Raw genomic sequence first — 114,879 nt, 5'->3', positions numbered from 1 at the left:
CCGTCGATGTCGGGCAGGTCCAGGTCGAGCAGGATCGCCGACGGCAGGTAGTCGCGCGCCAGCGACAGCGCCGAGTCGCCGCGATGAGTGACGATGCCCTTGAAGTTCTTCTCGCGCGCGAATTCGAGCACCACCTTGGCAAAGCGCTCGTCGTCCTCCACGATCAGCACCGACGGGTCGCCCGGGGCGATCAGGCCGCGGTCGTCGAGCATGGCCGCGTATTCCACCAGCGCGGCGGTGCCGGCCGGGGTTTCGACCGTCACCACTTCGGTGACCTCGGCCGGCTCCACCAGCTGGGGCGTGCCGGCGTTCTGCTGGGGCGGGGCCAGGCGGGCCGGCTGCGGCTGGCGCGCCAGCTCGTAGTTGACGAAGCCGGCGCGGTTGTACGGCAGGTACAGCGTGAAGGTCGAGCCGACGTTGACCATCGACTCGACGCGGATCTCGCCGCCCAACAGGCGCGCCAGTTCGCGCGAGATCGACAGGCCCAGGCCCGTGCCGCCGTACTTGCGGGCGGTGGAGCCGTCGGCCTGCTGGAATGCCTCGAAGATCAGCTGCAGCTTGTCGGACGGGATGCCCACGCCGGTGTCGCGCACCGAGAACGCCACCACGGCGTCGGCCAGCGGCAGGTTGGGGTGGTCCGGGCTCCAGCCGGTATCGACCATGCTGATGGTGAGCGCGACGTGGCCGTGGCTGGTGAACTTGAAGGCGTTCGACAGCAGGTTCTTGAGCACCTGCTGCAAGCGCGTGGTGTCGGTCATCAGCGCGGTCGGCAGGTTCTCGCCCAGGTCCACGGTAAAGCCGAGGTGCTTGGCCTCGGCCATGTGGCGGAAGGTGCGGTCCACGTAGTTGCGCAGGTTGTTGAAGCGGTACTCCGACACGTCCAGCGTGACGGTGCCCGACTCGATCTTGGACAGGTCGAGAATGTCGTTGATCAGCGTGAGCAGGTCGGAACCCGAGCCGTGGATGGTCTTGGCGAACTCCACCTGCTTGGGCGACAGGTTGCCCTCGGGGTTGTCCGACAGCTGCTGCGCCAGGATCAGCAGCGAGTTGAGCGGCGTGCGCAGCTCGTGCGACATGTTAGCCAGGAACTCGGACTTGTACTTGGAGGACAGCGCCAGCTGGGTCGCCTTTTCTTCCAGCGCCAGCTTGGCCTGTTCGACCTCGCGGTTCTTGCGCTCCACCTCGATGTTCTGCTCCGAGAGCAGGCGCGCTTTCTCCGCCAGCTCCTGGTTGGTCTGCTGCAGTTCCTGCGCCAGCGACTGCGACTGGGTCAGCAGCGACTCGGTACGGCTGTTCGCCTCGATGGTGTTGAGCACCACGCCGATCGATTCCATCAGCTGGTCGAGGAAGGACAGGTGGGTGTCGGTGAAGCGGTCGAGCGAGGCGATCTCGATCACCGCTTTCACCTGCTGTTCGAACAGGATCGGCAGCACCACGATGTTGGTCGGCGGCGCCGCGCCCAGTCCCGACGAGACCACGATGTAATCGCGCGGCACGTCGGTGAGCCAGATGCGGGTCTTCTCCAGCGCGCACTGGCCGACCAGGCCTTCGCCCGGCAGGAACGAGGTGGGCAGCTTGCGGCTGGAACGGTAACCGTAGCTGGCGATCATGCGCAGGCGGGCGTCGGTCTCCTGCGAGTCCATCATGTAGAACACGCCGTGGTGCGCCGAGACCAGCGGGGCCAGCTCGGACAGGATCAGCTTGGTCACGGCCTGCAGGTCGCGCTGGCCCTGCAGGAGGCGGGTGAAGCGCGCCAGGTTGGTCTTGAGCCAGTCCTGCTGCGCGTTCTTCTGCGTGGTCTCCTTCAGGTTGCGGATCATCTCGTTGATGTTGTCCTTGAGGTAGGACACCTCGCCGCGCGCTTCCACCTGAATGCTGCGCGACAGGTCGCCGCGCGTCACCGCGGTTGCCACCTCGCCGATCGCGCGCATCTGGTTGGTCAGGTTTGCCGCCAGTTGGTTCACGTTCTCGGTCAGGTCCTTCCAGGTACCGGCCACGCCGGACACGTTTGCCTGGCCGCCGAGCTTACCTTCCGTACCCACCTCGCGCGCCACGCGCGTCACCTCGGACGCGAACGAGGACAGCTGGTCCACCATCACGTTGATGGTGTCCTTCAGCTCCAGGATCTCGCCCTTCACGTCCACGGTGATCTTCTTGGACAGGTCGCCGCGCGCCACCGCCGTGGTCACCGCCGCGATGTTACGCACCTGGCCGGTGAGGTTGGACGCCATGAAGTTCACGTTGTCGGTCAGGTCCTTCCAGGTACCGCCCACGCCCGGCACATAGGCCTGGCCGCCGAGCTTACCTTCCGTACCCACTTCGCGCGCCACGCGCGTCACCTCGGATGCGAACGAGGACAGCTGGTCCACCATCACGTTGATGGTGTTCTTCAGTTCGAGAATTTCGCCCTTCACGTCCACCGTGATCTTCTTGGACAGGTCGCCGTTTGCCACCGCGGTGGTCACGTCCGCGATGTTACGCACCTGCGCCGTGAGGTTACCCGCCATCGAGTTCACGCCGTCGGTCAGGTCCTTCCAGGTGCCCGCGACGCCCGGCACGTTTGCCTGGCCGCCCAGCTTGCCTTCCGTACCCACCTCGCGCGCCACGCGGGTCACCTCGGACGCGAAGGAGTTCAGCTGGTCCACCATCACGTTGATGGTGTTCTTCAGTTCAAGAATCTCGCCCTTCACGTCCACCGTGATCTTCTTGGACAGGTCGCCGTTCGCCACCGCGGTGGTCACGTCCGCGATGTTACGCACCTGGCCGGTCAGGTTACCCGCCATCGAGTTCACCGAGTCGGTCAGGTCCTTCCAGGTGCCGGCCACGCCCTTCACCTGCGCCTGGCCACCGAGCTTGCCTTCGGTACCCACCTCGCGCGCCACGCGGGTCACCTCGGACGCGAAGGACGAGAGCTGGTCCACCATCACGTTGATGGTGTTTTTCAGCTCGAGGATCTCGCCCTTCACGTCCACGGTGATCTTCTTGGACAGGTCGCCGTTCGCCACCGCGGTCGTCACCGCCGCGATGTTACGCACCTGGCCGGTGAGGTTCGCCGCCATGAAGTTCACGTTATCGGTCAGGTCCTTCCAGGTGCCGGACACGCCCGGCACATAGGCCTGGCCGCCCAGCTTGCCCTCGGTACCCACCTCGCGCGCCACGCGCGTCACCTCGGACGCGAACGAACGCAGCTGGTCCACCATCACGTTGATGGTGTCCTTCAGCTGCAGGATTTCGCCGCGCACGTCCACCGTGATCTTCTTGGACAGGTCGCCGTTCGCCACCGCGGTGGTCACTTCCGCGATGTTACGCACCTGGCTGGTCAGGTTGCCCGCCATCGAGTTCACCGAGTCGGTCAGGTCCTTCCAGGTGCCGGCCACGCCTTTCACCTGGGCCTGGCCACCGAGCTTGCCTTCGGTGCCGACCTCGCGCGCCACGCGCGTCACCTCGGACGAGAACGAGGCCAGCTGCTCCACCATGGTGTTCGCGGTCATCGCCGCGCGCAGGTACTGGCCCTTGAGCGGGTGGCCGTCCACTTCCAGCGCCATGGTCTGCGACAGGTCGCCCTTGGCAACCGCGCCGATCACGCGCGCCATTTCGGTGGTCGGGCGCACCAGGTCGTCGATCAGGGTGTTGACCGAGCTGATGATGGTGGCCCAGCCGCCCGTCACCTCCGGCACCGTGGCGCGCTGGGTCAGGCGGCCCTCGCGGCCCACCACGCGCGACACGTCCTTGACCGAGTTGACGATCTTTTCCTTGGTCTCGATGATGTCGTTCAGCGTGTCGGCAATCTTGCCGGCCATGCCGGTGTAGTCGGACGGCATGCGCGCGGTGAAATCGCCTTTTTTCAGTGCCATCAGCGTCTGCAGCAGGAGCCTTAAATCAAGCTCTTCGGCCATTTCGGTCATGTTGTTCATCGATATCTATCCTCGGAGTGTAGACGGCGCTGTTGTTCGCAGGGGAGGGGCCTGGTAATGAAAACTGTTAACTGCGGGAGTGTCACAAGATACTCTCGTGCCCGGCAGAGTCAAGTAACGGAACGACTTGTTGCAGAATGGTTGTCGAAATTGCAATTTAGCAACTGTGATCCGGGCGAGCGTAGCTGAAATCAGTATGTGACGGCGCACGATTGCCGGGGCTGCCAGTAGCCGTTGCTCTCATGCAACGCCCGCCGCGCCCCGGATGGTTGTAAAATTGTATAAAAATAGTAATTTCTGATGCGCACTGATTACAACTCATCTAGGATGGTGTTGTTGTATTGACAGCATCCATCCTCACTATGGTCGCAACGACACAACTGGTCGAGCTGCTGGAAAGCGCGGATCCGGCGCAATGGAGCCGGAACCTGGTTGCACTCGCGCGCAGCGCCGGCTTTGACAGGGTGCTGTACGGGATGGTGCCATCGCGCCACGCCAAGCTGGAGAGCGCCTTCCTGATGAGTAACTACGCGCCGGCCTGGCGCGAACGTTACGACGCCAACCGGCTGGCCTACGTCGATCCGACGGTGACCCATTGCGCGCAGAGCAGCCTGCCGATCGTATGGAAGCCGGAAACCTTCAGTGCGCCCGCGCAGCGCGCCCTGTACGAGGAAGCGTGCAGCTTCGGGATCCGGCTCGGGGTGACCCTGCCGATCCATGGTCCGGGGGGAGAATTCGGGGTGATCAGCTTTGCCTCGGATGCGCCGGCCGATGCCGGTTCCGTACGCGACATCGAGCGGGCGATGCCGGCGTTGTCGCTGATCCGCGACTATGCGTTCCAGTCTTCGCTGCGCTTGTCGGCGCAGGCGGCGGGCCACGAGCCGCCGCCGCGGCTCACCAAGCGCGAGCTGGAAGTGCTCAAGTGGGTGATGGCGGGAAAATCATCGTGGGAAATTTCCCGCATCACCAATTGTTCCGAGGCGACTGTCAACTTTCACATGGCCAACGTGCGCCAGAAGTTCAACGTCAACACCCGCCAGCAGGCGGTCGTCAAAGCGATCGCCATGGGGCTGGTCAACCCTGAAGATCTCCGTCGCTGAGCTTGCCGTTGACGTAGAGCTTGAGCAGGATCGCCACCGGGGCCGGAATCGACAACCCGGTCTCGAAGCGGCTGCCGCTCGACTGCGTCACGCCGAAACGGCCCCAGAATTTCTCCTGGCTTTCGCGCTTGCTGATCCGCAATTGGCGCAGGTCGGTCAGCGGAAGCGGGCGTACCGGCTCGACCGCCGAACCCAGGTTGATGCCTGCAGTGTGTTCGTCCATCCTTGCCTCGTATCCAAAATCGTTCGCCATTGCATCACCTCTTTTTGAAATTTGCAATGAGCGAGTATTTCAGAGCGGCCCGCCCCTAGCCACCTAGCAAGCTTGCTAGTACTCATCTCTCCCGATTTGCATGATCCTTGGTATGCACCTTGCATAGTTCAAATGTCATTTAAACAACCAAAAGGGGAATGTCATGGCACTGCAAATCAAGATCGCGGCACGGCGGGATTTCAAATCGAAGGACCTGTGGGAAATGCACGCGCTGCGGGCGAAGGTGTTCAAGGGACGGCTGGGCTGGGAAGTGCCCGTGCTGTCCGGGATGGAGATCGATGGCTACGACGCGCTCGAGCCGATGTACATGATGATGCGCGAGGCCGGCGGGGCCCTGCGCGGCTGCTGGCGCCTGCTGCCGACCGAGGGGCCGTACATGCTCAAGGACTCGTTCGCCCAGCTGCTGCACGGGCAGCCGGCGCCGAGCGACCCGCTGGTCTGGGAGCTGTCGCGCTTTGCGATCGAGACCGAGGGCTGCGGGCCGTTCGGGTTTTCGCAGGTGACGATGGAGTCGATCGCAGCGATCATCCGCTATGGCCAGGAGGCCGGGTTGACGCGCTACGTCACCGTCACCACCACCGCGATCGAGCGCATGCTGCGGCGCGCCGGGGTGGTCACGCAGCGGCTGGGCGATCCGGTGCGCATCGGGATCGAGACCGCGGTCGCGCTGTACGTCGAGATCGAGCCGACCTGCGCGGTGCTGTTCGATACCCGCATCGCATCCTGACGCGGCGCTCGCCGGCGGCGCCTGGCGTGCCGCCGCGTCCGGCATTGCGCTTATACTGGGGTCTTTGCCGACCCCAAGCCGGAGCGCGACGCCAATGCCTTCGATCACCCGCAGCCTGCAGCCTGCTCCGGCCAATCCCGCTTCGCGCCTGCGCTTGTGGGCCGGCGGGGTGGCGCTGTCGCTGCTGGTCGGGGGGCTGCTGTACCTGCTGACCGCGCGCGAGCTGGAGCAGGACGCGCAAAGCCGTTTCGAGGTCGCCGCGCACGACGCCCAGCAGCGCCTGGCCAGCGCGGTCCAGTCCTACACCGGTGTGGTGCGCGGGCTGGCCGCGCTGTTCGAGGCCGGCGACGAGGTCACCCGCGTCGAATTCAGGCGCTACGTCGCTTCGCTCGACCTGGCGCACAGCCTGCCGGCGCTGGAGGCGGTGTCGTGGGCGCCGTGGGTGCAGGACGCGCGGCGCGATGCCTTCGTCGCCTCGGTGCGGGCCGACCGCAGCATCGACCCGCGCGGCTACCCCGACTTCGACATCAAGCCGCCGGGGCGCCGCCCGGGCTACGCCGTGATCACCTACATGGAGCCGCTGGAGCCGTACCGCGACAAGTTTGGCAACGACATCGCCGCCAACCCGGCCGTGGTGCGCGCGCTGGAGGAGTCGCGCGATGGCGGCGGGATCAGCGCGACCAGCCAGCCGCTGCAGGTGTCCCGGCCCACCCCGCACATTGCGCTGGGCATGCGCATGCCGGTGTATGCCGGGGGCGAGGTGCCGCCGACCGTACAAGCGCGGCGCGCGCGCTACATGGGCTCGGCCGGCGTCAGCTTTTCGGTGCCGGCGCTGGTCGAGCGCGCGCTGGAAGGCTACGGACCGCAGGTGCTGGCGCTGGCGCTGTACTCCGCCGGCCCGGGCAAGCCGGCCGGGCCGCTTGCGGTCGCGCGCGGCGACCGGCTGCTGTACCGCTCGCCCGCCGGGCCAGCCGGCGAGCGCTTCGAGACGGTGCTGCCGGTCGATTACAACGGCATCCTGTGGAAGGCCAGCTTCTCGGCGCTCAAGAAGGACATGTACGCCGGCTTCGACCGGCGCCTGCCGTGGCTGGCGCTGGCCGCCGGCTTCGTCGCCACGCTGCTGGTGTACGGCCTGTTCGTCAAGCTTTACTGGACCGGGCGCGGCGCGCTGGCCCAGCGCGCCCTGCTCGACACGGTGCTGGACAATCTCGACGCCTACGTGTACATGAAGGACCGCGAGCGCCGCTACCGGTACGTGAACGCCAAGGCTGCCGCCGCATTCGGCCGCAACGCCGAGCAGGTGCCCGGGATGCTCGACCGCGAGCTGATGCCGGCCGGGCAGGCCGACCGTCTGTGGGCGCGCGACGAAGCCGTGTTTGCGCTCCGGCGGCGCGTGGCCGAACAGATCGAATTCGTCCACCACGACGGCAGCGTGCACCAGCTGTGGAGCGTGCGCGTGCCGGTGGTGGCCGATGGCCAGGTGGCCGCGGTGCTGGGGGTGGCGACCGATGTCACCGAGCTGCACCAGCTCAAGGCCCAGGCCGACGCAGCCAACCGCGCAAAGAGCGAGTTCCTGTCCAACATGAGCCACGAGATCCGCACGCCGATGAACAGCATCATCGGCATGACCCACCTGGCGCGCCAGGCGGCACAGGAGCCCCGGCTGCGCGATTACCTCGACAAGATCCGCCACTCGGGGCAGCACCTGCTGGGCATCATCAACCACCTGCTCGACTTTTCCAAGATCGAGGCCGGCAAGCTCGAGCTGGAAGAGCTCGACGTGTCGCTCGACCAGCTGATGCGCAACGTCGGCGACCAGCTCGAGGAGGCGGCCGCCGCCAAAGGGCTGCAGCTGCGCTTTGACGTGGCCCCGGATCTGCAGCGGACGCTGCGCGGCGATCCGCTGCGGCTGGAACAGGTGCTGCTCAACTTCACCGGCAACGCGATCAAGTTCTCCGAGGGCGGCGTCGTCGGCGTAAGCGCCCGCAGCCTGGCGCGAGAGGACGGGCACACGCTGGTGTGCTTCGAGGTGCGGGACCAGGGCATCGGCATCGACCCGGCCGAACTGGATAAATTGTTTACCCCGTTCCACCAGGCAGACACCTCGACCACGCGCCGCCACGGCGGCACCGGGCTGGGGCTGGTCATCAGCAAGCAGCTGGCCGAGCTGATGGGCGGCAGCGTGGGCGTGGACAGCGTGCCGGGGCAGGGCAGCACGTTCTGGTTCACCGCCAGGCTGGCCGATGCCGGCGAGGCCGCAGCGGGACCGGCGCAGGACAGCGAACGCGTGCCAACGTCAATCGCCGGCGCGCGCATCCTGCTGGTCGAGGATAACGTGTTCAGCCAGCAGGTCGGGCGCGAACTGCTCGAGCTGGCGGGCGCCCGGGTGACGGTCGCCGCCAACGGCAGCGAGGCGCTGGACATGCTCGCCTGCGCGCCTTTCGATTGCGTGCTGATGGACCTGCAGATGCCGGTGATGGACGGGATCGAGGCGACGCGCCGGATCCGCGCCGATGCCGCGTTGCGCGACACGGTGGTCATCGCCATGACCGCGAACGCCAGCGTCGAGGACCGCGCCCGTTGCCTGGCGGCTGGAATGAACGATTTCGTCACCAAGCCGGTAGCGCCCGAACAACTGGCCGAAACGGTGGCCCGTTCGCTGGCGCGGCGCGGGCAGGCAGCGCCCGCGCGGGCCGCGTCCCCGGCCCGCGAAAAGCCCACGGCCAGCGCGGGCCTGCTCGACACTACCTCGCTTGCCGCCGCGCTGGGCGGCGACCGCGACAAGATGCGCAAGTTTGCGTTCCTGTTCCTCGACAGCGCGCGCGAGGGGCTGGCCGAGATCGACGTGGCGCTGGCCAGCGGCGACCTTGAGCGTGCCGCCGCCGCCGCGCACCGGATCAAGTCCTCGGCGCGCACCGTGGGCGCCAACAGTTTTGGGCTGGTGTGCGCTGACCTGGAAACGCAGCGCGAGCGCGGCGCGCTGGCGCAGGCGCGCGCGCTGGCCGCCCGGTTGCGCGGATTGCACGCCCGGCTCGAGCGCCAGATCGGCGCCGAACTGGGAGCGCGCGCCACCGACACGCGCTGAGGAGGCTGGCATCGACCGGGCCACTGGCCCCGCGGCGATATTGACGGGATTATACGGCCGGGCCTGAACCCTACCATAGCGGCCGCGAAGATAGTATCCTGTGCGACCAGGCTGCCCAACCATATACGAATGTCCCAACCGCTCACTCCCGGCTTGCTGATTTTGCACGGCAACCAGATGGAACTGCTGCGCGAAGCCGTGTTCGACTGGCTGCGCAACCACCCGCTCGGCCCGCTCGAGCAGGAGACCATCCTGGTGCAGTCCAACGGCGTGGCCGAGTGGCTGAAGATCGCGCTGGCCGAGGAGCTGGGCGTGTACGCGGCCACCCAGGTGGCGCTGCCCGCGCGCTTCCTGTGGCAGGCCTACCGCGGCCTGCTCGGGCGCGAACGCGTGCCGTCGATCTCCCCGTTCGACAAGGGGCCGCTCACCTGGCGCCTGATGCGGCTGTTGCCGGCGCTGCTGGCCGACCCTGTGTTCGAGCCGCTGAAGCACTTCCTCGGCGACGGCGACCCCGAGCGGCGCCTGCAGCTGGCCGAGCGGCTGGCCGACCTGTTCGACCAGTACCAGGTGTACCGCGCCGATTGGCTGGCCGACTGGGAGTTGGGGCGCGACCAGTTACGCCGTCCGGGAGGCGAGCCGATGCCGCTGCCGCCGGACCAGCGCTGGCAGGCGCAGCTCTGGCGCGCCGTGCACGCGAGCCTGGACGCGGCGCTGCGCGACACCGGCCGCGCCACCATCCACGAGCGCTTTGTCGCGGCCAGCAGCGCCGGACTCGCGCCGGCCGGCCACCTGCCGCGGCGCGTGGTGCTGTTCGGGATGTCGGCCCTGCCGTACCAGACCTTGCAGGCGATCGCCGCGCTGTCGCGCTACACCCAGGTGCTGCTGGCCGTGCCCAATCCCTGCCAGTTCTACTGGGGCGACATCATCGAAGGCCGCGAGCTGCTCAAGGCCGCGCACCGGCGCCAGCGCGCGCGCGACGGCATCGACCTGGCCAGCGTGCCGCTCGAGGAACTGCATGCCCACAGCCACCCGCTGCTGGCCAGCTGGGGCAGGCAGGGCCGCGACTTCGTGCGCATGCTCGACGAGTTCGACGGGCAGGAGCGCGAGCGTTTCGGCAACCTGCGCGTGGACCTGTTTTCGGAGGGCGAGCGCGGCACGCTGCTGTCGCAGGTACAGGCCGCGGTGCGCGACCTGCTGCCGCTGCCGGAGCACCCGCACGTGCCGCCTGATCCGGCCGACCGCTCGATCGAATTCCACATCGCGCACAGCGTGCAGCGCGAGGTCGAGGTGCTGCACGACCAGCTGCTGTCGCTGTTCGCGCAGGAGCCCACGCTGCGCCCGCGCGACGTGGTGGTGATGGTGCCGGACATCGACACCTTCAGCGCTGCGATCCACGCCGTGTTCGACCAGCACAAGCGCAGCGATCCGCGCTACATCCCGTTCGAGATCGGCGACGTCAAGGACCGCAGCGTCAACCCGCTGCTGGTGGCGCTGGAATGGCTGCTGCGCCTGCCGCAGCAGCGCTGCCGCCAGAGCGAGGTGCGCGACCTGCTCGACGTGCCCTCGCTGGCCGCCCGGTTCGGCCTTGATGAAGACGACCTGCCCACGTTGGCGCGCTGGATCGAGGGCGCGGGCGTGCGCTGGGGGCTCGATGGCGCGCACCGCGCCGGACTGGGCCTGGGCGCGGCGGGCGAGCAGAACGCGTGGATGTTCGGCGTGCGCCGCATGCTGCTCGGTTACGCCAGCGGGGCGGGGGCCAGCTTCCACGACATCGAACCGTACCCGGAAGTGGGCGGCCTCGATGCCGAACTGGCCGGCTCGCTCGCGCAGCTCATCGAGTCGCTGCTGGCATGGCGCGACACGCTGGCGCGGCCGCACCGCCCGGCCGAATGGGGCATGCGCGCGCGCGCGCTGCTCGCCGCGTTCTTCAAGGCCCACGACGAGGCCGACCGCCTGATGCTGCTCGACCTGGACAAGGCGCTCCAGTGCTGGCTCGAATTGTGCGACAACGCCGGCTTCGACGAAGCGGTGCCGCTGGCGGTGCTGCGCGAGGCCTGGCTCGGCCAGATCGACGAACCGACGCTCAACCACCAGTTCGTGTCCGGCGGCGTCACCTTCTGCACCCTGATGCCGATGCGCGCGGTGCCGTTCCGGGTGGTGTGCCTGCTTGGCATGAACGACGGCGACTTCCCGCGCCGCGCGCAGCAGGCCGACTTCGACCTGCTGGCCGTGCCCGGCACGGGCCGCCCGGGCGACCGCTCGCGCCGCGACGACGACCGCTACCTGATGCTCGAAGCGCTGCTCGCCGCGCGCGACAAGCTGTACGTGAGCTGGGTCGGCCGCAACGTGCGCGACAACACCGAGCAGCCGGCATCCGTGCTTGTGTCGCAGCTGCGAGACTACCTTGCCGCCGGCTGGGACCTCGACATCGCCAGCTTGAGCACCGTGCACGCGCTGCAGCCGTTCAGCCGTGTGTACTTCGAGCGCGGCGGCCTGCCCACGTATGCAGGCGAATGGCGCGCCGCCCACGCCGCACAGGAGAACGGTGCCGACGACGCGATCCCGCCGTACGAGCTGGAGCCGGACTACAGTCTCAAGCTGGGCGAACTTGCCCAGTTCGTGCGCCAGCCGGCCCGCTACTTCTTCCGCCGCCGGCTCGGCGTGTCGTTCGCGGCCGAGGACGTGGTCGGCGAGGATGAAGAACCATTCGCACTGGATGCGCTGCAGCGTTACACGCTCGAGGACCGGCTGCTCGACGACGCCGGCCACCCCGAGCCGGAGGACGACGTGCGCGCCACGCTGGTGCTGCGCGCGGACAGCCTGGCGCGCCAGGGCCTGCTGCCGATCGGCCTGGTCGGGCGCCAGTGGCAGGCCGAACTGGTCGAGGCGCTGGTCCCGGTGCGCACCGCCTGGCTCGCCCTGGTGGCGCGCTATCCCGAAGCGGCGCCCAAGCGCGCTGTCAGCCTGGCGCTGGATGGTGTGCGGCTGGACGACTGGATCGACCGCCTGCGCTCTGGCGCGGCCGGCGACACCGCATGGCTGATGCAGATCTCGTCGAAGGTGCTCACCAAGGACGGTGCGCCGCGCGGCGACAAGCTGGTCGGCTGCTGGCTGCGCCAGCTCGCGGCCAGCGCGGTGGGCCAGCCGGTCACCGGCTACCTGGTGGCGCGCGATGCGCTCGTGACCATGCGTCCGCTCGCCCGCGAAGCCGGGCAGGCCGGCCTGGCCGCGCTGATGGCCCTGTGGCGCCGCAACCTGGACGCGCCGCTCGCGGTGGCGTGCAAGGCGGCGCTGGCGCAACTGCTCGGCGGCGATGCGCGTGCGGCGTACGAAGGCGGCTTCGAACGCCAGGGCGAGGTCGAGCAGGACCAGTGCCTGGCACGCCTGTGGCCGGACTTCGCATCGCTCACCGCCAAAGGCGAATGGGACGCTCTTGTCGAGCAGCTGTACGGGCCGCTGGTGCAATGGCTCAAGGAAGACATCACCATCACGACGCATGACGGAGGCGCGCAATGAGCGAGCTGCTGGACCCGCTGCGTTTCCCGCTGCACGGCTCGCGCCTGATCGAGGCGAGCGCCGGCACCGGCAAGACCTGGACCATCGCCGCGCTATACCTGCGCCTCGTGCTCGGCCACGGCGGCGCAGACGGCTTCCCGCGCCCGCTGCTGCCAGCCGAAATCCTGGTGATGACCTTCACCCGGGCGGCCACGCGCGAGCTGTCCAACCGCATTCGCCAGCGCCTGGTGGACGCGGCCGCGTATTTCCGCGGCGAGGGCGAGGCGAACGATGGCTACCTGCGTGCGCTGGCGGAGGCTTACCCCACGCAGGCCGAGCGCAACGTGGCCGCGCACCGGCTGGTGCTGGCCGCCGAAACGATGGACGAGGCGGCCGTCTTCACCATCGACGCCTGGTGCCAGCGCATGCTGCGCGAGCACGCTTTCGACAGCGGCAGCCTGTTCGACGAAGAGCTGGTGAGCGACGAGCGCGCGCTGTTCGAGGACGCGGCCCACGACTACTGGCGCCAGCACGTGTACCCGCTGGACAGCCGCGCGCTGGCCGCGGTGCTCGAGTGCTGGGGTGACGTGCAGGTGCTCAAGCAGTCCGTGCGCGAGCTGGTGCCGCGCTACGAGGCGATGGGAGCGCAGGCCGGCGAACCCTTGCCGGTGCTGGTGCCGCGCCTGCAGCGCGAGCAGCAGGCGGAGCTGGCGCGCCTGAAAGAAGGCTGGGCCGGCCGTGCCGCCGAGATGGAGCAGTGGATCGCCTCGCTGCGCGCGGCGAACCCGAAGTGCTTCAACGGTAACAAGATGCGGGCCGATTCGCTTGCCAAGTGGTTCGAGGCCTTGCGCGTGTGGGCGAGTGACCCGGTGGCGGTCAAGCCCGACCTGAACGACACCGCGTGGTCCCGGCTCACGCCGGACGGCATCCACGACGCCTTCGCCAAGGACTACCGCACCGACATCCCGGAGTGCTTCGAACGCATGCCGGAACTGCGCGGCGCGCTGCAGGCGATCACGCCGCTGTCGCACGCGCTGCTGCGCCACGCGGCCCAGCACATCGCGCGCCGCATGGCCGAGCTCAAAGAGCGCAATCGCCAGTTCGGCTTTGCCGACATGCTGCACCGCCTGCGCGACGCGCTCGAAGGCCCGAATGGCCAGGCACTGCGCCGCCGGATCGTGGCCCAGTTCCCGGTCGCACTGGTGGACGAATTCCAGGACACCTCGCCCGACCAGTACCGCATCTTCAACCTGCTGTACCGGGTCGGGGACAACGACCCGTCGCTGGGCCTGTTCCTGATCGGTGACCCGAAGCAATCGATCTACGGCTTTCGCGGCGCCGACATCCACAGCTACCTGGCCGCGCGCCGCGCCACTGCGGGCCGCCACTACAAGCTCGGCACCAACTTCCGCTCGACCGAAGGCATCGTCGAGGCGGTCAACCAGCTGTTCCTGCACGCCGAAAACGGCTACGCCGCCGGCGCCTTCCGCTTCAAAAAGGAACACGAAAACCCGCTGCCGTTCGATAAGGTGGACGCCAACGGCCGCAAGGAACGGCTGGTGGGCGTCGATGGGCCTTACCAGGCGCTGGCCGTGGCCTGCTGCGAGCAGGAAGACCTGAAAGCCGACGACTACCGCGAGTTCTTCGCCCACCACTGCGCCGAGCACATTGTGCAGCTGCTGAACGACCCGCAGGTTGGCTTCCTGCGCGAGGACGGCGTATTCGTGCGCCTGAAACCGGCCGACGTCGCCGTGCTGGTGCGCGACCGCAACGAAGCCAACGCGATCCGCCGCGCGCTCCAGCAGCGCATGGTGGCCAGCGTCTATTTGTCGGACAAGGACTCGGTGGTCGAAAGCGAGGAAGCGGCGGACGTGCTGCGCTGGCTGCGCGCCGCGGCCAACCCGCTGGACGGCGCGCTGGCCCGCGCGGCGTTCGCAACCGCGACGGCGCGCCTGCCGCTGGCGGAACTCGCGCGGCTGGCCGCGGACGAAGTGGCCTGGGAAGAGCGCGTCGAGCAGCTCAAGGCCCTGCACGTGGCCTGGCAGCGCCAGGGCGTGCTGGCCATGCTGCGCCGCTTCATCCACGAGCTGGAGCTGCCGGCGCGCCTGCTGGCCGAGCCGGGCGGCGAGCGCCGCCTGACCAACCTGCTGCACCTGGCCGAACTGCTGCAGGAAGCAAGCCGCGAACTGGATGGCGAGCAGGCGCTCGTGCGCTGGTTCGCCGAGCAGGTGGAAGGCGCAGGCGAGGGTGGCGACGAGCGCGTGCTGCGGCTGGAAAGCGACGCCGAGCTGGTCAAGGTCGTCACCGTGCACAAGTCCAAGGGCCTGGAATACCCGCTGGTGTACCTGCCGTTTGCCGTCACCGCGCGCAAGGTGGAGGGCAGCCGCCGCAGCTTCGTCGAGTTCGTGCACGAAGACGGCACGCGCAAGATCGACCTGGCGCTGGCCGAGGAGGCGGTGCTGGCGGCCGACCGCGCGCGCCTGGAGGAAGACCTGCGCCTGCTGTACGTGGCGCTCACCCGCGCCAGCCATTTCCTGTGGCTGGGCGTGGCCGCGCTGGCCAGCCGCAAGAAGGGCCAGAACCGGCTGCACGAATCCGCGCTGGGCTACCTGCTCACCGGCGGCGACCCGATCGCACCGGGCGACTTGCGCGCACGCTTCGAACACCTGCGCGCGGGCCTGTCCTCGATCGAACTGCACACGCTGGAAGCGGCGCAGGGCTGCACCGTGCTGAACCGGGTGGAAGAAAAACCGGAGCTGATCGACGCCCCCGTGTACCGCGCCCGCTTCGAGCGCGACTGGACGGTCGGTTCGTTCACCTCACTGGCGCGCCAGGCCAGCGCCGCGCCCACCCGTGCACAGGACGAGACCCTGCTCGAGGAACCGGCCGGCGAAGTGCCGGCGCCGCAGGCGATCGAAGACGTGCCGTGGCACCGCTTCCCGCGCGGTTCGGTTCCGGGCAACTTCCTGCACGAGCAGCTGGAGTGGATGGCCCAGGAGGGCTTCGGCTGCATCCACGACCCGCATTTCGACGCCAGGCTGGGGCAGCGCTGCGAGCGTGCCGGCTGGGCCAACCGCAAGGACGACGCCATCGCCTGGCTGCGCGAAGTGGCCGGCACCGTGCTGCCGCCCCTGGGCGCCCCGCTTGCCGCGATTGATACCCTGATGCCCGAAATGGAGTTCTGGTTCCCGAGTGACCGGCTGGCGGTGGACCAGCTGGACCGCCTGTGCCGCGAGCGCCTTTTGGCCGGCATCGACCGGCCGCGCCTGCCGGAGCGCGAACTGCACGGCATGCTCAGGGGCTTTGCCGACCTGGTGTTCGAACACCAGGGCCGCTACTGGGTGCTCGACTACAAATCCAACGCGCTCGGTCCGGGCGACGCGGCGTACACGCGGCGCGCGATGATGGGGGCAATGGCCGACCACCGCTACGACATCCAGGGCGCGATCTACATGCTGGCCCTGCACCGGCTGCTCCGGGCCCGGCTTGGCGCGGCCTACGAGCCGGCGCACCAGCTCGGCGGCGCCGTGTTCCTGTTCCTGCGCGGGATCGCCAACCCGTCCACGCGCGGCTGCTGCCTGCTGGAGCCGGATCTCGAACTCCTAAATGGCATCGACCGACTGCTTGGCAAGGAGGCCGCATGACGAGCGCCGACAAGCTCTGGCTCGAAACCACGCGGCTTTCCGAGGCCGGCGAGCTGCGCCGCCTGTCCGGCGCCTTTGCCCGCTTCATCGCCTCGCTTGGCGAGGCCTCGCCCGCGGTGTTGCTGGCCGCGCTGGTGCTGTCCGAGATGGAAGGACAGGGCCACAGCTGCCTGCCGCTGGCGGACCTGGCGGCCGGGCCGGGCGAGCTGCTCGGCTGGCCCGACGGCCAATGGCAGGCGCTGGCACAGGCTGCCGGACCGCTGCCGAAGAACCCGAGGGCATGGCACGCCGAGCTGGCTGCGTGTGAACTGGTCGGCCAGGCGGGCCAGTTCGATTACGGCCAGCCGCTGGTGCTCGACGGCGAACGCCTGTACCTGCGCCGCTACTGGAAAGACGAGATGGTGGTGGCCAAGGCGATCCGCGCGCGTGCGCTCGCAACGCGCCCGGTCGACGAGGATCAGGTGCGGCACTGGCTCGACGTGCTGTTCTCGTCGCGCTCGGACGAAAAACCGGACTGGCAGAAGCTGGCCTGCGCGATCGCCCTGCGCGGTTCGGTGGCCGTGATCACTGGCGGTCCGGGCACCGGCAAGACGTACACCGTGGCGCGCCTGCTGGCCCTGCTGCTGGCAATGGCGGGCGAGGACGCCGGCAGCCGCCGCATTGCGCTGGCCGCGCCGACCGGCAAGGCGGCGGCGCGCCTGAAACAATCAATCGACAAGGCGCTGGGCGACCTGGCCGCGCGCGTCGAGGGCGAGCTGCCGCTGCGCGAGCTGGCCGAACGCATGGGGGCAGCGCGCACGCTTCACAGCCTGCTCGGCGCGCGTCCCGATAGCCGCGCCTTTGCCCACCATGCCGGCAACCCCCTGGACGTGGACGTGCTGATCGTGGACGAGGCGTCCATGGTCCACCTCGAGATGATGGCCGCGCTGCTCGACGCGCTGCCCGCGGGCGCGACCCTGATCCTGTTGGGCGACAAGGACCAGCTGGCGTCGGTGGAGGCGGGCGCGGTGCTGGGCGACCTGTGCCACAACGCGCAGGCGGGCAACTACACGCGCGCGACGCAGGCCTACGTGGAAGCGGCCAGCGGCGAGGCGATTCCCGCGCAATACACGGGCGAGGGCGCCCCGCTCGCGCAGCAGACCGTGATGCTGCGCCACAGCCGCCGCTTCGGCGGGCCGATCGGCCAGCTGGCACTGGCGGTGAACGCGGGCGACACCGGGCGCGCCGAGGCCGTGCTGCGCGCCGGGCCCGGCCCGGTGCGCTGGATCGAGAACGCCCAGCCGCAGCAGGCGGTGGCGCTGGCCGTTGGCGGCTACCGGGGCTACCTGGAGCTGCTGGCCAAGGGGCCGGATGGCGAGCACCAAGCCTGGGTGCGCAAGGTGCTGCAGGCCTTCGAGGCATTTCGCATCCTGTGTGCGGTGCGCGAAGGGGAGTGGGGCGTGGCGGGCCTGAATGCGGCCATCGAGGAGCGGCTGGAGGCGGCCGGGCTGGTGCGTCGCGGCGGCGAGTGGTATGCCGGCCGGCCGGTCATGGTCACCCGCAACGACTACGGCACGCGCGTCTTCAACGGCGACATCGGCATCACGCTCGCGGACCCGGAGCGTGCGGGCTCGATGCGCGTGTACTTCCTGGAGGGCGACGAGGTGCGCAGCGTGCTTGCGACCCGGCTGCGCGACGTGGAGACGGCGTATGCGATGACGGTGCACAAATCGCAGGGCTCGGAGTTCCGGCACACGGTGCTGGTGCTGCCGCAGGACCGCGGCGGCATCGTCGCGCGCGAGCTGGTGTACACCGGGATCACGCGGGCGAGCAGCGAGTTCACCCTGATCACGCCGGCAGGGGCGGGGCTGGCGCAGGCGATTGCGCGGCGTACGCACCGGGCCAGCGGGCTGCGCGAGCTGCTGGGTTCTTAAGAAGACCAAGAAACGTAAGCGCCGTCGTTCCCGCGCAGGCGGGAATGATGCCACCGGCATCATTCCCCCCATAGACCGCGTGCTGGGAGCTTCAGCATGGGTTCCCGCCTGCGCGGGAACGACGTGTTAGAGCCAGCAATCAAAAAAGGCCAGCGGGTGCTGGCCTTTCTCATGCGCGGCAACGCCGATCAGCGATGACGGCGGCGCGCCTTCACATGCTTGACGCGGCGCGTACCGCCGGCGCTGGCCTTTGCACGCGGCGCGTTCGCGGCAAACGCGGTCGAGCTGTTGTCGCCCAATACGTAGCGGCGGATGTTGAGCGCATCGAGCACGCGCACCGACGAGGCGCCCGCGTTCAGCAGCACCATGGTCGCGTTCTTGCCGGCGGCCTTGACCTTCATGATCAGGCAGCGGCCCGCTTCCTGCGTGTAGCCGGTCTTGGACAGCCCGATGTCCCAGCCCTTGGCGCCCACCAGGCGGTTGGTGTTGTGGTACTCCACCTCACGGCCCTTGATGTTGATGATGTCCTTGGGATCGGTGGTGATGCGCGTGATCTCCGGGTAGCGCGAGGCGGCGTGCGCCATCTTCACCAGGTCTTCCGCGGTCGAGCGGTTGGCCGGGTTCAGGCCGGTCGGCTCCTCGATCGCGGTCTGGGTCATGCCCAGCGCGGCGATCTTGCGCTTGACCGCAGCCTTGAATGCCGCCGGGCCGCCCGGATAGGTGCGGGCCAGCGAGGCGGCGGCGCGGTTATCGGACGACATCAGCGCCAGCTGCAGCACGTCGCGGCGCGGAATGGTCGCGCCCACCGGCACGCGCGAGGTGCTGTGCTTGATCACGTCCACGTCCGATTGCTCAATCTCGATCGGCTCGTCCATGTCCTGCTTGGCGTCAAGCACGACCATCGCGGTCATCAGCTTGGTCAGGGAAGCGATCGGCATCAGGCGGTCTGCATTCTTTTCGAGCAGGACCTTGCCGGTATCGTCTTCCACCACAAGCACCGATTGCGATCCGAACGGCACCGCCACGGCGGCGGCAGCCGAGAACGACATCAGTACTGCGGCGAACAGTTTTTTCATCATAGTCGGGTAAAAGGGGGTGACGGATAAAACTGCCATAGTCGGCAGTGAAATACATCTGTCTGTTGAGAAACTACTTTAAGTTGGAAGATAGCACCAAGCATGCGCTATGTCTATGGCGCACGGGAAAAAAGCAAGCTCTTCGCTAAAAAATGTAACAAAAAAAGGCCCCGCATGCTGGCGGGGCCTGGTTTTTGCCGGTCGGACCGGCAGTTTGCTTATTTCGACTGGTAGATTTTGTCGAATTCGCCGCCGTCGTCGAAGTGTACCTTCTGGGCCTTTTGCCAGCCGCCGAACACGTCCTGCACGGTGAACAGGGTGATCGGCTTGTAGTTGCCAGCAAATTTCTTCATCACGGCTTCGTTACGCACGCGCAGGAAGTGCTGGGCGCCGATGGTCTGGCCGGTTTCCGAATACAGGAAGTTCAGGTAGTCGGTCGCTTCCTTGCGGATGCCCTTGCGGTCCACGACCTTGTCCACCACGGCCACTGGCGACTCGGCCAACACCGACACGGTCGGGTACACGACCTCGAAGTTGTCGCCGAATTCCTTGCGCACCAGGTTGACCTCGTTCTCGAAGGTCACCAGCGCGTCGCCGATCTGGCGCTGGGTGAAGGTGGTGGTGGCGGCGCGGCCGCCGGCGTCCAGGATCGGCACGTTCTTGAAGATGCGCTTGACCAGGTCACGCGCCTGCGCCTCGTTGCCGCCTTTCTTCAGGACCGAGCCCCAGGCCGCAAGGTAGGTGTAGCGGCCGTTGCCGGCGGTCTTCGGGTTCGGGATCACGACCTGTACGCCCGGCTTGGCCAGGTCGGCCCAGTCATGGATGCCCTTCGGATTGCCCTTGCGCACCAGGAACACCATGGTCGAGTAGTAGGGCGCCGCGTCGTTCGGGAACTTCTTGGCCCAGTCCTTGGCCACCAGGCCCTTCTCGGCCAGGAAGTCGATGTCGTTGGCCTGGTTCATCGTCACGACCGAGGCCTCCAGGCCGTCTGCCACCGCGCGCGCCTGCTTGCTCGATGCCGCGTGCGACTGCTTGATGGTGACGTTTTCGCCGGTCTTTTTCTTGTATTCGGCAACGAAAGCCGGGTTGATGTCCTTGTACAGTTCACGCGCCACGTCGTACGAGACATTCAGCAATTCGACGTCTTTTGCGTTGGCCGACACGGGCAGCGCTGCGGCCAGTGCCAGGCCAAGGAGCACGCGGCGCAGGGAGGAGAGGGGAGTGGTCGTCATATTGTTCTCGCTATCAAAACTGTGGAAACAATTCATGTTCCGAAAAATCCGGTCCGAACGGAACGACAGTTTTGTCATATGCTTAGAAGGTGGGCCGATATGCATGCGCTCACAGCAGCCATTCGCACTACAGTGTATAGTTCGCGCAATCGGTTACGCCGAAAGTCCATGGTTTTGTTTTTTCTTGCTGGAAGAGATGGGTATCGAAATTCGACAAGCATTGTTAAGTGACGCACCAGCCGCCTGCGCGCTGCTGCGCCGCTCGATCGCCGAAGGTTGCGCGCCGGACCACCTGGGCCAATCCGATATCCTCGACAACTGGCTCGGCAATAAAACGCCGCAAACCGTTGCCACTTGGTTTTCCACCCCCAGCAACCACGCAGTCGTGGCCGAGCGCGACGGCCAGCTGCTGGGCCTGGGCCTGTTGACCCAGGCCGGCAAGGTCGCCCTGTGCTATGTGCTGCCCGACACGCTGCGCGCCGGCGTCGGCCGCGCGCTGCTGGGCGCGCTGGAGCAGCAGGCGCGCTGCTGGAACATCAGCAAGCTGCACCTGCACAGCCCGGCCTCGTCCAGCGCCTTCTTCGAGCGCCACGGCTACGCCAACGCCGGCAAGGAAAAGGCCTGCTTCGGCCTGGAGTGCGACCTGATGTGGAAGAGCCTGAAGACCGATGGCGCCTGTGACCCCGCCGCCCGCAAGCGTTTTTGCAACTGCAGCGGCGAATAACACGCCGATATCCCGCCATTCCCTTTTTTCCGCTGAGCCATTGCGTTATAGTACGAACCTCGCAATGTTGAGTACGCCATGGCTTCACGCAGAGAATTCCTCCAGCACGGCATCAGCCTGACCGCGCTCGGTGCCCTGTCCGTCCCTCTGATCGGTTGCGCCAACGCCAGCGCAGCCCATAAGGCATCGCCCAAGGTCGTTGCCCGCGCCCAGCCGCAGCCGCTAGAGCCGGCCGGCACCACCAGCATGGCGCCCCCGCCCGACCTGTTCGACGCCCAGCTATTGGACCTGGACTTCTGGGTCAAGCCGCGCACGCTGACGGTGGTCCGCCCGCAGAGTGGCGAAAAGGCGCGTGTGCTGTACTGGAAGGACGGCGACATCATCGACTCGGCCTACCAGGAACTGTGCCACCTGCTGCGCGACGTGAACGGCAAGGCCACCATCCCGATCGACCCCAAGCTGCTTGAAACGCTGTGGGGCACGCAAGCCTTCATCGCCCGCTACGGCATGGAGCAGCCGCTCGAGATCCTGTCCGGCTACCGCACCCCGGCCTCCAACAAGCGCCTGATCGAATCGGGCGTGCCGGCCGCGCGCCAGTCGCTGCACATGTCGGGCAAGGCGGCGGACATCCGCATCGCCAGCCTGAACGAGGAAGTGCTGGGCGGGCTGGTCAGGAGCTTTCGCAAGGGCGGGGTCGGGTTTTACTACCGCTCCGGTCCCAAGGGCGGCTGGATCCACACCGATACGGGCCTGAACCGCACCTGGCAGGGCTGAACGCGCCCAAAACTTGGGCGATAATTCGTTGTCACATGCTTGGTCCGGCCTTGCGCCGGCCGGCCGTTTTCGCAAAGGAGACAGTGATGGCAACGATGAATGCACCCACCATCGACCGGCGGCAGATGCCCGAACGGCGCGTGTCGCTGCGCGAGGGGCGGGGCTCGGTGATGTCCGCGCTCGACTATATTGCAATGGCCCTCTTGATCATTGGCGGGCTGAACTGGGGCATGATCGGGATATCCGGCATCGACGTGGTCGCCAGCGTGTTTGGCGCCGACAGCGCCGGCAGCCGGCTGGTGTACACGCTGGTGGGCCTGGCGGCCCTGTATTCGATCTATCTGGCCGCCAAGATGGCCACGACCAGGCGCTTGTAGGGGCGCCGCTTGCGCATCGGCCTGATTTCCGACACCCACGGCCTGCTGCGGCCGGAAGCGCTCGGCTTTCTGGCCGGGGCCGACCACATCATCCACGGCGGGGACATCGGCGCTCCGGATATCCTGGCCCAGCTGGCGGCCATCGCGCCCCTGACGACGGTGCGCGGCAGCAACGACACGGCCCCGTGGGCGCGCGCGCTGCCCGCGACCGCGCTGGTGCGCTTCGAGGACGTGGCCGTGTACGTGATCCACGACCTGAAGGAGCTGGCGATCGATCCGGTGGCCGAAGGCGTGCGGGTAGTGGTGGCGGGGCACTCGCACAAACCGGCGCAGGCCGAGCGCGACGGCGTGCTGTACGTAAATCCCGGCAGCGCCGGGCGGCGGCGCTTCAGCCTGCCGATCGCGCTGGGCGAGTTGATCGTTGACGGTGCAAGCGTCAGCGCCCGGATCTGGACACTGTAGGGTGGGCAGGTCTTCCTGCCCACGCGTTCAACCAGAACGAGCGTCGTGGCGGAGCGTGCCCTGACCTGCCCGCGCTTTCAACCGAGCGGGCGGCAAATCCGCCCACCCACGGATCACTCGTAAGAATAGGGTGGCAACGGCACCCGGTCCTGCTCCTCCTTGGCCAGTTCGTCCAGGTCCACGTGCTTGTCCCACAGCAGGTACCACCCGTGCTGCTGGTCCTTCTCGACCGCCGGATGCTGGTGGACATAGCCGCCAAGGAATTGTTCGAACTCCGACACGTAGCCGCCGTGCCGCCGCTGGTAAGGCTGTTGCGCTTTCATGACGATCTCCCTCCCTGAGTGCTATGACCAGCCGGCAAGCGCCAAGTTCGGGCGGACGGCGAAGGATGGCCGGGCGCCGCGAAATGCCGTACGATACGCGGCTTCAAGATTTCCCAGCCGCACCGCCATGACTGCACCGATCGACAAGCCGCGCTTTCGCCCCGTTCCGTGGACGCCCCTCGAGACGCCGCAGGACGTCGAGCTGTGGATCGAGGAGCACAACATGGCCATGCAGGAGCTGATCAGCCCCAAGGAGACCGGCTACGGCGTGCGCTTCACGCTCGCGCCCGGCGGCGAGGTCGTCATGCAGACGGGCGCCGACGCCGTGATCCTGGACGTGGAGCCGGACGCGGAATGGATTGCGCCCCTGATCATCGCCGCCACCGCGGCCGAGGCGCCGAAGGGCCGGATCTGGGTGCTGCCCAGCGACAAGCTGGTCCAGCTCATCATGGGCCTGTCGAGCCTGGTCGAGAGCACGACCCTCGTCAGCGGGCACAAGTTCGGCACGCGCACCCGCAACGTCTTGTATTGACGGAACTTTTGCTTCGCACGGGAAGCGGTTTTCGGTTATAAAAGCGTACTCAAGCTTTTTCCGGAGAAACTTGGTGACCGTGATGCGCAAGGATTCCCTGAACACCCTCCGCCGCCATGCCCTCAAGGCTGGCGCCCTGCTGCTGGCCGCCGGGCTGGCCCTGCCGGCCAGTGCCGCCGACCTGCTCGATACCGTCAAGGCACGCGGCAGCTTGCGCATCGCGCTGGAAGGCACCTACCCGCCGTTCAACTTCAAGGACCAGAAGACTGGCCAGCTGAGCGGCTACGATGTCGAGGTGGCCCGTGTGCTGGCCGCAAAGATGGGGCTCAAGCCGGAGTTCATCAGTACCGAGTGGTCCGCGATCCTGGCGGGCCTGTCCACCGGCAAGTACGACGTGATCATCAGCCAGGTGGGCATCACGCCCAAGCGCGAGGAAACCTTCGACTTCTCCGAGCCGTACACCTACTCCAGTCCGCAGCTGGTCCAGCGCAGCAATGACCGCGTCAACTACGCCAGCCTGGCGGAGCTGAAAGGCAAAAAGGTCGGCGTGGGGCAGGGCACCGTGTTCGAGCAGCAGATCAAGACCGTCCCGGGCGTGGAGGTCAAGAGCTACCCGGCCACCCCCGAGACCCTGCAGGACCTGGCCTTCGGCCGCATCGACGCCGCCCTGAACGACAGCCTGATGGTGCCCTTCCTGCTGAAAAACTCGCGCCTGCCGATCCGCGCCGGCACCCGCGTGGGCGTGGTGTCGAAGATGGGCATCCCGTTCCAGAAGGGGAACCCCAAGTTCAAGGCAGCCCTCAACAAGGCCATCGCCGAGGCCACCGCCGACGGCAGCTTGAAGCAGATTTCGATGAAGTGGTTCGGTACCGATGCCAGCCGCCCGGTGCAGTAAGGCGGGCGGATGAATCTGTTCGAGCTGCTGCGCGAAGCCGCGCCGGTGATGCTGACCGGCGCCGGCTACACCCTGCTGTTTGCCGTGGCCGCCATGCTGGGCGGCCTGGTGCTCGGCTTTCCCACCGCGGTGATGCGGATCGCCCCGTGGGCGCCGCTGCGCTGGCCGGCGTCGCTCTACGTGAGCGCCATGCGCGGCACACCGCTGCTGGTGCAGCTGTTCGTCATTTACTATGGCTTGCCCAGCGTGGGCATCGAATTCACCCCGGTCACCGCCGGCATCCTGGCGCTGTCGCTCAATGCCGGCGCCTACCTGTCCGAAAGCCTGCGCGGCGCCATCCGCAGCATCGGCGTCGGCCAGTGGCGCGCCAGCTACAGCTTGGGCCTGACCTACGGCCAGGCGCTGCGCTACGTGGTGCTGCCGCAGGCGCTGCGCGTGGCGGTGCCGTCGATGAGCAACACCCTCATCAGCCTGATCAAGGATACCTCGCTGGTGTCTGTCATCACCATGACCGAGCTGATGCTGGCGACCAAGGAAGTGATCGCCACCACCTTCCAGCCGCTGCCGCTGTACATTGCGGCTGCTTGCATCTACTGGGTACTGAGCCTGGTGTTCGAGCAGGTGCAGCGCTACGCCGAACAAAGGCTGAACCGGGCCCATCAGCAACACTAGGTTGGGCGCGTTAACCCCAAAACGTCGTCCCGGCGAAGGCCGGGACCCATAGGCCGCGTGAACTTCCGCTCAGCATGGGTTCCGGCCTGCGCCGGAACGACGGCTAAAGATCCTTACATGTTGGGGTAGTTCGGCCCGCCGCCGCCTTCCGGCGTGACCCACACGATGTTCTGCGTCGGGTCCTTGATGTCGCAGGTCTTGCAGTGCACGCAGTTCTGCGCATTGATCTGCAGGCGGCCCTTGCCTTCGTCCGTCTTGACGAACTCGTACACGCCGGCCGGGCAGTAGCGCTGCTCCGGTCCTGCGAAGCGGGCCAGGTTGACTTCCACCGGGACGTCCTTGTTCTTGAGCGTCAGGTGCACCGGCTGGTCTTCGGCATGGTTGGTGTTCGAGATGAACACCGACGACAGGCGGTCGAAGGTCAGCTTGCCGTCCGGCTTGGGATACACGATCGGCTTGAACTCGGAAGCGGGCTTGAGGCACTCGTGGTCGGCGTGCTGGTGGTGCAGCGTCCACGGCGCCTTGCCACGGAAGACGATCTGGTCGATGCCGGTCATGATCGAGCCGACCACCAGGCCCTTGGCCATCCACGGCTTGAAGTTGCGTGCCACGTGCAGCTCTTCGTGCAGCCACGACTGCTCGAACGCGGCCGGGTAGCTCGCCAGCTCGTCGTGCTGGCGGTTTTCGCCCAGCGCTGCAAACGCCGAGTCTGCCGCCAGCATGCCGCTCTTGATCGCCGCATGGCTGCCCTTGATGCGCGAGGTGTTCAGGAAGCCGGCGTCGCAACCGATCAGCGCGCCGCCCGGGAACACCAGCTTGGGCAGCGATTGCAGGCCGCCCGCGGTGATCGCGCGCGCGCCGTAGGAAATGCGCTTGCCGCCTTCGAAGAAGGTGCGGATCGCCGGGTGCGTCTTGTAGCGCTGGAATTCCTCGTACGGCGACAGGTAGGGGTTCTGGTAGGCCAGGCCCACCACGAAGCCGACCGCGACCTGGTTGTTCTCGAGGTGGTACAGGAACGAGCCGCCGTAGGTGTCGTTCTCCAGCGGCCAGCCGGCCGTGTGGATCACCAGGCCCGGCTTGTGCTTGGCCGGGTCGATCTCCCACAGCTCCTTGATGCCGATGCCGTAGGTCTGCGGGTCCTTGCCCTTGTTCAGGTCAAACTTGGTCATCAGCTGCTTGCCCAGGTGCCCGCGCGCGCCTTCGGCGAACAGCGTGTACTTGGCGTGCAACTCCATGCCGAGCTGGAACGCGTCGGTCGGCTCGCCTTCGCGGTTCACGCCCATGTTGCCGGTAGCAACGCCCTTGACCGAGCCGTCATCGTTGTACAGCACTTCGGCCGCCGGGAAACCCGGGAAGATCTCGACGCCCAGCGCTTCGGCTTGCTGGCCCAGCCAGCGCACCACGTTGGCCAGCGAGACGATGTAGTTGCCGTGGTTCTCGAAGCACTTCGGCACGGCAAAGCCCGGCGTCTGGTAGGCCTTGGATTCGGTCAGGAACAGCACGCGGTCTTCGGTGACCGGGGTGTTCAGCGGAGCGCCCAGCTCCTGCCAGTTCGGGATCAGCTCGGTGATCGCACGCGGGTCCATGACGGCGCCCGACAGGATGTGGGCGCCGACTTCGCTGCCTTTTTCCAGCACGCAGACGGATACTTCCTGTCCCTTTTCTTGCGCCAGTTGTTTCAGGCGGATGGCGGCGGACAGGCCGGCAGGACCGCCGCCGACGATCACCACGTCATACTCCATGGCTTCGCGCGGTCCGAATTGTTCAACGAGGGTGGTGGTCTCGGTCATCTTCTTGTAGAGTTAAAAAATTTAAGCACGAGTGTGCGTCTTTTTAGTGGGGATTGCAACTTTGACCGTTATTTTACGGGGATAATCAGAGCTTGGACTCTAATTCTGGCAATTTGTGTAATGATGATGGCTTCCCAACCGAACATCCTTAAGCAGCAACAGGAGCCACCACGTGGGCATTGAAGTAAATTTTGAAGGCAAGATCGCGCTGGTTACCGGCGCCTCCAGCGCATTGGGCGCACGCTTTGCCAAGGCGCTCGCGGGCGCGGGCGCGCAGGTCGTGCTGGCCTCGCCGCACACCGAACGCCTCAAGGAACTGCGGGCCGAGATCGAGGCCGATGGCGGCGCGGCGCACGTCGTGGCGCTCGACGTCACCGATCTTGCCAGCATCAAGGCTGCGGTCGCGCATGCCGAAACCGAGGCCGGTCCGCTCGATATCCTGATCAACAACTCGGGCGTTTCCACCACCCAGCGGCTGATCGATGTGTCGGAGGAAGATTTCGGCTACATCATGGACACCAACCTGCGCGGCGCCTTCTTCGTGGCGCAGCAGGTGGCCAAGCGCATGATCCTGCGGGCCAAGGCCGACACCCGCAAGCAGCACCGCATCGTCAACATTGCCTCGGTCGCGGGCCTGCGGGTGCTGCCCCAGATCGGCGTGTATTGCATGAGCAAGGCCGGCGTGGTGCAGATGACCAAGGCCATGGCAGTGGAGTGGGGCAAGTATGGCATCAACGTCAACGCCATCTGCCCGGGCTTTATTTCCACCGAGCTGAACGAAGAATACTTTGGCACCGACAACGGCAAGAAGCTGCTCGACATGCTGCCGAGGAAGCGTCCGGGCAAGCCGGAAGACCTCGACGGGCTGCTGCTCTTGCTGGCGGCCGAAGAAACCCATTTCATCAACGGAGCGATCATCACCGCGGACGACGGCATGACGGCGCAATAGGAAGCAAAGAAACAGAAAGCATGAGCAACAAGAAGCAGGTACACGTCATGCGGATGCCCATCCGCTGGGGCGACATGGATGCAATGGGGCACGTGAACAACACGGTGTATTTCCGCTATATCGAATCGGCCCGCATCGCGTGGCTGGAAGAGGCGGGCGGCACGCCGGACCCGGGCAGCGTGACCGAGGGACCGGTGATCGTGAGCGCGCAATGCTCATTCATCAAGCAGCTGAAGTATCCGGGTGAAATCGAGGTGACGACCTATGTCGGCCCGCCGGGGCGTTCCAGCTTCGACGTCACGCACGAGATCCGCCTGGTGGGGCCGGATGGCAAGGCCGGCGACCTGTACGCGCAAGGCGGCGCCAAGGTGGTGTGGGTGAACTTTGCTGCCGAAAAGTCCGTGCCGGTGCCGGACGCGGTGCGCGCCATGCTCCCTGCCGCCTGATTGCTCCGCCGCAGTAAGCCTGGCGCTTATCCTGCATATTAGCGGGAGACATGCCCGACGCGGTAGACCGCCGCGCCTTTCGCCAGTTCCAGCGGCAGTTCCTCCCAAAGCCGGAACCGTACCAGTGTCCAGGTGGTCGGTTCGTACCCGGCGACGGCCGCGAGTGCCTTGGCCTCGCTGACGCAGGATTGGGCGAGCGCCGTTTCCGCGGCACGCAGCTGCTCCAGCCCCGTGTGCGGGGCAATGGCAAGCCGCTCGCTCGTGGCAAAGCGCGCACGCTCGATGCCGGGTGCAAGTTCCGCATGCCATACCGACCAGGTAGCGACGGAAGGCCACCCAAACGACTGGGTGAGGGCAACGAAGCCGGGGCCGGACAGGAAGTCGTTCATGCCAGCCGGCCCGTCCCACAGATAAAACGGGGCGTAGCGATTGTCGCTGGCGCCGCGCTCGCCCTTGCGCGCGCTCAGGTAGGCCTTGAACACCAGGCCGGGGAAGCCGTCCGTCATGCTTCCTTTTTCCGCGATGCGGCGATCGATGACCGACATGTCATAGTCTGCCGGCAGGACAAAGCTGTACTGCATTGAGATCATTGCGACTCCATCATGGCTGGGTAAGTTGGTTTGCTGCCAAGCCGTTGCCGAAAGACCAGTCCTCGGCAGCCGTCGTGTTGATGACCACCATCACGTCTTCAGGCCGGATGCCGGGCGCGGCCGCGAGCAATTCGCACAGGCGGCGGTACAGGGCCTGCTTGGCTGTGGCTGGCCGCGGTTTGCCGGCGGTGATGCAGATGAGGACGAAGCCGTCGGAACGGGGACCGCACAGGTAGTGGCGGTCGAAGATGAGTTCGTTCGGCGCGCATTGCTCGATGACCTGGAAGCGATCCGTCGGCGGCGTGTCGAAGGCCTCAACCATGGCGCGGTGCACGTTGCGCGAAAGCTGGTCCAGGTAGTCGTCGGACTTGCCGCGCAGGAGGGAAATGCGAACGTAGGGCATGGCGCGCTCCCTCAGGCCGGTTTGCCGGCGCAGGCCTTGTGCAGCAGCTGGACGGCGCTGGCGGCCGTTGGCCATCCCGCATAGAAGGCGAGGTGCGTGATCGCCTCCGCCAGCTCGTCGCGCGTCACGCCGTTCTCGAGCGCGCGCTCCAGGTGGAAGGGCAACTGTTCGAGCCGGTAAAGCGCGACCAGGGCGGCCACGGTTACCAGGCTGCGGTCGCGCTTGGACAGGCCGTCGCGCTCCCAGATATCGCCGAACAGCACGTCGTTGGTGACTTGCGCCAGCTTGGGCGCGAGCGTGGCCATCGCCTGCTGCACTTGTTCTGTGTTTGTACTCATCATGCCTCCTGCGCTAGTGATTGACGGGGCAATGGTATTACTCGAAAATAATCCTGAAAATCGGATAATTTCGAATCGACCATCCCGAATAACCGGACGATCAGATGAGGCGAGTGAACTTCGACCTGGACGCCATGCGCACCTTTTGCCTTGGCATGGAGCTGGGCAGCTTTGCCAAGGCGGCGGACCGGCTGGGCCGTTCGACCTCGGCGGTCAGTGCGCAGCTCAAGAAGCTGGAGGAACAGGCCGGCACGCCGCTCGCGCGCAAGGCCGGGCGCCGCCTGGTGCTGACCGACGCCGGCGAACTGCTCTTGAGTTACGCGCGGCGCTTGCTGGAGTTGAACGACGAAGCATGGATGGCGCTGGGCAGTGCCGACCTGGCCGGCGCCGTCAGGCTGGGTTTGCAGGAGGATTTCGGCGAGCACATGCTGTCCGAGATGCTGGGGCGCTTCGCCCGCACGCACCCGTCGGTGCGCATCGAGGCGCGGGTGGGCCGCAACGCCGACCTGATCGCGCGTATCGAAAAAGGGGAACTGGACCTTGCCCTTGCGTGGAATGCGGGTGACACGACCGCGCACATGCAGGAGGTTGGCTCCTACGCACTGCAGTGGATCGGGCCGTCCGATGCCTCATTGCTGCGCTGGCAGCCTGGTCGCGAACCGCTGCCGCTGGTTGCCGTCGATGGCCAATGCGTGCTGCGCAAGCTGGCCACCGAAGCGCTGGACCGGGCCGGCATTGCATGGCGGCTGGCGTTCACCAGTCCAAGCCTGGGCGGCGTCTGGGCCGCGGTTGCTGCGGGACTAGGTGTCACTGTCAGGACCGGCTTTGGGCTGGCGCCGGGCTTGCGCATTCAGGCGGGCGCCAATGCCGGGTTGCCGGCGCTGGGCACCATTGGGCTGGCGCTGCACCGCTCGGCGGCGGAACTGGGCACGCCAGCACAACGGCTCGAAGCGATCATCCTCGACAGCATCCGCGACGCGCAGGCGCGCATGCGTTGACAGGGTTCAGCGCGTCACGCCGACCAGCTTGTGCACGAGTTCGGATGATGTGGACGCGGCAAACTTGCGCATCAGCTTGGCGCGATGCATTTCCACCGTGCGCGGCGACAGGTCGGTCTCGCGCGCGATCACCTTGCTGGTCTTGCCTTCCACCAGCAGGGCCGCGATCTCGCGCTCGCGCGGGGTCAGCTCCGCCGTCACCGGGCGCTTTTCGCTCACGTCCTCGAAGGTCCACACGCCCGCGCCCAGCGGCTCGCTCGGGTTGAGCGCGCGGCCGGTGACATGGCACCAGAACAGCTCGCCATTGCCACGCCGCATGATGCGTTCGTCCGAGTAGCGGCCACGCGCGTTCATGATCGGGATGATGCGGTCGCCCGTGCGCAGGAACTCGTCCATGGTGGGGTAGAGCACGGCGAAGGACTGGCCGTCCAGCTGGCCCTTGTCGTAGCCGAACATGGCGGCCAGCGCGTGGTTGCACGACTGGATCACACGGTTCACCGAGATGCACATGCCCACTGGGGCGTGCTGGAAAATCAGCTCGTAATCAATGGCGTATGATGCGTTCATCTGATGCAAATCGTGTCGTCTCCGAATGCCGTGTTGCCGGTATTTCTACGGTATTGTGCTTTGCACGGGCGTATTTTATGCTGAGATTCTACTCTGCAGTTACAAAGAGCGTTCTGCTTAACTATTAAAGGGACGGGTATGAATAAAGTTTATCCTGATGCGGCATCGGCGCTGGCCGGTATCGTCAAAGATGGCCAGACCATCGCCGTGGGCGGCTTCGGCCTGTGCGGCATTCCGGAGGCGCTGATCCTTGCGCTGCGCGACTCGGGCGTCAAGGACCTGACCGCCATCTCCAACAATGCCGGCGTCGATGGCTTTGGCCTGGGCATGCTGCTCGAAACGCGTCAGATCAAGAAGATGATTTCGTCCTATGTTGGCGAGAACAAGGAGTTCGCACGCCAGTTCCTGGCCGGCGAACTGGAGCTGGAATTCACGCCGCAGGGCACGCTGGCGGAAAAGCTGCGCGCCGGCGGCGCCGGCATTCCGGCCTTCTTCACCAAGACCGGTTACGGCACCATTGTCGCTGAAGGCAAGGAAGTGCGCGAGTTCGATGGCCAGATGTACGTGATGGAACACTCGCTGGTGCCGGATGTCTCGCTGGTCAAGGCCTACATGGCCGACAAGGCGGGCAACCTGGTGTTCCGCAAGACCGCGCGCAACTTCAATCCGAACGTCGCCACCGCAGGCAAGGTCTGCATCGTGGAAGTCGAAAAGCTGGTCGAGGTCGGCGAGATCGACCCGGACCAGGTGCACACCCCGAGCATCTTCGTGCACCGCATCGTTCACAACCCGAACCCGGAAAAGCGCATCGAACAGCGCACCGTGCGTTCCAACTAAGATCAGCTTTCGGAGACAAACATGGCATGGACTCGTGATCAAATGGCCGCGCGCGCGGCCCAGGAACTGCAAGACGGTTTCTACGTCAACCTCGGCATCGGCCTGCCGACCCTGGTGGCCAACTACGTCCCCAGCGGCATCGAAGTGTTCCTGCAGTCCGAAAACGGCCTGCTCGGCATTGGCCCGTTCCCGACCGAGGCCGAAATCGACGCCGACCTCATCAACGCCGGCAAGCAGACCGTGACGGCGCTGCCTGGCGCGGCCTACTTCAGCTCGGCCGATTCGTTCGGCATGATCCGCGGCGGCAAGATCAACCTGGCCATCCTCGGCGCCATGCAGGTGTCCGAGCGCGGCGACCTGGCCAACTGGATGATTCCGGGCAAGATGGTCAAGGGCATGGGCGGCGCGATGGACCTGGTGGCCGGCGTCAAGCGCGTAGTCGTGGTGATGGAGCATGTCGCCACCGCCAAGGACGGCTCGACCTCGCACAAGATCCTGGAGAAGTGCGACCTGCCGCTGACCGGCGTGGGCGTGGTGGACCGCATCATCACCGACCTGTGCGTGATGGACGTGACCGCCCACGGCCTGAAAGTGGTCGAGCTGGCGCCGGGCGTGAGCAAGGAAGAGATTGCGGAAAAGACCGGCTGCGAGCTGCACTTCGCTGTCTGACCGGCAGCAGCCGGCATCAAAGAGCCGCACCGGGCTACTCGCCGGTGCGGTTTTTTTTGGCGCGGTACGCGTTAAGTTTGGACGTCGTTCCCGCGGAGGCGGGAACCCATGCTGAGTGTGCATCCGTGCGGCTTTTGCATGGGCAGCGTGAGGCCGATGTTCAGCATGGGTCCCCGCCTCCGCGGGGACGACGTGCTTACGTCCACACTTAACACCGACAGAGCTTTTTTTGCTTCAGAGTTTCATTTCCAGGCTCAGGCCAGCGCGCATCACGCCGGGCTGGAAACTGGTCTGGCGCGATAAACCCTCCGTATCCAGATAGCGGCGGTCCGACGTGTTGTCCACACGTAGCAAGTTCGCCAGCGACAGGCGCAACTGGTAGCGTGCGTCGAGCTTCCACAACAAATAGGCGTCGAGGTCGCGGCGCGCTTGCTGGCGCTGGCTTTGTGCTTCCGAAATCCGGACCCAGCCATTCTTTTGGTAAGCCAGGCTTGAACCAAAGCTCAGGCCGCCTTTTCGATAATCGAAGCCGACCGTTGCCGACAACGGCGTTTGCGCGTCGAGCCGGTTGTTGGGGCCGGGCACGGCGGCCACGCGCGACCAGTTGCGGCTGGCGCTGGCGCGCACGTCCAGGCCATTGAGCCCGGGATTGAGCAGCCTGAGCGGCAGCTTCAGCTCGGTCTCGAGCGAGCGCACCTGTGCGGTGCCGTCGTTCACGGGCTGGTAGACCCAGCGGCCCGAAGCGTCCAGGTCCAGCCGCGTGCGGATGTAGTCGGTAATGGCGCGCCGCGACGCGTTGACCGAGAACAGCGCGCCCGGCGCCCAGAAGTGTTCATAGCCCAGGTCGATGCCGGTGGCCAGCTCCGGCCGCAAGTTGGGGTTGCCGCCGGAATCGGGGCTGAACCGGGTATTGGTGGCGGACTCGAAGCGCCGCGCCGTCAGCTCGTTGGTGGTGGGGGCCTTGTAGGTGCGGGTCAGGGCCAGCCGCAGCTGGCGGCCGCTCGCACCCGGGAACTTGTACAGCGTCTGCGCGACGGGGCTGAGCACGTGGTTGCGCGATGTCGTTGCGACCAGTCCCGTGCCTTCGCTGTCCGTCTGCACGCCCTCCCAGCGCGTGCCCAGGTACACCGACCACTGCTTCGTCACATTCCATTCGTCCTGCACGAAGCCGGCGAGCCGGCTGATACGCGGCTGGAAATATTCGACGAAGTGGACCACCGGGGCGTCCGCCAGCTGCTCGCGGCGGTCGCGCGTTTCATCGCTCTTTTGCACGCTGGCGTCCATGCCGGTGGCCAGCGCGTGCCCGTCAAACAGCGAACGGGTGAACTTGCCGCGCAAGGAATAGCGGCTGGTGCGGTTGATCGTGTTCCAGTCGCGATCCAGGCGCAGGGCCCGGCCTTCGGTGTAGCGCAGGGTATCGGAGTCGTTGTCGTTCCGGCCGCGCTCGACGGAGAGCGCCAGGTCGAGCTTGCCGCCCGCGCGCTTGGCGATCCAGTTGATTTCGCCGCGTAGCATGCGCTGGCTGCCCGGGGTGTGGTCGTTTCCTTCCATCCATTCGGGCGCAGGGAAGCTGCCGACCAGGTTCCGGGTCTGCCAGCTGCTGTTCCAGCGGGAACGGAAGGTTTGGCCGCCGGCCTGCAGGTTCAGTTCGTCGCCGCTGTCGAACTTCCATGACAGGCGCGGGAACAGCGCCAGGCCACGGCTGGAGCCGGTGCCACGAAAGCGCGATTCGCGCAGTTGGCGCACCTCGCCGGAGGGCAGGGTAAATTCGTCCGCGCTGGTGCTGTCGATCAGGTTGCGGTTGGCGAACAGCGAGCCGTTGAGGAACCAGGACGCGTTCCCGCGCTTTTCCGCCCAGGTGCCTCCCACCGTTTCGAACTTGCTCTGTGGCGAATTCATGATGCCGATGCGCAGGTCGCGCTGCGGCTTGGATACCATCTTGCGCAGCACGATGTTGATCGTCCCGGCGATCGCCTGCATCGAAAATTCGGCGGTGGCCGCGCGCATGATCTCGATGCGCTCGATCTGGTCGGGATCCAGGTTATCCAGCGAAAAGCCCGGAGGCGGGCGGTCGCCGTTCACGAGGATTTGCGTATAGCCCGCGCCCAGCCCGCGCATGCGAATCACGTTGCCCGTCACGGTCACGCCCGGGGCGCGCTTGAGGACCTCATAGACATTGCTGTCGCCGTACTTCGTCAGCTCCTCGTGGTTCAGCACCGTTTTGCTCGCGGTGTCGTCGCGGCGCGGATCGTAATTGCTTGCCGAGCCTTTCACCTCGACGCTTTGAATCGGCTTTTCCTTGGCCTTTTCCTTGTCGTCTTTTTGCTCGCTGCTGAGCGCCGTGGCCGGCGTCGTCGTTTGCGCCATCAAGGCGTGGGGAACGAGAACAGATGCGGCGAATGCCAAATGGGTAGGTTTGAAAAACATCGGGGCAGGATCTGTTGGTCAGCCGGCAAGCTTAACCGACTGTTGACGAGCAAACAACCAAAACTGCGGCTCCCGTAGCGGCGGAAACCGCACCACATGTTCAGCTGTGCGACCACACGTACTGCACCTGCGTCCAGCGCTCGACCGGTGTTCCGTCCACGGTGGCTGGCTTGAACTGGCATTTGAGGATCCCGTCGCGCGCCGCTTCGTCCATGGCCGGGTAGCCGCTCGATTTCAAAATCTTCGCTTGCCTGGCCTTGCCGTCGGCGCCGACCAGAAAGTCGATGGTGACGGTGCCGTCGTGGCCGGCGCGAAAGTCCTCGTCGGGCCAGTCCGGCTTGGCGCAGGACTGGAACAGGACGACTGCTTTCGTTGCGCCATCGTCGGGAGCGGTGCGCGGGGTTTGTGCGCATGCGCCGAGGATTGCGGTTGCCAGCGCGGTGGCGACAATCCGGAGCTTGCGGTAGGGCGAAAGGCTGCTGCCTGTCATGGTGTCTCCTTGTTTGGTCGAGGGAGGCGGAGCCGGGGCCCGGCTCGGGCCAGAGCTAGACTAGTCGTTCTAGACAATGTTGTCTAGAATAATTCGATGCAATTCGTCGCGAATTAGACACAGAAGTCTAGGATGGCGCCCAAAAAACGCCGGTCGTGCCGGCGTTCAGGGTTCGGCGGGCTTACGTCGCTAATCCAAGGTCCACACGTACTGCAGGCGCATCCACTCCTGCACTGGCTCGCCGTCAACGGTGGCAGGCTTGAAGCTGCACTTGTCCAGGGCAGTGCGCGCCGCCTCGTCAAGACCGGGGTAGCCGCTTGACCGCAGCACCCGCGACTCGACTGGCTTGCCATCGGCGGAGACGAGGAACTGCAGGGTCACGGTGCCGCGATTGCCGGCTGCCAGGTCGGCCTTCGGGTAATGCGGCTTGGCGCAGGAACGAAAATCCGCGAGCGCCCGGGTGTGCAAGTGCGCCGGCGCGTGCCGGGGCAACGCGGCTGCGTTCGAATAGACGACGGCAAACGCTGCTGTCAGTCCCAGCACCGGGATCGCCGCCTTCCAGCTCAGGGCATGGCGATCGGGACTCACCAGCCGCCTGATCCGGTCAACGAGATCGCCGCCGCTCGCCGCTTGCGCCAATGCGCACGACGAGAACTGGACGCGCTCGAGCTCGGAAAGTGCGCGCGCCAGTCGGCGCGGCTCGCCGATCACGTCAGCAGCAAGTGCATCGGCAATTTGCTCGCGCTCGGCGCGGATGCGGCCGGAAATCCACCAGACCGCCGGGTGGTAGAACAGCAGGATCTCGGCCACGTTCTGGCCCAGGTTGACGAGGTAATCGAGCCGCTTGACGTGCCCCAGTTCGTGGGCGAGCAGCGCTTCGAGCAGGTCCGGCGGCATGCCGGAAACGAGCGAGGCCGGCACCAGCACCACCGGACGCCACCAGCCGGCGGTAATGGGGCTGGCGAGGTGGTCCACGATGCGCAAGCGGACCTGCCGCCCGATCCCCATGCGTTCCGCCAGCAGCGACAGACGCACTTGCAAGGCCGCGTCAGTGCCGCAGCGCGCGCTCGCACGGCCGATCCAGGCCAGGCCAAGCGCCATGCGCAAGGTGAGGGCGCCGACACAGCAAGCCCAGGCGCCAACGAGCCACGGCAGGTGCGACTGCAGGTAGTCCAGCAAGCCGGTGGTGGAGGACAGTGCTGCCGCAATGCCCGCGCCCGCCGCGTACAGCTGGACCGTGCCCCCGGGCGCGGGAGCCGTCACGCGCAGCGCCAGCCCGATCGCGGGCCACAGCACGCAGCCCAGCAGGCCCGCACACGCGGCCAGATACCGCAGTTGCGGCCGCGCGTTGCGCAGCGCCGTGAGCGCGATGCCGGTCAGGCAGGCGAGCAGCGTGCCCTGCCAGACGAAATGGATCAGCGTCCACCCGGTTGCCGACAGCAGCTGGTAGGCGGCCGGCGTCATTGCTTCTCGTCCTTGAGCAGGTGTTCGATCTCTTCGCGTTCCTTCTTCGAGATGCCGGTCTTGAGCGCGGCGAGCACCAGCGCCTTGGCCGAGCCCGAGAAGGCGCGCTGCATCAGGTCCTTGAGCAGGTTCGTTTGCAGCGAATCCTGGGTGTAGGCGGGCGCATACACGTGCGAGCGGCCCGCCTCGTCGCGGATCAGCAGGCCCTTGCCGTGCATGATCTGCATGAGGCGCAGCACGGTGGCGTAGGTGACGTCCGGCCGGTCATGGAGCATCGCTTCATGGACCTGGCGCACGGTGGCCGAGCCGAGCGGCCACAGGGTTTGCAGAAGATCGAGTTCGGCCGGGGTCGGCTTTGGCAGGGCGGGTTTCTTGGCCATGGTGTCGGAAGATCGTTACGTGTACGCGGCTTTAGCGTAGCGTGACTAGAACGGCGCGTCTACAACTATTTTGAACAGCAGCTGCTTGCGAGCGCGGCCGGTCGCGATTATGCTAGACATGGTTGTCTAGAAAACTCATCCAAAGGAGACATCATGCTCAAGAAGGTTTTGGCGCTGGCCACCCTGCTGCTCGCACCGCTCGCGGCCACCGCGTCGCAATTGCCCGACTACCCGTTCATCCACATCACCGGCACCGCCCAGCAGTACGTACAGCCGGATATGGGGTCCATCGATTTCGAGGTGATCGCGGCCGATGCGGACCCGGCGGTCGCGCTGAAGGTGGTGCAGCAACGCGTGGCCGAGGTGCGCGCGCTGGTCCAGGCGCAGGGGCTGGAGGAGGAAAGCCTGGAAGTGCGCAACGTGCGGCAGGAGCTGCGCAAGAACCAGCGCGGGGACGGCCCGGCCGTGGTCGAGGTCAAGTGCGTGGTGCACCTGGACGTGCACGACCTGGCCAAATGGGCAGCGCTGGCCAACGGGCTGCTGGGGATGGAGAACCTGGACAGCTTCGCGACCGCGTTCGATACGAGCGAGCGCGAAAAGATCGAAGCGGGCCTGGCCGCCGACGCGGTGCGTGACGCCAGCCGCAAGGCGGGGACGCTGGCAGCCGGCCTGGGGCGCAAACTGGGGCCGGTGACGGGACTGAGCACCGGCGCGCTCAGGAACCTGGGCAACGCGATGGGTCTGGTCGCCGCCGATTTCGGGTTCCGCCGCAAGGAAGCGCCGCAGACGCAAGGCAGCGGGCGCGACAACCTGGTCAACGTCGTCATGGTCCCGATGGCGCTGTCGGTGGACGCGATTTTCCGACTGAAATAAAAAAGCGCCGGACTGGCCGGCGCTTTTCAGATGGGCAGGGAAATGATCAGGCCGCTTTCTTGCGCTCCGGGTACAGTTCCTTGTCTTCCTCCAAATGGCTCGGGTGCTTCAGCTCGCGCTGCAGCGTCTCGTGGTCGAGCTCGTTTTCCCACTTCGACACCACGATCGAGGCCACGCCGTTGCCGATGAAGTTGGTCAGCGCGCGGCATTCGCTCATGAACTTGTCGATGCCTAGGATCAGCGCCATGCCGGCCACCGGGATGGTCGGCACGACGGCCAGCGTTGCCGCCAGCGTGATGAAGCCGGCGCCGGTGATGCCCGATGCGCCTTTCGAGGTGAGCATGGCGACAACCAGGATGGTCAGTTGCTGGCCCAGCGTCAGGTCGGTGTTGGTGGCCTGTGCGATGAACAGCGCGGCCATCGTCATGTAGATGTTGGTGCCGTCCAGGTTGAACGAATAGCCGGTCGGGACAACCAGGCCGACGACCGATTTCGAGCAGCCAAGTTTTTCCATCTTGCGCATCAGCGCCGGCAGCGCGCTTTCCGACGAGCTGGTGCCCAGCACGATCAGCAGTTCTTCCTTGATGTAGGAGACGAAGCGGAAGATCGAGAAGCCGGTGAAGCGCGCGATCAGGCCCAGCACGATGATGACGAACAGCGCCGAGGTCAGGTAGAAGGTGCCGACCAGCTTGGCCAGCGGCAGCAGGGCGGCCACGCCGTACTTGCCGATGGTGAAGGCCATGGCGCCGAACGCGCCGATCGGGGCGGCTTTCATGATGATGCCGACCACGCCGAAGATGGCATGCGAGAGCTCGTCGATGAACTTGGTGACCGGACGGCCGCGCTCGCCCAGGATCGACAGCGCAAAACCGAACAGGATCGAGATCAGCAGCACCTGCAGGATGTCACCCTTGGCGAATGCGTCCACGAAGGTGTTCGGGATGATGTTCATCAGGAAGTCGACGGTGGACAGCGACTTGGTCTTGGCGGTGTACTCGGCGATGGCCTTGGTGTCCAGGGTGGCCGGGTCCACGTTGAAGCCGGCGCCCGGTTGGATCACGTGCGCGACGATCAGGCCGATGGCCAGCGCAAAGGTCGAGACGACTTCGAAATACAGCAGCGCCTTGCCGCCGACGCGGCCGACTTTTTTCATGTCCTGCATCCCGGCGATGCCGGCGACGACGGTACAGAAGATGACCGGTGCGATGATCATCTTGATCAGTTTGACGAAGCCGTCTCCCAATGGCTTCATCTTGGTAGCAAGGTCAGGGTCGAATACACCCAGCAGCACGCCAACGATAATGGCGAACAGCACCTGGATATAAAGGACTTTATAAAAAGGCTTTTTCATGACAGCTCTTCAAGCGAATTGTTGATCTCGGCATGATGTCCGAATTGAAGAGGGCGGGCTATTGTGGAAAACCCGCACGGGTCATGCTACGCCGCGTCGCCGTTTGCCAGCGCGCGATTGCGCGCCTAAAAAATACCGTGGTGAGTGCTGTGGCTAACGTAGCGTGGGCAGCTCTGCTGCCCACGCGTCCAGCGAACGCTGAAAGAGGGGAAAGGTATTTATTGCGGGCGACGATAAACCATTCCGCCCTTCATCACAAAGCCAACCTTGCGCAGCGCCGCGATGTCGGCCGTCGGGTCGCCGTCAACGGCCACCACGTCGGCCAGCGCACCTTGCTTGAGTGCACCCAGATCCTTGGACTTGTCGAGGATGTTCGCCGCCACCACCGTGGCCGCGCGCAGTGCCTCGGTTGGCGTCATGCCCAGCCGCACCATCCATTCGAGCTCGCGCGCATTGGTGCCGTGCGAGAACACGCCGACATCGCTGCCGTTGCCGATTGTCACGCCCAGCTTGCGCGCCAGCTGGAACGCATGCATCGCCTGCTGCATGCCGGCGGTCGGCGCGCCGCCGCGGGTGTAGTGCTGGAAATACTCGCCGATGGCTTCCGGCGCGGTCAGCGTCGGCACGTAGGCGGTGTGGCGCTCGGCCATCAGCTTGAAGGTGGCTTCGGACGCGCCGTAGCCGTGCTCGATCGTGTCCACGCCGGCCAGCACTGCCATGCGGATCGCCTCGTCGCTGCTGGCGTGCGCCGCCACCTTGCGGCCGGTGTTGTGCGCGGTTGCGACCATCGCCTTCATTTCATCCAGCGTGAAGGTCGGGCGCGTACTGCCGTCGATGCCGGTGCGGTAATCGGCGTAGAACTTGATCCAGTCCGCGCCATGCGAGGATTGCTCGCGCACCGCCTTGACGGCCTCGTCCACGCCGGTTGCTTCCTGGGCGCCGTAGGGCAGCTCCATGTCCGGGCGATAGTTGCGCTCGGCAGGTCCGTAGCTGGCGGTGGCGACGATGGCCTTGGTTGCCACGAACAAGCGCGGGCCGGGCAGCACGCCTTCGTCGATCGCGCGCTTGATGCCCACGTCGGCGTAGCCGGCGCCTTCGGTGCCCAGGTCGCGCAGGGTGGTAAAGCCGGCCTGCAGCGTGTCGGCCGAGTGGCGCGCCGCCAGCATGACGCGGTAGGCGGGCGCTTCCTTGATCACCTGGTCATCCCAGGTGGTTTCGTTGTACGGGTGCAGCAGGACGTGCGAATGCAGGTCGATCAGGCCCGGGATCAGGGTCTTGCCCGGCAGGTTGATGCGCTCGGCGTCAGCCGGGGCTGCCACCTTGTCCGCCGGGCCGACGGCCTGGATGCGGCCTTGCGACACCAGCACCGCCCAGCCCTGGTGCGGCGCGCCTTCGCCGGTCCAGACACGGTCGGCCGTCAGCAGCACCGGATGGGTGTCGGCCGCGTGCGCCGCGCAGGCCAGCAGGGTGAGGGTGGTCAGCGCAAGTTTCTTGGCCCAGGTCCGCATCGTTGTCTTCCCGTAATAGTTATGATCGCGTAATCATAACGGAGGGCAACGTGGGCGTCTGTAATGACGCCAGGCGGCGTGCGGGGATCAGCCGGTGGTCGTGCCGCCGGCGCGGTGCCGCGCCAGGCGCGTATCGACGCGTGGGCAGAATCTGCCCACCCTACGAGATCGCGGGTTGGTCTTACTGCGCGACCCAGCCGCCGTCCATGTTCCAGGCCACGCCGCGCACCTGGTCGCCGGCCGGGCTGCAGAAGAACACGGCCAGCGCACCCAGCTCTTCGGGCGTGACGAACTCGCCGGACGGCTGTTTTTCCGACAGCAGCGCCTTTTTAGCCTGCTCGTTGCTGACGCCGTCGCGCGCGGCGCGGTCGTCCACCTGCTTTTGCACCAGCGGCGTCAGCACCCAGCCCGGGCAGATCGCGTTGCAGGTGATGCCGGTGTGGGCGTTTTCCAGCGCGGTGACCTTGGTCAGGCCGACCACGCCGTGCTTGGCCGCGACATAGGCCGATTTGCCGGCCGAGCCGACCAGGCCGTGCACCGAGGCCACGTTGATGATGCGGCCCCAGTTCTTCTTCTTCATGCCCGGCAGCGCGCAGCGGGTGGTGTGGAAGGTGGAGGACAGGTTGATCGCGATGATCGCATCCCAGCGCTCGACCGGGAAATCCTCGACGTTGGCCACGTACTGGATGCCGGCGTTATTGACCAGCACGTCCACGCCGCCGAACTTCTCTTCGGCGAACTTGATCATGGCCTCGATCTCGGCCGGCTTGGACATGTCGGCGTTGTGGTAAGCCGTTTGTACCCCAAACTCCTGGGCCACGCCGGTGCGCAGCTGCTCGATTTGCTGCGCGTCGCCGAACCCGTTGAACACGATGTTGGCGCCCTGTGCCGCGAGCGAGCGCGCGATGCCCAGGCCAATGCCGGAGGTCGAGCCAGTGACGAGAGCCGTTTTACCGCTTAACATCTTGGAGTTCATGTTGTCCTCTGTTGTGAATGGTGTGATCAGGGGGATGCTTCAGAATTGGTAGAATTCTAATCGCAAAAGCCCGGTAAAATATCGGGCTGCTAACAGCGCAGGAACAAATTTTGTTATCGGGGAGGCCATGAGCGAAGCAAGGATCAAGAGCGTGCTATGCAGTTCGCCCGCAGGCCTGCACCACATGGCCTACAAGGAGTGGGGCGATCCGGCCAACCCGCGCGTGCTGGTGTGCGTGCATGGCGTCACCCGCGTGGCTGACGACTTTGACCACCTGGCGCGCGCCTTGTGCGGCCATTATCGGGTGGTCTGCCCCGACGTGGTCGGGCGCGGCCGCTCGGACCGCCTGCGCGACCCGCAGCACTACACCGTGGCCCAGTACGTGGCCGACATGGTCACCCTGATCGTCCGCGTTACCGCCGGCAGCGCGGACGAGAGCGTCGATTGGTTCGGCACCTCGATGGGCGGCCTGATGGGCATGATGCTGGCGGCGCTCGACGGCACGCCGGTGCGTAAGCTCGTGCTCAACGATATCGGCCCGGTGCTCGACCCGGTGGCGCTGGCGCGCATCGGCGAGTACATTGGCCAGGACCTGCGCTTCCCGAGCTTTGCGCACGGCGCCGCTTTCGTGCGCGAGGTGTCCAGTTCGTTCGGCCCGCACAGCGACGAACAGTGGGACAAGCTGGCCGGTGACGTGCTGCGCCAGGCGCCGGACGGCAGCTGGGTGCGCCACTACGACCTGGCGCTGGCCGAGCCGTTCAAGGCCATCACCCCCGAGGTTGCCAAGGCCGGCGAAGCGGGGCTGTGGGCCGCGTACGACGCGATCCGCTGCCCGACCCTGCTGGTGCGGGGCGAACTGTCTGACCTGCTGTCGCGCGAGACCGCGCAGCAGATGGCCGCGCGCGGCCCCAGGCCGAAGCTGGTCGAGGTTCCCGGGGTGGGCCATGCGCCGACCTTCATGAACGAGGACCAGATCGCCATTGCGCGAGATTTTTTAATTGGCTGAAAAGCCGCTGTATAACGAGAGAATATGGAAATCAAACGACTGCACGTGGGCAAACGCCTGTCCGAAATCGCCATCCACAACGAAACCGTGTACCTGGCCGGCCAAATCGCGGACGACACCGCACAAGGTATCGAAGGCCAGACGCGCGAGGTGCTGGCCAATATCGACCGCCTGCTCAACGAGGCTGGCAGCGACAAGACCTGCATCCTGATGTGCCAGATCTTCATCACCGACATGGCCAATTTCCCGGGCATGAATTCGGTGTGGGACGAATGGGTCGCCCAGGGTCACACGCCGCCGCGCGCCACCGTCGAGGCCAAGCTGGCCAACCCCGCCTGCCTGGTGGAGATCGTCGTCACCGCTGCACTTCGCTGACACGACGATGGTTTCAATCGCCGCGCTAGGCGACGCCACAACCCAGCTGGTCCAGGGCTTGCGCCCCGAGGACGAGGCACGCGTGCGCGCCGCGCTCGACTACGCCGTCGATGCGTACGGCGAGCGCCTGGCCACCACCGGCCAGAACGCGTTCGAGTTTTCGCTCGGCGTGGCGGGCACGCTCGCCTATCTGCGCAGCGATGCGGAGAGCCGCATCGCCGGCCTGCTGTTCGAGCTGGCCCTGATGGAACCGAAGGTCGCGGAAGGGCTGGGCGAACGCTTCGGCCTGGAAGTGGCCGACCTGGTGCTGGGCGTGCACCAGCTGATCCGCCTGCGCGACCTGACCGCTGCCCAGCAGCCGGTCGGGCGCGGCAAGAACGCACAGCAGCAGGCCGTGGCGCAGGTCGAGACCGTGCGCAAGATGCTGCTCGCGATGGCGTCGGACATGCGCGTGGTGCTGGTGCGCCTGGCTTCGTGCGTGACCTCGCTGCGCTACTTCGCCGAGCAGAAGCGCTTCGACGAGGTCACCCGCACCTATGGGCGCGAGGTGCTCGACCTGTACGCGCCGCTCGCCAACCGCCTGGGTATCTGGCAGCTCAAGTGGGAGCTGGAAGACCTGGCATTCCGCTTCATCGAGCCCGAGACCTACAAGCGCATCGCCAAAATGCTCGAAGAGAAGCGCATGGCGCGCGAGGGCTTCGTGCAGGGCTCGATCGACCGGCTGGAGCGCGAGCTCAAGGCGGCCGGCATCAAGGCCGAGGTGACCGGACGGCCCAAGCACATCTACAGCATCTGGAAGAAGATGCGCGGCAAGGAGCTCGATTTCTCCGAGCTGTATGACGTGCGCGCGTTCCGCGTGATCGTGGCGGACGTGAAGACCTGCTACACGGTGCTGAGCATCGTGAACAACATCTGGACCCCGATCCCGAGCGAGTACGACGACTATATCGCGCGGCCCAAGGCGAACGGCTACCAGTCGCTGCACACGGTGGTGACGGCCGAGGACGGGCGGCCGCTGGAAGTGCAGATCCGCACCCAGGAGATGCACAACTTCGCCGAGTACGGCATCGCCGCGCACTGGCGCTACAAGGAAGAGGGCGGCTCCAACTTCAAGAGCCAGAAGTACGACGAGAAGATCGCGTGGCTGCGCCAGCTACTGGCGTGGAAGAACGACGTGGCCGACAACGTGGCCGAGCACGAGGACCAGCAGCGCGAGTGGGTCGAAAAGCTCAAGGCGACCACGCTGGACGACCGCATCTTCGTGCTCACGCCGCAGGCGCGCGTGCTCGAGCTGCCGGTGGGCGCGACGCCGATCGACTTCGCCTACCACCTGCACAGCGAGATCGGCCACCGCTGCCGCGGCGCCAAGATCGACGGCGTGATGGTGCCGCTCAATACGCCGCTCAAGAACGGGCAGACCTGCGAGATCATCACCGCCAAGGGCGCGCCCGGCACCGCCGGCCCGTCGCGCGACTGGCTCAGCCCCGGCTACGCGGCCAGCAACCGCACGCGCACGAAGATCCGCGCGTGGTTCCATGCCGCCGACCAGGCCGCGACGCTGGCGCAGGGACGGGCGCTGGTCGAGAAGTCGCTGCAGCGCGAGGGCAAGACCGCGGTCAACCTGGAAGCGCTGGCGCACAAGCTGGGCTTTGCCAAGCTGGACGACCTGTTCATCGAAGTGGGCAAGGAGAAGTTCAGCCTGCGCCATGTCGAGGCCGCGCTGCACGAGCAGCCCGAAGCCGCGCCCGTGGTCGAGGACACGGCGGTCGTCAACAAGAGCCGCTCGTCGAGCGTGGAGCAGGGCGCCAAGTCGGGCGTGCTGGTGGTCGGCACCGAAGGGCTGATGACCGTGCTGGCCCGCTGCTGCAAGCCGGCGCCGCCGGACCCGATCGTTGGCTTTGTCACGCGCGGCAAGGGCGTGTCCATTCACCGCACCAGCTGCAAGAACTTCCAGGAGATGCGCGCCAAGAATCCGGAGCGCGTGATCCAGACGGAGTGGGGCGAGGCGGGCGTGGACACCGTGTACCCGGTTGACCTGTTCATCATGGCCAGTGACCGCCAGGGCCTGCTGCGCGATATCTCGGAGGTGTTCTCGCGCGAGAAGATCAACGTGATCGGCGTGAACACGCAAAGCTCGAAAGGGCAGGCGCGCATGGTCTTTACCGCCGAAATCGGCTCCACCGGGCAGCTGCAAAAAGCGCTTGGGGCGATCGCCGAGGTGCAGGGTGTGCGGGAGGCGCGGCGGCAATAAGGAGGCGGCATTTACGCACCCCCGTAGCCGTCGTTCCGGCGCAAGCCGGAATCCATGCTAAGTAGTCGTCCACGCGACAGCAGCCCGGGCAAAGGACAGCGCGCCGTCGTCCGCTGACTCGCCGTCTGCCCGTTCCGGTTTCGCTGATTCCCGGCCGGCTTGCTCCAAAAAAATGTATTATTTGTCAATGCGTCGATTACCCACCCTGACCACCAACCCACGCCTGCTCGGCGCGCGCATTGCGCGCTACCTGCGCAGCTGGTGGTACATGATCCACCTGGGCGCCGTCGCGCTGGTGATGTCGTTCACGCCCTCGACCTGGAACCGCGCCAACCGCCTGTCCACGTCGCGCTACATCTACGCCAGCACCTGGAAGGTGCTGCCCTGGTTCACGGTGCTCACCGCGCTGATCGGCCTGGTCGTCATTCGCATCGTGCTCGTCACCGCGCGCAGCTACGGCCTTTCTCAATTCGCGCTGGAGATGGTGGTGCGCGTGCTGGTGCTTGAACTGATTCCGCTGTCGGCGGCGATGTTTGCCGCGCTTCGTTCCAGCATGGCGTTCGATGCCGCCGCCCTTGGTTTGGCGCGCGCCGGCATGCCAACGCAAGTGGCCAGCGAAGAGGCGGTGCGCCAGCTGCGGCGCGACCTGGTGCCGCAGGTGCTTGCCAACGCTTTTTCGGTCCTGAGCCTGGCGATGACCAGCGGGACCATTGTGCTGCTGCTCGCCTACCTGAACGTGTACGGACTGTCGCCGTGGGGCGTGCCGGACTACACGCGCACGGTCGGCCGCATCTTTGACCCGATCGTGAGCATCGGCTTTGCGCTCAAGACCGTCCTGTTCGGCCTTGCCGTCGCGCTGGTGCCCACGGCGGCGATTCTGGAATTGCAGCGCTATCCGCGCCGCCTTGCATCCAACGTGCAGCCCGGCGCGCTGCGGCTGCTGTTCGTGCTGCTGGTGATCGAGGCAGGGTCGCTGGCCATCAAATACATCTGAAAGACCCGAACCATCATGACCGACCACACTCCCGACGAACCAGCCCACGTGGAAGCGAAGGCGGCGATCCTGCTCGTGCTGATGGGCGCGCTGATCGTCGCCTTTGTGCTGTACGTGATGTACGCGCGCGGCGTGTTCGAGCCGACCCAGCGCCTGATCCTCGAGACCGACAACTCCGAGGGCGTGGCCCCTGGCATGGACCTGAGCTTTGCCGGCTTTCCGATCGGGCGGGTGACGCAGGTTGAGCTGTCCAAGGAGGGCAAGGTGCAGATCCTGATCGACGTGCCGCGCAAGGACGCCAAGTGGCTGCGCGTGACGAGCGTGTTCACGCTGGAGCGCAGCCTGGTGGGCGAGACACGGCTGCGCGCCTACAGCGGTGTGCTCACCGACCCGCCACTGCCGCCCAACTCCACGCGCGCGGTGCTGCGCGGCGACGTGAGCGAACAGATTCCGCGGATGGTCGCGAGTGCGCGCGAGCTGCTCGAGAATCTCGTCAACATGACGTCGCCCGGGTCGCACATCGACACCACGCTGGCGAACGTGGATACCGTCACCGGCCGCATGGCGGGGCGCTACGGCATCCTTGGCAGCGCGCTTGGTGGTGATGCGGAAGCGAAGAAGATGCTGCAAACGCTCGACCGCGTCAATGCGTTGATCGCCAAGGCGGACCAACGCGTGTTCGGCAAAAACGGCGTGATGGACGACACGCAAGGCGCGATCCGCCAGCTTAACGGCGTGTTGTTGGATGCGCGGACCACGCTGCAGAAAGTGGATGCGGTGCTGGTGGAGGCGCAGGGCGTGGCCGCCAATGCACGCAGCGCCACCAGCGACCTGGGGCCGCTGCGCGGCGAAGTCGAGGCCAGCCTGCGCAAGGTGAACCGGCTGGTTGACGAGATCAACCGCAAGTGGCCGTTCGCACACGAAACGGAGATCAAGCTGCCATGATGAAGATGCGACTTTTGGCTTTGCTGCTGCTGGCCGGTTGTGTCAGCAAACCCGTGCCGCCGTCGTGGCAGACCAACGCGCATGATGCGATTGGGGCGTTTACGGATGCCTATCTGTCCGGCGACACGCGCGTTGCCGATGCGGAGTTTGGCCGTGCGCGGCTGGCGGCGTCCAGTACGGGCAGGGCCGACGAAGTGGCCCAGGTTGAACTGGTGCGCTGCGCGGCGCAGGCTGCCAGCCTTGTGTTCGAAAGCTGCCCCGGCTTTGCTGCGCTGGCTGCGGACGCGACGGCCGCGCAAAACGCCTACGCGGCCTATCTCGACGGGCGCTGGCAGGGCCTGAAACCGGAGTTGTTGCCGGAGCAGCATGCGGCGGTGGTGCGCGGCGGCCAGATCGCGGAGGTCAAGGATCCGCTCGCGCGGCTGGTGGCAGCAGGGGCGGCGTTCAAGGCACAGCGGCTGGCGCCGGAGGGCATCAACGTCGCGGTGGATGCGGCATCAGGGCAGGGCTGGCGGAGGCCGCTGCTGACGTGGCTTGGCGTTGCGGCCAAGCGGGCAGAAGCCGTTGGGGATGCCGCTCAGCTGGACAGGATCCGGCGCAGGATAGCGCTGGCGTCAACGGAGCCGCTGCCCGCCGCGCACAAGTGAACATCGTGTGCCAGGAGCCTTCGCTCTTGGCTATTGCCGGCTGAAGTTTTGAATCGTCGCTATCAGTGTCGCGCCACAACTCGTTTTATGGCCGTCATAGGCCACGGCGATCCCGTCAATGGTGTGGGTCTGGTCGCCCTCGACAATTGTGCAGTTGTCGTGGCCGGGAATAGGACAGCTGCAGACATCGCCAACGCGTGCGACAGCGATACCATCAACCGTGAAATGGTTCGCGGTCACGCTGACGACCTTGCCTCCATGCGACGTGGAGTCGCCCAAACGGATCACATTAGGCATCGCTCATCCCTTTTTCGCTGAGTCTTCGTCGTGACCGCCTTCGGCGGAACCATTGCGCGCGTCGTTTGAGGAGGTGTCTTTGGGGGCGACTTGAGCGAGCTTCGGCGGGGCCTCGCCGTATTCAACAAGCTGCCACACCGTCGCTCGTCGGTAACTTGGCCGTTCGCCCCTGAGCTTTTGCCAGATCGAGGGCTCGCCGGCTAACACCACATGGGGCATCTGTTGTCCGGCCTGGAAATGCTGGCGTGCGCCACCTTCTGTTCCGTCTGGCTCGCTTGGCTGCCACCAGCCTGTTTGCGGGCACACGCGGCCGGTTGCGGCGAGTTCTCCGAGTGGGCGGAGCGGTGGCGTGTCAGCTTGGCGGGTCTTTACCGCCGTTCCGCTTGTCGGTCGAACCCGGATTGTGCTGGTGATTTTGTCCCATACTGCGACGGCTTCTTCATCTGTCAGGCTGGGCTTGATCGCCCCCGCGAGGTTGTCGGCAACGCCTGTCTGCATTTGTATTTCGGCGTACGGCTTCAGCGGGTCCGACGGTACACCCCTGAAGTCCATCGCGAAATCGTGTATGCCGTGTACTTCGGCCTGTTCCGGGGAATGCGACAGCGCTTCAAAGCCGTTCAGCCATTCATGGATCTGACGTGGCCCTCTGCGAAGCATCTTGGTCTTCAGCAGCGGATTGTTGGGATCCTGGGCTTTTTGGTTCTTCTCAAGCCGATCGAGTCGCCACTCAAGAGAGTTGCTCTTCGTATAGTTGGGATTCGACGGTCCGACAAAAATCGACAGGTGAGTGTCGGGAAACTCTTTCAACCGGAATCCGATACGAATGAGTTCCGCAGGTTTCTCTTTGGCTGCGGGATCGTCAGGCAAGAAGGCGTGTGCAATACAGTTCCCAGGCTCGGTGGGGATATCGGTTTCAGCGCGAGTCTGCAGGCGCCGGGCGATACTCTTCATGAGCGCTACAGTTTCGTCTTGATCCTCTCTTAACGGCCGCGCATCGATGAAAACTCCATCATTGTTCAAACTGAAGTAGCCCTTGATTTTAAGTCCATTAATTGACTGGAAATCCTCATACCCAACAATGATTCTGCCTCTCGGCTGAGCCACGTCGTCAATTGATAACAGCAAGGGCACGTCGCCGTGATTAATCGCCTTCTCGCTCTTTAGCTCGTCAATGAACTTTCTTGAGAGGTCTTGTACTTTATCGATGCCGTTCGGAAAGATGCTTATCCCAAGCGAAACATCAGTCTCACCCCATGCAACGGTCGTTGAGGATGGCACATCGAGCATGAAACGTCCAAAGCATACAGTCTTGGTCTTTTGAAACAGGGCCTGCAGGCGTGGCGTGAGTGGGGTCATGTTCGGCGCCTTCCATTCCTTGTGGGTGTGATCGCAGCCGGTTGCAATAAAGAATGCCACTGCGGCAGATATAATCCGAAGATGTCTATACGCGGCCATAAAGGTTCCTTTCAGCATTTCCATCTGGCCTGCTGAGCAATGCGAACGATGCTGTATAGAGTCGAATCGATGGCGCGACGATTTTTGTAGCTTGACTGGTGCTCATATCCGATCTGGCGAAAGATCCCCCTGAAAGAGCCACTTTGAAGCTGGTAATCGGCAGATTTGGCGGGAACGGTCTGATCGCCGATTGCCGACGGGGGAAGGATAGTGGCACATATCGGGTCAGGTACCTCAAAATCGGTTATGGGTTTGAACGTCTTGACGTTACGACCTAATAGATCCCACCGGACGAGCTCGACCTTTCCTTGCAGAGTGTCGCTAAGAATTGGCCAATCTCGCCAACCAGTTGGGTCAGCGCAATTGTCGTTGATTTCCCACACCACTTCCCCGTAGCTCGGCCGCGCTTGATCGGCGCCATAGTGTGCATAACTGTTGGGGTGAAACGTGTGGGCGATCTCGCGGTGGAAGCTTTGTGCCTTATCGAGGTATTCATGGGTCCTTGCGCGTGTTCCGCCGCCGCGATGAGGAGGTAGCCCTGCAGGGTTAATCCATTTTTCCTGTAACATGGAGTACCACTTCCCGCCCACCTTGTAGATTTCACTGTAGGGATCGCCCTGTTTCGGCCAAGCATCCAGATCTCGACCGTTATGCCTGACACGAAGCCAACCATTTCCGTAAGATTCCGTGGGTAGCAATTCAAGCCCCCCTTGAGCATTGGCCAACACTGCTGTTACCTCGTCGCCGCAATTGCCCGCGACTTTGGCTCCGATGCTTGCTTCGACGCCGGACATCATTCCGTAGTCCTCGAACCCGGCCCTCATGCGCCTGTATGCTGCCGGAGCGCCGATAGCAGGCATCACTCCATGAACGATCCCCAGAACCTTGTCCTGCAAGTTGCCGTACTTGGGATGAACCAATGCGCGCCCGACCAGGCCGCCCATAGAGTGGGTGACGACGATCACCTGATTGCACTCATACCCCGACTGGTTAAGATCGTTCATCAATCGATTAATTCGACGGGCGACGATCTTTGCGCTGTCACCGTTGGATTGGAGCCAATTGTAGCCAAAGGCGTACACTGCAAACCAACAGCCGGAAGCAACCTTTCTAATGTCGTCCTCGGTCAACGGGTGTTGAGGCAGGCTGCGATCTGCCCTCCAAGAAAGGTGTGGATCGACACCGACAACATCGCGCCACTCGGGCCGCAGCTTTCCATCGGAGAATGTATTATTCAACCGCGATTCGAGATGCTGTAATAACTCGCCGTAGCTTTTGAAGTAGACCTCTCCCCAGCCTCTCGCGCTAGCCTTTTGAACCGCGGTATGACCGTTTGGTAATGCCGACGGGTCATCCGTTAACGTAGGTGATTGGAAGCCCTTGGCGAGCGTTACGTTCGAGTGCCGCACGTCACCACTCACATCGGACGGACCAGTGGGATCGTAAATGTCCACAGTCGTTTGCATCGGATCTAGCCTTAGCTGACGTGTTGAAGCACTGTCATTCGAGGCACTGCCTATGTTCGTTGGCCCGAGAATGTCCGGCCTCCACGCTATATTGTCGCTTTGATGGAGCTCTTCTTGTCGCTGCGCGCTCATGCGCAAGTTCGATCCCATGATCCCGGGCAGGAAAATGATTGGCAGGACGCGCGTAGGAAGAAACCTGGCGCATTGCGGCCTTTTGTCCTGCTGGGGTGTCGCGAAGCCGTCGGCTTTGCGTGCGGCGCCTTGGTTTTGTTGCGCGGGCAGGGGATATTCGCGAGTCGTCATTCTATTGGGCGAGAAATCAATGGGAGGTATCAATCGTCAAGTGCTTCAATTGTGTAGTGACCAAAAGGAATTTCCGTCCTAAAGCGCTCGGTTCGCCCAGTTTCATCGGTGCGCCCTTCGAAAGTGCGTCCATCCTCTGTCTTGATGCGATAGCGCTGATTCTTCATGGGCTCGTCCGTTCCGACCCAACGCAGAACGGTCTGCTGATCGTGAGCCAGCTCGCTCTTGGGTAGCGTCACACCCGGCGGGCTGCCGCTTCCTGGGCCAACGTGCGCAAACTTTGCCGACTTGATGGTGTGATCGCCGCTGCTTTGCTGCGTGATCGCGCCACCGCCAATGTCCACCTGGGCGCCCTTGGCAACGAAACGCACCTTCGGCGCCTGCAGCACTATTTCGTCGTTGGCGGTCAGCACAATCTTTTTCGCGGAGGTCAGCTCGATATCGTCGCTATGCGCCTGCATCTCCACCTTCCCGCTGGCCGCGACCAGTTTGATGCCGAGCCGGTGCGCAAACAGGCTGATGCTTTCGCCAGCGCGCGCAAGCAGTCTTCTGCCAACCGACAGCTGCGTATTGCCAATGCTGACCATATCGACATGGGTCTGCGCGCCGATCGCGATGTTGTCCTGGCTGGCGATTGCGGCGCCGGCAGGCGCGGACAGCGCGACAATCGGTTGGCCGCCGATACCTGTGCCGCCGCTTTCGGTATTGCTGCCGGCTTCCCACTGCTTCAGGTAACCGATCAATTGCTTGAGTTCCTTATCGTCGGTGTCATCAGCGTGGTGCGTTGCCGCCAGTTGGGCCAATTGCTGCTGCACACCTTGCAGGGCCTCCGCCAACCCGATCAGTTCCGCACGATCGAGTTGTTTGCCGCTGGCGGCTTGCCGAGCCGCAGCACTGATCAGAACGCCTTGCGCGCCCCGAACCACAACAGCCTGGTCGCTGCGCAGCTCGGCACCTTCGCCGCGTGGATCGCCCTGGCCGTCGCGCCGCGGGTGGGTGAGCCAGCCAAGATTCAGTTCGCTATGGCCGTGCTCCGAAGACAGCTGCGCGTTGATCTGCCCGGGCGTGTCGTCCAGTCGAAGCTGGTTGTAGCGCGTACCTTGTATTTCCTTGCTCTTGATGCCGGCGAGGTACTTGTTTCCAGGCAGTGTTCCGATGTGGCTGAACGAAGGCGGGCGAGCGGCGCCGCCATAGACCCCTGCCACGATGATTGGCTTGTCCGGATCGCCGCCCAGGAAATCGACAATGACTTCGTCGCCTACGCGGGGCAGGGTAATCGCACCCCACTGACTGCTGGCCCAGTTGCTGGCGACACGCACCCAGGCGGAGTCGCGGTCGCTGTCGCTGGCGCCCGCTCCCTGTGCGTGGCTGTGATCTTCTGGCCGGGTGCCCAGAAAGCGCACCTTGATGCGGCCATATTCGTCGCAATGTACTTCTTCGCCAGCCGGTCCGACCACGATCGCGCTTTGCAGCTGCGGGCGGGGCAAGTCAACACGGGGATCGAATGCAGGAACGATCGGGATGCCGCGGCGAACGCACGCAAAGCGATTGGTATAGCGCATGCCGCGTTCTTCGCTTGCCTGCTGCAGCGCGTTACCGGACTGCTTGTCATCCCACCTGTTCAGCGCAAACAGCCGCTTGATCTTGTCATCAACGGTTTTGGGCAGGTTGTTTTCCGCATCTACCTCGAGCCGTGTGACGACGAACTGGCGCTCGTCCTCGGGATGGGTGTCGATCTCGTGGTGCCCGGAGAGGGCAACCCACTGTCCCACGCACAACGCGCGCACGCTGCCTTCACCGTAAAAGCACTTGGATTCGTACTCGTGACGCTGCATGCGCAATTCGCCGAGTTTCCGGTAATCGTCCCCGTTGTCGCCGGCGTGGGGTACGTCCACCAGATAGTCATCCAGACTGAATGCGAACTGGTTGCCCGTGATTCCCTGGTCAACAAGAGAGGACGCCTGGCTTGTCATGGGCCGGGCATGCATGTAATCCCAGCTTTGGCGGTTGACGCAGCCGGGTTTCAGTGTACGTACAGGACTCCACTTGGTGATGGTGTCTCGTTGCTCGGTGCCGTCGTCGCGGTGATAGCGCACGGTGCCGGCCGCATTTCGCTGCAATCTTGAGGCGTCGTCGAAAAGCACCAGGGCATGCCCGGGTATGTCCTTGCTTTGCAATTGGCTGGCTTGCCCGGGCCGGATGAACCAGGCGATGCCCCGCCGTTTCCACAAACGGCAGAGAAAGGCAGCATCGGACTCGTTGTGCTGCAGCGTAAAGCCGCGCGCTGGATACGTGCCAGCGATCAAAGACCAATCCACCTCGAAGGATCTGGCCAGCACAGGATTTTTTTTGCGCCACTCGTTCAGAATGACCTCGGTAATGTCGAGTTCATTTTGATTGCGGAAGACGCGGGTATTGGTGCGCAGTTCCATCAGCGCCAGCGCATCGCGTACCACCAGTTCGTAGGTCGCCAAGCCCCCATCGCTTTGGCCGGCTGCGGCCTGCGCCACAATGCCACAGACCGCGCGTAGTTCGCCGCGATCCGTCACAAACTGGAGTTCAACGGGTAGTGCGATGAAGTCCTTCAGCGGGAGATCGGCGCGCGGCGACACGCACAGGAGCCGGTATTCCAGTCCGCCGCACAGCTTTTCGTTCCCGGTCACGCGTTTCACCAGCAAGACGTCGTCGAGCACTTGCCGCTCTTGCGACATGCGCAAACGAATTGGCCGATTCGCTTCGGTAAAAATCCCGTACACCTCGTTCAGGGCTCTCAGGTCCATCCGAATTCCCCCGGCAGATCAAGAAAGAACAGCCAGCAGTTCCAGCTTCAGTTCCTTGATCCCGGACGGCACATAGATCGAGATCGACTGCGCCTGCAGCATGCGCTCGTACATCTGGCCTTTGGTGTCGAGCAGGAAGTAGCTGGTGTCTGGCCGAACGGGTACTGCGGCGGGCAACTGCGGCGCATATTGCAGGCGCACGCCGGGCAGGGCGGAGAGCACGCACTTTTCGACGTCGTCCGGTGCGCCGACCTTGAACCGGCGCGGCACTGCTTCCACCAGTTCCAGTGCCGGCATGTCGGCCGACACGGCGATGTAGAACGCTGTCTTTTCGTCGATCTTTCCGGAATCGAGCTTGCCCAGGTGGTAGGACGGCCGCGTCTCGGCCAGCACGATCGCGAAGTATTTGGACGAGATCACCGTGTCCAGCAGTTCGCGGATGATCAGGTGCAGCTTGGTGAACGATGCGCCAGGATCAGCATGCTGGTAGGCCGGCAGATCGGATAGTTGCCAGCTCTTCGAGAACGTCATCAGCTCCCCGGCAATGCCAAGCAGCTGCTCAAACAGCCGCTCCGGATGCATCGCCGGCTGGTTGACGTAATGCCTCAGCCGGGCACAGGCGGCGCTGGCCGTATGCAGCAGCCAGAACGAGGACATGTCGCCCGAACGGAATTCGATGACGTTGCGGCTGGGCTCGCGCTGGTGCCCGTACAGCGCGCTGACCTTGGCCTGCAGCGCGTCGAGCAGGCGGCGCAGCTGCAGGAACAGCGGTTGGGCCGCACCAATGGACACGCAAGGTGGCACGAAGGCGCCGTCGAGCTCAAACCCGCCGGACGCCGCACGCCGCAGCCGGAGCAACGGAAAGCAAGTGTAGGAATCGCGCGGTTCGAATTCGGATACCAGCCGTATGGCACGTTTGAGGTAAGCCAGGTGAATGGATGCAGCTTGCGTGTACAAGTCCGGCGTTTCCTCGCTTGCCTGCACAAAGCGCATTGCGTTCGATGGTTGCCCCGGCTGGGCGAAATTTCCGCTGAACGGTTTCAGGCCGGGCAGGGCGGCGTAGAAGGTGACAGTTTGATGTTGCGGCGGCAGCAGTGCGAGGTCCACCGACTCGGGCAGGTCGTCCGCCTCGGGTGCTTCGACCAGCTCGCCGTCCTGGAAGCGCAACGACAGCTGGAGCACTCGGAGCACGTTGCTGGCGAGCGCATCGCGGTCCACCTTCAACTGCTCGACGCCCCAAGCATACGGATTGATCGTGCTGATGCTCTTGTGCAGCCGGTGCTCGTGATACTGGTCCTGGCGCTGGAAGTGCTGGGGCCGCAACAACAGGCCCTCGCCCCAGAGTACTTTGCAGGTCATTTTGCCGGCCCTCCTGTCTTGTTTTTTCTATTTGTTGATTGAGCGTCAGATTCGAACCATAACGTTTCCGCCGTGCCTTTTGCACACCAACAATGGCCATTGTTGCGGTCGGTCAAAGTGAGTGTGCACCCCGGCCGCACTGCCTGTTTTTTTGCGTAAGGCTGTGCAAAGATGCGAGCTTGTGTCAGCGAGGAGAGGTGCCAATGAAGGGGTACACGCCTGGATTGTTCGACCGCCTGCTGGGCGTGCCGGTCCGTGGTGCCGGCGGGGGCAGCGTGTCGCGCCTGTCGGTCGAAGACCTGAAGGAAGCTGTCGCGCGCGACCTCGAGGCGCTGCTGAACACGCGCTCGGCACTGCCGGAAGATCTGCTCAACGGCTACCCGGAGTGCAGCGATTCGATCATCACCTACGGGCTGACGGATTTCGCGGCCCGCTCCCTGTCCAGTCCGGCCGACCGCGCCTACATCTGCAGCTGCATCGAGCAGGCCATCACGCGGCACGAGCCGCGGCTGCGCAAGGTCCGCGCCTTGCTCGAAGTGCGCGAGGAGTCGGTGAACCGGCTCACCTTTTCCATCTCCGCCATGCTGGTGGCCAGGGCCTCGGAAGAGCCGGTCCAGTTCGACGCCGTGCTGCACCCGTCCACCTTGCATTACAGCATCACCAGGGCGGCCCGGGCGGCGGCAGAGGGAGCCTGAGCGTGGAGCAACTCCTACCGTATTACGAGCGGGAACTGGGCTACCTGCGCCACGATCTGCGCGAGTTTGCGGAGCGCTATCCCAAGATCGCGGGGCGCCTCCTGATCAGTGGCGAGGTCTGCGAAGACCCGCATATCGAACGCATGATCGAGTCGTTCGGGCTGCTCAACGCGCGCATCGCGAAGCGGCTCGACGACGATTACCCCGAATTCACCGAAGCGCTGTTCGAGGTGCTCTATCCGCACTACCTGCGGCCGTTCCCCTCGTGCTCGATCGCGCGCATGGAGCGCGATCCGGCCAGCAAACAGGCGGCGGCTGGCGTCATTCCACGCGGCACACAACTGAATACGCTGGCAGTACGTGGCACCGCCTGCATCTTCCGCACCGTGTATCCGGTTACGGTGGCGCCGCTCGCACTCACTGATGCATCATTCGCGCCGATCATCGACACGCCCGAAGCGATCCAGGCGCCGGCCGGGGCAACTTCGAGCGTGAGCCTGACCATCGCCTGCACTGAACAGCTCGCCCTGTCACAACTGGGCATGTCGCAGCTTCGGGTGTTCATCGACGGCGAGCCTTCGTTCTGCGCTGCGCTGCGTGACGCGCTCTTCATGCGTACCCTGGCGGCTTACGCCGAGGCCGACGGTTGCGGACGCTGGGTCCAATTGCCCGCGATTCCGGTGCGCAGCGCGGGCTTTGACGACAATGAGTCACTGATCGACTTTCCCGCGCGTTCGCACGCCGCGTATCGGCTGCTGGCCGAGTATTTCTGCTTTCCGGAAAAGTTCAATTTTTTCGACATCGACCTGGCCGCGCTCACCGCGACGATGCCACCTGGCACTCGCAGGATGACCCTGCACCTGGCGCTCGCCGGCATGCGCGCCGATTCGAATACCGCCCGCATCTTGGGTTCACTCTCGAGCAACAACCTCCTGCTGTACTGTACGCCTGTCGTGAACCTGTTCCAGCGGTGTGGCGAGCCTATCCGGCTGACCCACGCCACCGCGAGCTATCCGGTGCTGGGCGATGCACGCCGCGCCTTTGCCTTCGAGGTCTATTCGATCGATTCCGTGAACCTGGTGCGCCAGACGCTGCAAGGCGAAACGGTGGTGGCGTTCTCGCCGTTTTATTCGCTCAAGCACGGACAAACGCCGGAACAACATGGCCATTACTGGGCGATGCGGCGCGACGATGTGATGGCCGAGAAGAGTCCGGGCCACGAAACACAGATCTCGATCGTCGATATCGACTTCGACCCTGCCGAAGTGGAAACGCACACGCTCAACGTCGAGCTCACCTGCACCAATCGCGACCTGCCGACAGCGCTCGCGTACGGCCAGCCTGGGGGCGACCTGTTCCTCGAGGGATTTGGCCTCAAGCGTATCAACTTCCTGCGCAAGCCCACCCCTTCCTGCCGCTTCGAGCGCGGCCGCGGCGCGCACTGGCGCCTGATTTCGCACCTGGCGCTGAACCACCTGTCGCTCAGCGACGGCGGGGCGGACGCCTTGCGCGAGATGCTGTCGATGTACGACCTGACCGGCTCGCCGTGGTCGCAGCGCCAGATCGGCGGCATCGTGGCCGTGTCGCAACAGCCAGCAACGGCCTGGCTGCCCGGAAACCCGTTCGCCTGCCTGGTGCGCGGCGTGCAAGTGCGCATGACGATCGAGGAGGAGGCGTTTGTCGGCAGCGGCATCTACGCGTTTGCCCATGTGATCGAGCGCTTCCTGGCGCTGTATGTGCACGCCAACAGTTTTACCCAACTGGTCCTCCTGTCCGCCAAAAGCGGGGAAGAATTATTGAAATGTGCGCCACGCAGCGGCGATTTGAACCTGCTGTAATCGAACGGCTGTTCACCGAGCCGTACCGCTTCGACTATTTCCAGGCGGTGCGGCTGCTTGAGTTATGGCTGCGGCGCCGCGGCTTGCCCGACCGTGACCTGGTGCCGCGCTTCTTGCGCTTCAAGAACTCAACCTCCCTCAATTTTCCCGCCAGCCAGCTCGAGGCGATCGAGACCGAACCGCGCGGCCTGGGGCGCGATCCCGGCTCGCTGGACGCGGCCGTGCGGGCGCGCACGCTGCGGTACGTGCGCATCACGCCTGCCTTCATGGGATTGTTGAGTGGGAATGGTGCCTTGCCGGTCCATTACACCGAGCGCATCGCCGAGCACGAGGTGGTCCAGCGCGAAGAGGGGCCCCGCGTCTTCCTGGATGTGTTTTCGAACCGCTCGCTGGCGATGTTTTACGAGGCGTGGCGCAAGTACCGGCTCCCGTTCAAGTACCAGCTGACCGGCAAGGACGAGTTCCTGCCTTTGCTGCTTGCGCTGGCCGGGCTGGGCCATGAGGCGCTGCGCAAGCGCCTTGCCGGGCCGGAGGATGGCACGGTGCGCGACGAAACACTCGCCTACTTTGCCGCGGCCATCCGGCACCGGCCCACGTCGGCATTGCAATTGGCTCGCGTGCTGTCCGAGTACTTTGGCAAGCCGGTGCAGGCCGAGCAGTTCATCGGCAGCTGGTACGAGGTGCCACTGGCGCAGCAGACCGTGCTCGGCAGCATGGATGCGGTGCTCGGCGCGGGCGCGATGGCGGGCGCCCGCGTCTGGCAGCGCCACTTACGTCTGCGCCTGGTGATCGGCCCGCTCGACGCCGCCGGCTTCAGCGCGTTTCTTCCCGGCGGGCAGGCCGCGCGCGCGCTGCGTAGCCTGCTCGCGTTGTTCACCGGCGTCTCGCTCGAATACGAGATCGAACTTGTGTTGCGCGCTGCAGATGTTCGGCCCGTGTCGCTGGCTGATGGCAGCCTCGGGCGCCTTGGCTGGGATGCGTTCATGGTGTCTGGTCCGCAGGCTGGCGACCGCAACGACGTTTGCTATCTGATGCACGCCGTGTAGACCGAACTTGCAGCTGTCATCCTGGCGAATGCCGGGATCCATCGACAGCCTGCAAATTCGCATAGTCAGCATGGGTCCCGGCGTCCGCCGGGACGACGGCGTTGTTTTTGCTTACGGCTAGGCCATGTCCGCGGGCGCGCGCCGGAAGGCCCGCGGCAGGCGGTTGTGGATGCGCGTTGCCGCCACCGCCGCCTGGCCGGCGGCCACCGCGATCTGGTTGAGCCCGCACACCACGTCGCCAATTGCATACAGGCCCTGCACCGTGGTGCACTGGTGCTCGTCCACGACCAGTTCGGCGCAGTCGCTGGTTTGCGCACCGAGCGACACCGCCAGTTCCGACCGCGCCACCTCGCCCAGCATCGGGTAGAACACCTCGGCCAGGTACTCCGCACCATCCTGCGTGTGCAGCACCGGTTTCATGTCCTCGCTCATGGTCACGCCCAGCAGCGGCGAATCGACGTAGCGCACGCCGGCTTCCTTCAGCCGATCGCGATCGTGCGCATCCAGCACCAGTTCCGGGCCGCGCTCGAACAGGGTCACGTCATGGCTGAAAGTACGCATGAACAGTGCGTGGCCGACCGGGTTCTTCTCGGCAGTTGCCACCGCGATTTTCTTGTCCAGCACGTCGTAGCCGTCGCACACCGGGCACAGGCGTACCGCACCGGCGGCCACGGCTTCGCGCCAGTTTTCGATGGGCAATCCCGCGTCCGCGATGCCGGTGGCGATGAGCACGGTGCGCGCCTTGAGCTGATACTCGCCGCCGTCTTCGTCGTGGTACTCGGCGGTGAACAGGTCGTCAGCGCGCCCCAGGCCCATGATCTCTCCGCGCATGACGCGCCCGCCGTAGTGCTCCAGCTGGCGTTCGAGGTTTTCCAGCAGCTGCCCGCCGTTCACACCCATCGGAAAGCCGGGGTAGTTGTGCGACACGGGTATCAGGCGCAGCCTGCTGCGACCCTTGTCCACCAGCGCGATGTTGCGCGTGAAGCGACGCAGGTAGATGCCGGCGGTCAGGCCGCCGGGGCCGCCGCCAACGATGAGCGTGTCAAAGACATGCGATGCGGGAATGAGCGGGGTCATTGCCCGATTATCCGGAAAAGCGACCGGCAAGGCGTATCGGCATTCGCCGCGCGGCCGGGTAAGAACCCGCTTACAGGTGAGCGTGCGCCTCGGGCTGCAAGGTCACGTGTTCGATGCCGTGCTTGGTATGCAGCATCTCGCGCACGGCGCGCAGCACGGCAGGCCACTCGGCCAGGTCGCGGATCTCGAGGTGGCCGATGAGGGCAGGGTGCCCGGGCGACATGTCCCACACATGCAGGTCGTGCACGGAAAGCACGCCCGGCACCTGGGCCATGTCCTCGCCCACCGCCAGATAGTCGATGTGATGGGGCACGCCTTCCATCAGGAAGTGGTACGACTCGTAGAGGATGCTGTAGGTGGATTTGAGGATCAGCAGCGACACGAAGATCGACAGCAGCGGGTCGATCCGCACCCAGCCGGTGAAGTAGATGACGGCGCCCGCCGCGATCGCGGCCACCGAGCCGAGCAGGTCGCCGAGCACGTTGACCAGCGCGGCGCGGGTGTTGATGCTCTGTTCGTCGCGCGAGAGCACCCAGGCGACCAGGATGTTGATGGCCGCGCCGATCGCCGCCACCACGAGCACCGTGCCGCCCTTGACCGGCTCGGGCGTGCTCAGGCGCTGCACTGCTTCGTAGATGATCCAGCCCACCAGGGCCAGCATCGCCAGGCTGTTGACGAAGGCCGCCAGCGCCTCGGCGCGCACAAAGCCGAACGAATGGCGCGCCGAGGGCGGGCGCTTGGCGATCATCTGGGCCAGCAGGGCCAGGCCAAGGGCAGCCGCGTCGGTGACCATGTGGCCGGCGTCCGAGATCAGTGCAAGCGAATTGGACAGGAAGCCGGCGACCACCTCGATCACCGCGAACAGCAGCGTGAGCCCGAGCGCGAGGGCCATCGCGGTCTGGCTGCGTGACTCGATGAAGTGGGCATGGCGCGCATCGCCGTCCAGGTGGGCGTGCAGGTGTGCGGAGGAGGTCGCTTGTTCGGGCATCGCGGGCATGATGGTTTTCGCAACCGGCAAGTGTACTGGAAATCGGGTGGCTGCGTCCTCGGCACCGTTTTTCATTCGTTTAACTTTTTGCAGTGCAACGCTTGCGCAAGCAGGGAGGTGTCCTTATAATGGCGGCTCACGGGCGGTTAGTTCAGCTGGTTAGAATACTTGGTCGACATCCAAGGGGTCGCAGATTCGAATTCTGCACCGCCCACCAGAACACTCAAGTAAGAGCGAGAAAGGCACCGACGGTTATGACACCGCGAACTACCATGTTGTTGTGGGAGAATCGCTAGACGCGGTATCGGTGTTCTTTTGCTCAACACTCTGAAGAAAACGCGCCTGGTGCGCGTTTTTTTTCGTCTTTTTGTTTCCAGTCTTTCGAATCGAAGTCTTTAACCGGCGCCCGTAACAGCGCCACATGGAGAGATCACTATGCTTAACGTTCGACTTCCCGATGGTTCCGTCCGACAGTTCGACGGTCCCGTGACCGTGGCCCAGGTGGCGGCGAACATCGGCACGGGCCTGGCCAAGGCTGCGCTCGCCGGCAAGGTCGACGGCAAAGTGGTCGATACCTCGCACCTGATCGACAAGGATGCCGACGTCGCGATCATCACCGACAAGGATCCGGAAGGCCTGGACGTGATCCGCCACTCGACCGCCCACCTCTTGGCCTACGCCGTCAAGGAGCTGTTCCCGGACGCGCAAGTGACCATCGGCCCGGTGATCGAGAACGGCTTCTACTACGACTTCTCGTACAAGCGCCCGTTCACCCCGGAAGACCTGCAGGCGATCGAGAAGAAGATGGTCGAGCTGGCGAAGAAGGACGAGCCGGTCACCCGCTCGGTGCTGCCGCGCGACGAGGCGGTCAAGTACTTCAAGTCGATTGGCGAGGACTACAAGGCCGAGATCATCGCCTCGATTCCGGCAAACGAAGACGTATCGCTGTACAACGAAGGCAAGTTCACCGACCTGTGCCGCGGCCCGCACGTGCCGTCCACCGGCAAGCTGAAGGTATTCAAGCTGATGAAGCTGGCCGGCGCCTACTGGCGTGGCGACTCGAACAACGAGATGCTGCAGCGTATCTACGGCACCGCCTGGGCCAAAAAGGAAGAGCAGGAACAGTACCTGCACATGCTGGAAGAGGCCGAGAAGCGCGACCACCGCAAGCTGGGCAAGCAGCTGGACCTGTTCCACTTCCAGGAAGAAGCCCCGGGCCTGATCTTCTGGCACCCGAAGGGCTGGACCGTGTGGCAGCAGGTCGAGCAGTACATGCGCAACAAGTACCAGGTCAACGGCTACAACGAAGTGAAGGCGCCGCAGATCCTCGACGTGACCCTGTGGCAGAAGACCGGCCACTGGGACAACTACCGCGAAAACATGTTCACCACCGAGTCGGAGAACCGCTCCTACGCGCTCAAGCCGATGAACTGCCCGGGCCATGTGCAGATTTACAACGCCGGCCTGCGCTCCTACCGCGACCTGCCGCTGCGCTACGGCGAGTTCGGCCAGTGCCACCGCAACGAGTCCTCGGGCGCGCTGCACGGGCTGATGCGCGTGCGCGGCTTTACCCAGGACGACGGCCACATCTTCTGCACCGAAGACCAGATCGCCGGCGAAGTGACTGCCTTCCACGCCCAGGCGATGCAGGTGTACGACGACTTCGGCTTTGCCAACATCGACGTCAAGATCGCGCTGCGCCCGGATAACCGCATCGGCTCGGACGAAGTGTGGGACCAGGCCGAGGAGGCGCTGCGCTCGGCCCTGCGTTCGTGCGGCGTGACGTGGACCGAGCTGCCGGGCGAGGGCGCGTTCTACGGTCCGAAGATCGAATACCACCTGAAGGACAGCCTGGGCCGTCCGTGGCAGGTTGGCACGATGCAGGTGGACTTCTCGATGCCGGGGCGCCTGGGCGCCGAGTATGTGGCGGAAGACAACACCCGCAAGGTGCCGGTCATGCTGCACCGCGCGATCGTCGGCTCGATGGAACGCTTCATCGGCATCCTGATCGAAAACCATGCCGGGGCGCTGCCGCTGTGGCTGGCGCCGGTGCAAATCGCGGTGCTGAACATCTCCGACGCGCAGGCCGAATATGCACAGCAGGTTGCCGCTACCTTGCGCAAATCGGGGTTCCGCGTTCACGCTGATTTGCGGAACGAGAAGATTACTTATAAAATACGAGAGCATTCCGTCCAAAAACTGCCGTACATCCTGGTGATTGGCGACAAGGAACGGGATGCCAACACTGTGGCCGTACGTGCGCGTGGCAATGTCGATCTGGGCGTGATGCCGGTCGACGCACTGTTGGAGCGCCTCCAGGGCGAGGTCCAATCCAAGGCATAATAGGCACCGGCCGTCCCTACCTTAACATTCAAAGGAAACAACATAGCTACTGACAAGCAGCATCGCATCAATGGCGAAATCAACCACCCGGAAATGCGTTTGAACGGGGTGGACAACGAGCCGCTGGGCATTGTGAGCCTGGCTGAGGCGTTTCGTCTGGCTGAAGAAGCGAACGTGGACCTGGTGGAGATCGCGCCCAACGCGAACCCGCCGGTGTGCCGCCTGATGGACTACGGCAAGTTCAAGTATTCGGAGCAGAAGAAGGCGCACGAGGCCAAGCTGAAGCAGAAGGTCATCCAGGTCAAGGAAGTCAAATTCCGTCCTGGCACCGACGAAGGCGACTACAGCATCAAGCTGCGCAACCTGATCAAGTTCCTGGAAGAAGGGGACAAGACCAAGATTACGCTGCGCTTCCGTGGCCGCGAAATGGCGCACCAGGACATCGGTATGCGCATGCTCGAACGCCTGCGTGGCGATCTGGAGCCGTATGGCCAGGTCGAACAGTTTCCCAAGCTCGAAGGCCGCCAGATGATCATGGTGGTTGCGCCGAAGAAGAAGAAGTAAGCTCCGCGACAGTACGCCAGGGCCGGGCCCGGGTTGCAGGCATTGCCTGTGACCCGGCCCGGCCTTGTTTTTTTTGCCGACCGCAGTGACCCGTCGTCCCCGCGCAGGCGGGGACCCAAAGACCGCTGGCACTGGTCGGAGCTTGCGCCGCAGGCCCGCATGCTCAGCATGGGTCCCCGCCTGCGCGGGGACGACGGCGCGTCAGGGGCTCGATCGCGCATTGCTGAGTCGCAACGCCATTAGCCAATCTCGCGTGACCTGTGCTAGAATCCTTGGTTCCTGTTTTTCGAAACAGGTTGTAGTGGCCCGGCGGCTCCCGCTGCGCGCCGCTGCAAGACAAGTGAAAGCAGGCATCCAAGCGCAGCAAGGGCTGCCACCTGCAATCCTGTCCGACATGGAGCTGCCTGAGAGGGCAGAACACTCATGCCAAAAATGAAGACCAAAAGCTCGGCGAAAAAGCGTTTTCGCGTGCGTCCGGGTGGTACCGTCAAATCGGGTATGGCGTTCAAGCGTCACATCCTGACCAAGAAGACCACCAAAAACAAGCGCCAACTGCGTGGCACCCGTAACATCAATGCGTCGGACGTGACGAGCGTCTACCGCATGATGCCGTCTGCTGTTTAATCTCACACTAAGGAGCGAATATGCCTCGAGTAAAACGTGGGGTTACTGCACGTGCCCGTCACAAGAAGGTTCTTGAGCTTGCAAAAGGCTACCGTGGCCGCCGCAGCAAGGTATTCCGTATTGCCAAGCAAGCAGTCATGCGCGCTGGCCAGTACGCTTACCGCGACCGCCGCAACAAGAAGCGCGTCTTCCGCGCCCTGTGGATCACCCGTATCAACGCAGCTTCGCGTTCGCACGGCATGACCTACAGCGCGTTCATGAACGGCCTGAAAAAGTCCGCGATTGAACTGGACCGTAAAGTGCTGGCCGACATGGCTGTGCACGACAAGCCGGCTTTCGCCGCGATTGTCAACACGGTCAAAGCAAAGCTCGCTGCCTAAGCGATCTGCGCAATGCATCACCAGCGCCCGCCGGCTAGCCGGCGGCGCGAAAAGAGCGGGGCAGGGTGCAAACCACTGCCCCGTTTTTGATTGTGGCGCCTCCAAGCCACCCTAAAAAACAGGAACAGAACAAGATGAACTCGCTGGAAGAACTCGTCGTCTCGGCCCAGTCCGATTTCGGCGCCGCGCCGGACGCCGCCGCGCTCGAAAACGCCAAGGCGAAATACCTGGGCAAGACCGGCCAGGTCACCGAGCTGATGAAGGGGCTGGGCAAGCTGGCCCCCGAGGAGCGCAAGGCCCAGGGCGCCCTGATCAACGCCGCCAAGGAGAAAATCGAGCAGGCGCTGACGGCCCGCCGCGACGCGCTGGCCAACGCCCAGCTCGAGGCGCGCCTGAATGCCGAGTCGATCGACGTGACCCTGCCGGGCCGCGGCGCTTCCCGTGGCGGCATCCACCCGGTGATGCGCACCTGGGAGCGGGTCGAGGAGATCTTCCGTTCCATCGGTTTCGACGTGGCCGACGGCCCCGAGATCGAGACCGACTGGTTCAACTTCACCGCGCTGAACAGCCCCGAGAACCATCCGGCCCGTTCGATGCAGGACACCTTCTACGTCGAGGGCAATGACTCCACCGGCAAGCCGCTCTTGCTGCGCACCCACACCAGCCCGATGCAGGTGCGCTACGCGCGCACGCATACGCCGCCGATCAAGGTGATCGCGCCGGGCCGCACCTATCGCGTGGACAGCGACGCCACCCACTCGCCGATGTTCCACCAGGTCGAAGGCCTGTGGATCGGCGAGAACATCAGCTTCGCCGACCTGAAGGCGGTGTACCTGAACTTCGTCCAGGCCTTCTTCGAAACCGACGACCTGCAGGTGCGCTTCCGCCCGTCGTACTTCCCGTTCACCGAGCCGTCGGCCGAGATCGACATCGCGTTCGGCTCCGGTCCGCTGAAGGGCCGCTGGCTCGAAGTGTCCGGCTCGGGCCAGGTGCACCCCACCGTGATCCGCAACTTCGGGCTCGACCCGGAGAAGTACATCGGCTTTGCGTTCGGCTCCGGCCTCGAGCGCCTGACCATGCTGCGCTACGGCGTCAACGACCTGCGCCTGTTCTACGAAGGCGACCTGCGCTTCCTGAAGCAGTTCAACTAACACCACCACCCAGGCAGAACTATGCAATTTTCCGAAAAGTGGCTCCGTACGATGGTCGATCCGAAGATGACTTCGGACGAACTGGCCCACCTCTTGACGATGTCCGGCCTTGAAGTCGAAGAGATCGAGCCGGTCGTGCCGCCGTTCTCCAACGTGGTGGTGGCCCAGGTGCTGGAAGTGGCCAAGCATCCGGACGCCGACCGGCTGAACGTGTGCAAGGTGGACGTCGGTACCGGCACCTTGCTCAACATCGTCTGCGGCGCCCCCAACGTGCGCGCCGGGATGAAGGCGCCGTGCGCCATGGTCGGCGCGGTGCTGCCGCCGGGCGCGGACGGCAAGCCGTTCCAGATCAAGGTCGGTAAACTCCGCGGCGTCGAGTCGCAGGGCATGATGTGCTCGGCGCGCGAACTGAAAATCTCCGACGAACACGGGGGCCTGCTGGAGCTGCCCGAAGACGCGCCGGTCGGCACCAATATCCGCGACTACCTGCTGCTGAACGACCTGAAGTTCACCATCAAGCTGACCCCGAACCGCGCCGATGCGCTGTCGGTGCTGGGCGTGGCGCGTGAAGTGTCGGCCCTGACCGGCGTGCCGCTGTCGGTCCCGGCCGCGCGCGCGGTGCCGGTCACCACCGACGAAATCCTGCCGGCCAGGATCAGCGCGCCGGACCTGTGCGGTCGCTTCACCGGCCGCGTGATCCGCGGCCTGAACGCGAAAGCGGCCACGCCCGACTGGATCAAGCGCCGCATCGAGCGCAGCGGCCAGCGTTCGGTCTCGGCGCTGGTGGACATCTCCAACTACGTCATGCTCGAGCTGGGCCGCCCGTCGCACGTGTTCGACCTGGCCAAGATCCACGGCGGGCTGGACGTACGCTGGGGCCGCAAGGGCGAGACGCTCAAGCTCCTGAACGGGAACACGATCGAGGTGGACGAAACGGTGGGCGTGATCGCCGACGACAAGGAAATCGAATCGCTGGCCGGCATCATGGGCGGCGACTCGACCGCCGTCACGCTCGACACCACCGACATCTACCTCGAGGCCGCGTTCTGGTGGCCCGATTCGATCCGTGGCCGCGCGCGCCGCTACAACTTCTCGACCGACGCCGCGCACCGCTTCGAGCGCGGCGTGGACTACGCCACCACGGTCGAGCACATCGAGCGCATCACCGCGCTGATCGTCGAGGTCTGCGGCACCGCCAGCACCAGGGTGGGCCCCGTGGACGACCAGTCCGTCAACCTGCCGCAACCCAAGCCGGTGACCATGCGCACCGCGCGCGCCAGCAAGGTGATCGGCATCCCGTTCACCGACGAGCAGGTGGCCGACATCTTCACGCGCCTGCACCTGCCGTTCACGCACGAGGCGGGCCAGTTCCACGTCACCGCGCCGTCGTACCGCTTCGACATCGAGATCGAGGAAGACCTGATCGAGGAAGTGGCGCGCGTGTACGGTTTCGAGAACATCCCGTCGCTGCCGCCGGTGGCGCCGACCGCCATCCTGGCCCAGCCGGAAGAGCGCCGCTCGCTGTTCGCGATCCGCCACCAGCTGGCCGACCTGGGCTACCAGGAAGTGGTCAACATGAGCTTCGTCGAGGCCGAGTGGGAGCGCGATTTCGCCGCCAACACCGACCCGATCAAGCTGCAGAACCCGATCGCCAGCCAGATGAGCGTGATGCGCTCGAACCTGGTGGGCAGCCTGCTGGCCAACGTGCGCTACAACCTGAACCGCAAGCAGAACCGCGTGCGCCTGTTCGAGGTGGCCGCCGTGTACCAGCGCAGCGAGCAAGTCCAGGACGGTCCGCTGTCGGTGGCGGGCATCAGCCAGCCCAAGCGCGTGGCCGCGATCGCCTACGGCCCGGCGCTGGACGAGCAGTGGAGCGTGCCGAACCGTGCCGTGGACTTCTTCGACGTCAAGGCCGACCTCGAGGCGCTGTTCGCGCCGCGCGTGGCGCGCTTCGTGAAGGCCGAGCACCCGGCGCTGCACCCGGGCCGCTGCGCCGCGATCGAGCTCGATGGCCAGCCGGTCGGCTTCATCGGCGAACTGCACCCGCGCTGGCTGCAGAAGTACGAACTGCCGCAGGCGCCGGTACTGTTCGAGGTCGATGCTGCTGCGCTGCAGCAGCGCGTGGTGCCGAACTATGTCGAGATTTCGAAGTTCCCGGGCGCCTCGCGCGACCTGGCGCTGGTGGTCAAACAACAGGTTGCGGCGCAGGAGATTCTCGATGCCTTCGCTGCTGAGGTACAATCGAACCCGCTCGGTCGGATCGTGCAAGCCGTTGTTTTATTTGATGAATATCGCGGCAAAGGATTGGAAGCGGACGAAAAAAGTCTTGCTTTCCGCTTTAGCTTGCAAGATACTCAATCGACGCTGCAGGACGACGCCGTGGACGCCATCATGGGTGCGCTGGCCGAGGCCGCAAAACAAAAACATGGCGCGCGTTTGCGTGCATAACGTGTCCGAAACCTCGTTTGATCTGAAGGCAGGGCTTCAAAATTAACAACAACGACATCGATTCGGCCGTCCTCCAGGAAGCGCTGGCGGCCGACCTGCATCGCGCGATGCAGGTCGCGCGCACGCGTCAGGAGGCCGAGAAAGCATTGCCGACCCTGACCAAGGCCGAGCTGGCCGAACTGCTGTTCGAGCAGGTCGGCCTGAACAAGCGCGAGGCCAAGGACATGGTCGAGACCTTTTTCGACGAAATCCGCAACGCGCTCGAGCGCGGGGAGGCGGTCAAGCTGTCGGGCTTCGGCAATTTCCAGTTGCGCGACAAGCCTCAGCGGCCCGGCCGCAACCCCAAGACCGGCGAAGAGATCCCGATCACGGCGCGCCGCGTCGTGACTTTCCACGCGAGCCAGAAACTGAAGGGCATGGTCGAGGAGACCAGCCCGTCGCTGTCGCGCGCTGCCTGATTTGAATGATGAACGACCGTCCGACCAAGCTAGAACCGACGACGCTGCCGCCGATCCCGGCCAAGCGCTATTTCACGATCGGGGAAGTCAGCGAATTGTGCGGGGTCAAGCCGCATGTCCTGCGCTACTGGGAGCAGGAATTTACCCAACTTAAGCCAGTCAAACGCCGTGGAAACCGCCGCTACTACCAGCACCACGAAGTGCTGCTGATCCGGCGCATCCGCGAGCTGTTGTACGAGCAGGGCTTCACCATCAGCGGCGCGCGCAACAAGCTCGACAGCCGCGGCAGCGAAGACCCCGGTGTCGAGGTGGCGCACGAGGAGCAGGCCGCCGGCATGCTCGATCCGGCCGCGCTGCGCGACGAACTGCTCGCCATTCTCGACCTGCTCAAGCACGGCCCGCGGGCAGCCTGACTCAGGCATTCGTGCGCCTGTTGATCGGCGGCGCTGGAGTGCTAGAATGTCACATGCGGTTTTGCTGAATCAACGCATTGACACGGGCGTGAGGTTCAGCCTCGGCTCTTTCCTGCCTCAGGAAACTTTAAGGGAAGACAATGATACGCGTTGCCATTTGTGACGATCACCAGATAGTACGAGCGGGCTTCAAGCAGATTTTTTCGTCGTCCGGCGAGTTCGACGTTGTGGCCGAAGGCGCCACCGGGCGCGAGGCCCTCGACATCGCGCGGCGCGAGATCTGCGATGTGCTGCTGCTCGACATCGCCATGCCGGACCAGAGCGGGATCGACATCTTGCGCACCATCCGCCAGGGGCAGCCCAACCTGCCGGTGCTGATCCTGTCGGGCTACCCGGCGCAGCAGTACGCGCTGAACCTGTTCAAGATGGGCGCCAACGGCTACCTGAACAAGGAATGCGACGCCGACGAGCTCAAGACGGCTGTGCGCACCGTGTACCAGGGGCGCCGCTACGTCAGCTCGCAAGTGGGCGAGTTGCTGGCGCAAAGTTTCGACCGCGACCCCAACACGGCGCTGCACACCGAGTTGTCGGACCGCGAGTTCCAGGTGTTCCTGCGCCTGGCCAAGGGCGCGACCGTGTCCGACATCGGCAATGCGCTGTCGTTGTCGATCAAGACCGTGTCCACCTACCGCACCCGCATTATGGAAAAGATGGGGCTGCAGTCGAACAGCGACCTGACGTACTACGCGATGAAGAACAACCTGCTCGATTGAGTGGAAGGGACGAGAGTCCTCCAGCTGAGCGGCCGCAATCGCGGCCGTTTTCTTTTCTACCCGTAAGACCGTCATCCCGGCGCAGGCGGGGATCCATGCTGAGCGCGCGGGACTGTTGCGTGTCCGGACTTGGGACACGGTCTATGGATCCCGGCCTGCGCCGGGATGACGTCGATAAAAGGTGGTGGGTAATCTCTTGCGCCGGGGGCTTCAAGCGGGGTTCGTGGCTGACCCACAAACAGCAAGCGCCCCGAAGGGCGCCTGCTGTTCATCACTGTCGAGTGCCGCCTTTTGCACGGGCGACGTCGTGTTGGCAGCGCTTACCGCGCCACGTCCATCAGCAGCCGGTCATATTCCGACTTGGCGACCTTGTAGCATTCGCCCGCGTATTCTTCCAGCCCCGCACGGTCGAGCACCGTGATGTTGCCGCGGCGGTACTGGATCAGTCCTTCTTCCTGCAGCTTGCCGGCGGCGGCGGTGATGCTCTCGCGCCGCACGCCCAGCATGATCGAGATGAGCTCCTGCGTCACCTTCAGCTCGTTCGAGGGCGAGCGGTCCAGGCGGTCCAGCAGCCAGCGGCACAACTTTTGTTCGATCGAGCTGTGGCGCCCGCCCACGGCGTTCTGCGCCATCTGGGCGAACAGGGCATTGGTGTAGCGCATCAGGAGCTGCGGCAGGGCGCCGCCGCGGTTGAAGGCGTCGCGCAGGTACTGGGTCTTGAGGCGGTAGCCGTAGCCGGCGCTCTGCACCACCGCGCTGCAGGTGGCGCGTTCGCCCATGAACAGCGACACGCCGACCGCGCCCTCATGGCCCACCACGGCGATCTCCGTGGTTGCGCCGTCTTCCATCACGTACAGCAGTGAGACGATGGCGGTGGTCGGGAAATACACGTACTCCAGCTTGCTGCCGTATTCGAACAGTTCCTTGCCGAAGGGCAGCGGGACCAGCTCGAGGTGCTCGAACAGGGTTTCCAGGTCTTGGCGCGGAAGGGCGGCGAGCAGTTCGTTCTGCTGGGTGCCGCTGTAGCTGACAACCGGACGGGACGCAGTCTTCAGTTCCTCCTTGGTGGAAGGAATCTGGTTGACCGCTTGCGCTTTTTGCATGGCACCACCAAGTTGAGCGTTGTTCATTTTATGTCCTCGTAATCTTCTACTTGCTTCGTTGGCGAGGGGAGCTCGTCTTGACGTTTCCCCATCGCGATGTGTGTATATTGAAGCTATAGTCCGGTGCCGAACATAAGATTAGCAGTCGCACCAATGTAGGCTCTCAGCATAATGTTTTGTCAGTCCAGTCCTACTGGAGCAGGCCCCCAAAACGGCCCGTTTTCTTGGGCGCGGGCAACGATTTAGCGCATAATGGGCGGCTCCAAAACAACTCAGCACTAGGCATGCAAATCCTGCTCGTGGAAGACGATGCCGTCCTTGCAGACGGCCTGGGCCGTGTCCTGCAAGCACAGGGGATCGGGGTCGAGCTCGTCCACGACGGCGTGCGTGCCGACCAGTTGCTGCAGGCGGGCAGTTACGCCGTGGCAGTGCTCGACATCGGCCTGCCCGGCATCGACGGATTCGAAGTGGTGCGCCGGCTGCGCGCGCGCGGCTCGCAGCTGCCGGTGCTGCTCCTGACCGCGCGCGACGCGGTCGAGGACCGGGTGCACGGGCTGGAGCTGGGCGCGGACGACTACCTGGTCAAGCCGTTTGCCACCGCCGAGCTGGTGGCGCGGATCCGGGCGCTGGCGCGCCGCAATGCGCCGGCACCGCAGGCACTGTCGGCCGGCCGGCTGGTGCTGGACGTGGCCGCGCGGCGGGCCCGCATCGGCGACAAGCCGGTCGAGCTGTCGGTGCGCGAATGGGCGGTGCTTGAATACCTGCTGCAGCACAGCGGACGGGTAGTGTCCAAGCAGCAGATCATCGACGCGATCCAGCCCTGGGGCGACGACCTGACCCTGAACGCGGTCGAGGTGTACGTGTCGCGCCTGCGCGGCAAGCTCGAGGATGCCGGCGTGGTCATCCGGACCATCCGCGGTTTCGGCTACCTGTTCGATATTTCGGCATGAGCAGCATTCGCCTGCGGCTGCTGAAGTGGCTGGTGGGGCCGGTCGTGCTGGTGAACCTGGGCGCGGCGCTGCTGGCCTACGAGCTGGCGTGGAAGCCGGCCGAACTGGCCGCCATCCAGCCGCAGCCCGGCGCCACCGTTGTGTCAACCGCCCAAGAGATGCAGCCAGCGCCAGCGGCGTCGAGCGTGGCGCGCAGTGCCCAGGCACGCGCGCAGGTGCGCAGCGCCGTGTTGCGCACCCTGGTCCTGGTCGAGGTGCTGGTGTGCCTGGCGCTGGCGGGGCTGGTGTGGTTTTCGGTCACCAACGGCCTGGCGCCGCTGGCGCGCCTGCGCGCGAGCCTCGACCGGCGCGGCAGTGCCGACCTGGAGCCGCTGCACCAGGATGGCCTGCCGCAGGAACTGGTGCCGGTGGTCGATGCCTTCAATGACCTGCTGGGTCGCATCGGCGACAGCGCGCGCGCCCAGCACGAGTTCCAGGCCAACGTCGCGCACCAGCTGCGCACGCCGCTGGCGGGCATGAAGCTGCAGCTGGAATGGCTGGCGGCGCGCCACCGTGACGACCCCGAGACCGGGGCCTCGCTCGCGCTGATGCGCCAGGCCAATGAGCGCCTGATCCGCGAAACCAACCAGCTGCTGTCCCTGGCGCGTGCCGAACCGAGCCGCTTCGAGGCCGCGCGCGTGGAGCCGCTGGACTTGGCGGGGCTGGTGGAGGAAGCGGTGCAGGCCTTCGTCGTCCAGGCCGTCGCGCGCCGCATCGACCTGGGCTTTTCGCTGGCCGCGGCGCCGGTGCGGGGCGACCGCTTCCTGCTGCGCGACCTGCTGGACAACCTGGTGGACAACGCCCTGCGCTACACGCCGCCGGGCGGGACCGTCACGGTGCGGGCCGGCGTGGAGGGTGGCGTGGCGCGGCTGGTGGTGGAGGACAATGGCCCCGGCATCGCGCCCGAGCAACGCGCGCGCGTGTTCCAGCGCTTCGTCCGGCTGGACCAGAACACCACCGGCAGCGGATTGGGCCTGGCGATCGTGCGCGACATCGCCCAGGTGCACGGCGGAGAGGTCGAGCTCTCAAGCGGCGCGGGCGGGAAGGGCGCCGTGTTCACGGTCCGCTTCCCGCCCGCCTGAGCCCGGCAACGCCTCAGCTGCCCGAGATGTAGGTGTAGCTGCGCTTGCGCTTGGACTTGATGGCCGGGCGGTGCAGCTGCGGCCCGATCGCCGAGCTGGCGCCGGACGTGCCCGCCGCACCCTCGTCGGTGCCGCCTTTCTGCACCGCGCCAATGATCACCGACACGGCCTTGTCGCCGACCGGCACGCTGGTCGCCATCACCGGCGACGGCGGCAGGCCGCCGCCGACGAACGGCGACGAGCGCTGGCCGCCGCAGCTGCCGCCCACGTTGATGGCGCCGGAGCCATTGAGCAGGTTGACCCAGTAGCCGCGCGCTTCGCCCAGCGCCGTGGAGCAGGTGGCCGTGTTGGGCGGGATCGGACGGTTGGTGCTGAAGGTGACCATGCCGCCGGCGATCAGGGCCGAGGTGACCACCTGTTCGCCGCGCCCGTACTGGTTCAGGTCCATGAACCAGCCCTTCAGGTTGGACGAGGGCAGCACCAGCGGCGTGTCGCAGCTGTCCTTGGAACTGTAGTCCTGGAGCTGGCTGTCCAGGTTGATGGCCGGGGCGTCGTCGCCGGTGATGGACAGGTCATCCTTGTACACGTAGAAGCGGTTGGTGACCGGGGTGGTGTAAGGATATTGCTCCTTGAGCGGGTGCTCGCGGTCGCCGCTGCCGATGGCCAGGTACACCTTGCCGGCCGAGTAGAGTAGCGCCGGCGCAAACAGGAACTTGCGCGCGCCGCCGGTCGTGTACGCCACCTTGCGCATGGTCCAGCCTTCCTTGGCCAGCGATCCGTGCAGCGCGGTGTTGTCGACAAAGTCGATCCGGTAGATGTTGCCGCGCGTGTCGGCCGCATACAGGTAGTCGGGCATGCCGTCGTTGTTCACGTCCACCATCGCCACGTCGGCTGCCACCGCGCCCTCGGTCTCGAACGGTTCGTGCAGCAGCGCCCCTGTCAGGCCGTTGAGGATGTAGATGAAGTGGCCCTTGTTGCCGCAGTTAGGCGCGGACAGGTTGGCGTCCTCGCAGGCATCGTAGCCGCCGCCGAACGCGACCACCGGGGTGCTGCTGGAAAAGCCCTTGACCAGCGCCACGCTCGGGGTGGACCAGGTCTGGCCGATGCCGCTCATGTTGGCGGCGCAGTCGTTGTCGTTGGCCAGGTCGGCGCAACCGCTGCGCCACTTGTAGACCGGCGCGTCGGGGTTGGTCACGTCGAGCGCGTAGATGCGGCGCCCGCCGCGGCGCATGCCGGCGTAGATCCAGACCTTGGAGTTGTCGGCGTTCTGGTACAGGCCAACCGAGCCGTCGAAGAAATAGTCCTTGGCCTGGGCCGAGACGCTTGACGCGAGCGTCGGGTAGCTGATCATCGGGCTGTTGTCCTTCAGCCGCTGCAGCCGGCCGAAGAACTCGGGCGCCACGAACGACCAGGCCTCGACGCCGCTGTCGGCCTTGACCGAATGCAGCGCGCCGTCGTTGGCGCCGTAGAACACGCGCACGCCACCCTTGTCCTTGCCGTAGTTCACCGGCAGCGGGCGCGAATGGATCACGTCACCATGGATCGACGGCCGCGTGGTGCCTGCGCCCGCCCTGTCGTTGTTGACGTCTTCGCCGCGGATGAAGGCAACCAGGCTGGCATCGAGCCCGCTGTTGGCGGCCGTGAAGTCGACCAGCGCGGTGCCGGACAGCGTGTACATCGTGCGCGAGAGCGCATAGCTGGCCGCCGCGCCGCCGACATTGCCCGCGCGCAGCACCTCTGCGGCGCCGCCTTTTTCCACCAGCGGGCCGTCCGGCGCGTCCGAATACTTGTTGAAGGCCGAGGTGGTGCAGCCGCCCGCCGGGTCCGGGTTGACGCCCAGGCCGCTCCAGTAGGTGCCGCTGTCGGTGGTCCAGAAGCTGGTGGCGCAGGGCGTGACGAAGCCGGTCAGCGAGTTGATCGCCAGCTTCCCGTTGGCGTCGCCCAGGTCCACGCCGCTGCCGGCTGCCACCAGCTGGTAGCGCTTGAGATTGCCGAACCAGCGCGGCAGCGCGCTCGGGTCCGGCCGGAACATGCCGATGAACACCTGGTTCTCGTTCTGGGCGCGGTTGGTCGCGTTCACCGGCAGGCTGGTCGAGGCGAAGCTGGTGTTCACCGCCTGGATCTCGACGATGATCTGCTTGAGCGCGTCCAGGATCGCCTGCTCGTTCTTGGCCGCGAAGTACTTGCCGCCGCCGGCCTTGGCCATGCTCATCATCAGCGAGGTCTGCACCGCGTTGGGCTGTTTGTTGTACACGTCGATGGTGTAAGTGGTCACCGAGGGCCGCACGCTCGAATTGGCGACCGGGATGCCCTTGTCGTGCATCATGCGCGCCCATTCGTCGGCATTGTAGGTGGCCGTGTCGGTGGTGGAGGTGGTGGTCGGCACATCGACCAGCTCGATGTTCACGCCGTCGACCTTGTAGGCGCTGGTGCCCGGCGGGCACGAGGCCAGCGTGTTCGAGGTCGGGGCGTTGTTGTAAGTGCAGCTGACGTTGGTGCCGGTGCACGAGCTGGCATAGTCGCTGGTGCTGGTCGGGCCGCTGGCATAGCATTGCGCGGTCGGGCCGAGCACCGCGGTGCTGGTATACGGCGGCGTGGTGGTGCTGTTGACGGTGGTGGGCGTGACCGTTTGCGTGACGTTGTATTGGCGCTTGACGGTCGCGGTCTGGGTGATGGTGATCTTGTAGTCGGTGTTGCCCGGGCAGCCCTTGTTGTTGCTCTGGCGCTCGCCAGAGTAGGTGCAGGAGCTGTTGGTCGGGCAGGTCAGCCCGCCGAAGTCCGAGGTGGTCGCCGGGTTCCAGTAGCCGGTGCCGGTGCCGACCCCGGAGTAGCAGGCGCTGGAGGCGGCGCTGCTGGTGCTCTGGACGGCCGTCCCCACCGGCCCGCCGACGGTGTAGCTGCAGCTGTAGCTCGTGGTCGCGGTGTTGTTGCCGCTGGTGGTCGTGGTGGTGGCCGGGCAGGTGAGGCTGCCATGGTCGGTATTCGGGTTAACGTCGCTGGCCGAGCCGTAGTAGCCGGTGGTCGTGCCGGTGGAACTGGTCACCGTGCCCTGCACCGGTACGCCGGGCGCGGTGGTGGCGGGGTGGAACACCGACTGCACCACGGTGTAGGACTGGGTGCCGCTCGGGCAGGCGATCGGCGAAAGGTTGGCGGTCGGGTCGCCGATCACGCAGTCCTCGGTGAAGGTCGAGCACTGCGTCTTGAACGAGAGCAGCTCGGCCTTGGCGTCGGTCGCGTTCGCATAGCAGGCCGCCGTGACGCCCACATTGGTGCGGGTTGTCGTATTCTGGGTCGTGAAGTTGGGCAGGCCCAGCTGTTTGACAGGGATGATGCTGCCGTCGGCGTTCTTGTTGCCGTTCAGCTCGTTCAGCTTGGCCGTGTTGGCCGCGCTGTCCTTGGTCGGGCCATTCGAGTCGGCGTTGCCGATAAAGATCACGAAGGTCTTGCCGCAGGTGCTGTCGGCACTGATCGGGGCCGCGAAGGTGGCATATGGCGAGGTGTAGCCGGCATTGTCCGCTTTGCTGGCGAGCACTGCGCCGGGCGAGTACGAATTGCCGCCGGCGAAGTAGTTGTACACGTCATACATCAGATTGCCGTAGGCCGTGTTCGAGTTGCGCTTTTCGGTGGCGCCGTTGATGTCGTTGTAGATCGTGTCAAGCTGGGTCGAAAAGCTGGCCTTGGCGGCGGCATCCATCGGCCGCACCGCTGAGCGGATGAAGCCGCCGTCGTCATTGGCGGTGCCGCCGGTGACGAATTCCATCAGGCCGATGTTGGTCTTGTCGTCCAGCGTGGCCACCAGGTTGCGGATGGCGCGCGCCTCTGCCTGGCCCTGCTGCAGCCCGCCCGGCCACTGCTGGCTCTGGCGTGCCCAGTTTGACGTGTTGTCCAGCACGATCAGGATGCGCGGGTTGGTCGAAGTGCCGCCCGAGGTGCCGGTGAAGATGTCGATGTCGTCGGCGGCCGCCTTGATCGGCGACCACGACAGGCCGGCCGAGAGCGACAACGCCAGGCAGGTGGAGAAAAGATTGCGTTTCATGGCATCCCTGTTCCGGTTCAGTTGGCCGCGGCCGCGGAGGCCGGCGTGCAGTTGGTAACGATGTCGTCCGTGGCCACGCGTACGGACACGCCCTGCGTGACCTTGACCGAGGCGTCGGTGACCACGTCGGTCGCCACCGCGGTGATGTCCCAGGTGGTGTTGCCGCATTCCGAGCTGCCGGTGGTGGCGCCGGCCACGCCGAAGAACTGGCTGCTGCCGACCGCGCAACCGGCGTCTTCCGAGTCTTCCAGGTTCAGGTTGCTGTTCAGGATGGCCTGCGCCTTCACGCAGGCCGGCGACGGGGTGAGCGTGACCTTGATGTCGGTCTTGCCGTCGCCGTCGGTGTCCACGCAGCGCTGGTTGGGGGCACCGCAGGGGTTGGCCAGCGCGGCGTCGGGCGTGTTGAAGAAACGGGTCGAGCTGATCGTCTCCTCCAGCACCTGGTAGGCGGCCGAGACGGCCTGCTCGCGCTGCTGCATGTTGCTGACGATTTGCAGGTTGGAGTTGCCCAGGGTGATGCTGGTCAGCGCAAGCAAGGTCAGCAGCACCAGCATGATGAGCGCCATCACCAGCGTGATGCCGCGTTCGCGGTGTAGCATCGGCGCGCTCATGGTTGTTTCCTTCCGATCGGGTTGGGCATCGGCACCAGCGACTGGAATACGTGGCGCTTGAAGCTGTCGTTGGCGGCGGCCTGCACGTACTCGCTGCCATCGGCGTTGTGGCCGAGCTTGTACTGGCGGGTGTCCTTGTAGCCAAGCGTGGCTTCGGTGTTGCGCGCGACCAAGCTGAGCCGGACCGTCAGCACGTTGTGCCAGTTGCGCGGCCCGCAGCTGCCGGAGCTGCAGCCGGCGGCAACGCTTGGGTCCACCGCATTGGTCGGGTCGGCGCTGACCATGTCCACCTTGCCGTCGCCGTTGGTGTCGATGCCGTATTCGAGCTGGAGGTTTTCGATGCCTTCGGCGAGCGGCACGGGCACGAATTGCAGCCCGCCGTCCACCAGCTGCAGCTCGGCGCGCTTGAGGGTGGGGATGTGGTCGTTGGGCTGGTCGTTGTTGGCGACGTAATAGATGTGGGTGATGAAGCGGCGCGTCACCGCCGCCGTGGTGCAGTCGCGCCCGGTGCGGGTGAGCTTGGTCGCGTCGGTGTCGAGCTGGAACCAGTTCTCGGGGATGGTCGTCATGGCCAGCTCGGTGCTGCACAGCGAGGCCTGGAACAGCGGGCCGGCCACGTCGTCGCAGTCGGCGCTGCCGGTGGTGCACCCGCGCGTATGCCGCACCACCAGCACGTCGGTACCGCTGCGCACGTCCGAGATGCAGCCGGGGGCGCTGCCGTCGTAGCCTTGCACGTGCAGCGGCAGCGCCACCTTGATCGCAGCCAGGTCGGTGGCGCAGGGATCGGCCAGCGCGGTCGGCTCGCCCAGCGGGGTCGGGTCGAACTCGCCGTAGAAGCCGGCGTTGCGCAGGTCGGCGGTGATCACGTCAATGCCGTAGCGCCCGTTCTCGATCTGGCGGTTGGCCTTTTCGATCTCGGCTTGGGCGCGGCTGTTACGCACGAACAGGCTGGTCATGCCGGCCAAAATCAGCAGGCCGATCGCCACGGCCACCATCAGTTCGGCCATCGTGAAGCCGCGCGCGCGGCGCGGCAGGGGCAACTTGGGGGTAGGCTTCATCTCGGTTCCTCAGCTGCAGCTGGGCAGGCCGACCGCCACCTGCACCGAGATGGCGCGCCGGTAGCTGTCGTTGTTGCCGTAGGCGTTGGCCCCGCAGGCCAGACTTTGCGTGCGGGTCGGGTGCATGCCCTGCCAAGCCACGGTCAGGCGGTAGATGCCCGGGCGGCACACGCCGGCCGACGCATCCTGGGCCTGGATCTGCTCGATGCAGCCGCGCGCGCCGATCATGGCGCCGGTGTTGGCGGTGCCTTGCACCTCGGCCGCGCCCTTGAGCGCATTGCTCCATTCGCACATGTCGCGCACCGACGTGGCCTTGTCGGCATCGGCCGCCGCGACCAGCGCGTCGCAGTCCGCCAGGCCGGGGTTGGTGGTGCTGGTGCCCAGCGGGGTGCTGGTGCCGGTGACGTAGTCGGCGGCCGCGTCGCCATTGCTCATGATGCGGGCGCGCATGTCCTGCAGCAGCACGACTGCCTGGGCGCGCTGGTAGGACTCGATCGTGCCGACCTGGGCCTTGGCCTGCAGCGCCGCGATCCCGAGCAGGCCGAAGGCGAGCAGGATGACGGTCACCAGGACCTCGACCAGGGTGGTGCCGCGCTGGCGGGCGCGAAGGCGTGGGGAAGGTGGGTGCATGATGGTCAGCAGGCGTCGTTTTTGAGGTAGGGCCGGCCGCTCAGGTCCACCGTCACGCAGCGGTGCTTGGCGGCGTTGGCAAAGGAGATGTCGAACGACACCGACTCCGTGGCCCTGATCCGGCCGTTGGGCAGGTACACCACCGAGGACGGCCCGGTGACGGTGGCGCCGGTCAGCGGGTTGTGCACCTCGATCGGGTGGCCGGTATCGCTGGGGTTGGGGATGCGCCAGCCGCTCGGCCAGCTGCCGGCCGTCTCGGGGCGCAGCGTCACCGCCGTGTTGCGCTTGATCGCTTCGCTGCGGGCGCGATTCAGGGAGGTCAACAGGTCGCTGCTGGCCGAGCGCGCGCGCTGCCCGGCGATCAGCGCGGTGACCGCGGGGGCGGCCGTCGCCGCCAAAATGGACATGATCGCGACCACGGCCAGCAGTTCGGGCAGGGTGAAGCCGTGCGCGGCGCTCGGGCGGGTTACCATTTGTCGGTCGGGGTCTTCTGGCCGGCGTCGTTGATCGTCAGCGTCACGTCGCTGGCCTGGATGGTGCCGACCTTGGGCGTGGCGATGATCTTGAAGCTCGGCGGCGGGCCATCGGAGACTTCGAACGACACGTCGTAGTTGTCGCTGACGGACGGCGGGGTGGTGGTGCCCAGCTTGGCCACGGTGTCGGCGTAGGCGCGGTTGTCGGTCAGGTACTGGGTTTCGGCCTGTGCCAGCTCCATCAGGTGCGCCTGCGCCGCGGCCCGGTTGCCGTTGACCCGGTACTTGCCATACGCCGGGTAGGCGATCGCGGCGAGAATGCCGATAATCGCGAGCACGACCATCAGTTCGATCAGGGTGAACCCGCGCAGGCGGGCGGATGTCAGGCGAAGGCGCTGCTGCATGGTGGCGCTCCTTGAACGGATGGCTGGAAATGTTGCTCAGTATAAACTTTCAAGCTGTCAAATGCCTGAAAACAAGCTGACAAAATGCTGACAAGCGCGCACCCGGGCCGGGCCTGGGCCGGCCGGGCAGGGCGACGATGGCGCGGTTTCACACAAGCGCGCCGCGAGCCGGTAAAATCGAGGGTTTTGCAAGGGCCACAGGATGGCCGAGACTATGGCTACCGATCACGCAGCAACGACTCCAGACACCCAGGACGGCAGCGCCGCCAAGCAGCCCGCGCAGATTGCGCGCGAGGTGGCGCGGCGCCGCACCTTCGGCATCATTTCGCACCCGGACGCGGGCAAGACCACGCTGACCGAAAAACTGCTGCTGTTCTCGGGCGCGATCCAGCTCGCCGGCACCGTCAAGGCCAGGAAGAGCGGGCGCCACGCCACGTCCGACTGGATGGAGATCGAAAAGCAGCGCGGCATTTCGGTGGCCAGCTCGGTGATGCAGTTCGAGTTCCGCGACCACGTGATCAACCTGCTCGATACCCCGGGCCACCAGGACTTCTCGGAAGACACCTACCGCGTGCTGACCGCGGTCGACTCGGCCCTGATGGTGATCGACGCGGCCAAGGGCGTGGAAGAGCAGACCATCAAGCTCCTGGACGTGTGCCGCATGCGCAGCACCCCGATCGTGACCTTCATGAACAAGCTCGACCGCGAAACCCGCGACCCGCTCGAGCTGCTCGACGAGGTCGAGTCGGTGCTCGAGATCGAGTGCGCGCCGGTGACCTGGCCGATCGGCATGGGCAAGAGTTTCCGCGGCGTGTACCACCTGCTCAACGACGAGGTGATGCTGTTCCGCGCCGGCGAGGAACGCGCCGACGGCGCCTTCGAGATCGTCAAGGGCATCGACAACCCCAAGCTGATGGAAATGTTCCCGCTCGAAATGGAGCAGCTGAAGATGGAAGTGGAGCTGGTGCACGGCGCCTCGCACCCGTTCGACCTGCAGCGCTTTTTGGACGGCATCCAGACCCCGGTGTTCTTTGGCTCGGCGATCAACAACTTCGGCGTGCGCGAGATCCTGTCCTCGCTGGTGGACTGGGCGCCGCCACCGCGCGAGCGCGACGCCACGGTGCGCAAGGTCGAACCGGTCGAGCCGCGCTTTTCGGGCTTCGTGTTCAAGATCCAGGCCAACATGGACCCGGCGCACCGCGACCGCATCGCCTTCCTGCGCGTGTGCTCGGGCCGCTTTGAAAAGGGCATGAAGGTCAAGCATTTGCGCCTCTCGCGCGAGGTCAAGCTGTCGCAGGTGGTGACCTTCATGGCGTCCTCGCGCGAGCAGGTCGAGGAAGCCTACGCTGGCGACATCATCGGCCTGCCCAACCACGGCAACATGCAGATCGGCGACAGCTTCTCCGAGGGCGAAATGCTCTCGTTCACCGGCATCCCGTATTTTGCGCCGGAGCTGTTCCGCGTGGTGCGCATCCGCAACCCGCTCAAGACCAAGCAGCTGCAGAAGGGCTTGCAGCAGCTGGGCGAGGAGGGCGCGGTGCAGGTGTTCAAGCCGGTCCTGGGCAGCGACCTGATCCTGGGCGCGGTGGGCGTGCTGCAGTTCGAGGTGGTGGCTTCCCGCCTGCTCAACGAATACGGCGTGGACGCGATGTTCGAAGGCGCCAGCATCAGCAGCGCGCGCTGGGTCAGCTCGGACGACAAGAAGGCGCTGTCGGACTTCGAACAGGCGCTGGCGCCCAACGTCGCGTACGACGCGGCCGGCAACCTGGCCTACCTGGCCACGTCGAGCGTGAACCTGCGCCTGACCGAGGAACGCTGGCCCAAGCTCAAGTTCCACGCCACGCGCGAGCACGCGGCCAAGCTGGACTGATACCCCCGGCGGGCACGTTCGGCTGGCCGGCGGCCGGCTTCACCCCACGCGGTTCACAAGCGCCGCGTGGGCACAAGCCGTCCGGCGATCCGGCCCGCTTTGTGCCACTTACTTTTCCGCCGGCAGCGCGGACGAGTGGTGGGTGGTGATCAGCCACCTGGCACCATCCCAGCGGTAGGTGTAGGTATAGCGCGCGTGCACGACCGCGCCGGTGCGCGCGAAGGTGAACGTGTACAGCCCGGCGTCCACGGCCGAGTTGCAGCCAAGGTAGACGCGCCGCAAATCGATCTTGCCGGACGGGCCGTTCTCGAGGAAGTGCTTGAAGTAATCCTCCCGGTCGGCGGTGGTAAGACGCGGCCGGGCCGAGACCGTGGCAAGCAGGATCGATTGCTCGGCGTAGTTGGCGGCCACCTGGCGCGGGTCGCCCGTCTGCAGCGACTGGTTCCAGCGGTCGAACAGGGCCGCAATTTCTTGCTCGGACGTCGGCTTGCAGGTTTGTGCCTGGGTGGGCTGCTGTCCATTCGGGGAGCCGATACTTACGGCGCAGCCGGCGAGCAAGACGCTGGCGATGGCAGTCAGTGGCTTCATGGCAGTTGACCTCCTATTTGGCCGGCGTGGCCAGCGGCTTGCCTTTCTCCACCACGTACACCCCGATCAGGTGCATCGGCGCGCTGCCGTCGTTGCGCAGGTCGTGCACCTTGCCGGCCTTGACCACGAATGCTTCGCCTGGCTTGAGCTTGCGCGGCGCTTCGCCATCGACCAGGATCGCGCCGTCGCCATCGACGAGGTAGCTGATCTCGTCACCCGGATGGGTGTGCCGCCCGGCGTGGCCGCCCGCCGCCAGTTCGGCCTTCACCACCACGGCTTCGCGCCCCGGCTGGGCCACGTCGGCGCGCTCGACGATGGTGCGCTTGAGCGCCGGCGGCGGCGCGGCGGGCGATTGGGCCAGCACCGGCAATGCGGCGCCCAGGCCGAGCGCGCACAACGCGCCGGCTAATGCTCTGGAACAGGGTTGCAGGGCCATGGTCGTTCCTTTCGAAGTCAAGGGGTTCCGCCGGATGGGGCGTCACTCCTTAGACCTCGCGTCGGACCGCAGTGCGGCCGATCCGGCCGTTACTTGACTGGTGTCGCCAGCGGCTTGCCTTTCTCCACCACGTACACGCCCAGCAGATGCATCGGTGCGGCGCTGTCGTTGCGCGCGTCGTGCACGCGGCCGGCCTTGATCACGAACGCATCGCCCGCCTTGAGGTGACGCGGCGGTTCGCCGTCGACCAGCAACACGCCTTCGCCCTCGGTGACGTAGCTGATCTCGTCGCCCGGGTGGGTGTGGCGTCCCGCCTGCCTGCCCGGCGCCAGTTCGACCCGCATCACCACCGCTTCGTGGCCCGGTGCGGCGACGGCGTCGCGGAACACCTCGACGCGCTTGAGCGCGGGGGCGGGATCGTCGGCCTGGGCCAGAACGGGTGCGGCGGCAAGCAGGCCGAGGGCGCACAGCGCGCCGGCGAAGGTGGCTCTTTGCAACGTCATGGGTCGTCCTTTCGAAAAGAGGGGCGGAACCATTGCATATCCTAGCGCGCCGGCGGCGTGGCGCGACGGGCCACGACAAACGCATCGACGATGCTGCCGATCCAGGCGGCGACCAGGATGAAACCGCAGAGCGTGAGCAGCGGCGAGCCGCCGTCCTGTGCGTGCAGGCGCGCGGCGATCGCGGCAGGGTCGGGCGCGAGCGTGCCGGCCAAAATCTGGTCGACCATGCGCGAAGCCTGCGTGGTGATGTCGTCCACATAGACGGCGGCGGCCAGCAGCGCCGGCACGAGGAACAGCCCGGCGCGGCGCGGCCGGCGCAGGTACAGGTGGCCGGCACCCGGAAACACGAAGGCGGACAGCAGGGCGGCGGCGAGCGCGCGGTTCATCGATGATCCTTTTCAAATGCCGGTGCCGTTTGACCGGTCTCAAATTCCCATTTTGCCGGACAGCGTAGATTGGCTCAATGCGCTTTGGAAATTACGCCCAAGATATCGAGCCCAGTGCCATGAACATCCCGGCCAATCGCCAGTGCGGCCGGCGCGATGCGCGGCCCCGGCCACGGTGGAGGAAGCCATGCTCGCGCGCCTGAAGATCGGTCCCAAGCTGCTGCTCGCGCCCGGCGCGGTGCTGCTGCTGCTCGTTGCGCTGTCCTGTGGCGCCTATTATGCAATGGTGCGCCAGAACCAGTCGCTGGAAACCATTGTGCAGCAGCGCGCGGTGCACATGCGCGCCGCGTCCGACCTGGTGGCCACCGCGCAGAAGGCCCATGCGGACAGCTACCGGCTGCTGTCGTGGATCAGCGGCAGTTTTCCGCGCCGGCGCACCGATCCGCTGGTGGTGCAGATCGAGCGCCAGCACGGCGCGCTCGAGCGCGGCTTTGCCGGACTGGCCGAGATGACCCCGGCCAGCAGCCCCGAGCGGCGCTACGTGGACCAGGCGGCGGCGGCCCATCGCCTGTACGTGCGCGCGGTGCAGGACGTGATCGAGATGTCGCAAAACGACCAGTCGATCAGCGCCAATGCCATGCAAAAGGCCGACGATGCATTCACCGTGGTGGCGCAGCGCCTGACCGAGTTGTCGCGCATGGAGCAGGAGCTCTCCGAGAAGGCCTCGGCCGAGGCGGCTGAAGACTACCGTGTCACCTCCACCCTGATGCCGGTCGTGATCGTGCTGTCGATCGCGCTGTCGCTGGCGATCACCATGGCGGTGCGGCGCTCGCTGCTGCAGGAGATCCGCGGGATCGGGGCGGCGGCGATCGACCTGGCCAGCGGCGACCTGACGGTCAAGCAGCGCGTGTACGGCAACGACGAGATCGCCCAGACCTCGCGCACGCTCGACGCCAGCATCCGCAACCTGAACGGCACCTTGCGCACGATCCTGGAGTCGGCACGCACGATCGGGTCGGCCTCGCGCAACATCGCGCTGGGCGACCTGAACCTGTCGACCCGCGCGGTGTTCCGTGCTACCTCGCTGGAGCAGGCGGCGTCCTCGATGCAGGAGCTGGCGGCCACGGTGAACCTGACGGCGGACAGCGCGCAGACTGCCAACCGGCTGGTGGAAAACGCCTCGACGGTGGCGCAGCAGGGCGGCAGCGTGGTGGACCAGCTGATGCACACGATGGAATCGGTCAAGGGCAGCTCGCGCCGGGTGGCCGAGCTGGTGGGCGCGATCGACGAAATCGCCAACGAGACCGGGACGCTGGCGCTGAACGCGGCGGTGGAGGCGGCGCGCGCGGGCGAGCACGGGCATGGCTTCGCGCAGGTGGCCAGCGACGTGCGCCAGCTGTCGCTGCGCGCCAGCGCGGCGGCGCACGAGATCCGCGCGCTGGCGGTGCAGTCGGTGGCGCAGATCGAGGGCGGCACCGCGTGGGCGGCCGAGGCCAGCCACCGGATGGCGCACATCGCCAGCTCGGTGCAGCAGGTGGGCACCATCATCAGCCAGATCAGCAGCGCGAGCGTGGAGCAGGCCAGCGGGCTGTCGGAGGTGAACCAGGCGATCGTGCAGATGGACCAGATGACGCAGCGGAACTCGGCGCTGGTCGAGGAAGCGGCGGCGGCCGCGCGCACGCTGCAGATGCAGGCGCTGACCTTGTCGAAGGCGGTGTCGGCGTTCCGGCTCGACGAGGCGCTGGAGGAGAAGGGCGCCGCCGCCGGCAGCACGGACGAGGATGAGCCGCCGCCGGTGGTCCACAACCGGCGGCGCACGCCGGGGCATCCGCATTTGCGGCTTGCTTCGCGCCGCGATTAAAGACCGCGACCCCAAAACAACGTCGTCCCGGCGAAAGCCGGGACCCATACGCCGCGTGAGTACACGCTCAGCATGGGTCACGGCGGGGCCGCCGAGGATTCGCCGGGACGACGGTTTTTTGGCTAACTACTTACTCGTAGTCGCTGATCGGCGCGCAGCCGCAGAACAGGTTGCGGTCGCCGTACACGTTGTCGGCACGGCCGACCGACGGCCAGTACTTCTGCTTGCGCAGCGACGCCACCGGGAACGCCGCCGCCTCGCGGCTGTAGGCATGCTTCCACTCGTCGGCCGTGATGACCTCGGCGGTGTGCGGCGCGCCCTTGAGCGGGTTGTCCATCTTGTCGTACTCGCCGCGCTCGACCTTGGTGATCTCGGCGTGGATCGTGATCATCGCCTCGATGAAGCGGTCCAGCTCCGCCTTCGATTCCGACTCGGTCGGCTCGATCATCAGGGTGCCCGGCACCGGGAAGCTCATGGTCGGGGCGTGGAAGCCGAAGTCCATCAGGCGCTTGGCCACGTCCTCGTTGCTGATGCCGGTCTTGTCCTGCAGCGGGCGCAGGTCGATGATGCACTCGTGCGCCACCAGGCCGTCGTGGCCGGTGTACAGCACCGGGTAGTGCGGCGCCAGGCGGCGCGCGACGTAGTTGGCGTTCAGGATCGCCACTTCGGTGGCCGCGGTCAGGCCGGCGCCGCCCATCATCGCGATGTACATCCACGAGATCGGCAGGATCGACGCCGAGCCGTAGGCCGCCGCGCTCACCGCGCCGATGCCGTCCTCGTTGCGCGCGTAGCCGGTCGAGCGGTGGTTCGGCAGGAACTGCGCCAGGTGCGCGCCCACGCCGATCGGGCCCACGCCCGGGCCGCCGCCGCCGTGCGGGATGCAGAAGGTCTTGTGCAGGTTCAGGTGGCTGACGTCACCGCCGAACGAACCCGGGGCCGCCACGCCGACCAGCGCATTCATGTTCGCGCCGTCGATGTACACCTGGCCGCCATGCGAATGGACGATGTCGCACAGTTCCTGGATGCCTTCCTCGAACACGCCGTGGGTGGACGGGTAGGTCACCATCACGCATGCCAGGTTGGCGCTGTGTTGTTCTGCCTTGGCCTTCAGGTCGGCCAGGTCGACGTTGCCGTTGGCGTCGCACGCGGTCACCACCACCTGCATGCCGGCCATGGCAGCCGATGCCGGGTTGGTGCCGTGCGCCGACGACGGGATCAGGCAGATGTTGCGATGGCCTTCGCCGCGCGACTCGTGGTACTTCTTGATGACCAAGAGGCCCGCGTATTCGCCCTGCGAGCCGGCGTTCGGCTGCAGCGACACGGCGGCGTAGCCGGTGGCGGCGCACAGCATGTCTTCGAGCTGGCCGATCATCTCGCGGTAGCCCACGGTCTGGTCGTTTGGCGCGAACGGGTGGATGTTCGAGAACTCCGGCCAGGTCACCGGGATCATCTCGGAGGTCGCGTTCAGCTTCATCGTGCACGAGCCCAGCGGGATCATGGTGCGGTCCAGCGCCAGGTCCTTGTCCGCCAGCGAGCGCAGGTAGCGCAGCATCTCGGTCTCGGAGTGGTAGCGGTGGAAGGTCGGGTGCTGCAGGTAGGCGCTGGCGCGCGCGAGCTGGCCCGGGAACTGGTCGGCCACCTTGGCGTCGAGCGCGTCGATGTCCAGCGCCGGGGCGTTGGCCACGCCGGCCGCGAACACCGTGTAGAGCGCGGCGATGTCGTCGCGGGTGATGGTCTCGTCGATCGACACGCCGACGTGGCCGGCATCGACACGGCGCAGGTTGAAGCCGTGCTCGATCGCGGTGGCGTGCAGCTCGGCGGCGCGGTCGGTCTTGACGGTCAGGGTGTCGAAGAAGCTGCCGTTGGCGAACTGGTAGCCCAGCTGCGACAGGGCGGCGGCCAGGATGGCGGTTTGGCGATGCACGCGGCGTGCGATGCGCTGCAGGCCTTGCGGGCCGTGGTACACGGCGTACATCGAGGCCATCACGGCCAGCAGCACCTGCGCGGTGCAGATGTTCGAGGTGGCCTTTTCGCGGCGGATGTGCTGCTCGCGGGTTTGCAGCGCCAGGCGGTAGGCCTGGTTGCCCTGCGCGTCCACGGTCACGCCCACCAGGCGGCCCGGCATGCTGCGCTTGTATTCGTCCTTGGTTGCCATGTAGCCGGCGTGCGGGCCGCCGAAACCGAGCGGCACGCCGAAGCGCTGGCTGTTACCGACCACCACGTCGGCGCCCCATTCGCCCGGCGGCGTGAGCACGGCCAGGGCCAGCAGGTCGGCAGCCACCACCACCATTGCGCCGGCGGCATGCAGCTTTTCGACAGCGGCGCTGTAGTCGCGCACTTCGCCGTTCACGCCCGGGTACTGCAGCAGCACGCCGAAGCAGTTGTCCACCTCGCCCACCTTGTCGGCGGCGACCGTTTTCACTTCCACGCCCAGCGGCCGGGCGCGGGTCTGGACCACTTCCAGGGTCTGCGGCAGCACGTCGTCGGCCACGTAGAACACCTTCGATGCCGACTTGCCCACGCGCTGGATCAGCGTCATCGCTTCGGCGGCGGCGGTGCCTTCATCGAGCATCGAGGCGTTGGCGATGCCCATGCCGGTCATGTCGGTGATCACCTGCTGGAAGTTCAGGATCGCTTCCAGGCGGCCTTGCGAGATTTCGGGCTGGTACGGGGTGTAGGCGGTGTACCAGGCCGGGTTTTCAAAGATGTTGCGCAGGATGACCGTCGGCGTATGGGTGCCGTAGTAGCCCTGGCCGATGACCGACTTCATGACCTTGTTCTTGTCGGCCAGGCCGCGCAGCTTGGCCAGCGCCGCTTCTTCCGGCATCGGCTCGAGGAACTGGCCCAGCGCCAGCTCGCTCTTCTTGCGGATGTTGGCCGGGACGATGGCATCGATCAGCGCAGCGCGCGAGGCGTAGCCAAGGGTCGACAGCATGGCTGCCTGTTCGGTGTCGGACGGGCCGAGGTGGCGCGGGATGAAGCTGTCGCGGGCTTCAAGTTGGGTCAGGCTGGTGCGGGTCATGATAGGCGGAGATAACGAAAATCTTGGGCCGTCGTCCCCGCGCAGGCGGGGACCCAAATGCTGAGGTCGCTGGCCTGCGGCGGTCGAATGTCTGACGGCGCAATCGGTCTATGGATCCCCGCCTGCGCGGGGACGACGTGCTAAAGCTCGATGGTGCTGCTAAAACGGCACCGGCGCCATCGCGGCGCCGGTGGTGTTCATTAATGGTTCTCGGTCACTTTGCCGTACGCTGCCGCGTCGAGCAGGCCGTTGACGGCATTTGCGTCGGCGGGCTTGAGCTTGAACAGCCAGGCGGCGTAGGCGTCGGCGTTGATCGAATCCGGCGCGTCGGCGGCTGACTGGTTGACGGCGGTGACGGTGCCCGACACCGGGGCGTAGATGTCGCTTGCGGCCTTGACCGACTCGACCACGGCAGCGTCGTCACCGGCGGTGAACGACTTGCCGATCGCCGGCAGCTCGACGAACACGATGTCGCCCAGCGCGTCCTGCGCGTACTCGGTGATGCCGACGGTGAGGGTGCCGTCGGATTCGACGCGTACCCACTCGTGGGACTCGGTGTATTTCAGGTCGGCTGGGATGTTCATGTGTGGCTCCTGGTTGTTAGGTGTCGCAAAAGTATAAATTGTTTGTTCTTCGGGCCGGGCAAATCAGGCGGCCAGGATCTTGCCGTTGCGGACGAACGGCAGCTTGACCACCGAGGCGGCCAGCTTCTTGTCGCGGATCTCGACGTGCACCGTGTCGCCGACGTTCACGTCCAGCGGCACGCGCGCCAGCGCGATTGCCTGCTGCATGGTCGGGCTGAAGGTGCCGCTGGTGATCTCGCCCGCGTTGCCCGAGGCTGCCACCACTTTCTGGTGGGCGCGCAGGATGCCGCCTTTTTCGCGCAGGATCAGGCCGACGAAGTTGGCGCGCTGGCCCATCTGCTGCAGCGCGGCCTTGCCGATGAAGTCGCGCTCGGAGACCAGGTCGATGGTCCAGGCCAGGCCCGCGTCCAGCGGGTTGACGGTTTCGTCCATGTCCTGGCCGTACAGGTTCATGCCGGCTTCCAGGCGCAGCGTGTCGCGCGCGCCCAGGCCAGCGGGCTTGATGCCGGCGGCGGCCAGCGCGTTCCACAGCGCCTCGACCTGCGTGCTCGATACGCCGAGCTCGAAGCCATCTTCGCCGGTGTAGCCGGTGCGCGCCACCATCACTTCACCAAACTGCGTGTCCTTGACGATGACCGCGTTGAAGGGCTTGAGCGGCTCGGACGGGGCTTTGGTCGCCGGCAGCACTTCCCACACCTTGGCGCGGGCGTTCGGGCCCTGCACCGCAACCAGCGCGATCGGGTCATTGCCGTCGCGGCGCTGGGTGATGGTCAGGCCGCTGCCCGTCTCGGCGTTTTGCTTGGTGATCCAGGCGACGTCCTTCTCGGCGGTGCCGGCGTTCACGACGAGGCGGAACCAGTCCTCGCTGAAGTAGTACACGATCAGGTCGTCGATGACGAAGCCCTGCGGGTTGAGCATGCACGAGTACAGTGCCTTGCCCGGCACCTGCAGCTTATCCACGTTGTTGGCCAACAGGCCGCGCAGGAAGGCGCGCACGTTGGCGCCCTTGATGTCCACCACGCACATGTGCGACACGTCGAACATGCCCGCGTCAAGACGCACCGCGTTGTGCTCTTCGATCTGCGAACCGTAGTTGACCGGCATGTCCCAGCCGCCGAAGTCGACCATCTTGGCGCCGGCGGCGCGGTGTACGGAATTGAGCGGGGTCGCTTTGAGCGTCATGGAATCCTCAGGGCAGGTGAATAGGGTACATGCACGACACACCGCGTGATGCGGCCCGCGTGCCTTCGCGCCCCTCTGTCCTTGGTACCTGAGAGATAGCGGCTGTGCGCCGCCTGCCCCTTCGGTGGGCCGCGTTCGCGGCCGCTCTCCAGAGTTAAGCCGGCCGCGCGCTGCGCCGCCGTCCCTTGACCGGTCCTTTTGCCTGAGAGTTTTTGGGTGATGCCCCTTCGGCGGCCGCGTGCGCGACCCTCTCCCGGTCAAGACTGTGGAGGATATGCCAGCAAGACCCTACTGTCAACTCGGAAAGCCGAGTTGCCGGGAGGTCAGTACCAGCGCACGAATGAGGACGGGCAAAACCGGCATCGGGACGTCGTTTGTTAAACTACCGTCTAACACTTTTCGAGCAGGGAAAATGATGAGCGAAGAGCAAGCAAAGCAATGCAAGGAAGGCTGGTACACGCTGTCCGGCGACGTCAACAGCGACATGGTGCACCGGGTGTTCGAGGCGGTGGCGATGATGACCGAGGATGGCATCGAACGGGCGCACATTTTGGTGCAGTCCAACGGCGGCTATGTCAGCGACGGGCTGTGCCTGTATAACTTCCTGGCCAATTCGCCGATCGAGTTCGTCATGTACAACGGCGGCGCCGTGGCGTCGATTGCCGTGATCACGTACCTGGCGGGCACGCGCCGCTACTGCAGCGAAACGGCGCGCTTCATGGTGCACAAGTCGCACGCCACGGCCTCGCCCGGTTCGCGGCCGGATGCGCTCAACATCATCGTCGAGGGCCTGCGCGCCGACGATGCGCGCACCGAATCGATCCTGCGCAAGCACATCGAGCTCACGCCCGAGCAGTGGGGTATCCACCAGTATTCTGACCTGCACCTCAATTCGCGGGACGCGAAAATTGCCGGGATGGTGGATGACATCATGGATTTTGCGCCGCCAAAAGGAGCGGTGCTGCGTAATATCTGAGCGCTTTTCCTTTTTGCCAAATAATTCGCGCTATTGCCGCCGAGTTTTTTATTGTTCAATTAACCCGGAAATCAACATCATAAAAAAAGCCCGCCGAAAATTCGACGGGCTTTTTGTTAAGTAACGACCAGCTTAACGCTTGTTGTCGTTCTTGTGGCTTTGACGGCCGGCTTCCGCATGCTGCTCGCGGGTACCGCCGCGCATGCCCGAGCCCGAGCCGCTGCCCGATTTCGAGCCGCCCGAGCCCGACTGGCTGTTGCCGTCGTTCTTGTGGCTCTGGCGACCAGCCTCGGCGTGCTGCTCGCGGGTGCCACCGCGCATGCCCGAGCCCGAGCCGGAGCCCGAGGAAGCCGACTGACGGTTGCCGTCATTCTTGTGGCTCTGGCGGCCGGCTTCCACGTGCTGCTCGTGAGTACCGCCCTGGGTGCCTTTGCTGTTCGAGTTCATGATCATTCCTTTCAAAAATGGAAAATGTCTTACTCGCCAATTTCTGCCGGAGAAAATATATCGCCAGCAGTTTTCGGTGATGAAATGATGCGAGCCGAGCCGTTAAATCGGTATCGGATCATTTCTTGAGCCCGTGTAGGACATTCTCTATCGATCACACACTCATTATTCGAGGCAATTGATAACAGGAATATTAAAACTCTTCCCAATCCGATTCCTGGACGGCGGCCGGGGCCGCGCCGTTGGCCCGGCGCCGCGGCGCGGCGCTACGGGCCGGACGCGGCCGCGCGCTGGCATCGGCGGCATCGGCGGGCCTCGGGCGGGCCGGCGCCTGCTTGACCGGCGCCTGTGCGCCTGCAGGGGCGGCTTGCGTGGCCGGGACGGGGAGCCTGGTGCGCTCCGGCGCGGCCGGGCCGCCGAAGGCCGTCACCAGCCGGGTCAGTGCGTCGGCCTGTTCGCGCATGGATGCGGCAGCGGCGGCCGATTGCTCGACCAGCGCGGCGTTCTGCTGGGTCGCGTGGTCCATCGCGGTGATGGCCTGGTTGACCTGGTCGATGCCGCTGGTCTGCTCGGCGCTGGCGTCGGCGATCTCGCCGATGATGTCGGTCACGCGCTTGACGCTGGCGACCACCTCGTTCATCGTGTTGCCGGCCTTGTCCGCCAGCTCCGTGCCGGCGTTGACCTTTTCCACCGAGTCGTCGATCAGTTCCTTGATCTCCTTGGCCGCCGCCGCCGAGCGCTGCGCCAGGCTGCGCACTTCCGAGGCCACCACGGCAAATCCGCGTCCCTGCTCGCCGGCGCGCGCCGCCTCGACCGCCGCGTTGAGCGCGAGGATGTTGGTCTGGAAGGCGATGCCGTCGATCACGCCGATGATCTCCGCGATGCGCTTGGACGATTCGTTGATCGAGGCCATGGTGCCGACCACTTCCGACACCACCGCGCCGCCCTTGACCGCCACTTCCGATGCCGACACGGCCAGCTTGCTGGCCTGGTGGGCGTGGTCGGCGTTCTGCCTGACGGTCGCGGTCAGCTCTTCCATCGACGAAGCGGTTTCCTCGAGCGACGAGGCCTGCTGCTCGGTGCGCGCCGACAGGTCCATGCTGCCGTGGGCGATCTCGCCCGTGCCGCGCACCAGCGATTCGGCGCCGGTGCGCAGCTCTTGCATCATCGCGGCCAGCTTGTCGTTCAGCTGCAGCAGGTGGCGCAGCAGCGTGCCGGCGTCGCCGCCCTGGTCGGTTTTCAGCGCGCCGCCGAGCTCGCCGCTGGCAAGCCGCCCCGCATACCGGGCTGCTTCGCGCAGGGGATGGGCAACCTGGGCCGCGATCCACAGCCCGAGGAGGGTACTGGCCACCAGCCCAAGGCCGATCGCAACGGCTGCGTAGGCCTGGATGCCGAAGATGTCGGCATGTAGCTGGTCCCGCGCTTGCGCCGCGGCGCTCGCGCGGCCCGCTTGCAGCCCAAGATCCCCGATATTGGCAAGCTGCGCGGCCAGCCAGGCCGAGAGCACGGCGCCCAGGCTGAACGCGAGCAGTACGCCACCGCAGATCATTATTTTGTTGTCAATTTTGCGGATCGATGTCATCGCAGGTTTCCTTCAGGTCGAGGAGGGGACCATGTTATGTTAAGGAAACGCGACTTCTGGCCATTGCGGCTAGTCAATACGGTGGCTGGCAAGCCGGGGAACGCGCGCTTGGGCAAATCGGCCGCCTCAGGTATAGTCCGGTTCGCTTTGGTGTTCGACCGGGCGGGCAGACGGCGGCAGCGGGCCGGTCTAATGGGTCGTTCGAACGGGCCAGTCAAGGGCGGCTGTGCCCCTCTGTACTTGGCCGAAGAGCAAGCAACAGATGGTATGATAGGTCTTTTAACGATTCCCAGGCTGCCTTAGACAACGTGCGACTATCCTCCATTAAATTGTCGGGATTTAAGTCATTCGTCGATCCGACCAATTTCCAGGTACCAGGCCAGCTGGTTGGCGTGGTCGGACCGAACGGATGCGGCAAGTCGAACATCATCGACGCCGTGCGCTGGGTGCTGGGCGAATCGAAGGCTTCCGAGCTGCGCGGCGAGTCGATGCAGGACGTGATCTTCAACGGCTCCACCCACCGCAAGCCGGCCGGGCGCGCCTCCGTCGAGCTGGTGTTCGACAACAGCGCCGGCAAGGCGTCCGGCCAGTGGGGCCAGTATGCCGAGATCGCGGTCAAGCGCACGCTCACGCGCGACGGCACCTCTTCGTATTTCATCAACGGCCAGCCGGTGCGCCGGCGCGACATCCAGGACATCTTCCTGGGCACCGGCCTGGGGCCGCGCGCCTACGCCATCATTGGCCAGGGCATGATCGCCCGTATCATCGAGTCGCGCCCGGAAGAGCTGCGCGTGTTCCTCGAAGAGGCGGCCGGCGTCTCGAAATACAAGGAGCGCCGGCGCGAGACCGAGAACCGCCTCGCGGACACGCGCGAGAACCTGACGCGGGTCGAGGATATCCTGCGTGAGCTGAACGCCAACCTGGAAAAGCTCGAGGCGCAGGCTGCGGTGGCCAACCGTTTCCACCAGCTGCAGGCCGACCAGGAAGAAAAACAAAAGCTGCTCTGGCTGCTGCGCAAGAACGAAGCGCAGGCCGAGCAGAAGCGCTATTTCGGCGAGGTCGAGGCGGCCCAGACCGCGCTGGAAGAGCAGACGGCCAAGCTGCGCCACGTCGAGCTGGAGCTGGAGCAGATGCGCCAGGCCCACTACGCGGTGGGCGACCGCCTGCACCAGGCGCAGGGCGCGCTGTACCAGACCAATTCCGAAATCGGCAGCCTGGAAGCGCAGATCAAGTACGTGATCGAATCGCGCACGCGCCTGCAAAACCAGCTCGGCACCCTGGCCGCGCAGCGCGACCAGTGGCTGGCGCAGGGCCAGGAGTTCCAGGAGCAGCTGGAAGAGGCAGAGATGCGCCTGGAGGAACTGGCCGCGCGCGCGGAAGGCGCCCAGATCGCGGTGGAGGTGCACAACGAGCGCCTGCCCGAACTGGACGCGGTGTGGCGCGCGGCGCAGGACAAGACCAAGGAGTCGCGCGAGCGCATCATGCAGCTGCAGCAGCGCATCGAGCTGTCGTCGGCGCACCAGCGCAACGCCTCGAACATCCTGGCCAACCTGGCCGCTCGGCGCGAGCGCCTGCAGCAGGAAAAGAACGGGCTGAACCTGCCCGACAGCGCGCACCTGGAAAACCTGCGCATGCAGCTGGAGGAAAAGCAGCAGGCGCTGGAAGAACAGGCCATGCTGCTGGAGGAAGCGGCCGAGCAGCAGCACCGCGTCGAGGAAGAGCGCGCGGCCTCCCACAAGGCAGCGCAGCAAGAGACCGCGGCCAATGCGCAGCTGGAAGCGCGCCTGTCCGCCCTCAAGCAGCTGCAGGAGCGCGTGCAAACCCAGGGCAAGGTGCAGCCGTGGCTGCAGAAGCACGAGCTCGACAAGCTGCCCAAGCTGTGGCAAAAGCTGCAGATCGAGGACGGCTGGGAGACCGCGCTCGAATCGATCCTGCGCGAGCGCACCGGCGCGCTCGAAATGTCCAACATCGACTGGGCCAAGGCCTTTTTCAGCGACGCGCCGCCCGCGCGCCTTGCCTTGTATGCGCCGCTGCCCGCCGGGCCGCAAGCGGCGCAGGTGCCGGGGCTCAAGCCCTTTGCCGGCCTGCTCAAGCTGAACGACCCGGGCCTGCGCGGCCTGCTCAACGACTGGCTGCACAATGTGTTCTTGGCCGACGATGCGGCTGCCGCTTTCGCCGCGCGTTCCCAGCTGCCGGCCGGCGCGTGCTTTGTCACGCGCCAGGGCCACGTCATCACGCAGTCGAGCGTGCGCTTTTATGCCGCCGACGCGGAGCAGGACGGCATGCTCGGCCGCCAGCACGAAATCGACAACATCTCGCGCCAGCTGCGCGCGCAGGTGCTGCTGGCGGACGAGGCGCGCGCGCGCGCCGTGCGCGCCGACGCGGCCGTGGCCGACCTGTCGCGCCGCCTGCAGGAAGCGCGCGCGAAGGTCAGTGGCCTGACCCAGCAGGTGCACGCGCTGCAGATCGACGTGGTCAAGCAAAGCGAGATCGAGGCGCGCTTTAACCAGCGCAGCACGCAGATCGACGCCGACCTGGCCGAGATCGCGGCGCACGAGGCACAGCAGAAGCAGGTCCAGGCCGAGGCCGAAGCCGAGTTCGAACAGCTCGACATGGAGCTGGCCGAGCTGCAGGGCGCGCACGAGGACCGCCAGACCGAGTTCCTGCAGAAGGAGCAGGCGCTGAGCGACGCGCGCGACAAGCTGCGCGAGCTCGAACGCAGCGCGCAGGAGGCCGCGTTCGCCGAGCGCTCGCAACGCAGCCGCATCGAGGAACTGCGGCGCAACATCGCCACCGCCGGCCAGCAGGCCGCGCAGGTCGCCGCCAGCATCGAGTCGGGCAAAGCGGAGCTGGCGGCGCTCGAATCGGGCAGCGCCAACGAGGGCTTGCAGGAACTGCTGGAGCGCCGCACGCAGCAGGAAAAGGCCTTGTCCGACGCGCGCCACGAACTGGACCAGATCACGCAGCAGCTGCGCCAGGCCGAAGAATCGCGCATGGCGGCCGAACGCAGCCTGCAGCCGCAGCGCGACAAGATCACCGAAATGCAGCTCAAGGAGCAGGCCGCGCGCCTGAACCAGGAGCAGTTTGCCGAGGCGCTGGCCGCAACCGGCGCCGTCGAGGCCGAGCTGGCCGACAAGCTCAACCCGGACATGAAGCCGTCCTACCTGCAGGGCGAGGTGACGCGCCTGACCAATGCCATTTCGGCGCTGGGCGCGGTCAACCTGGCCGCGGTCGACGAACTGGCCCAGGCCACCGAGCGCAAGCGCTTCCTCGACTCGCAGAACGCCGACCTGCAGGAGGCCATCACCACGCTCGAGGATGCGATCGCGCGCATCGACAAGGAGACGCGCGACCTGCTGCAGGACACCTTCGATCGCGTCAACCAGCACTTCTCCGAGCTGTTCCCGATCCTGTTCGGCGGCGGCCAGGCCAAGCTGGTGATGACCGGCGACGAGATCCTGGACGCCGGCGTGCAGGTGATGGCCCAGCCGCCGGGCAAGAAGAACGCCACCATCCACCTGCTGTCCGGCGGCGAGAAGGCGCTGACCGCGACCGCACTGGTGTTCTCGATGTTCCGCCTGAACCCGGCGCCGTTCTGCCTGCTCGACGAGGTGGACGCGCCGCTCGACGATGCCAATACCGAGCGCTTCTGTCGCATGGTCAAGCGCATGTCGGACCAGACCCAGTTCCTCTTCATCTCGCACAACAAGATCGCGATGGAGATGGCCAACCAATTGATTGGTGTGACGATGCAGGAACAAGGTGTATCGCGCATCGTGGCGGTGGACATGGAGTCCGCCGCGAACTTCGCACAAGAGGCACAAGCAGCATGACTGATTTTCAAATGAGCCTGATCGCGGCTGGCGGCGTGTTCGTCGTTGGCGTCATTAGCTACAACAAATGGCAGGAGTACAAGGCCAGGAAGAGCGTCGAGCGGGCGTTCTCGTCCGATCACGACGACGTGCTGATGCGCGCGGACGGCACGCCAATGGCGCGCCAGGAGCCGGTGCTCGACCTGGGCGTGGCCCCGGCAGGCGAGGGCGTGGTGCTCGAGCCTTCGCTGGGAACCACCGGCATCGCCGACGAGGCGGCGGCGGACGCTCCGGCGGCGCCGGTGCACCTGCCTGGCGCGGCGCCCGATACGCCCCCGGCCGAACTGGCCGAAAGCCTGGTGGACCCGCTGATCGACTGCCTGATCCCGCTCGCGCTGGAGCTGCCGGCACGCGGCGACAAGCTGCTGCCGGTGCTGCAAAAGCTGCGCCGCATCGGCAACAAGCCGGTGCACTTCATCGGCCTGCACGTGAACGGCGACTGGGAGCCGATCGTGCACGGCGGCGTGTACACCAAGCTGCAGGCCGGCGTGCAAATGGCCACCCGCACCACGTCGCTCAACGAACTCGAATACTCCGAGCTGGTCACGCGCCTGCGCCCGCTGGCCGACGAGATCGGCGCCGAGCCCGAGCTGCCTGACATGATCGAAGCGGTGGGCGAGGCGCGCAACCTGCACAAGTTCGTGGCCGGCCACGACGCCCAGCTGGGCGTGAACCTGCGCTCGAACGGCGCGCCGTGGGCGATGGCCACGCTGATCGGGGCACTCGAGAACCAGGGCTTCGACGTGCGCCCCGACGGCCGCTTTGCGATGCCGGACGGCGACGGCGGCGTGCTGTTCACGCTGTCCACCAACGTCACCCTCGGCTCGGACACCACGTCCAAGCTCACCCTGCTGCTGGACGTGCCCTGCGTGGCCCCGGCCCGCGACGGCTTCGGCAAGATGGTGGCGTGTGCCAAGGCGCTGGTGCAGCGCCTGGACGCGACCATCGTGGACGACTACGACCAGCCGCTGCTCGATCCGGCGCTGGACGAGATCAGCGGGCAGGTGCAGGAGTTCTACCAGGAGATGGAAGCGGCCGACATCCCGGCCGGTTCGACGCGCGCGCTGCGCCTGTTCAGCTGAGGAAGCTGGCGTGCACAAGGAAGACGACAAGAAGCGCATGGCGTGGCTGGTCGAGGAGCTGAACCGCCACATCTACAACTACCATGTGCTCGACGCGCCGACGATTCCCGACGCCGAGTACGACCGCCTGTTCCGCGAACTGCAGGAGCTGGAAGCGAAGCATCCGGACGCGGTGTCGGTCGACACCCCGACCTCGCGCGTGGGCGCGGCGCCGATCCCGGAATTTTCCCAGGTGACGCATGCGCTGCCGATGCTCTCGCTGAACAACGGCTTTTCGGACGAGGATATCGACAACTTCGACCGCCGGGTGCGCGAGGGCCTGGGCCGGGCCCAGGTTGCGTATGCGGCCGAACTGAAGTTCGACGGCCTGGCGATCAGCCTGCGTTACGAGGATGGGGTGCTGGTGCAGGCCGCCACCCGCGGCGACGGCTACACCGGCGAAGACGTCACTGCCAATATCCGCACCGTGAAGGTGATCCCGCTGCGCCTGCACGGCGCCGGCGTGCCCGACGTGCTCGAAGTGCGCGGCGAGGTCCTGATGTTCAAGCAGGACTTCGAACGCCTGAACCAGCGCCAGCGCGACGCCGGCCAGAAGGAATTCGCCAATCCGCGCAACGCCGCTGCCGGCAGCCTGCGCCAGCTCGACCCGCGCGTGACGGCCCAGCGCAGCCTGCGCTTCTTCGCCTATGGCATCGGCGTGCTCGAAGGCGCCGGCATGCCGCAGTCGCACTCGGCGGTGCTGGACTGGTTCGAGCAACTCGGCCTGCCGGTGTCGAAGGAGCGCGCCGTGGTCGATGGCTGCGAAGGGCTGCTCGGCTACTACCGCGCGATCGGTGAAAAGCGCAAGTCGCTGCCCTACGAGATCGATGGCGTCGTGTACAAGGTGAACAGCCTGGCCGACCAGGCCCGGCTCGGCTTCGTGTCGCGCGCGCCGCGCTTTGCGCTGGCCCACAAGTTCCCGGCCGAAGAGGCGCTGACGGTGGTGCAGGCGATCGACGTGCAGGTGGGCCGCACCGGCGCGATCACGCCGGTGGCGCGGCTGGTGCCGGTGTCGGTCGGCGGCGTGACCGTGACCAACGCCACCTTGCACAACGAGGACGAGGTGCGCCGCAAGGACGTGCGCGTGGGCGACACGGTGGTGGTGCGCCGCGCCGGCGACGTGATCCCCGAGGTGCTCTCGGTGGTGCTGGAACGCCGTCCGCACCCGGCGCCGGCGGTCTATGCCTTGCCGAAGGCGTGCCCGGTGTGCGGTTCGCACGTGGTGCGTGAAGAGGGCGAGGCGGTGGCGCGCTGCTCGGGCGGGCTGACCTGCGCGGCGCAGCGCAAGGAAGCGATCCGCCACTTTGCCGGCCGCCGCATGATGGACATCGAAGGCCTGGGCGACCGCTACATCGACAGCCTGGTCGAGTGCGAGCTGATTCACGGCGTGGCCGACCTGTACCGCCTGACGCTGGACGACCTGCTGGCCATGAAGCGCGCCGCCGACGAGCGGGACGGCACCACGCCCGAGACGGTCAAGCAGGGCAAGATCGCGACCAAGTGGGCGGACAACCTGCTGGCCGCGATCGAGGCCAGCAAGCGCCCGCCGCTCGAGCGCCTGCTGTTCGCGCTGGGCATCCGCCACGTCGGCGAGTCCACCGCCAAGACCCTGGCCGACTGGCTGGGGAGCCTCGCGCTGGTGCGGCGCGCGCCGGCCGCGCTGCTGCGGGTGCTGCCGGACATCGGCGGCACCGTGGCCGAGGCGATTGCCGACTTTTTTGCCGAACCGAAGAACCAGCAGGCGCTCGACGCGCTGCTCGAGGCGGGCGTGCAGCCGCAGGGCGAGCACCCGCCGAAGGCGCAGCTGCGCGAGCGCCTGGACGAGGTCACGCTGCTGGCGGCCCTGGACATTCCCAAGATGACCGAACCGCGCGCGCGCCAGCTGCTGCAGGACGGGCGTACGCTGGACGATCTTGCGCACCTGAAGATCTTCAGCGTGTTCGGCCTGCCCGATGCGCTGGTCGAATCGCTCGAGCTCTGGATGGCCACCCCGGGCAACCGCCAGGTGCTGCAGGCGACAGCCGGGCTGCGGCGCGAACTGCTTGCCCAATTGCCGCTGCAAGCGGCGGCGGGCGACGAGGGGCCGCTGGCGGGCAAGACCTTTGTGCTCACCGGGACGCTGCCGACCCTGTCGCGCGACGAAGCCGGCGCCATGATCGAGGCGGCGGGCGGCAAGGTGTCCGGCTCGGTGTCGAAGAAGACCAGCTTTGTGGTCGCCGGCGCGGAGGCGGGCAGCAAGCTCGCCAAGGCCGAGCAGCTCGGCGTGCCGGTGCTCGACGAAGACGCGCTGCGCGCCATGCTCGCTGGGAGTGATGGAACATAATTTTGTAGGGTGGGCAGGTTTTCCTGCCCACGCGTTCAGCTACGGCATTCGCGCCCGCGACGCATGCAGCGATTGAACGCGTGGGCAGAAATCTGCCCACCCTACGAGCGAATACAGGACAACAACGATGACGACAATCAGGAAGGCCGTATTCCCGGTCGCCGGCCTGGGCAGCCGCTTTCTGCCCGCCACCAAGGCGCAGCCGAAGGAAATGCTGCCGATCGTGGACAAGCCCCTGATCCAGTATGCGGTCGAGGAGGCGGTTGCGGCCGGCATCACCGAGATGATCTTCATCACCGGCCGTAACAAGCGCGCCATCGAAGACCATTTCGACAAGGCCTACGAGCTCGAGTCCGAGCTGGAGGCGCACGGCAAGCAGGCGCTGCTCGAGGTGGTGCGCGGCGTGATCCCCAAGAACATCACCTGCATCTACATCCGCCAGTCCGAGCCGCTGGGCCTGGGGCACGCGGTGCTGTGCGCGCGCCCGGTGGTGGGCAACGAACCGTTTGCGGTGCTGCTGGCGGACGATTTCATGGATACCGACGCCGGCAACAAGCCCGTGCTGGCGCAGATGACCGAGCTGTACGAATACGAGCGCAGCAGCCTGCTGGCCGTGCAGGACGTGCCGCGCGAGCACACGCGCCAGTACGGCATCGTCAGCGCGTCGGCCTATCGTCCCGACCTCGAAGTGGTGTCGGGCATCGTCGAAAAGCCGCAGCCGGAGCTGGCGCCATCCACGCTGGCGGTGGTGGGCCGCTACGTGCTGTCGGGCGCGATCTTCAATCACCTGGAGCACCTGGGCCGTGGCGCCGGCGGCGAAATCCAGCTCACCGATGGCATCGCCGCGCTGATGGCGCAGGAGCGCGTGCTGGCCTACCGCTACGCCGGACAGCGGTATGATTGCGGCTCCAAGCTCGGATACCTGAAGGCGACCGCCGCCATCGGTCTCAAGCACCCGGAGACCGCCGAGGGCTTCCGGGCCTTCCTCGACCAGCTGCAAAAGGAGCAGGGCCGGCCATGACTGTCCGCGAGATCCTGAAGATGGGCGACCCGCGCCTGACGCGCGTGTCCGACAAGGTCGCCAGGTTCGGCACGCCCGAACTGCACGCGCTGGTCGCCGACATGTTCGAGACCATGCACGCGGCCAATGGGGCCGGGCTGGCCGCGCCGCAGATCGGCATCAACCTGCAGCTGGTGATCTTCGGGTTCAAGCACAACCAGCGCTATCCCGATGCGCCCGAGGTGCCCGAGACGGTGCTGATCAACCCGGTGCTGCGGCCGCTGTCGGACGAGATGGAAGAGGGCTTCGAGGGCTGCCTGTCGGTGCCCGGCCTGCGCGGCAGCGTGCCGCGCTACACGCGGCTGCATTACGAAGGCTTCGACCAGCACGGCAACTGGATCAGCCGCGATGCCGAGGGCTTTCACGCGCGCGTCGTACAGCACGAGGTGGACCACCTGCTGGGCATCCTGTACCCGATGCGGATCAAGGACTTTTCCCGCTTCGGCTTTACCGAAGTGCTGTTCCCCGACCAGGCGCCAGGAGACGACGATTGAAGCGATTGCTTGAGCGCGGCGCGGCCGCCTTGCTGTGCATCCTGGCCCCGCTGGCACATGCGGGCGACCTGTTCACCGCCATCGAGCCCGAACCGAAGAGCGAGTTCTGGCTCGACAGCGGTTTTCTCACCGGGCACTTCAACCGCGACAAGGACCTGAACGGCGCCAACCGCGGGCTGGGCGCCGAGTATCGCTTCGGGGGCACGGCCTCGGCGGCGGTGGGCCGCTTCTACAACAGCGATCGCGCCTGGTCGAGCTATGCGGGCGTGATCTGGCAGCCGCTGGCGGTGGGCCCGGTGCGTCTGGGCGCGGCGCTGGCGGCCTTCAATGGCTATCCGCACATGCGCGATGGCGGCTGGTTCCCGGCCGCGGTGCCCACGGCGACCGTCGAGTACCAGCGCTTTGGCGTGAACGTCGGCTTTGTCCCCAGCTACAAGGACCGGCTCTACGGCGGCATTTCGGTGCAGCTCAAGCTGAGGCTGTGGTAAGCCTTTCAATGTAAATTGTTTCTTTTTTGTCGTTCAAGCATAACAATCGGGCTATAATCGCCCGACTGTGTGGCCTGTGGCTGCCCGGCGGTACCACCTATTCTTTCCCCATGCATGGATAAACACGACGACAAGCGGCAGCAACTGCTCGTTGCAATGACGGCGAGCTGCGGCGCGGGCGCCCGCGATGGCACAGGCTCGCTGCTGCAACCGTGGTCGCGCCTGGCGCGCAACCTCTGCCCGCTCATCGGGGAGAGCGGCTTCTGCGCCCTGTTCGGCAGGGCTGCACGGCTCGTATCGGCGCGCTTCGAGTGGATCGCCATTCCCTCGTTCAAAACGATCGAGGCGCTGCTCACGGCGCTGGGCGAGCGGCTGGCCAGCGTGAGCGCCGAGCAGGCGCGCGCGGCCAATATGGCCCTACTCGACACTTTCACCCGGCTGCTCGCCGACCTCATTGGCCAAGCGTTGACGATCCGCCTTTTACACTCGGCTGCGCCAGGCACGGGTGAGCAGAATGCACAGGAGCAGAAGTAAATGACCGATAAAGTAATGCTGCGAACGTTGAACACAGGCGTGCCCGGTCTCGATCTGCTGCTCGGCGGGGGACTGATCGAGTTCTCGTTCAACCTGATCGCGGGCTCGCCCGGCTGCGGCAAGACCACGCTGGCACACCAGATCATGTTCTCGCTGGCCGGGCCAAACTGCCGCGCGCTGTTCTTCACCGTGCTCGGTGAGCCGCCGCTCAAGATGCTGCGCTACCAGCAGCAGTTCGGCTTCTTTGACCTGGACAAGGTCGGCAGCTCGATCCGCTACGTCAACCTGGCCGAGGACCTGCGCGCAGGCGACTTCTCCGGCGTGCTGGAGCGGATCATGAAGGAGGTGGAGGATTTTTCGCCGTCGCTGGTGTTCGTGGACTCGTTCCGCTCGGTGGTGCAGACTGCCAAGGGCGGCCTGGAGGGCGTGGCCGACCTGCAGGCTTTCGTCCAGGAGCTGGGCACGCGCATGACGAGCTGGCAGGCCACCACCTTCCTGATCGGGGAATACAGCCAGTCCGATGCCGAGGCCAACCCGATCATGACGGTGGCCGACGGCATGATCGCGCTGGCGCAGTGGCAGGAGCAGAATTCCGTGGTGCGCAAGATCCGTGTGGTGAAGATGCGCGGCCAGGCCCACATGGCTGGCTGGCATCCGCTGCGGATCACCGACGACGGCTTGCGCATCTATCCGCGCCTGCTGCCGCCGCTGGCCGACGACCGCGTGGCAGGCAGCCCCATCGAGCGCGAGGTGCGCCGCATCTCGACCGGGGTGCCGGACCTCGACCAGCTGCTGTGCGGCGGCCTGCCGCAGGGGCACAGCGCGCTGGTGGTCGGTCCGACCGGGACCGGCAAGACCATCCTTGGCACGCGCTTCCTGCAGGAGGGCGTGCGCCAGGGCGAGAAGGGCGTGGCCATGTTGTTTGAAAAGGGAACCGCCCGCTTGCGCAATGCACAGCTGGCGGACATGGTCCAGGCGGGGCAGGTGCGCGTGATCGAGAGCCGTTCGCTCGACCTCACGGTGGAGGAACTGCTCGACGACCTGGTCTGCGCCATTGCCGAGACCGGCGCCACGCGCGTGGTGATCGATTCGCTGTCCGAGTTCGGGCTGTACCTGGCGCCCGAGGTGCGCGGCGACTTCCGGCGCGCCGTGTTCCGTGTGCTGGCCTCGCTGGCCAAGGGCGGCGTGACCGCGATCGTCACGGTCGGCCTGGAAGACCGCTTTACCGACCTGCGTTTTTCGTTCGACGACATCTCGTTCCTCACCGATGCGGTGATCGCCATGCGCTACGCGGAAGTGGAGGGGCGCTTGTGCAAGCTCATCTCGGTGGTCAAGGTGCGCGGCAGCGCGCACAGCAACGAGCTGCGCGAATACCGCATCACCGACCAGGGCATCGAGATCGGCGTGCGCCCTGGCTACACCGGGCTGCTGTCAGGCTCGCCAACCAGGACCGGCGACGGCCATTGAGAGAAGGCATGGGACACGTGAACGACGAAGGCTCCGGCTCGCAACAGCGCGTCCCTGCAGGCTCCAAAGGGGAGCCACCGCAATCGCATGCCGCGCTTCGCGCGCAGGTCGAATCGCTCCAGCAGGAGCTGGCCGTCTTGCGCGTGGTGGCGCGCGAAAAGGCGGAACTGGAACTGACGGCGGCCCAGCTGCGCGAGGCGAACCAGAACCTGGTGCTGGCCACCGTCACCGCCCAGAGCGGGCGCGACGATGCCGAGGAAGCCAACCGGCGCCAGACCGAATTCCTGGCCATGCTCGCACACGAGTTGCGCAATCCGCTCGCGCCGATCGGCACCGCCGCCGCGCTGCTGCCGCGCACTGCCGGCGACGATGCCAGGGCGCTGGAGCTGGCACAGGTGATCGGCCGCCAGGTCTCGCACATGGCCCACCTGCTGGACGACCTGCTGGATGCGGCGCGCATCAGCAGCGGCAAGATCACGTTGTCGCTGCAGAGCGTGCTGCTGGACCAGGTGATCGAACAGGCCGTGGAAACGGTGGCCCCGCGCGTGCGCGAGCGCACCCAGGAGCTCGCGCTGACGCTGCCGCGCGAGCCGCTGGTGCTGCACGCCGACAGGGTCAGGCTGACCCAGGTCTTCACCAACCTGCTGTCCAACGCCTCCAAATACACTCCCGAGGGCGGCACGATCCGGCTATCTGCCGTGGCCGATGCCGAGCAGGCGGTGGTCACGGTGCAGGACAACGGCACGGGCATCGCGCCCGGGTTGATGCCGCACGTGTTCGACCTGTTCACGCAAGGGCCACGCGCGCTGGCGCGCACGGAGGGCGGCCTGGGCGTGGGCCTGAACGTGGTGCGCAACCTGGTCGGCATGCATGGCGGCCGGATCGACGCCTACAGCGCGGGCGAAGGGCAGGGCAGCCTGTTCACCGTGGTCCTGCCGCTGCCCGAGGGCACGCTTGCGCCGCCGCGCGAGGTGCGCACCGTGCGGCGCGGGCGCGCTGCGCCGCTGCGCCTGCTGCTGGTGGAGGACAACCGTGACGCCTGCGAGACGCTGAGCCACCTGTTGGTACTGGAAGGGCATGAGGTGCAGGTGGCTTACGACGGCAAGGCCGGGCTGGCCGCGGCCACCGGCGGCGAGTTCGACGCACTGCTGTGCGACATCGGACTGCCGGGCCTGGACGGGCTGGAACTGATCGCCAGCCTGCGCCGCGCGCGCGGCGGCAAACCGCTGTACGCCGTCGCCCTGTCCGGCTACTGCCAGGCCGAGGACCGCAGCCGCGCGCTGGCCGCGGGTTTTGACGAGTATTGCGTCAAGCCGGTGAACACCGAGGCCTTGCTCGGCCTGCTGGGCTCGCGCGGGCGCGCGGCGGCTTCCGGCTGAGCTCAGGCGGGAGCCGCCGCCGGGATGCGGTGGGCCGCGGTGCACGACAGCACCCCGGCCACCAGCAGCGCCACCGCCGCCAGCTCCGCCGGCGCGGGCGCGCGCCCTTCCCAGAAAAAGCCGTACAACAGCGCAAACAGCGTCTCGAACAAAATCATCTGCCCGGTCATGGTTAGCGGCAGCAGGCGGCTGGCGCGGTTCCAGAACGCGTTGCCGAGCACCGACGCGCAGATCGCCACGCCGGTCACGATGGCGCCGAAATACAGCCATTCGTCGGTGCCGTGCGCGCGCGGCGCAAATGCGAAGGCAGGCACGGCAAGCAGCAGCGATTCGGCGCCGGTGACCACGCCGGTGAGCAGGCTCCATTCGTGCGACGTCACGTGGTCCAGCCGCCCGAGCCAGCGGCTGTTCTGCACCGCGTACACGGTCCAGGAAGCCAGCGCGCCCAGCGCGCACAGCAGGCCTTCGAGCGAGCCCTGGCTTGATCCCTGCAGCGAGTGCCAGCCGATGCACACCATGCCGGCGGAAGACAGCATCAGCGACGGCAGCAGGCGCGCAAACGGCACCGCACCGTGCTCGCGGCTGCCGACGATCGTCACCGTCACCGGCAAGAAGCCGACGATTAGCGAGGTCATCGCAATGCCGCCGACCTGCACGGCGCGCGCCAGCAGCACGAAGTAAAGGATATTGCCCCAGAAGCTGAGCCAGGCAAGGGCGCGCCATTCGGTGCGGGTCAGCACGCGCGCCAGGCGCCGCCATGCGGGGGCGATGAGCGCCACCGACACCAGGCCGTAGGCGAGGTAGCGGCCAGCCGACAGCTGCAAGGGCGTGAAGTTGTTTGCCAGCGCGGGCGCAAGGAATACCAGGCCCCAGAATGCGCCGGCCACGGCGCCGCAACCGATGCCAAGCCAGGTGTTTTTCGATACTGTCACGTGCGCGGATCTCCTGAAATCGCCGGTCTGTCCTCACCTGGCGAAATCGTGTCGGGATCTGCTGCAGTTCGGCCTGTAACGCGGGCTGGCAAAAAGTGTATCAGAGGGCGCGAACGTTTGCTGGCCGCGGATCAAGCAATGCCGTTGCGGCCGTGCCGGCGAAACGCGGCGCGCTGGTCGAGGCGGTCGTAGTAGGCCCGCACGGCGGGCAGCTCTGGATGCGCGAGCGGCGTCATGGCCCAGCGGTTCACGGACAGCCCGAGCACCACGTCGGCCAGCGTGAACGCGTCGCCGCACACGAAGGGGCCGCCGCGTTCGAGCTGGCGCTCGAGGATGTGCATGTGGCGGTTCCAGTTCGCGATGCTCGCCTCGATCGCGGCCGGGTCCTGGTGCGCCGGGCTTTGCCGTACCAGCGCCATGAAGGCGTAGCGCCACGCGTTGTTGAGCTCCGTGGCCTGCCAGTCCATCCACTGCTCGACGCTGGCGCGCCGCGCCGGTTCAAGGGGCAGCAGGCGCGTGTCGCTGGCGCGGCCGGCCAGGTAGCGGCAGATGGTGTTCGACTCCCACAACACGAAGCCGCCATCCACCAGCACCGGCACCATCGCATTGGGGTTCAGCGCAAGGAACGCCGGCGTATCCGTGGCACGGTAGCCGGCGCCCCAATCCTCCTGCTGGTACGGCAGGCCGAGCTCCTCGCAGCTCCACAGCACCTTGCGCACGTTGATCGAGCTTTGCTTGCCGAGGATCCTGAGCATGGACTACCTCTGCTGCGCATAGGGGCTCTTGCCGCCTTGCGCGATGAAGGTGTCGATGCGCGCCTCCAGCACCGGCAGCGGCACGGAGCCCAGCTGCAGCACCGTGTCGTGGAAGTTGCGGATGTCGAACTTCGGTCCCAGCGCCTGCTCGGCCTTCGCGCGCGCTTTCTGGATCGCCATCTCGCCCAGGTAGTACGACAGGGCCTGGCCCGGCCACGAGATGTAGCGGTCCACTTCGGTCTCGATCTCGTGGTCGGCCAGTGCGGTGTTCTCGTGCATGTAGGCCTGCGCCTGTTCGCGCGTCCAGCCCTTGGCGTGGATGCCGGTGTCCACCACCAGGCGCGCGGCGCGCCAGGCCTGGTAGCTCAGCATGCCGAAGGTCTCGTAGGCGTTCTCGTAGATGCCCATCTCCACGCCCAGGCGTTCGGTGTACAGCGCCCAGCCTTCGCCAAAGGCCGAGATGTAGGCGCGCCGGAACGGCGGCAGGCCCTTCTGCTCCAGCGCCACCGGCATCTGGAACGCGTGGCCCGGCGCCGATTCGTGCAGCGTCAGCGCCGGCAGCGAATACAGCGCGCGCGCCGGCAGGTTGTAGGTGTTGACGAGATAGACGCCAGGGCCGCCGCGGCCGGCGGTGTAGTAGGGCGCCTGGTCCGGCGGCACCGGCACGATCGCAAAGCGCTTGCGCGGCAGGTAGCCGAAGTACTGCTCGGCCTTGCCGTCGAACTTCTTGGCGACCCAGGCGGCGCGCATCAACAGCTCCTCCGGGGTCTTGGCGTAGAACTGCGGGTCGGTGCGCAGGAACGACAGGAAGGCCGCAAAGTCGCCCTTGAATCCGGTGGCGCGGATCGTTTGCTCCATCTCGGCGCGGATCTTGGCCATCTCGGACAAGCCGATCTGGTGGATCTGGTCCGCGGTCAGCGAGGTGGTGGTGTATTCGACGATCTTGGACTGGTAGTAGGCCTTCCCGTCCGGCAGGCTCTCGGCCGCGAGGGCGGTGCGCGCATTGGGCATGTACTGCTCGCGCATGAAGGCGAGCATGCGGCGATAGGCCGGCTGCACGTCGTCGCGGATCGCGGCGGCGGCGTCAAGGCGCAACTGCTCCTGCTCGGCCGCCGGGATCGAGGCCGGCATCGCCTTGAACGGGGTGTAGAAGATGGTGTCCTGCGGCGTCTTCGCCTCGGCAACCGTCGCCAGCGGCGCGTCGCGTCCCGCCAGCGTCACCTTGGGCGGGGTGAAGCCGCGCGCCAGGCCGGCGCGCATGTTCGCGGCCTCTTCGTCGAAATAGCGCGGGAATTCGTGCAGCTGGCTGATGTAGTTGCGGTATTCCTGGACGCTCTTGAGCGGGTTGCGCGTCATGTAGGCCACGTTGGTCCAGAAGCTGCTGTCGGCGTTGACGGGCTGCTCGTACTCGCGAAAGCGCAGCGCCTCGGCCAGCGCCGCTATCTGGGCGCGGTACACCGCGTAGTTGACGCGCTCATCCTCCGACAGGTCGGCCGGGCGGATCGCATCGAGCTCTTTGAGCACCCCGGTCCAGTAGGCGAGCCGCTCCTGCTGCGAGCGCGCGTCCACGTGGGGCAGGGTGGGCTGCACGCCGGTGGAGTCTTCCGAGCGGGCCAGGCGCTGGGACTGGCGCCACTTCCATTCGGCGGTGTAGATCGACTTGAACCGTGCGTCGGCGGCGGTTGCGGCATGCGCCGGCAGCGTGGCCGCCGACAGCACGCCAGCCGCGAACAGCGCGGCGAGCAGCTTCTTTTCCATTGTCCCCTTCCGTGCCGCACCGCGGCGAGTGATTGTTCGGACAATTGTTGCCCGGCCGGGCAAAAGAAGCAAGACGCCGCGTGTCGGTCAGCGCTTCACGCGCGCCAGCGGGTCGTTCGCGTTCCAGGCCGGCATGGCCGGCGCGTTGGCAACGGCGTAGCCCAGGTTGAGCGTGAACTGCGCCTGCTGCACCATGCCCGACAGGTCCCATTTCGGGTTGTATTCGTCGGTGATCTGGTGGTAGCGCTTGGTGAAGCCGACCATCTCTTCGTGCGAATGGCCCTGGTCGTGCGCGAATTCGAAGCTGCCGTCGCCCGAGAACACGGCCGAACCGACATTAAACGCCGGCACGCCGGCCTTGGCGAACGCGAAGTGGTCGGCGCGGAAGTAGGCGCCGCCCAGGTCCGGCACCGGCGGCGCGAGCTTCAGGCCCATCGCCTTGGCCACTTGTGCGGCCGTGGTATGGAGGGAACTGCGTTCGCTGCCCGGCACGCCGATGTCGCGGGTCTTGCCGACGAAGTTCATGCTGTCCAGGTTCAGGTCGGCGGCGGTTTTCGCCAGCGGCCACAAGGGATGCTGCACGTAGCCGTGCGCGCCGATCAGGCCCTGCTCCTCGGCGCAGGGCCACAGGAAGATCTGGGTGCGGCGCGCCGGATGGGCAGCCGCGGCCTGCGCCATCGCCAGCAGCGCGGCCGCGCCCGAGGCGTTGTCGATCGCGCCGTTCCAGATGTGGTCCGGCTTGCCGTTGCCGGTGTCGATGCCGAGGTGGTCCCAGTGCGCCGAATAGACCACCGCCTGGTCCTTCAGTTTCGGGTCGGTACCTGGCACGATGCCGGCCACGTTGTACTCGTCCACGTTGCGCACCGCGCTTTTCACGTGCACGCGCGCGCTCGCGCCCAGGTCCACCGGCTTGAAGCCGCGCACCTCGGCCTGCGCGCGCAGCGCGTCCAGGTCCTTGCCAGCGGCGGCGAACAGGGCGCGTGCGGCGTCTTCGTGGATCCAGCCCTGCAGCGCATTGCCCGGGCCGGCGAGGTGGAACTGCTCGTGCGAGAAGCCGTTGGCCGGCACGCTCCACGGGTACGAGGCGGAGGCCTCGGTGTGGATCAGCAGGATGCCGGCCGCGCCCTGGCGTACCGCTTCTTCAAATTTGTACATCCAGCGGCCGTACCAGGTCAGCGACTTGCCGCCGAAGCGGTTGGGCTCCGCGGCGGTCGGCTGCGGGTCGTTGACCATCGCAACCAGGAGCTTGCCCTTGACGTCCGTGCCGGCGAAGTCGTTCCAGTGCTCCTCGTCGGCGTGGATGCCGTAGCCGACGAATACCACCGGCGCCTCGAAACTGGTTTCACTCTGTCCGTTGGCGTTGCCGAACACGACCTCCGTGCCCAGGTTCGGCGCGAGCGTCTTGCCGCCCACCGAAAAGCTCACCGCGCTGCCCGGCAGCGTCTTTTCGCCGACCATCGCAACCTTCTGGCGGTAGCTGTCGCCGTTGGCCGGTTTCAGGCCGACCGCCGCCGCCTGCGTCTCGAGGTAGCGCACCGCCAGTTCGCCGCCGCGCTGCCCGGTGCCGCGGCCTTCGAGCAGGTCGTCCGCCAGGAAGGCCAGGTGGGCGCGCAGCGGCGCCTCGGCCACCACGGGCTGGCTGGACGCCGGCGCGGCGAAAGCGGGCAGGGACAGCGCCAGCGCGCAGGCGGTGGCGGACAGGCGAAGCGGGAGCAAGCGGGTCATGCGTTACCTTTGTTGTTGTGGTTGTGGAAAATCAGCGGGTCAGCACCCGGGCCAGCCGGTCCACGGCTTCCTGGATGCGTTCGTATTTGGTGGCGTACGAAAAGCGTACGTGCTTGCGCGGCGCGGCAAAGCCGAAGTCGTCGCCCGGCACGATCGCAACATGGGTGTCGTTCAGCACCGACCACGCGAACGCCGTGCTGTCGCCGGCGTCCTTGTGCGCCAGCTTGTCGATTTCGGCGTACACGTAAAAGCCGCCGTCGGGCATGACCGGCACGCCGAAGCCCAGTTCGCGCAGCGCCGGCACGAAATAGTCGCGGCGGCGCTTGAGCTCCAGCCGCCGCGCTTCGCAAATGGCGATCGATTCGGGCGCAAAGCAGGCCAGCGCCGCGTATTGGGCGATGGCCGAAGGGCAGATGAATAGGTTCTGCGCCAGCTTTTCCAGCACCGGCACCAGGGCCTCGGGCACCACCAGCCAGCCCAGGCGCCAGCCGGTCATGTGGAAGTACTTGGAGAAGCTGTTGACGGTGATGACGTCGTCGCCATAGGACAGGGCGCTGACGGGCGCGCCGTCGAAGGTGAGGCCCGAATACAGCTCGTCCACGACCGAGAAGCCGCCGCGCGCGCGCACGGCCTGGATGATCTCCTGCAGCTGCGCCGGGGTCATCGAGGTGCCGGTCGGGTTGGACGGCGAGGCGACCACCACCCCGCGGGTGCGCTCGCCCCAGCTTGCGGCCACCTGGGCCGCGGTGAGCTGGTAGCGCGAGTCGGCGCCGCAAGGCAGCAGCACCGGCTTGCCCCCGAAGGCCGACACGAAGTGGCGGTTGCAGGGATAGCAGGGGTCGGGCATCAGTACCTCGTCGCCCTCGCCCACCAGCGCGGCGCAGGCCAGCAGCAGCGCGGCCGAGGCGCCGGCCGTGACCACGATGCGGCGCGGGTCGATGGACAGGCCGTAGGCGCTGGCGTAGTGGCCGGCGATCGCTTCGCGCAGGGCCGGCAGGCCGAGCGAGACCGTGTATTGCGTATGCCCGGCGCGGATCGCGTCGATCGCGGCCTGCGCCACCGGTTCGGGCGCGGTGAAGTCCGGCTCGCCCACGCTCATGCTGATAATGTCGGCGCCGGCCTGCTTCAGGTCGGCCGCGGCCTTGACCATTTCCATCACGCGGAAGGGCTCGATCGCGTCCACGCGCTGGGCCAGCTGCAGCGCGCGCGCGGCCTGCAGCTCAAGGTTGTTCGGTGCGTTCATTGGGTCTTGCTGGATTGGGAATCCTGCCATCTTAACCGAAGCGGGTAAGCGCCGCAGCTCACGCGGCAGCGGCGCTGCCGTCGTCCGTGCCGTGCCCGGCCTCGTCGCTGGCCACCAGGCGCACCGGCGGCGCGGCCAGCAGCGCGCGATCGATCAGCTGCCCGCGCGCCAGCAGGGCGGTGCACTCGGCCGCCGGCAGCGGGCGGCTGGCATAGTAGCCCTGGATCTGGTCGCAGGCGTAGCCGTGCAGGGTACGCGCCTGTTCCAGCGTCTCCACGCCTTCGGCCACCACCTTCAGGCTCAGGTGGTGGGCAAGGCTGATCACGGCCTGGGTGATGGCCGCATCGTCGCCGTCCTCGGGCAGGTCGCGCACGAAGGCACGGTCGATCTTGAGCGTGTCGAGCGGGAAGCGCTTCAGGTAGGCCAGGCTCGAATAGCCGGTGCCGAAGTCGTCGATCGACAGGTTCATGCCGAGCCGCTTGATGGCGGCCAGGGTGGCCGCTGCGCTTTCCGGATCGGCCATCAGCAGGGACTCGGTGAGTTCGAATTCGAGCAGCTGCGGGTTTGCGCCGGAAGCGCCGACGATGCGCTCGATCACCTGCGCCAGGTCGGCCTGCTGGAACTGGCGCGCCGACAGGTTGATCGCCACCGGCACCGGGGCCGCGCCCTCGCGTTCCCACAGCAGCAGCTGGCGGCACACCTGGCCGATGATCCATTCGCCCACCGGGATGATGATGCCGGTGTCCTCGAGGATGCCGATGAATTCGAGCGGCGGCACCAGGCCGCGCACCGGGTGCTGCCAGCGCAGCAGCGCCTCGAAGCCGGCCAGCCTGCCGGTGGCCAGGCTCACCTTGGGCTGGTAGTGGAGCACGAACTCTTCGCGCCGCAGCGCTTCGCGCAGCTCGGCTTCGGTGCGCAGGCGCCGGGTCGCGTCCTCGTTCATCACGGGCATGT

General features: G+C 65.9%; 97 protein-coding genes, 1 tRNA gene and 2 riboswitches (2 of these 100 running past the window's edge). Of the genes, 52 read left to right on the top strand and 46 right to left on the bottom strand.

Going from position 1 to position 114,879, the window contains the following annotated elements; all coding sequences use genetic code 11:
* On the bottom strand, positions 1–3,914 hold the 5' portion of the coding sequence (locus NX774_RS01740; protein WP_258820424.1) for a response regulator. It extends 991 nt beyond the left edge of the window; 3,914 of the gene's 4,905 nt are visible here — the first part of the coding sequence; its start codon is at positions 3,912–3,914; its stop codon lies off the left edge, out of view.
* 362 nt (positions 3,915–4,276) lie between these two features.
* Between NX774_RS01740 and NX774_RS01735 the strand changes: the two genes are divergently transcribed.
* On the top strand, positions 4,277–5,014 hold the full coding sequence (locus NX774_RS01735; RefSeq protein WP_258820423.1) for a helix-turn-helix transcriptional regulator: 738 nt from the start codon (positions 4,277–4,279) through the stop codon (positions 5,012–5,014).
* Here NX774_RS01735 and NX774_RS01730 read toward each other — a convergent pair.
* Positions 4,989–5,237: a helix-turn-helix domain-containing protein gene (locus tag NX774_RS01730; RefSeq protein ID WP_370660393.1), complete on the bottom strand. Its 249-nt coding sequence runs from the start codon at positions 5,235–5,237 to the stop codon at positions 4,989–4,991. The genes NX774_RS01735 and NX774_RS01730 overlap by 26 nt on opposite strands.
* 193 nt (positions 5,238–5,430) lie before the next feature.
* Between NX774_RS01730 and NX774_RS01725 the strand changes: the two genes are divergently transcribed.
* The 5 genes from NX774_RS01725 (at position 5,431) to recD (ending at position 18,152) form a co-directional block, all read left to right on the top strand.
* The gene (locus NX774_RS01725; protein ID WP_258820422.1) at positions 5,431–6,015 is read left to right on the top strand and encodes an acyl-homoserine-lactone synthase; all 585 of its coding nucleotides are present in this window, start codon (positions 5,431–5,433) and stop codon (positions 6,013–6,015) included.
* A 94-nt stretch (positions 6,016–6,109) separates the two neighbouring features.
* Positions 6,110–9,100, top strand: coding sequence for a CHASE domain-containing hybrid sensor histidine kinase/response regulator family protein (locus tag NX774_RS01720; protein ID WP_258820421.1), 2,991 nt, complete (start codon positions 6,110–6,112; stop codon positions 9,098–9,100).
* Between the two features lie 129 nt (positions 9,101–9,229).
* Positions 9,230–12,616, top strand: coding sequence for an exodeoxyribonuclease V subunit gamma (recC, locus tag NX774_RS01715; protein WP_258820420.1), 3,387 nt, complete (start codon positions 9,230–9,232; stop codon positions 12,614–12,616).
* Positions 12,613–16,239 carry an exodeoxyribonuclease V subunit beta gene (recB, locus tag NX774_RS01710; RefSeq protein ID WP_258820419.1) on the top strand — a complete coding sequence of 1,209 codons (3,627 nt, stop codon included), beginning with the start codon at positions 12,613–12,615 and terminating at the stop codon, positions 16,237–16,239. Before recC ends, recB begins: the two co-directional genes overlap by 4 nt.
* Complete coding sequence (recD, locus tag NX774_RS01705) at positions 16,236–18,152, top strand: exodeoxyribonuclease V subunit alpha (RefSeq protein ID WP_258820418.1); 1,917 nt, start codon at positions 16,236–16,238, stop codon at positions 18,150–18,152. Before recB ends, recD begins: the two co-directional genes overlap by 4 nt.
* A 188-nt stretch (positions 18,153–18,340) precedes the next feature.
* On the opposite strand, the gene NX774_RS01700 is transcribed toward recD, so the two are convergent.
* A complete protein-coding gene (locus tag NX774_RS01700) occupies positions 18,341–19,231 on the bottom strand; it encodes a serine hydrolase (RefSeq protein WP_258820417.1) in 891 nt (296 codons plus the stop codon).
* A gap of 215 nt (positions 19,232–19,446) precedes the next feature.
* Positions 19,447–20,460, bottom strand: coding sequence for a sulfate ABC transporter substrate-binding protein (locus tag NX774_RS01695; protein WP_258820416.1), 1,014 nt, complete (start codon positions 20,458–20,460; stop codon positions 19,447–19,449).
* Positions 20,461–20,656: 196 nt separating this feature from the next.
* Between NX774_RS01695 and NX774_RS01690 the strand changes: the two genes are divergently transcribed.
* From NX774_RS01690 to NX774_RS01675, 4 genes are all read left to right on the top strand, one after another.
* On the top strand, positions 20,657–21,184 hold the full coding sequence (locus NX774_RS01690; RefSeq protein WP_258820415.1) for a GNAT family N-acetyltransferase: 528 nt from the start codon (positions 20,657–20,659) through the stop codon (positions 21,182–21,184).
* A 78-nt stretch (positions 21,185–21,262) separates the two neighbouring features.
* On the top strand, positions 21,263–21,958 hold the full coding sequence (locus tag NX774_RS01685) for a YcbK family protein (RefSeq protein WP_258820414.1): 696 nt from the start codon (positions 21,263–21,265) through the stop codon (positions 21,956–21,958).
* 86 nt (positions 21,959–22,044) lie between these two features.
* Entirely contained in the window at positions 22,045–22,335 is a 291-nt protein-coding gene (locus NX774_RS01680) for a DUF378 domain-containing protein (RefSeq protein ID WP_258820413.1), read from the top strand.
* Between the two features lie 9 nt (positions 22,336–22,344).
* Positions 22,345–22,797 carry a metallophosphoesterase family protein gene (locus NX774_RS01675; RefSeq protein WP_258820412.1) on the top strand — a complete coding sequence of 151 codons (453 nt, stop codon included), beginning with the start codon at positions 22,345–22,347 and terminating at the stop codon, positions 22,795–22,797.
* A gap of 113 nt (positions 22,798–22,910) precedes the next feature.
* Here the strand turns inward: NX774_RS01675 and NX774_RS01670 are convergent, their stop codons facing one another.
* The gene (locus NX774_RS01670) at positions 22,911–23,120 is read right to left on the bottom strand and encodes a DUF3460 family protein (RefSeq protein ID WP_258820411.1); all 210 of its coding nucleotides are present in this window, start codon (positions 23,118–23,120) and stop codon (positions 22,911–22,913) included.
* Positions 23,121–23,247: 127 nt separating this feature from the next.
* Between NX774_RS01670 and NX774_RS01665 the strand changes: the two genes are divergently transcribed.
* From NX774_RS01665 to NX774_RS01655, 3 genes are all read left to right on the top strand, one after another.
* A complete protein-coding gene (locus tag NX774_RS01665) occupies positions 23,248–23,652 on the top strand; it encodes a hypothetical protein (RefSeq protein ID WP_258820410.1) in 405 nt (134 codons plus the stop codon).
* An 82-nt stretch (positions 23,653–23,734) separates the two neighbouring features.
* Positions 23,735–24,547 carry a transporter substrate-binding domain-containing protein gene (locus NX774_RS01660; protein WP_258820409.1) on the top strand — a complete coding sequence of 271 codons (813 nt, stop codon included), beginning with the start codon at positions 23,735–23,737 and terminating at the stop codon, positions 24,545–24,547.
* Positions 24,548–24,556: 9 nt separating this feature from the next.
* On the top strand, positions 24,557–25,219 hold the full coding sequence (locus NX774_RS01655; protein ID WP_258820408.1) for an amino acid ABC transporter permease: 663 nt from the start codon (positions 24,557–24,559) through the stop codon (positions 25,217–25,219).
* A gap of 113 nt (positions 25,220–25,332) precedes the next feature.
* On the opposite strand, the gene NX774_RS01650 is transcribed toward NX774_RS01655, so the two are convergent.
* Positions 25,333–27,009 carry an electron transfer flavoprotein-ubiquinone oxidoreductase gene (locus tag NX774_RS01650; protein ID WP_258820407.1) on the bottom strand — a complete coding sequence of 559 codons (1,677 nt, stop codon included), beginning with the start codon at positions 27,007–27,009 and terminating at the stop codon, positions 25,333–25,335.
* 172 nt (positions 27,010–27,181) lie between these two features.
* Here NX774_RS01650 and NX774_RS01645 point away from each other — a divergent pair, with 172 nt between their 5' ends.
* Complete coding sequence (locus NX774_RS01645; RefSeq protein WP_258820406.1) at positions 27,182–27,958, top strand: SDR family oxidoreductase; 777 nt, start codon at positions 27,182–27,184, stop codon at positions 27,956–27,958.
* Between the two features lie 20 nt (positions 27,959–27,978).
* Positions 27,979–28,404: an acyl-CoA thioesterase gene (locus NX774_RS01640; RefSeq protein WP_370660392.1), complete on the top strand. Its 426-nt coding sequence runs from the start codon at positions 27,979–27,981 to the stop codon at positions 28,402–28,404.
* 38 nt (positions 28,405–28,442) lie between these two features.
* Here the strand turns inward: NX774_RS01640 and NX774_RS01635 are convergent, their stop codons facing one another.
* The 3 genes from NX774_RS01635 to NX774_RS01625 are packed head-to-tail and all read right to left on the bottom strand — an operon-like array spanning position 28,443 to position 29,735.
* Positions 28,443–28,994: a DUF4865 family protein gene (locus tag NX774_RS01635; protein ID WP_258820405.1), complete on the bottom strand. Its 552-nt coding sequence runs from the start codon at positions 28,992–28,994 to the stop codon at positions 28,443–28,445.
* Positions 28,995–29,004: 10 nt separating this feature from the next.
* Positions 29,005–29,397: a tautomerase family protein gene (locus tag NX774_RS01630; RefSeq protein WP_258820404.1), complete on the bottom strand. Its 393-nt coding sequence runs from the start codon at positions 29,395–29,397 to the stop codon at positions 29,005–29,007.
* 11 nt (positions 29,398–29,408) lie between these two features.
* Positions 29,409–29,735, bottom strand: a complete 327-nt coding sequence (locus NX774_RS01625; RefSeq protein WP_258820403.1) for a carboxymuconolactone decarboxylase family protein — start codon at positions 29,733–29,735, stop codon at positions 29,409–29,411.
* Positions 29,736–29,839: 104 nt separating this feature from the next.
* On the opposite strand from NX774_RS01625, the gene NX774_RS01620 reads away from it, so the two are divergent.
* Positions 29,840–30,733, top strand: a complete 894-nt coding sequence (locus NX774_RS01620) for a LysR substrate-binding domain-containing protein (protein WP_258820402.1) — start codon at positions 29,840–29,842, stop codon at positions 30,731–30,733.
* Positions 30,734–30,739: 6 nt separating this feature from the next.
* Here the strand turns inward: NX774_RS01620 and NX774_RS01615 are convergent, their stop codons facing one another.
* A complete protein-coding gene (locus NX774_RS01615; protein WP_258820401.1) occupies positions 30,740–31,300 on the bottom strand; it encodes a PAS and helix-turn-helix domain-containing protein in 561 nt (186 codons plus the stop codon).
* 138 nt (positions 31,301–31,438) lie between these two features.
* Between NX774_RS01615 and NX774_RS01610 the strand changes: the two genes are divergently transcribed.
* Positions 31,439–32,137: a CoA transferase subunit A gene (locus NX774_RS01610; protein WP_258820400.1), complete on the top strand. Its 699-nt coding sequence runs from the start codon at positions 31,439–31,441 to the stop codon at positions 32,135–32,137.
* Positions 32,138–32,158: 21 nt separating this feature from the next.
* Positions 32,159–32,806, top strand: a complete 648-nt coding sequence (locus NX774_RS01605; RefSeq protein WP_258820399.1) for a 3-oxoacid CoA-transferase subunit B — start codon at positions 32,159–32,161, stop codon at positions 32,804–32,806.
* Between the two features lie 234 nt (positions 32,807–33,040).
* Here NX774_RS01605 and NX774_RS01600 read toward each other — a convergent pair whose 3' ends face one another.
* The 4 genes from NX774_RS01600 to NX774_RS01585 form a co-directional block, all read right to left on the bottom strand.
* Positions 33,041–35,173 (bottom strand): TonB-dependent receptor plug domain-containing protein, encoded by a 2,133-nt coding sequence (locus NX774_RS01600; protein WP_258820398.1) that lies wholly within the window; start codon positions 35,171–35,173, stop codon positions 33,041–33,043.
* Between the two features lie 160 nt (positions 35,174–35,333).
* A complete protein-coding gene (locus NX774_RS01595) occupies positions 35,334–35,723 on the bottom strand; it encodes an energy transducer TonB (protein WP_258820397.1) in 390 nt (129 codons plus the stop codon).
* A gap of 189 nt (positions 35,724–35,912) precedes the next feature.
* A complete protein-coding gene (locus NX774_RS01590) occupies positions 35,913–37,187 on the bottom strand; it encodes a M56 family metallopeptidase (protein WP_258820396.1) in 1,275 nt (424 codons plus the stop codon).
* Positions 37,184–37,567, bottom strand: coding sequence for a BlaI/MecI/CopY family transcriptional regulator (locus NX774_RS01585; RefSeq protein WP_258820395.1), 384 nt, complete (start codon positions 37,565–37,567; stop codon positions 37,184–37,186). The genes NX774_RS01590 and NX774_RS01585 overlap by 4 nt, the downstream gene beginning before the upstream one ends.
* Positions 37,568–37,720: 153 nt before the next feature.
* On the opposite strand from NX774_RS01585, the gene NX774_RS01580 reads away from it, so the two are divergent.
* Positions 37,721–38,440 (top strand): SIMPL domain-containing protein, encoded by a 720-nt coding sequence (locus tag NX774_RS01580; protein ID WP_258820394.1) that lies wholly within the window; start codon positions 37,721–37,723, stop codon positions 38,438–38,440.
* Positions 38,441–38,486: 46 nt separating this feature from the next.
* Here NX774_RS01580 and NX774_RS01575 read toward each other — a convergent pair whose 3' ends face one another.
* From NX774_RS01575 to NX774_RS01565, 3 genes are all read right to left on the bottom strand, one after another.
* Complete coding sequence (locus NX774_RS01575; RefSeq protein ID WP_258820393.1) at positions 38,487–39,791, bottom strand: dicarboxylate/amino acid:cation symporter; 1,305 nt, start codon at positions 39,789–39,791, stop codon at positions 38,487–38,489.
* Positions 39,792–40,009: 218 nt separating this feature from the next.
* On the bottom strand, positions 40,010–41,299 hold the full coding sequence (locus tag NX774_RS01570; protein ID WP_258820392.1) for an amidohydrolase family protein: 1,290 nt from the start codon (positions 41,297–41,299) through the stop codon (positions 40,010–40,012).
* Between the two features lie 181 nt (positions 41,300–41,480).
* Positions 41,481–42,275, bottom strand: a complete 795-nt coding sequence (locus tag NX774_RS01565) for a 3-hydroxybutyrate dehydrogenase (RefSeq protein ID WP_258820391.1) — start codon at positions 42,273–42,275, stop codon at positions 41,481–41,483.
* A gap of 127 nt (positions 42,276–42,402) precedes the next feature.
* Here NX774_RS01565 and NX774_RS01560 point away from each other — a divergent pair, with 127 nt between their 5' ends.
* From NX774_RS01560 to NX774_RS01535, 6 genes are all read left to right on the top strand, one after another.
* Entirely contained in the window at positions 42,403–43,281 is an 879-nt protein-coding gene (locus NX774_RS01560) for an alpha/beta fold hydrolase (RefSeq protein WP_258820390.1), read from the top strand.
* Between the two features lie 24 nt (positions 43,282–43,305).
* Entirely contained in the window at positions 43,306–43,656 is a 351-nt protein-coding gene (locus tag NX774_RS01555) for a RidA family protein (protein ID WP_258820389.1), read from the top strand.
* Between the two features lie 7 nt (positions 43,657–43,663).
* Entirely contained in the window at positions 43,664–45,907 is a 2,244-nt protein-coding gene (locus tag NX774_RS01550; RefSeq protein WP_258820388.1) for a RelA/SpoT family protein, read from the top strand.
* 187 nt (positions 45,908–46,094) lie between these two features.
* On the top strand, positions 46,095–46,901 hold the full coding sequence (locus NX774_RS01545) for an MlaE family ABC transporter permease (protein ID WP_258820387.1): 807 nt from the start codon (positions 46,095–46,097) through the stop codon (positions 46,899–46,901).
* Between the two features lie 15 nt (positions 46,902–46,916).
* Positions 46,917–47,846: an MlaD family protein gene (locus NX774_RS01540; RefSeq protein WP_258820386.1), complete on the top strand. Its 930-nt coding sequence runs from the start codon at positions 46,917–46,919 to the stop codon at positions 47,844–47,846.
* The gene (locus NX774_RS01535; RefSeq protein ID WP_258820385.1) at positions 47,843–48,493 is read left to right on the top strand and encodes a hypothetical protein; all 651 of its coding nucleotides are present in this window, start codon (positions 47,843–47,845) and stop codon (positions 48,491–48,493) included. Before NX774_RS01540 ends, NX774_RS01535 begins: the two co-directional genes overlap by 4 nt.
* 30 nt (positions 48,494–48,523) lie before the next feature.
* On the opposite strand, the gene NX774_RS01530 is transcribed toward NX774_RS01535, so the two are convergent.
* The 5 genes from NX774_RS01530 to tssK are packed head-to-tail and all read right to left on the bottom strand — an operon-like array spanning position 48,524 to position 56,153.
* Complete coding sequence (locus NX774_RS01530; RefSeq protein WP_258820384.1) at positions 48,524–48,790, bottom strand: PAAR domain-containing protein; 267 nt, start codon at positions 48,788–48,790, stop codon at positions 48,524–48,526.
* A 3-nt stretch (positions 48,791–48,793) separates the two neighbouring features.
* On the bottom strand, positions 48,794–50,269 hold the full coding sequence (locus NX774_RS01525; protein WP_258820383.1) for a T6SS immunity protein Tli4 family protein: 1,476 nt from the start codon (positions 50,267–50,269) through the stop codon (positions 48,794–48,796).
* On the bottom strand, positions 50,257–52,014 hold the full coding sequence (locus tag NX774_RS01520) for an esterase/lipase family protein (protein WP_258820382.1): 1,758 nt from the start codon (positions 52,012–52,014) through the stop codon (positions 50,257–50,259). The genes NX774_RS01525 and NX774_RS01520 overlap by 13 nt, the downstream gene beginning before the upstream one ends.
* A 29-nt stretch (positions 52,015–52,043) precedes the next feature.
* Positions 52,044–54,794 (bottom strand): type VI secretion system Vgr family protein, encoded by a 2,751-nt coding sequence (locus NX774_RS01515; RefSeq protein WP_258820381.1) that lies wholly within the window; start codon positions 54,792–54,794, stop codon positions 52,044–52,046.
* 18 nt (positions 54,795–54,812) lie between these two features.
* A complete protein-coding gene (tssK, locus tag NX774_RS01510) occupies positions 54,813–56,153 on the bottom strand; it encodes a type VI secretion system baseplate subunit TssK (protein ID WP_258820380.1) in 1,341 nt (446 codons plus the stop codon).
* 203 nt (positions 56,154–56,356) lie between these two features.
* Here tssK and tssE point away from each other — a divergent pair, with 203 nt between their 5' ends.
* The 3 genes from tssE to tssG are packed head-to-tail and all read left to right on the top strand — an operon-like array spanning position 56,357 to position 59,732.
* Entirely contained in the window at positions 56,357–56,848 is a 492-nt protein-coding gene (gene tssE, locus NX774_RS01505; RefSeq protein WP_258820379.1) for a type VI secretion system baseplate subunit TssE, read from the top strand.
* A gap of 2 nt (positions 56,849–56,850) precedes the next feature.
* Positions 56,851–58,686, top strand: coding sequence for a type VI secretion system baseplate subunit TssF (gene tssF, locus NX774_RS01500; RefSeq protein ID WP_258820378.1), 1,836 nt, complete (start codon positions 56,851–56,853; stop codon positions 58,684–58,686).
* Positions 58,650–59,732, top strand: a complete 1,083-nt coding sequence (tssG, locus tag NX774_RS01495) for a type VI secretion system baseplate subunit TssG (RefSeq protein ID WP_258820377.1) — start codon at positions 58,650–58,652, stop codon at positions 59,730–59,732. The genes tssF and tssG overlap by 37 nt, the downstream gene beginning before the upstream one ends.
* 117 nt (positions 59,733–59,849) lie before the next feature.
* Here the strand turns inward: tssG and NX774_RS01490 are convergent, their stop codons facing one another.
* Together NX774_RS01490 and NX774_RS01485 are read right to left on the bottom strand one after the other, a co-directional pair.
* Positions 59,850–60,809, bottom strand: a complete 960-nt coding sequence (locus tag NX774_RS01490) for an NAD(P)/FAD-dependent oxidoreductase (RefSeq protein ID WP_258820376.1) — start codon at positions 60,807–60,809, stop codon at positions 59,850–59,852.
* A 70-nt stretch (positions 60,810–60,879) separates the two neighbouring features.
* Positions 60,880–61,797, bottom strand: a complete 918-nt coding sequence (locus tag NX774_RS01485) for a cation diffusion facilitator family transporter (RefSeq protein WP_258821425.1) — start codon at positions 61,795–61,797, stop codon at positions 60,880–60,882.
* A gap of 140 nt (positions 61,798–61,937) precedes the next feature.
* Here NX774_RS01485 and NX774_RS01480 point away from each other — a divergent pair.
* The 10 genes from NX774_RS01480 to NX774_RS01435 all read left to right on the top strand — a co-directional run bounded on the left by NX774_RS01480 (position 61,938) and on the right by NX774_RS01435 (position 70,951).
* A tRNA-Val gene (locus tag NX774_RS01480) sits at positions 61,938–62,014 on the top strand.
* A gap of 218 nt (positions 62,015–62,232) precedes the next feature.
* Positions 62,233–64,140, top strand: a complete 1,908-nt coding sequence (gene thrS, locus NX774_RS01475) for a threonine--tRNA ligase (protein WP_258820375.1) — start codon at positions 62,233–62,235, stop codon at positions 64,138–64,140.
* A gap of 42 nt (positions 64,141–64,182) precedes the next feature.
* Positions 64,183–64,704: a translation initiation factor IF-3 gene (gene infC / locus NX774_RS01470; protein ID WP_258821424.1), complete on the top strand. Its 522-nt coding sequence runs from the start codon at positions 64,183–64,185 to the stop codon at positions 64,702–64,704.
* Positions 64,705–65,127: 423 nt separating this feature from the next.
* Entirely contained in the window at positions 65,128–65,328 is a 201-nt protein-coding gene (gene rpmI, locus NX774_RS01465) for a 50S ribosomal protein L35 (RefSeq protein WP_005667419.1), read from the top strand.
* Positions 65,329–65,348: 20 nt separating this feature from the next.
* Positions 65,349–65,708, top strand: a complete 360-nt coding sequence (gene rplT, locus NX774_RS01460) for a 50S ribosomal protein L20 (RefSeq protein ID WP_078031238.1) — start codon at positions 65,349–65,351, stop codon at positions 65,706–65,708.
* 134 nt (positions 65,709–65,842) lie between these two features.
* Positions 65,843–66,859, top strand: a complete 1,017-nt coding sequence (gene pheS, locus NX774_RS01455; RefSeq protein WP_258820374.1) for a phenylalanine--tRNA ligase subunit alpha — start codon at positions 65,843–65,845, stop codon at positions 66,857–66,859.
* 21 nt (positions 66,860–66,880) lie between these two features.
* On the top strand, positions 66,881–69,307 hold the full coding sequence (gene pheT / locus NX774_RS01450; protein WP_258820373.1) for a phenylalanine--tRNA ligase subunit beta: 2,427 nt from the start codon (positions 66,881–66,883) through the stop codon (positions 69,305–69,307).
* Between the two features lie 107 nt (positions 69,308–69,414).
* Entirely contained in the window at positions 69,415–69,765 is a 351-nt protein-coding gene (locus tag NX774_RS01445) for an integration host factor subunit alpha (RefSeq protein ID WP_258820372.1), read from the top strand.
* Positions 69,766–69,773: 8 nt separating this feature from the next.
* Positions 69,774–70,178, top strand: a complete 405-nt coding sequence (locus NX774_RS01440) for a MerR family transcriptional regulator (RefSeq protein WP_258821423.1) — start codon at positions 69,774–69,776, stop codon at positions 70,176–70,178.
* Between the two features lie 140 nt (positions 70,179–70,318).
* Positions 70,319–70,951: a response regulator gene (locus tag NX774_RS01435; protein WP_258820371.1), complete on the top strand. Its 633-nt coding sequence runs from the start codon at positions 70,319–70,321 to the stop codon at positions 70,949–70,951.
* 320 nt (positions 70,952–71,271) lie between these two features.
* On the opposite strand, the gene NX774_RS01430 is transcribed toward NX774_RS01435, so the two are convergent.
* On the bottom strand, positions 71,272–72,081 hold the full coding sequence (locus NX774_RS01430) for a Crp/Fnr family transcriptional regulator (RefSeq protein WP_258820370.1): 810 nt from the start codon (positions 72,079–72,081) through the stop codon (positions 71,272–71,274).
* A gap of 257 nt (positions 72,082–72,338) precedes the next feature.
* On the opposite strand from NX774_RS01430, the gene NX774_RS01425 reads away from it, so the two are divergent.
* The gene (locus NX774_RS01425; protein ID WP_258820369.1) at positions 72,339–73,004 is read left to right on the top strand and encodes a response regulator transcription factor; all 666 of its coding nucleotides are present in this window, start codon (positions 72,339–72,341) and stop codon (positions 73,002–73,004) included.
* Positions 73,001–74,125 (top strand): sensor histidine kinase, encoded by a 1,125-nt coding sequence (locus tag NX774_RS01420; RefSeq protein ID WP_258820368.1) that lies wholly within the window; start codon positions 73,001–73,003, stop codon positions 74,123–74,125. Before NX774_RS01425 ends, NX774_RS01420 begins: the two co-directional genes overlap by 4 nt.
* Positions 74,126–74,138: 13 nt before the next feature.
* Here the strand turns inward: NX774_RS01420 and NX774_RS01415 are convergent, their stop codons facing one another.
* Genes NX774_RS01415 through NX774_RS01390 form a run of 6 tightly spaced genes read right to left on the bottom strand, consistent with a single transcriptional unit; the run spans position 74,139 to position 81,337 of the window.
* Positions 74,139–78,161 (bottom strand): pilus assembly protein, encoded by a 4,023-nt coding sequence (locus NX774_RS01415; protein ID WP_258820367.1) that lies wholly within the window; start codon positions 78,159–78,161, stop codon positions 74,139–74,141.
* A gap of 17 nt (positions 78,162–78,178) precedes the next feature.
* Positions 78,179–78,772 (bottom strand): hypothetical protein, encoded by a 594-nt coding sequence (locus NX774_RS01410; RefSeq protein WP_258820366.1) that lies wholly within the window; start codon positions 78,770–78,772, stop codon positions 78,179–78,181.
* Positions 78,769–79,830 carry a PilW family protein gene (locus NX774_RS01405; RefSeq protein WP_258820365.1) on the bottom strand — a complete coding sequence of 354 codons (1,062 nt, stop codon included), beginning with the start codon at positions 79,828–79,830 and terminating at the stop codon, positions 78,769–78,771. The genes NX774_RS01410 and NX774_RS01405 overlap by 4 nt, the downstream gene beginning before the upstream one ends.
* A 9-nt stretch (positions 79,831–79,839) precedes the next feature.
* The gene (gene pilV, locus NX774_RS01400; RefSeq protein WP_258820364.1) at positions 79,840–80,460 is read right to left on the bottom strand and encodes a type IV pilus modification protein PilV; all 621 of its coding nucleotides are present in this window, start codon (positions 80,458–80,460) and stop codon (positions 79,840–79,842) included.
* Between the two features lie 5 nt (positions 80,461–80,465).
* On the bottom strand, positions 80,466–80,933 hold the full coding sequence (locus NX774_RS01395) for a GspH/FimT family pseudopilin (RefSeq protein WP_258820363.1): 468 nt from the start codon (positions 80,931–80,933) through the stop codon (positions 80,466–80,468).
* The gene (locus NX774_RS01390) at positions 80,927–81,337 is read right to left on the bottom strand and encodes a type IV pilin protein (protein WP_307731084.1); all 411 of its coding nucleotides are present in this window, start codon (positions 81,335–81,337) and stop codon (positions 80,927–80,929) included. Before NX774_RS01390 ends, NX774_RS01395 begins: the two co-directional genes overlap by 7 nt.
* 214 nt (positions 81,338–81,551) lie before the next feature.
* Between NX774_RS01390 and NX774_RS01380 the strand changes: the two genes are divergently transcribed.
* Positions 81,552–83,207, top strand: coding sequence for a peptide chain release factor 3 (locus tag NX774_RS01380; protein WP_258820362.1), 1,656 nt, complete (start codon positions 81,552–81,554; stop codon positions 83,205–83,207).
* 108 nt (positions 83,208–83,315) lie between these two features.
* On the opposite strand, the gene NX774_RS01375 is transcribed toward NX774_RS01380, so the two are convergent.
* The 4 genes from NX774_RS01375 to NX774_RS01360 form a co-directional block, all read right to left on the bottom strand.
* Positions 83,316–83,795, bottom strand: coding sequence for an SgcJ/EcaC family oxidoreductase (locus NX774_RS01375; RefSeq protein ID WP_258820361.1), 480 nt, complete (start codon positions 83,793–83,795; stop codon positions 83,316–83,318).
* Positions 83,796–83,808: 13 nt separating this feature from the next.
* The gene (locus tag NX774_RS01370) at positions 83,809–84,231 is read right to left on the bottom strand and encodes a cupin domain-containing protein (protein ID WP_258820360.1); all 423 of its coding nucleotides are present in this window, start codon (positions 84,229–84,231) and stop codon (positions 83,809–83,811) included.
* Between the two features lie 89 nt (positions 84,232–84,320).
* Positions 84,321–84,734 (bottom strand): cupin domain-containing protein, encoded by a 414-nt coding sequence (locus tag NX774_RS01365; RefSeq protein WP_258820359.1) that lies wholly within the window; start codon positions 84,732–84,734, stop codon positions 84,321–84,323.
* 41 nt (positions 84,735–84,775) lie between these two features.
* Positions 84,776–85,120, bottom strand: a complete 345-nt coding sequence (locus NX774_RS01360) for a DUF6677 family protein (RefSeq protein WP_258820358.1) — start codon at positions 85,118–85,120, stop codon at positions 84,776–84,778.
* Positions 85,121–85,307: 187 nt separating this feature from the next.
* On the opposite strand from NX774_RS01360, the gene NX774_RS01355 reads away from it, so the two are divergent.
* Positions 85,308–86,981 (top strand): methyl-accepting chemotaxis protein, encoded by a 1,674-nt coding sequence (locus tag NX774_RS01355; RefSeq protein WP_258820357.1) that lies wholly within the window; start codon positions 85,308–85,310, stop codon positions 86,979–86,981.
* A 130-nt stretch (positions 86,982–87,111) separates the two neighbouring features.
* On the opposite strand, the gene gcvP is transcribed toward NX774_RS01355, so the two are convergent.
* The 3 genes from gcvP to gcvT form a co-directional block, all read right to left on the bottom strand.
* Positions 87,112–90,003, bottom strand: coding sequence for an aminomethyl-transferring glycine dehydrogenase (gene gcvP / locus NX774_RS01350; RefSeq protein ID WP_258820356.1), 2,892 nt, complete (start codon positions 90,001–90,003; stop codon positions 87,112–87,114).
* A gap of 200 nt (positions 90,004–90,203) precedes the next feature.
* Positions 90,204–90,587, bottom strand: a complete 384-nt coding sequence (gene gcvH, locus NX774_RS01345) for a glycine cleavage system protein GcvH (RefSeq protein WP_258820355.1) — start codon at positions 90,585–90,587, stop codon at positions 90,204–90,206.
* 63 nt (positions 90,588–90,650) lie between these two features.
* Positions 90,651–91,769 carry a glycine cleavage system aminomethyltransferase GcvT gene (gene gcvT, locus NX774_RS01340; protein WP_258820354.1) on the bottom strand — a complete coding sequence of 373 codons (1,119 nt, stop codon included), beginning with the start codon at positions 91,767–91,769 and terminating at the stop codon, positions 90,651–90,653.
* A gap of 65 nt (positions 91,770–91,834) precedes the next feature.
* Positions 91,835–91,931, bottom strand: a riboswitch (glycine riboswitch).
* Between the two features lie 18 nt (positions 91,932–91,949).
* A riboswitch (glycine riboswitch) is annotated at positions 91,950–92,035 on the bottom strand.
* A gap of 149 nt (positions 92,036–92,184) precedes the next feature.
* On the opposite strand from gcvT, the gene NX774_RS01335 reads away from it, so the two are divergent.
* Entirely contained in the window at positions 92,185–92,745 is a 561-nt protein-coding gene (locus NX774_RS01335) for an ATP-dependent Clp protease proteolytic subunit (protein WP_258820353.1), read from the top strand.
* A 132-nt stretch (positions 92,746–92,877) separates the two neighbouring features.
* Here NX774_RS01335 and NX774_RS01330 read toward each other — a convergent pair whose 3' ends face one another.
* Entirely contained in the window at positions 92,878–93,192 is a 315-nt protein-coding gene (locus NX774_RS01330) for a hypothetical protein (RefSeq protein ID WP_258820352.1), read from the bottom strand.
* A gap of 193 nt (positions 93,193–93,385) precedes the next feature.
* A complete protein-coding gene (locus NX774_RS01325; RefSeq protein WP_307731083.1) occupies positions 93,386–94,774 on the bottom strand; it encodes a methyl-accepting chemotaxis protein in 1,389 nt (462 codons plus the stop codon).
* Between the two features lie 308 nt (positions 94,775–95,082).
* Here NX774_RS01325 and smc point away from each other — a divergent pair, with 308 nt between their 5' ends.
* The 9 genes from smc (at position 95,083) to NX774_RS01280 (ending at position 107,512) form a co-directional block, all read left to right on the top strand.
* On the top strand, positions 95,083–98,607 hold the full coding sequence (gene smc, locus NX774_RS01320) for a chromosome segregation protein SMC (protein ID WP_258820351.1): 3,525 nt from the start codon (positions 95,083–95,085) through the stop codon (positions 98,605–98,607).
* Entirely contained in the window at positions 98,604–99,728 is a 1,125-nt protein-coding gene (locus NX774_RS01315) for a cell division protein ZipA C-terminal FtsZ-binding domain-containing protein (protein WP_258820350.1), read from the top strand. The genes smc and NX774_RS01315 overlap by 4 nt, the downstream gene beginning before the upstream one ends.
* A gap of 10 nt (positions 99,729–99,738) precedes the next feature.
* A complete protein-coding gene (ligA, locus tag NX774_RS01310) occupies positions 99,739–102,090 on the top strand; it encodes an NAD-dependent DNA ligase LigA (protein WP_502572649.1) in 2,352 nt (783 codons plus the stop codon).
* 127 nt (positions 102,091–102,217) lie between these two features.
* A complete protein-coding gene (gene galU / locus NX774_RS01305) occupies positions 102,218–103,111 on the top strand; it encodes a UTP--glucose-1-phosphate uridylyltransferase GalU (protein ID WP_258820349.1) in 894 nt (297 codons plus the stop codon).
* The gene (gene def, locus NX774_RS01300) at positions 103,108–103,644 is read left to right on the top strand and encodes a peptide deformylase (RefSeq protein WP_258820348.1); all 537 of its coding nucleotides are present in this window, start codon (positions 103,108–103,110) and stop codon (positions 103,642–103,644) included. The genes galU and def overlap by 4 nt, the downstream gene beginning before the upstream one ends.
* Positions 103,641–104,132 carry a hypothetical protein gene (locus NX774_RS01295; RefSeq protein ID WP_307731082.1) on the top strand — a complete coding sequence of 164 codons (492 nt, stop codon included), beginning with the start codon at positions 103,641–103,643 and terminating at the stop codon, positions 104,130–104,132. The genes def and NX774_RS01295 overlap by 4 nt, the downstream gene beginning before the upstream one ends.
* A gap of 114 nt (positions 104,133–104,246) precedes the next feature.
* On the top strand, positions 104,247–104,666 hold the full coding sequence (locus NX774_RS01290; RefSeq protein WP_258820347.1) for a hypothetical protein: 420 nt from the start codon (positions 104,247–104,249) through the stop codon (positions 104,664–104,666).
* Positions 104,667–106,133: an ATPase domain-containing protein gene (locus NX774_RS01285; protein WP_258820346.1), complete on the top strand. Its 1,467-nt coding sequence runs from the start codon at positions 104,667–104,669 to the stop codon at positions 106,131–106,133.
* A gap of 8 nt (positions 106,134–106,141) precedes the next feature.
* Positions 106,142–107,512, top strand: coding sequence for a hybrid sensor histidine kinase/response regulator (locus tag NX774_RS01280; protein WP_258820345.1), 1,371 nt, complete (start codon positions 106,142–106,144; stop codon positions 107,510–107,512).
* A 2-nt stretch (positions 107,513–107,514) separates the two neighbouring features.
* Here NX774_RS01280 and NX774_RS01275 read toward each other — a convergent pair whose 3' ends face one another.
* From NX774_RS01275 to NX774_RS01250, 6 genes are all read right to left on the bottom strand, one after another.
* Positions 107,515–108,444, bottom strand: a complete 930-nt coding sequence (locus NX774_RS01275) for a DMT family transporter (RefSeq protein ID WP_258820344.1) — start codon at positions 108,442–108,444, stop codon at positions 107,515–107,517.
* A 131-nt stretch (positions 108,445–108,575) separates the two neighbouring features.
* Positions 108,576–109,199, bottom strand: a complete 624-nt coding sequence (locus NX774_RS01270) for a glutathione S-transferase family protein (protein WP_258820343.1) — start codon at positions 109,197–109,199, stop codon at positions 108,576–108,578.
* Positions 109,200–109,202: 3 nt separating this feature from the next.
* Positions 109,203–110,957, bottom strand: coding sequence for a DUF885 domain-containing protein (locus NX774_RS01265; RefSeq protein ID WP_258820342.1), 1,755 nt, complete (start codon positions 110,955–110,957; stop codon positions 109,203–109,205).
* Positions 110,958–111,044: 87 nt separating this feature from the next.
* Positions 111,045–112,682, bottom strand: coding sequence for a M28 family peptidase (locus NX774_RS01260; protein WP_258820341.1), 1,638 nt, complete (start codon positions 112,680–112,682; stop codon positions 111,045–111,047).
* A 31-nt stretch (positions 112,683–112,713) separates the two neighbouring features.
* On the bottom strand, positions 112,714–113,925 hold the full coding sequence (locus NX774_RS01255; protein WP_258820340.1) for a pyridoxal phosphate-dependent aminotransferase: 1,212 nt from the start codon (positions 113,923–113,925) through the stop codon (positions 112,714–112,716).
* A 58-nt stretch (positions 113,926–113,983) separates the two neighbouring features.
* A protein-coding gene (locus NX774_RS01250; protein ID WP_258820339.1) for an EAL domain-containing protein crosses the window boundary here: on the bottom strand, positions 113,984–114,879 show its 3' end. It continues 2,038 nt past the right edge of the window; only the last 896 of its 2,934 coding nucleotides appear in the window; its start codon lies off the right edge, out of view; the stop codon is at positions 113,984–113,986.

Origin of the sequence: Massilia agilis (assembly GCF_024756255.1) — a bacterium.
Taxonomy (GTDB): Bacteria; Pseudomonadota; Gammaproteobacteria; order Burkholderiales; family Burkholderiaceae_D; genus Telluria; species Telluria agilis.
The sequence above is the reverse complement of the archived record's forward strand: the minus strand, read 5'-3'. Positions and strand labels throughout refer to the sequence as shown.

Excerpts from the sequence above, each read along its gene's own strand:
- rplT (WP_078031238.1), top strand. The coding sequence starts at position 65,349 with ATGCCTCGAGTAAAACGTGGGGTTACTGCACGTGCCCGTCACAAGAAG.
- NX774_RS01415 (WP_258820367.1), bottom strand. The coding sequence starts at position 78,161 with ATGAAACGCAATCTTTTCTCCACCTGCCTGGCGTTGTCGCTCTCGGCC.
- NX774_RS01330 (WP_258820352.1), bottom strand. The coding sequence starts at position 93,192 with ATGAACTCGAACAGCAAAGGCACCCAGGGCGGTACTCACGAGCAGCAC.
- NX774_RS01605 (WP_258820399.1), top strand. The coding sequence starts at position 32,159 with ATGGCATGGACTCGTGATCAAATGGCCGCGCGCGCGGCCCAGGAACTG.
- NX774_RS01265 (WP_258820342.1), bottom strand. The coding sequence starts at position 110,957 with ATGGAAAAGAAGCTGCTCGCCGCGCTGTTCGCGGCTGGCGTGCTGTCG.
- NX774_RS01410 (WP_258820366.1), bottom strand. The coding sequence starts at position 78,772 with ATGAGCGCGCCGATGCTACACCGCGAACGCGGCATCACGCTGGTGATG.
- NX774_RS01435 (WP_258820371.1), top strand. The coding sequence starts at position 70,319 with ATGATACGCGTTGCCATTTGTGACGATCACCAGATAGTACGAGCGGGC.
- NX774_RS01625 (WP_258820403.1), bottom strand. The coding sequence starts at position 29,735 with ATGAGTACAAACACAGAACAAGTGCAGCAGGCGATGGCCACGCTCGCG.
- recC (WP_258820420.1), top strand. The coding sequence starts at position 9,230 with ATGTCCCAACCGCTCACTCCCGGCTTGCTGATTTTGCACGGCAACCAG.
- rpmI (WP_005667419.1), top strand. The coding sequence starts at position 65,128 with ATGCCAAAAATGAAGACCAAAAGCTCGGCGAAAAAGCGTTTTCGCGTG.
- thrS (WP_258820375.1), top strand. The coding sequence starts at position 62,233 with ATGCTTAACGTTCGACTTCCCGATGGTTCCGTCCGACAGTTCGACGGT.
- NX774_RS01725 (WP_258820422.1), top strand. The coding sequence starts at position 5,431 with ATGGCACTGCAAATCAAGATCGCGGCACGGCGGGATTTCAAATCGAAG.
- NX774_RS01515 (WP_258820381.1), bottom strand. The coding sequence starts at position 54,794 with ATGGACCTGAGAGCCCTGAACGAGGTGTACGGGATTTTTACCGAAGCG.
- NX774_RS01610 (WP_258820400.1), top strand. The coding sequence starts at position 31,439 with ATGAATAAAGTTTATCCTGATGCGGCATCGGCGCTGGCCGGTATCGTC.
- gcvH (WP_258820355.1), bottom strand. The coding sequence starts at position 90,587 with ATGAACATCCCAGCCGACCTGAAATACACCGAGTCCCACGAGTGGGTA.
- NX774_RS01530 (WP_258820384.1), bottom strand. The coding sequence starts at position 48,790 with ATGCCTAATGTGATCCGTTTGGGCGACTCCACGTCGCATGGAGGCAAG.
- pheS (WP_258820374.1), top strand. The coding sequence starts at position 65,843 with ATGAACTCGCTGGAAGAACTCGTCGTCTCGGCCCAGTCCGATTTCGGC.
- NX774_RS01490 (WP_258820376.1), bottom strand. The coding sequence starts at position 60,809 with ATGACCCCGCTCATTCCCGCATCGCATGTCTTTGACACGCTCATCGTT.
- NX774_RS01555 (WP_258820389.1), top strand. The coding sequence starts at position 43,306 with ATGGAAATCAAACGACTGCACGTGGGCAAACGCCTGTCCGAAATCGCC.
- NX774_RS01690 (WP_258820415.1), top strand. The coding sequence starts at position 20,657 with ATGGGTATCGAAATTCGACAAGCATTGTTAAGTGACGCACCAGCCGCC.
- NX774_RS01635 (WP_258820405.1), bottom strand. The coding sequence starts at position 28,994 with ATGATCTCAATGCAGTACAGCTTTGTCCTGCCGGCAGACTATGACATG.
- gcvP (WP_258820356.1), bottom strand. The coding sequence starts at position 90,003 with ATGACCCGCACCAGCCTGACCCAACTTGAAGCCCGCGACAGCTTCATC.
- NX774_RS01695 (WP_258820416.1), bottom strand. The coding sequence starts at position 20,460 with ATGACGACCACTCCCCTCTCCTCCCTGCGCCGCGTGCTCCTTGGCCTG.
- NX774_RS01355 (WP_258820357.1), top strand. The coding sequence starts at position 85,308 with ATGCTCGCGCGCCTGAAGATCGGTCCCAAGCTGCTGCTCGCGCCCGGC.
- NX774_RS01590 (WP_258820396.1), bottom strand. The coding sequence starts at position 37,187 with ATGACGCCGGCCGCCTACCAGCTGCTGTCGGCAACCGGGTGGACGCTG.
- NX774_RS01680 (WP_258820413.1), top strand. The coding sequence starts at position 22,045 with ATGGCAACGATGAATGCACCCACCATCGACCGGCGGCAGATGCCCGAA.
- NX774_RS01560 (WP_258820390.1), top strand. The coding sequence starts at position 42,403 with ATGAGCGAAGCAAGGATCAAGAGCGTGCTATGCAGTTCGCCCGCAGGC.
- NX774_RS01365 (WP_258820359.1), bottom strand. The coding sequence starts at position 84,734 with ATGACGTTGCAAAGAGCCACCTTCGCCGGCGCGCTGTGCGCCCTCGGC.
- NX774_RS01575 (WP_258820393.1), bottom strand. The coding sequence starts at position 39,791 with ATGAAAAAGCCTTTTTATAAAGTCCTTTATATCCAGGTGCTGTTCGCC.
- NX774_RS01565 (WP_258820391.1), bottom strand. The coding sequence starts at position 42,275 with ATGAACTCCAAGATGTTAAGCGGTAAAACGGCTCTCGTCACTGGCTCG.
- NX774_RS01390 (WP_307731084.1), bottom strand. The coding sequence starts at position 81,337 with ATGCAGCAGCGCCTTCGCCTGACATCCGCCCGCCTGCGCGGGTTCACC.
- NX774_RS01665 (WP_258820410.1), top strand. The coding sequence starts at position 23,248 with ATGACTGCACCGATCGACAAGCCGCGCTTTCGCCCCGTTCCGTGGACG.
- NX774_RS01685 (WP_258820414.1), top strand. The coding sequence starts at position 21,263 with ATGGCTTCACGCAGAGAATTCCTCCAGCACGGCATCAGCCTGACCGCG.
- NX774_RS01420 (WP_258820368.1), top strand. The coding sequence starts at position 73,001 with ATGAGCAGCATTCGCCTGCGGCTGCTGAAGTGGCTGGTGGGGCCGGTC.
- NX774_RS01650 (WP_258820407.1), bottom strand. The coding sequence starts at position 27,009 with ATGACCGAGACCACCACCCTCGTTGAACAATTCGGACCGCGCGAAGCC.
- recD (WP_258820418.1), top strand. The coding sequence starts at position 16,236 with ATGACGAGCGCCGACAAGCTCTGGCTCGAAACCACGCGGCTTTCCGAG.
- NX774_RS01440 (WP_258821423.1), top strand. The coding sequence starts at position 69,774 with ATGAACGACCGTCCGACCAAGCTAGAACCGACGACGCTGCCGCCGATC.
- NX774_RS01640 (WP_370660392.1), top strand. The coding sequence starts at position 27,979 with ATGAGCAACAAGAAGCAGGTACACGTCATGCGGATGCCCATCCGCTGG.
- NX774_RS01580 (WP_258820394.1), top strand. The coding sequence starts at position 37,721 with ATGCTCAAGAAGGTTTTGGCGCTGGCCACCCTGCTGCTCGCACCGCTC.
- NX774_RS01660 (WP_258820409.1), top strand. The coding sequence starts at position 23,735 with ATGCGCAAGGATTCCCTGAACACCCTCCGCCGCCATGCCCTCAAGGCT.
- NX774_RS01700 (WP_258820417.1), bottom strand. The coding sequence starts at position 19,231 with ATGATGAAAAAACTGTTCGCCGCAGTACTGATGTCGTTCTCGGCTGCC.
- NX774_RS01655 (WP_258820408.1), top strand. The coding sequence starts at position 24,557 with ATGAATCTGTTCGAGCTGCTGCGCGAAGCCGCGCCGGTGATGCTGACC.
- def (WP_258820348.1), top strand. The coding sequence starts at position 103,108 with ATGACTGTCCGCGAGATCCTGAAGATGGGCGACCCGCGCCTGACGCGC.
- NX774_RS01285 (WP_258820346.1), top strand. The coding sequence starts at position 104,667 with ATGACCGATAAAGTAATGCTGCGAACGTTGAACACAGGCGTGCCCGGT.
- NX774_RS01670 (WP_258820411.1), bottom strand. The coding sequence starts at position 23,120 with ATGAAAGCGCAACAGCCTTACCAGCGGCGGCACGGCGGCTACGTGTCG.
- NX774_RS01255 (WP_258820340.1), bottom strand. The coding sequence starts at position 113,925 with ATGAACGCACCGAACAACCTTGAGCTGCAGGCCGCGCGCGCGCTGCAG.
- NX774_RS01485 (WP_258821425.1), bottom strand. The coding sequence starts at position 61,797 with ATGCCCGAACAAGCGACCTCCTCCGCACACCTGCACGCCCACCTGGAC.
- NX774_RS01545 (WP_258820387.1), top strand. The coding sequence starts at position 46,095 with ATGCGTCGATTACCCACCCTGACCACCAACCCACGCCTGCTCGGCGCG.
- NX774_RS01335 (WP_258820353.1), top strand. The coding sequence starts at position 92,185 with ATGAGCGAAGAGCAAGCAAAGCAATGCAAGGAAGGCTGGTACACGCTG.
- NX774_RS01380 (WP_258820362.1), top strand. The coding sequence starts at position 81,552 with ATGGCTACCGATCACGCAGCAACGACTCCAGACACCCAGGACGGCAGC.
- pilV (WP_258820364.1), bottom strand. The coding sequence starts at position 80,460 with ATGCACCCACCTTCCCCACGCCTTCGCGCCCGCCAGCGCGGCACCACC.
- NX774_RS01525 (WP_258820383.1), bottom strand. The coding sequence starts at position 50,269 with ATGGAAATGCTGAAAGGAACCTTTATGGCCGCGTATAGACATCTTCGG.
- recB (WP_258820419.1), top strand. The coding sequence starts at position 12,613 with ATGAGCGAGCTGCTGGACCCGCTGCGTTTCCCGCTGCACGGCTCGCGC.
- NX774_RS01630 (WP_258820404.1), bottom strand. The coding sequence starts at position 29,397 with ATGCCCTACGTTCGCATTTCCCTCCTGCGCGGCAAGTCCGACGACTAC.
- NX774_RS01570 (WP_258820392.1), bottom strand. The coding sequence starts at position 41,299 with ATGCGGACCTGGGCCAAGAAACTTGCGCTGACCACCCTCACCCTGCTG.
- tssE (WP_258820379.1), top strand. The coding sequence starts at position 56,357 with ATGAAGGGGTACACGCCTGGATTGTTCGACCGCCTGCTGGGCGTGCCG.
- NX774_RS01595 (WP_258820397.1), bottom strand. The coding sequence starts at position 35,723 with ATGACAGGCAGCAGCCTTTCGCCCTACCGCAAGCTCCGGATTGTCGCC.
- NX774_RS01615 (WP_258820401.1), bottom strand. The coding sequence starts at position 31,300 with ATGAACGCATCATACGCCATTGATTACGAGCTGATTTTCCAGCACGCC.
- NX774_RS01600 (WP_258820398.1), bottom strand. The coding sequence starts at position 35,173 with ATGGCGCAAACGACGACGCCGGCCACGGCGCTCAGCAGCGAGCAAAAA.
- tssK (WP_258820380.1), bottom strand. The coding sequence starts at position 56,153 with ATGACCTGCAAAGTACTCTGGGGCGAGGGCCTGTTGTTGCGGCCCCAG.
- NX774_RS01325 (WP_307731083.1), bottom strand. The coding sequence starts at position 94,774 with ATGACATCGATCCGCAAAATTGACAACAAAATAATGATCTGCGGTGGC.
- NX774_RS01405 (WP_258820365.1), bottom strand. The coding sequence starts at position 79,830 with ATGAAGCCTACCCCCAAGTTGCCCCTGCCGCGCCGCGCGCGCGGCTTC.
- NX774_RS01260 (WP_258820341.1), bottom strand. The coding sequence starts at position 112,682 with ATGACCCGCTTGCTCCCGCTTCGCCTGTCCGCCACCGCCTGCGCGCTG.
- NX774_RS01585 (WP_258820395.1), bottom strand. The coding sequence starts at position 37,567 with ATGGCCAAGAAACCCGCCCTGCCAAAGCCGACCCCGGCCGAACTCGAT.
- NX774_RS01315 (WP_258820350.1), top strand. The coding sequence starts at position 98,604 with ATGACTGATTTTCAAATGAGCCTGATCGCGGCTGGCGGCGTGTTCGTC.
- NX774_RS01730 (WP_370660393.1), bottom strand. The coding sequence starts at position 5,237 with ATGGACGAACACACTGCAGGCATCAACCTGGGTTCGGCGGTCGAGCCG.
- NX774_RS01620 (WP_258820402.1), top strand. The coding sequence starts at position 29,840 with ATGAGGCGAGTGAACTTCGACCTGGACGCCATGCGCACCTTTTGCCTT.
- NX774_RS01280 (WP_258820345.1), top strand. The coding sequence starts at position 106,142 with ATGGGACACGTGAACGACGAAGGCTCCGGCTCGCAACAGCGCGTCCCT.
- NX774_RS01520 (WP_258820382.1), bottom strand. The coding sequence starts at position 52,014 with ATGACGACTCGCGAATATCCCCTGCCCGCGCAACAAAACCAAGGCGCC.
- galU (WP_258820349.1), top strand. The coding sequence starts at position 102,218 with ATGACGACAATCAGGAAGGCCGTATTCCCGGTCGCCGGCCTGGGCAGC.
- NX774_RS01540 (WP_258820386.1), top strand. The coding sequence starts at position 46,917 with ATGACCGACCACACTCCCGACGAACCAGCCCACGTGGAAGCGAAGGCG.
- NX774_RS01735 (WP_258820423.1), top strand. The coding sequence starts at position 4,277 with ATGGTCGCAACGACACAACTGGTCGAGCTGCTGGAAAGCGCGGATCCG.
- NX774_RS01270 (WP_258820343.1), bottom strand. The coding sequence starts at position 109,199 with ATGCTCAGGATCCTCGGCAAGCAAAGCTCGATCAACGTGCGCAAGGTG.
- NX774_RS01290 (WP_258820347.1), top strand. The coding sequence starts at position 104,247 with ATGGATAAACACGACGACAAGCGGCAGCAACTGCTCGTTGCAATGACG.
- NX774_RS01360 (WP_258820358.1), bottom strand. The coding sequence starts at position 85,120 with ATGAACCGCGCGCTCGCCGCCGCCCTGCTGTCCGCCTTCGTGTTTCCG.
- NX774_RS01550 (WP_258820388.1), top strand. The coding sequence starts at position 43,664 with ATGGTTTCAATCGCCGCGCTAGGCGACGCCACAACCCAGCTGGTCCAG.
- NX774_RS01535 (WP_258820385.1), top strand. The coding sequence starts at position 47,843 with ATGATGAAGATGCGACTTTTGGCTTTGCTGCTGCTGGCCGGTTGTGTC.
- NX774_RS01430 (WP_258820370.1), bottom strand. The coding sequence starts at position 72,081 with ATGAACAACGCTCAACTTGGTGGTGCCATGCAAAAAGCGCAAGCGGTC.
- gcvT (WP_258820354.1), bottom strand. The coding sequence starts at position 91,769 with ATGACGCTCAAAGCGACCCCGCTCAATTCCGTACACCGCGCCGCCGGC.
- NX774_RS01375 (WP_258820361.1), bottom strand. The coding sequence starts at position 83,795 with ATGAAGCCACTGACTGCCATCGCCAGCGTCTTGCTCGCCGGCTGCGCC.
- NX774_RS01425 (WP_258820369.1), top strand. The coding sequence starts at position 72,339 with ATGCAAATCCTGCTCGTGGAAGACGATGCCGTCCTTGCAGACGGCCTG.
- NX774_RS01395 (WP_258820363.1), bottom strand. The coding sequence starts at position 80,933 with ATGGTAACCCGCCCGAGCGCCGCGCACGGCTTCACCCTGCCCGAACTG.
- NX774_RS01720 (WP_258820421.1), top strand. The coding sequence starts at position 6,110 with ATGCCTTCGATCACCCGCAGCCTGCAGCCTGCTCCGGCCAATCCCGCT.
- tssG (WP_258820377.1), top strand. The coding sequence starts at position 58,650 with ATGTGCGCCACGCAGCGGCGATTTGAACCTGCTGTAATCGAACGGCTG.
- NX774_RS01370 (WP_258820360.1), bottom strand. The coding sequence starts at position 84,231 with ATGGCCCTGCAACCCTGTTCCAGAGCATTAGCCGGCGCGTTGTGCGCG.
- NX774_RS01445 (WP_258820372.1), top strand. The coding sequence starts at position 69,415 with ATGCAGGTCGCGCGCACGCGTCAGGAGGCCGAGAAAGCATTGCCGACC.
- pheT (WP_258820373.1), top strand. The coding sequence starts at position 66,881 with ATGCAATTTTCCGAAAAGTGGCTCCGTACGATGGTCGATCCGAAGATG.